General features: G+C 40.3%; 107 protein-coding genes, 1 tRNA gene, 1 other RNA gene and 2 pseudogenes (1 of these 111 running past the window's edge). 17 read left to right on the forward strand and 94 right to left on the reverse strand.

Features of this window, described 5'->3' with window-relative positions:
- Positions 1-6: 6 nt before the first annotated feature.
- Positions 7-272: pseudogene (locus ACWJAF_RS01000) on the reverse strand (transposase).
- A gap of 226 nt (positions 273-498) precedes the next feature.
- Here ACWJAF_RS01000 and ACWJAF_RS01005 point away from each other — a divergent pair.
- The gene (locus tag ACWJAF_RS01005) at positions 499-1,080 is read left to right on the forward strand and encodes a hypothetical protein (RefSeq protein WP_448861627.1); all 582 of its coding nucleotides are present in this window, start codon (positions 499-501) and stop codon (positions 1,078-1,080) included.
- A 375-nt stretch (positions 1,081-1,455) separates the two neighbouring features.
- Here the strand turns inward: ACWJAF_RS01005 and ACWJAF_RS01010 are convergent, their stop codons facing one another.
- The 4 genes from ACWJAF_RS01010 to ACWJAF_RS01025 all read right to left on the reverse strand — a co-directional run bounded on the left by ACWJAF_RS01010 (position 1,456) and on the right by ACWJAF_RS01025 (position 4,225).
- The gene (locus ACWJAF_RS01010) at positions 1,456-1,767 is read right to left on the reverse strand and encodes a type II toxin-antitoxin system RelE/ParE family toxin (protein ID WP_448861629.1); all 312 of its coding nucleotides are present in this window, start codon (positions 1,765-1,767) and stop codon (positions 1,456-1,458) included.
- Positions 1,757-2,017 carry a type II toxin-antitoxin system Phd/YefM family antitoxin gene (locus ACWJAF_RS01015; protein WP_006426651.1) on the reverse strand — a complete coding sequence of 87 codons (261 nt, stop codon included), beginning with the start codon at positions 2,015-2,017 and terminating at the stop codon, positions 1,757-1,759. The genes ACWJAF_RS01010 and ACWJAF_RS01015 overlap by 11 nt, the downstream gene beginning before the upstream one ends.
- Positions 2,018-2,381: 364 nt before the next feature.
- Positions 2,382-3,542, reverse strand: coding sequence for a HAMP domain-containing sensor histidine kinase (locus tag ACWJAF_RS01020; protein WP_448861631.1), 1,161 nt, complete (start codon positions 3,540-3,542; stop codon positions 2,382-2,384).
- On the reverse strand, positions 3,542-4,225 hold the full coding sequence (locus ACWJAF_RS01025) for a response regulator transcription factor (protein WP_006426539.1): 684 nt from the start codon (positions 4,223-4,225) through the stop codon (positions 3,542-3,544). The genes ACWJAF_RS01020 and ACWJAF_RS01025 overlap by 1 nt, the downstream gene beginning before the upstream one ends.
- 126 nt (positions 4,226-4,351) lie before the next feature.
- On the opposite strand from ACWJAF_RS01025, the gene ACWJAF_RS01030 reads away from it, so the two are divergent.
- The 3 genes from ACWJAF_RS01030 to ACWJAF_RS01040 are packed head-to-tail and all read left to right on the forward strand — an operon-like array spanning position 4,352 to position 6,311.
- Positions 4,352-4,462, forward strand: coding sequence for a CD1871A family CXXC motif-containing protein (locus ACWJAF_RS01030; protein ID WP_330645939.1), 111 nt, complete (start codon positions 4,352-4,354; stop codon positions 4,460-4,462).
- On the forward strand, positions 4,455-5,351 hold the full coding sequence (locus ACWJAF_RS01035; RefSeq protein WP_448861634.1) for a 4Fe-4S binding protein: 897 nt from the start codon (positions 4,455-4,457) through the stop codon (positions 5,349-5,351). The genes ACWJAF_RS01030 and ACWJAF_RS01035 overlap by 8 nt, the downstream gene beginning before the upstream one ends.
- Before the next feature lie 51 nt (positions 5,352-5,402).
- Positions 5,403-6,311: a TlpA disulfide reductase family protein gene (locus ACWJAF_RS01040; RefSeq protein ID WP_448861636.1), complete on the forward strand. Its 909-nt coding sequence runs from the start codon at positions 5,403-5,405 to the stop codon at positions 6,309-6,311.
- Positions 6,312-6,613: 302 nt separating this feature from the next.
- Here ACWJAF_RS01040 and ACWJAF_RS01045 read toward each other — a convergent pair whose 3' ends face one another.
- From ACWJAF_RS01045 to ACWJAF_RS01090, 10 genes are all read right to left on the reverse strand, one after another.
- A complete protein-coding gene (locus ACWJAF_RS01045; protein ID WP_448861638.1) occupies positions 6,614-7,780 on the reverse strand; it encodes a chitobiase/beta-hexosaminidase C-terminal domain-containing protein in 1,167 nt (388 codons plus the stop codon).
- Between the two features lie 27 nt (positions 7,781-7,807).
- The gene (locus tag ACWJAF_RS01050) at positions 7,808-10,378 is read right to left on the reverse strand and encodes a DNA translocase FtsK 4TM domain-containing protein (RefSeq protein WP_448861640.1); all 2,571 of its coding nucleotides are present in this window, start codon (positions 10,376-10,378) and stop codon (positions 7,808-7,810) included.
- 59 nt (positions 10,379-10,437) lie between these two features.
- Positions 10,438-11,118, reverse strand: coding sequence for a ClpP family protease (locus ACWJAF_RS01055; RefSeq protein WP_296093222.1), 681 nt, complete (start codon positions 11,116-11,118; stop codon positions 10,438-10,440).
- 77 nt (positions 11,119-11,195) lie between these two features.
- Positions 11,196-11,951: a CFI-box-CTERM domain-containing protein gene (locus ACWJAF_RS01060; protein ID WP_448861642.1), complete on the reverse strand. Its 756-nt coding sequence runs from the start codon at positions 11,949-11,951 to the stop codon at positions 11,196-11,198.
- A gap of 27 nt (positions 11,952-11,978) precedes the next feature.
- The gene (locus tag ACWJAF_RS01065) at positions 11,979-12,710 is read right to left on the reverse strand and encodes a YebC/PmpR family DNA-binding transcriptional regulator (RefSeq protein WP_296032642.1); all 732 of its coding nucleotides are present in this window, start codon (positions 12,708-12,710) and stop codon (positions 11,979-11,981) included.
- Positions 12,711-12,776: 66 nt separating this feature from the next.
- Complete coding sequence (locus ACWJAF_RS01070; RefSeq protein WP_296032640.1) at positions 12,777-13,568, reverse strand: hemolysin family protein; 792 nt, start codon at positions 13,566-13,568, stop codon at positions 12,777-12,779.
- Positions 13,569-13,594: 26 nt separating this feature from the next.
- A complete protein-coding gene (locus tag ACWJAF_RS01075; RefSeq protein WP_448861645.1) occupies positions 13,595-13,942 on the reverse strand; it encodes a type II toxin-antitoxin system PemK/MazF family toxin in 348 nt (115 codons plus the stop codon).
- Positions 13,943-14,042: 100 nt separating this feature from the next.
- Positions 14,043-15,206, reverse strand: coding sequence for an alanine racemase (gene alr, locus ACWJAF_RS01080; RefSeq protein WP_448861647.1), 1,164 nt, complete (start codon positions 15,204-15,206; stop codon positions 14,043-14,045).
- A gap of 5 nt (positions 15,207-15,211) precedes the next feature.
- Positions 15,212-16,711, reverse strand: a complete 1,500-nt coding sequence (locus tag ACWJAF_RS01085) for an NAD(P)H-hydrate dehydratase (RefSeq protein ID WP_448861649.1) — start codon at positions 16,709-16,711, stop codon at positions 15,212-15,214.
- Positions 16,712-16,887: 176 nt separating this feature from the next.
- Positions 16,888-17,529, reverse strand: a complete 642-nt coding sequence (locus tag ACWJAF_RS01090) for a redox-sensing transcriptional repressor Rex (RefSeq protein WP_296093234.1) — start codon at positions 17,527-17,529, stop codon at positions 16,888-16,890.
- A 165-nt stretch (positions 17,530-17,694) separates the two neighbouring features.
- Here ACWJAF_RS01090 and ACWJAF_RS01095 point away from each other — a divergent pair, with 165 nt between their 5' ends.
- A complete protein-coding gene (locus ACWJAF_RS01095) occupies positions 17,695-19,623 on the forward strand; it encodes an ABC-F family ATP-binding cassette domain-containing protein (RefSeq protein ID WP_448861651.1) in 1,929 nt (642 codons plus the stop codon).
- Positions 19,624-19,785: 162 nt separating this feature from the next.
- Here ACWJAF_RS01095 and ACWJAF_RS01100 read toward each other — a convergent pair whose 3' ends face one another.
- From ACWJAF_RS01100 to mgtE, 15 genes are all read right to left on the reverse strand, one after another.
- A complete protein-coding gene (locus ACWJAF_RS01100) occupies positions 19,786-20,991 on the reverse strand; it encodes an NADP-dependent isocitrate dehydrogenase (RefSeq protein WP_296093239.1) in 1,206 nt (401 codons plus the stop codon).
- A gap of 79 nt (positions 20,992-21,070) precedes the next feature.
- Positions 21,071-21,724, reverse strand: a complete 654-nt coding sequence (locus tag ACWJAF_RS01105; protein WP_448861653.1) for a GntR family transcriptional regulator — start codon at positions 21,722-21,724, stop codon at positions 21,071-21,073.
- 14 nt (positions 21,725-21,738) lie between these two features.
- The gene (locus ACWJAF_RS01110) at positions 21,739-23,130 is read right to left on the reverse strand and encodes a 2-isopropylmalate synthase (protein WP_296093241.1); all 1,392 of its coding nucleotides are present in this window, start codon (positions 23,128-23,130) and stop codon (positions 21,739-21,741) included.
- Between the two features lie 260 nt (positions 23,131-23,390).
- A complete protein-coding gene (ilvA, locus tag ACWJAF_RS01115; protein WP_448861654.1) occupies positions 23,391-24,605 on the reverse strand; it encodes a threonine ammonia-lyase in 1,215 nt (404 codons plus the stop codon).
- Between the two features lie 20 nt (positions 24,606-24,625).
- Positions 24,626-25,576, reverse strand: a complete 951-nt coding sequence (gene ftsY / locus ACWJAF_RS01120; protein ID WP_296032630.1) for a signal recognition particle-docking protein FtsY — start codon at positions 25,574-25,576, stop codon at positions 24,626-24,628.
- 9 nt (positions 25,577-25,585) lie between these two features.
- On the reverse strand, positions 25,586-29,146 hold the full coding sequence (gene smc / locus ACWJAF_RS01125; RefSeq protein ID WP_448861656.1) for a chromosome segregation protein SMC: 3,561 nt from the start codon (positions 29,144-29,146) through the stop codon (positions 25,586-25,588).
- 7 nt (positions 29,147-29,153) lie between these two features.
- On the reverse strand, positions 29,154-29,849 hold the full coding sequence (rnc, locus tag ACWJAF_RS01130) for a ribonuclease III (RefSeq protein ID WP_296093246.1): 696 nt from the start codon (positions 29,847-29,849) through the stop codon (positions 29,154-29,156).
- 60 nt (positions 29,850-29,909) lie between these two features.
- The gene (gene acpP / locus ACWJAF_RS01135) at positions 29,910-30,143 is read right to left on the reverse strand and encodes an acyl carrier protein (protein WP_296032626.1); all 234 of its coding nucleotides are present in this window, start codon (positions 30,141-30,143) and stop codon (positions 29,910-29,912) included.
- Between the two features lie 33 nt (positions 30,144-30,176).
- Positions 30,177-31,199 (reverse strand): phosphate acyltransferase PlsX, encoded by a 1,023-nt coding sequence (plsX, locus tag ACWJAF_RS01140; RefSeq protein ID WP_296032625.1) that lies wholly within the window; start codon positions 31,197-31,199, stop codon positions 30,177-30,179.
- 193 nt (positions 31,200-31,392) lie between these two features.
- Complete coding sequence (gene pepI / locus ACWJAF_RS01145; protein ID WP_055284482.1) at positions 31,393-32,283, reverse strand: proline iminopeptidase; 891 nt, start codon at positions 32,281-32,283, stop codon at positions 31,393-31,395.
- Between the two features lie 352 nt (positions 32,284-32,635).
- A complete protein-coding gene (gene rpmF / locus ACWJAF_RS01150; RefSeq protein ID WP_296032623.1) occupies positions 32,636-32,815 on the reverse strand; it encodes a 50S ribosomal protein L32 in 180 nt (59 codons plus the stop codon).
- 3 nt (positions 32,816-32,818) lie between these two features.
- A complete protein-coding gene (locus ACWJAF_RS01155) occupies positions 32,819-33,346 on the reverse strand; it encodes a YceD family protein (protein WP_296031062.1) in 528 nt (175 codons plus the stop codon).
- Between the two features lie 67 nt (positions 33,347-33,413).
- Positions 33,414-34,601 carry an acetate kinase gene (locus ACWJAF_RS01160; protein WP_448861660.1) on the reverse strand — a complete coding sequence of 396 codons (1,188 nt, stop codon included), beginning with the start codon at positions 34,599-34,601 and terminating at the stop codon, positions 33,414-33,416.
- 22 nt (positions 34,602-34,623) lie between these two features.
- The gene (pta, locus tag ACWJAF_RS01165) at positions 34,624-35,619 is read right to left on the reverse strand and encodes a phosphate acetyltransferase (protein ID WP_028086205.1); all 996 of its coding nucleotides are present in this window, start codon (positions 35,617-35,619) and stop codon (positions 34,624-34,626) included.
- A gap of 159 nt (positions 35,620-35,778) precedes the next feature.
- Complete coding sequence (gene mgtE / locus ACWJAF_RS01170; RefSeq protein ID WP_296031065.1) at positions 35,779-37,116, reverse strand: magnesium transporter; 1,338 nt, start codon at positions 37,114-37,116, stop codon at positions 35,779-35,781.
- 178 nt (positions 37,117-37,294) lie between these two features.
- Here mgtE and ACWJAF_RS01175 point away from each other — a divergent pair, with 178 nt between their 5' ends.
- Entirely contained in the window at positions 37,295-38,575 is a 1,281-nt protein-coding gene (locus tag ACWJAF_RS01175; RefSeq protein ID WP_448861662.1) for a nucleotidyltransferase, read from the forward strand.
- Positions 38,576-38,657: 82 nt separating this feature from the next.
- On the opposite strand, the gene ACWJAF_RS01180 is transcribed toward ACWJAF_RS01175, so the two are convergent.
- The 5 genes from ACWJAF_RS01180 to polA are packed head-to-tail and all read right to left on the reverse strand — an operon-like array spanning position 38,658 to position 44,406.
- Positions 38,658-40,022, reverse strand: coding sequence for a DUF711 family protein (locus tag ACWJAF_RS01180; RefSeq protein WP_448861663.1), 1,365 nt, complete (start codon positions 40,020-40,022; stop codon positions 38,658-38,660).
- 29 nt (positions 40,023-40,051) lie between these two features.
- Positions 40,052-40,324: an ACT domain-containing protein gene (locus tag ACWJAF_RS01185; RefSeq protein ID WP_028086201.1), complete on the reverse strand. Its 273-nt coding sequence runs from the start codon at positions 40,322-40,324 to the stop codon at positions 40,052-40,054.
- A 44-nt stretch (positions 40,325-40,368) separates the two neighbouring features.
- Complete coding sequence (locus tag ACWJAF_RS01190; protein WP_448861665.1) at positions 40,369-41,166, reverse strand: MBL fold metallo-hydrolase; 798 nt, start codon at positions 41,164-41,166, stop codon at positions 40,369-40,371.
- A gap of 21 nt (positions 41,167-41,187) precedes the next feature.
- The gene (coaE, locus tag ACWJAF_RS01195; RefSeq protein WP_296031049.1) at positions 41,188-41,778 is read right to left on the reverse strand and encodes a dephospho-CoA kinase; all 591 of its coding nucleotides are present in this window, start codon (positions 41,776-41,778) and stop codon (positions 41,188-41,190) included.
- A gap of 12 nt (positions 41,779-41,790) precedes the next feature.
- A complete protein-coding gene (gene polA, locus ACWJAF_RS01200; RefSeq protein ID WP_448861667.1) occupies positions 41,791-44,406 on the reverse strand; it encodes a DNA polymerase I in 2,616 nt (871 codons plus the stop codon).
- A gap of 192 nt (positions 44,407-44,598) precedes the next feature.
- Between polA and ACWJAF_RS01205 the strand changes: the two genes are divergently transcribed.
- A tRNA-Leu gene (locus tag ACWJAF_RS01205) sits at positions 44,599-44,681 on the forward strand.
- Positions 44,682-44,787: 106 nt separating this feature from the next.
- On the opposite strand, the gene ACWJAF_RS01210 is transcribed toward ACWJAF_RS01205, so the two are convergent.
- The 5 genes from ACWJAF_RS01210 to ACWJAF_RS01230 form a co-directional block, all read right to left on the reverse strand.
- A complete protein-coding gene (locus tag ACWJAF_RS01210; RefSeq protein ID WP_448861669.1) occupies positions 44,788-45,891 on the reverse strand; it encodes a GH25 family lysozyme in 1,104 nt (367 codons plus the stop codon).
- 15 nt (positions 45,892-45,906) lie between these two features.
- Entirely contained in the window at positions 45,907-46,170 is a 264-nt protein-coding gene (locus tag ACWJAF_RS01215) for a phage holin family protein (RefSeq protein ID WP_448861671.1), read from the reverse strand.
- 2 nt (positions 46,171-46,172) lie between these two features.
- On the reverse strand, positions 46,173-46,451 hold the full coding sequence (locus ACWJAF_RS01220; RefSeq protein WP_448861673.1) for a branched-chain amino acid ABC transporter permease: 279 nt from the start codon (positions 46,449-46,451) through the stop codon (positions 46,173-46,175).
- 104 nt (positions 46,452-46,555) lie between these two features.
- Complete coding sequence (locus ACWJAF_RS01225) at positions 46,556-47,098, reverse strand: winged helix-turn-helix transcriptional regulator (RefSeq protein WP_448861675.1); 543 nt, start codon at positions 47,096-47,098, stop codon at positions 46,556-46,558.
- Between the two features lie 67 nt (positions 47,099-47,165).
- On the reverse strand, positions 47,166-48,161 hold the full coding sequence (locus ACWJAF_RS01230) for a tyrosine-type recombinase/integrase (RefSeq protein WP_448861676.1): 996 nt from the start codon (positions 48,159-48,161) through the stop codon (positions 47,166-47,168).
- A gap of 519 nt (positions 48,162-48,680) precedes the next feature.
- Here ACWJAF_RS01230 and ACWJAF_RS01235 point away from each other — a divergent pair.
- On the forward strand, positions 48,681-48,848 hold the full coding sequence (locus ACWJAF_RS01235) for a hypothetical protein (protein WP_448861678.1): 168 nt from the start codon (positions 48,681-48,683) through the stop codon (positions 48,846-48,848).
- A gap of 60 nt (positions 48,849-48,908) precedes the next feature.
- Here the strand turns inward: ACWJAF_RS01235 and ACWJAF_RS01240 are convergent, their stop codons facing one another.
- The 26 genes from ACWJAF_RS01240 to ACWJAF_RS01365 form a co-directional block, all read right to left on the reverse strand.
- Entirely contained in the window at positions 48,909-51,518 is a 2,610-nt protein-coding gene (locus ACWJAF_RS01240; RefSeq protein WP_448861680.1) for a DUF2817 domain-containing protein, read from the reverse strand.
- On the reverse strand, positions 51,515-52,273 hold the full coding sequence (locus ACWJAF_RS01245) for a hypothetical protein (protein ID WP_448861682.1): 759 nt from the start codon (positions 52,271-52,273) through the stop codon (positions 51,515-51,517). The genes ACWJAF_RS01240 and ACWJAF_RS01245 overlap by 4 nt, the downstream gene beginning before the upstream one ends.
- Positions 52,274-52,291: 18 nt before the next feature.
- On the reverse strand, positions 52,292-52,831 hold the full coding sequence (locus ACWJAF_RS01250) for a hypothetical protein (protein WP_448861684.1): 540 nt from the start codon (positions 52,829-52,831) through the stop codon (positions 52,292-52,294).
- 11 nt (positions 52,832-52,842) lie between these two features.
- The gene (locus ACWJAF_RS01255) at positions 52,843-53,973 is read right to left on the reverse strand and encodes a hypothetical protein (protein ID WP_448861686.1); all 1,131 of its coding nucleotides are present in this window, start codon (positions 53,971-53,973) and stop codon (positions 52,843-52,845) included.
- A 10-nt stretch (positions 53,974-53,983) separates the two neighbouring features.
- Positions 53,984-54,859: a hypothetical protein gene (locus ACWJAF_RS01260; protein ID WP_448861688.1), complete on the reverse strand. Its 876-nt coding sequence runs from the start codon at positions 54,857-54,859 to the stop codon at positions 53,984-53,986.
- Entirely contained in the window at positions 54,859-55,857 is a 999-nt protein-coding gene (locus ACWJAF_RS01265; RefSeq protein ID WP_448861690.1) for a hypothetical protein, read from the reverse strand. Before ACWJAF_RS01265 ends, ACWJAF_RS01260 begins: the two co-directional genes overlap by 1 nt.
- Positions 55,848-56,687 (reverse strand): hypothetical protein, encoded by an 840-nt coding sequence (locus ACWJAF_RS01270; protein WP_448861692.1) that lies wholly within the window; start codon positions 56,685-56,687, stop codon positions 55,848-55,850. The genes ACWJAF_RS01265 and ACWJAF_RS01270 overlap by 10 nt, the downstream gene beginning before the upstream one ends.
- Entirely contained in the window at positions 56,684-58,471 is a 1,788-nt protein-coding gene (locus ACWJAF_RS01275) for a phage tail protein (RefSeq protein ID WP_448861693.1), read from the reverse strand. The genes ACWJAF_RS01270 and ACWJAF_RS01275 overlap by 4 nt, the downstream gene beginning before the upstream one ends.
- A 77-nt stretch (positions 58,472-58,548) precedes the next feature.
- A complete protein-coding gene (locus ACWJAF_RS01280; RefSeq protein WP_448861695.1) occupies positions 58,549-58,917 on the reverse strand; it encodes a DUF5361 domain-containing protein in 369 nt (122 codons plus the stop codon).
- Between the two features lie 11 nt (positions 58,918-58,928).
- Positions 58,929-59,195 carry a hypothetical protein gene (locus ACWJAF_RS01285; protein ID WP_448861696.1) on the reverse strand — a complete coding sequence of 89 codons (267 nt, stop codon included), beginning with the start codon at positions 59,193-59,195 and terminating at the stop codon, positions 58,929-58,931.
- 18 nt (positions 59,196-59,213) lie between these two features.
- Complete coding sequence (locus ACWJAF_RS01290; protein ID WP_448861698.1) at positions 59,214-59,768, reverse strand: phage tail tube protein; 555 nt, start codon at positions 59,766-59,768, stop codon at positions 59,214-59,216.
- 14 nt (positions 59,769-59,782) lie between these two features.
- Positions 59,783-60,118, reverse strand: coding sequence for a hypothetical protein (locus ACWJAF_RS01295; RefSeq protein ID WP_448861700.1), 336 nt, complete (start codon positions 60,116-60,118; stop codon positions 59,783-59,785).
- On the reverse strand, positions 60,099-60,323 hold the full coding sequence (locus ACWJAF_RS01300; RefSeq protein WP_448861702.1) for a hypothetical protein: 225 nt from the start codon (positions 60,321-60,323) through the stop codon (positions 60,099-60,101). Before ACWJAF_RS01300 ends, ACWJAF_RS01295 begins: the two co-directional genes overlap by 20 nt.
- On the reverse strand, positions 60,313-60,657 hold the full coding sequence (locus ACWJAF_RS01305; RefSeq protein WP_448861704.1) for a hypothetical protein: 345 nt from the start codon (positions 60,655-60,657) through the stop codon (positions 60,313-60,315). Before ACWJAF_RS01305 ends, ACWJAF_RS01300 begins: the two co-directional genes overlap by 11 nt.
- Positions 60,617-61,039 carry a phage Gp19/Gp15/Gp42 family protein gene (locus ACWJAF_RS01310; protein WP_448861706.1) on the reverse strand — a complete coding sequence of 141 codons (423 nt, stop codon included), beginning with the start codon at positions 61,037-61,039 and terminating at the stop codon, positions 60,617-60,619. Before ACWJAF_RS01310 ends, ACWJAF_RS01305 begins: the two co-directional genes overlap by 41 nt.
- Positions 61,039-61,278, reverse strand: coding sequence for a hypothetical protein (locus ACWJAF_RS01315; protein WP_448861708.1), 240 nt, complete (start codon positions 61,276-61,278; stop codon positions 61,039-61,041). The genes ACWJAF_RS01310 and ACWJAF_RS01315 overlap by 1 nt, the downstream gene beginning before the upstream one ends.
- A 1-nt stretch (position 61,279) precedes the next feature.
- Positions 61,280-62,158, reverse strand: coding sequence for a phage major capsid protein (locus ACWJAF_RS01320; protein ID WP_448861709.1), 879 nt, complete (start codon positions 62,156-62,158; stop codon positions 61,280-61,282).
- A 6-nt stretch (positions 62,159-62,164) separates the two neighbouring features.
- On the reverse strand, positions 62,165-62,644 hold the full coding sequence (locus ACWJAF_RS01325) for a capsid assembly scaffolding protein Gp46 family protein (RefSeq protein WP_448861711.1): 480 nt from the start codon (positions 62,642-62,644) through the stop codon (positions 62,165-62,167).
- A 71-nt stretch (positions 62,645-62,715) separates the two neighbouring features.
- Positions 62,716-63,867: a terminase gene (locus tag ACWJAF_RS01330; protein ID WP_448861713.1), complete on the reverse strand. Its 1,152-nt coding sequence runs from the start codon at positions 63,865-63,867 to the stop codon at positions 62,716-62,718.
- 289 nt (positions 63,868-64,156) lie between these two features.
- On the reverse strand, positions 64,157-64,360 hold the full coding sequence (locus tag ACWJAF_RS01335) for a hypothetical protein (RefSeq protein ID WP_448861715.1): 204 nt from the start codon (positions 64,358-64,360) through the stop codon (positions 64,157-64,159).
- 5 nt (positions 64,361-64,365) lie between these two features.
- Complete coding sequence (locus ACWJAF_RS01340; RefSeq protein ID WP_448861718.1) at positions 64,366-67,656, reverse strand: VaFE repeat-containing surface-anchored protein; 3,291 nt, start codon at positions 67,654-67,656, stop codon at positions 64,366-64,368.
- Positions 67,657-68,083: 427 nt separating this feature from the next.
- Positions 68,084-68,719 (reverse strand): hypothetical protein, encoded by a 636-nt coding sequence (locus ACWJAF_RS01345; RefSeq protein WP_448861720.1) that lies wholly within the window; start codon positions 68,717-68,719, stop codon positions 68,084-68,086.
- Between the two features lie 97 nt (positions 68,720-68,816).
- Positions 68,817-70,091, reverse strand: coding sequence for a diaminopimelate decarboxylase (locus ACWJAF_RS01350; RefSeq protein ID WP_448861722.1), 1,275 nt, complete (start codon positions 70,089-70,091; stop codon positions 68,817-68,819).
- Between the two features lies 1 nt (position 70,092).
- Entirely contained in the window at positions 70,093-70,806 is a 714-nt protein-coding gene (locus ACWJAF_RS01355; RefSeq protein ID WP_296031040.1) for a TrmB family transcriptional regulator, read from the reverse strand.
- Between the two features lie 282 nt (positions 70,807-71,088).
- Positions 71,089-72,531, reverse strand: coding sequence for a pyruvate kinase (pyk, locus tag ACWJAF_RS01360; RefSeq protein ID WP_296031038.1), 1,443 nt, complete (start codon positions 72,529-72,531; stop codon positions 71,089-71,091).
- Between the two features lie 27 nt (positions 72,532-72,558).
- A complete protein-coding gene (locus tag ACWJAF_RS01365) occupies positions 72,559-73,431 on the reverse strand; it encodes a rhomboid family intramembrane serine protease (RefSeq protein ID WP_448861724.1) in 873 nt (290 codons plus the stop codon).
- A gap of 224 nt (positions 73,432-73,655) precedes the next feature.
- On the opposite strand from ACWJAF_RS01365, the gene ACWJAF_RS01370 reads away from it, so the two are divergent.
- Positions 73,656-77,900, forward strand: coding sequence for an acyl-CoA dehydratase activase-related protein (locus ACWJAF_RS01370; protein ID WP_448861726.1), 4,245 nt, complete (start codon positions 73,656-73,658; stop codon positions 77,898-77,900).
- A 159-nt stretch (positions 77,901-78,059) separates the two neighbouring features.
- On the opposite strand, the gene ACWJAF_RS01375 is transcribed toward ACWJAF_RS01370, so the two are convergent.
- The 10 genes from ACWJAF_RS01375 to ACWJAF_RS01420 form a co-directional block, all read right to left on the reverse strand.
- Positions 78,060-79,421: an N-acetylmuramoyl-L-alanine amidase gene (locus ACWJAF_RS01375; protein ID WP_448861728.1), complete on the reverse strand. Its 1,362-nt coding sequence runs from the start codon at positions 79,419-79,421 to the stop codon at positions 78,060-78,062.
- 38 nt (positions 79,422-79,459) lie between these two features.
- Positions 79,460-79,663, reverse strand: a complete 204-nt coding sequence (locus ACWJAF_RS01380) for a holin (protein ID WP_448861729.1) — start codon at positions 79,661-79,663, stop codon at positions 79,460-79,462.
- Between the two features lie 403 nt (positions 79,664-80,066).
- Positions 80,067-81,077, reverse strand: a complete 1,011-nt coding sequence (locus ACWJAF_RS01385) for a GGGtGRT protein (RefSeq protein WP_296031026.1) — start codon at positions 81,075-81,077, stop codon at positions 80,067-80,069.
- 40 nt (positions 81,078-81,117) lie between these two features.
- Positions 81,118-81,810, reverse strand: coding sequence for an iron-sulfur cluster assembly scaffold protein (locus ACWJAF_RS01390; RefSeq protein WP_006426700.1), 693 nt, complete (start codon positions 81,808-81,810; stop codon positions 81,118-81,120).
- Positions 81,811-81,977: 167 nt separating this feature from the next.
- Entirely contained in the window at positions 81,978-83,219 is a 1,242-nt protein-coding gene (locus ACWJAF_RS01395; RefSeq protein ID WP_448861731.1) for a competence/damage-inducible protein A, read from the reverse strand.
- Position 83,220: 1 nt separating this feature from the next.
- Entirely contained in the window at positions 83,221-83,763 is a 543-nt protein-coding gene (pgsA, locus tag ACWJAF_RS01400) for a CDP-diacylglycerol--glycerol-3-phosphate 3-phosphatidyltransferase (protein WP_296031016.1), read from the reverse strand.
- Positions 83,763-85,085, reverse strand: a complete 1,323-nt coding sequence (gene rimO / locus ACWJAF_RS01405) for a 30S ribosomal protein S12 methylthiotransferase RimO (protein WP_448861733.1) — start codon at positions 85,083-85,085, stop codon at positions 83,763-83,765. The genes pgsA and rimO overlap by 1 nt, the downstream gene beginning before the upstream one ends.
- A gap of 97 nt (positions 85,086-85,182) precedes the next feature.
- Positions 85,183-85,434 (reverse strand): DNA-directed RNA polymerase subunit omega, encoded by a 252-nt coding sequence (gene rpoZ, locus ACWJAF_RS01410; protein WP_448861735.1) that lies wholly within the window; start codon positions 85,432-85,434, stop codon positions 85,183-85,185.
- A gap of 4 nt (positions 85,435-85,438) precedes the next feature.
- The gene (gmk, locus tag ACWJAF_RS01415) at positions 85,439-86,059 is read right to left on the reverse strand and encodes a guanylate kinase (RefSeq protein ID WP_296031009.1); all 621 of its coding nucleotides are present in this window, start codon (positions 86,057-86,059) and stop codon (positions 85,439-85,441) included.
- 31 nt (positions 86,060-86,090) lie between these two features.
- Positions 86,091-86,972: a YicC/YloC family endoribonuclease gene (locus ACWJAF_RS01420; RefSeq protein WP_448861737.1), complete on the reverse strand. Its 882-nt coding sequence runs from the start codon at positions 86,970-86,972 to the stop codon at positions 86,091-86,093.
- A 163-nt stretch (positions 86,973-87,135) separates the two neighbouring features.
- On the opposite strand from ACWJAF_RS01420, the gene ACWJAF_RS01425 reads away from it, so the two are divergent.
- Positions 87,136-88,875 carry an Rqc2 family fibronectin-binding protein gene (locus ACWJAF_RS01425; protein ID WP_296094164.1) on the forward strand — a complete coding sequence of 580 codons (1,740 nt, stop codon included), beginning with the start codon at positions 87,136-87,138 and terminating at the stop codon, positions 88,873-88,875.
- A gap of 28 nt (positions 88,876-88,903) precedes the next feature.
- Here the strand turns inward: ACWJAF_RS01425 and ACWJAF_RS01430 are convergent.
- From ACWJAF_RS01430 to pheA, 3 genes and pseudogenes are all read right to left on the reverse strand, one after another.
- Positions 88,904-89,044, reverse strand: a pseudogene (locus ACWJAF_RS01430) (MATE family efflux transporter); the annotation flags it as partial.
- Positions 89,045-89,087: 43 nt separating this feature from the next.
- Positions 89,088-90,377: an ATP-binding protein gene (locus ACWJAF_RS01435; protein ID WP_448861739.1), complete on the reverse strand. Its 1,290-nt coding sequence runs from the start codon at positions 90,375-90,377 to the stop codon at positions 89,088-89,090.
- 41 nt (positions 90,378-90,418) lie between these two features.
- A complete protein-coding gene (pheA, locus tag ACWJAF_RS01440; protein WP_296031002.1) occupies positions 90,419-91,549 on the reverse strand; it encodes a prephenate dehydratase in 1,131 nt (376 codons plus the stop codon).
- A 217-nt stretch (positions 91,550-91,766) separates the two neighbouring features.
- Between pheA and ACWJAF_RS01445 the strand changes: the two genes are divergently transcribed.
- The 3 genes from ACWJAF_RS01445 to ACWJAF_RS01455 are packed head-to-tail and all read left to right on the forward strand — an operon-like array spanning position 91,767 to position 93,704.
- Positions 91,767-92,303: a nitroreductase family protein gene (locus ACWJAF_RS01445; RefSeq protein WP_448861741.1), complete on the forward strand. Its 537-nt coding sequence runs from the start codon at positions 91,767-91,769 to the stop codon at positions 92,301-92,303.
- 17 nt (positions 92,304-92,320) lie between these two features.
- Entirely contained in the window at positions 92,321-93,238 is a 918-nt protein-coding gene (gene pyrB, locus ACWJAF_RS01450) for an aspartate carbamoyltransferase (protein WP_448861743.1), read from the forward strand.
- 13 nt (positions 93,239-93,251) lie between these two features.
- Positions 93,252-93,704, forward strand: a complete 453-nt coding sequence (locus ACWJAF_RS01455) for an aspartate carbamoyltransferase regulatory subunit (protein ID WP_296030997.1) — start codon at positions 93,252-93,254, stop codon at positions 93,702-93,704.
- A 192-nt stretch (positions 93,705-93,896) separates the two neighbouring features.
- Here ACWJAF_RS01455 and rnpB read toward each other — a convergent pair.
- The 6 genes from rnpB to spoIVA form a co-directional block, all read right to left on the reverse strand.
- An RNA gene (gene rnpB, locus ACWJAF_RS01460) (RNase P RNA component class A) lies at positions 93,897-94,248 on the reverse strand.
- Positions 94,249-94,369: 121 nt separating this feature from the next.
- Positions 94,370-94,846, reverse strand: a complete 477-nt coding sequence (rnhA, locus tag ACWJAF_RS01465; protein WP_296030995.1) for a ribonuclease HI — start codon at positions 94,844-94,846, stop codon at positions 94,370-94,372.
- Between the two features lie 3 nt (positions 94,847-94,849).
- Positions 94,850-95,539, reverse strand: a complete 690-nt coding sequence (locus ACWJAF_RS01470; protein WP_448861746.1) for an MBL fold metallo-hydrolase — start codon at positions 95,537-95,539, stop codon at positions 94,850-94,852.
- Positions 95,540-95,541: 2 nt separating this feature from the next.
- Positions 95,542-96,012: a MogA/MoaB family molybdenum cofactor biosynthesis protein gene (locus ACWJAF_RS01475; RefSeq protein ID WP_296030991.1), complete on the reverse strand. Its 471-nt coding sequence runs from the start codon at positions 96,010-96,012 to the stop codon at positions 95,542-95,544.
- Positions 96,013-96,273: 261 nt separating this feature from the next.
- Positions 96,274-97,422, reverse strand: a complete 1,149-nt coding sequence (locus ACWJAF_RS01480) for an iron-containing alcohol dehydrogenase (RefSeq protein ID WP_296030989.1) — start codon at positions 97,420-97,422, stop codon at positions 96,274-96,276.
- A gap of 247 nt (positions 97,423-97,669) precedes the next feature.
- Complete coding sequence (spoIVA, locus tag ACWJAF_RS01485) at positions 97,670-99,142, reverse strand: stage IV sporulation protein A (RefSeq protein ID WP_296030987.1); 1,473 nt, start codon at positions 99,140-99,142, stop codon at positions 97,670-97,672.
- Positions 99,143-99,318: 176 nt separating this feature from the next.
- Here spoIVA and ACWJAF_RS01490 point away from each other — a divergent pair, with 176 nt between their 5' ends.
- Both ACWJAF_RS01490 and aroD read left to right on the forward strand, forming a co-directional pair.
- Positions 99,319-100,206 (forward strand): shikimate dehydrogenase, encoded by an 888-nt coding sequence (locus tag ACWJAF_RS01490; RefSeq protein ID WP_296094150.1) that lies wholly within the window; start codon positions 99,319-99,321, stop codon positions 100,204-100,206.
- Positions 100,207-100,218: 12 nt separating this feature from the next.
- Positions 100,219-100,980 carry a type I 3-dehydroquinate dehydratase gene (aroD, locus tag ACWJAF_RS01495; protein ID WP_448861749.1) on the forward strand — a complete coding sequence of 254 codons (762 nt, stop codon included), beginning with the start codon at positions 100,219-100,221 and terminating at the stop codon, positions 100,978-100,980.
- A gap of 197 nt (positions 100,981-101,177) precedes the next feature.
- On the opposite strand, the gene ACWJAF_RS01500 is transcribed toward aroD, so the two are convergent.
- The 5 genes from ACWJAF_RS01500 to ACWJAF_RS01520 all read right to left on the reverse strand — a co-directional run bounded on the left by ACWJAF_RS01500 (position 101,178) and on the right by ACWJAF_RS01520 (position 108,038).
- Complete coding sequence (locus tag ACWJAF_RS01500) at positions 101,178-102,611, reverse strand: hypothetical protein (protein WP_448861751.1); 1,434 nt, start codon at positions 102,609-102,611, stop codon at positions 101,178-101,180.
- Between the two features lie 235 nt (positions 102,612-102,846).
- Positions 102,847-104,133 (reverse strand): MFS transporter, encoded by a 1,287-nt coding sequence (locus ACWJAF_RS01505; protein ID WP_296030979.1) that lies wholly within the window; start codon positions 104,131-104,133, stop codon positions 102,847-102,849.
- 28 nt (positions 104,134-104,161) lie between these two features.
- Entirely contained in the window at positions 104,162-105,037 is an 876-nt protein-coding gene (locus tag ACWJAF_RS01510) for a shikimate dehydrogenase (protein ID WP_448861753.1), read from the reverse strand.
- Between the two features lie 123 nt (positions 105,038-105,160).
- On the reverse strand, positions 105,161-107,131 hold the full coding sequence (locus ACWJAF_RS01515; protein ID WP_448861755.1) for an FAD-dependent oxidoreductase: 1,971 nt from the start codon (positions 107,129-107,131) through the stop codon (positions 105,161-105,163).
- A 70-nt stretch (positions 107,132-107,201) separates the two neighbouring features.
- Positions 107,202-108,038 carry a sugar phosphate isomerase/epimerase family protein gene (locus ACWJAF_RS01520; protein WP_296030972.1) on the reverse strand — a complete coding sequence of 279 codons (837 nt, stop codon included), beginning with the start codon at positions 108,036-108,038 and terminating at the stop codon, positions 107,202-107,204.
- A gap of 220 nt (positions 108,039-108,258) precedes the next feature.
- Here ACWJAF_RS01520 and ACWJAF_RS01525 point away from each other — a divergent pair, with 220 nt between their 5' ends.
- Positions 108,259-109,146, forward strand: coding sequence for a LysR family transcriptional regulator (locus ACWJAF_RS01525; protein WP_448861757.1), 888 nt, complete (start codon positions 108,259-108,261; stop codon positions 109,144-109,146).
- Between the two features lie 199 nt (positions 109,147-109,345).
- On the opposite strand, the gene ACWJAF_RS01530 is transcribed toward ACWJAF_RS01525, so the two are convergent.
- The 3 genes from ACWJAF_RS01530 to der are packed head-to-tail and all read right to left on the reverse strand — an operon-like array spanning position 109,346 to position 112,382.
- Positions 109,346-110,362, reverse strand: a complete 1,017-nt coding sequence (locus ACWJAF_RS01530; RefSeq protein ID WP_296030966.1) for an NAD(P)H-dependent glycerol-3-phosphate dehydrogenase — start codon at positions 110,360-110,362, stop codon at positions 109,346-109,348.
- A 20-nt stretch (positions 110,363-110,382) separates the two neighbouring features.
- Positions 110,383-111,051, reverse strand: a complete 669-nt coding sequence (plsY, locus tag ACWJAF_RS01535; RefSeq protein ID WP_448861759.1) for a glycerol-3-phosphate 1-O-acyltransferase PlsY — start codon at positions 111,049-111,051, stop codon at positions 110,383-110,385.
- Positions 111,052-111,053: 2 nt separating this feature from the next.
- Positions 111,054-112,382, reverse strand: a complete 1,329-nt coding sequence (der, locus tag ACWJAF_RS01540) for a ribosome biogenesis GTPase Der (protein WP_296030962.1) — start codon at positions 112,380-112,382, stop codon at positions 111,054-111,056.
- A gap of 231 nt (positions 112,383-112,613) precedes the next feature.
- Between der and ACWJAF_RS01545 the strand changes: the two genes are divergently transcribed.
- The gene (locus ACWJAF_RS01545) at positions 112,614-113,789 is read left to right on the forward strand and encodes a ribose-phosphate pyrophosphokinase (protein ID WP_296030960.1); all 1,176 of its coding nucleotides are present in this window, start codon (positions 112,614-112,616) and stop codon (positions 113,787-113,789) included.
- A gap of 191 nt (positions 113,790-113,980) precedes the next feature.
- On the opposite strand, the gene ACWJAF_RS01550 is transcribed toward ACWJAF_RS01545, so the two are convergent.
- Positions 113,981-115,343: the 3' portion of a polysaccharide deacetylase family protein gene (locus ACWJAF_RS01550; protein ID WP_448861761.1), read on the reverse strand. The gene runs 77 nt beyond the window's last position; only the last 1,363 of its 1,440 coding nucleotides appear in the window; its start codon lies off the right edge, out of view; its stop codon occupies positions 113,981-113,983.

Consider the following 115,343-nt stretch of genomic DNA (forward strand, 5'->3'; position numbering starts at 1 on the left):
CTATATTCATCTTTTTTTCTCTCCCTGCGTCTCGATATAATTACGGATAACATCAATCGGTGCCCCACCCGCTGTCAACAGGCAGAAACTTTGACTCCAGAATGATTCCATTCTTCCAGTGTGATTCCATAATCAGGTGCAATACGTTCCCAGATCTCTTTTGCACGTTCCGAAATCGGATCATCTATTACTTTTCTTCGGTATTTTACAACCATGATCAGATGATAATATATCAAATATACTGAATGTGCATTATGATCCATTTTATCCATATAATCAGTCCTTTCTATTCTTTCGACTGATTAAAGTATACCATACTTCGCGGTACAGAACAAGTGTTCTTTTTTCTGCAATTCATCTCCCACCTGTAGAGGAAGGAGAATTCTTACCAACTTTTGTTAAAAATACTATCAAAAAGTACATCTTATGGTTATGAAATTGTTACGACTCTTCTGGGGTATGGATTTAAAGATATAAAAGAAGGAACTATTTACTGGAATGGCTCTTGAAGCCGAAAAACGCAGGGAGGATTTTGAAGAAATTTTAGATATGACTCCAACGGAATTTTGTGATGAACTGCTCTGCTCTATTGGCGGCAGAAAAACTCCAGGTGGACGTCGTCTATTAAAAGGTGCTGGGATTTATTATCAGCTAACGGGACTTATTGGAACGGCGCTTCTTTCTTTGGTTTTCTTAATTTCCTTATTTTTGACGATTGTGATTCCTTCGGAACTGGGATTGGAAGGGGTAATTCTTCTATTTGTTGCAATAATCGGTCTGATATTCTTTGGGGCTTTTTTATTATTTGGAAATATTGCCGAACGCAATTGTGGCGCAACCGAAAAATCTGCACAGCTCGTGAATAATGGGAAGATTTTGTTGATAACTGCAGTTATCTTCGATATCGTAGTTACTCTTTATATGATTTTTAATGCTGGAGCGTCTGTAGGACATTTTAATTATAAGCTTCCGCTTCTTATGCAGGTTGTTATCTTTTTCTCCTGTTATATGCCGGCAATTCTTTATATTATCGGTGCGAAGAGGAATCTGCCACGAGAGTACGTTTTAAATGAGCTATAGTAATACCTAATTATATGTATGTAGAAAAGTCAGGAAGATTAAATATAATCAACCTGACTTTTTTATCAAAGATTATGATCAGTTTCTCTCTTTTCCTACTGGGCAAGTCCTCACGAATTGCTTTCATGCAATTTAGTCAAAAAGAAAGCCCCTGTATAAAACAGAGCCTCTGGTATTTTCTTTTGAGAGTCTGCATTCTCTAGCCAGATTGTGGTAAATGCCAAACCATTATAAAACTCGCAAGGCATTATCCTCTGGCACAACACCTTACTTCTTCGCTTAACAGACACTCAAGTTGCCTGTTGTTATTATTACAATAAACTTCATACAAATTTATGTCAATTGCTCTTTAATATAATACATCATTTTCTTATATTACAATTTGCTTAGATAATTCTCTAATTGATGAAAAATACCAACTATATTTACAATATCTTTTCTTACATCAAATATCACGATATAATTCATTTGTGAAATAACCGCCTCATAATATCCTTTTTTTGCCAAATACATATCCCGACTTTTCGGAAATTGGTATGGATTCTCCACCAATCGGTCATAAATACTTTCGACACTATCTAACAAATGTTTTGCAGCTTCTTTGTTTTTCAGGCGGTAAATCAAATGATACACAAGATTATCAAGTAATTCGTCTGCATGATCTGTAACATTTAATTTATAAACCATACTTTGCCCTCATTTCACCCAGTGCCTTTCTTGCATCTTTTACCTGCCCTGTTTCGATCTGCCTTTCAGATATTTCAATATCGCGATACATTGCAAGCTGTTTCATTGTCGATTCATAATTCTCCATACTCATGATAACCATATCTCCATATCCATTTTTTGTAATATAGATAGGTTCCTCTGTCCTATGACACATCTCAGAAATTTCAGAAGTATTTTTCAATTCTTTTATAGGAATTATTTGTGGCATAATCAGCACCTCCTTTTATGGTTTAATTATACCATAATTATGTCCTTTTTCAATCTTTATATACTATTATATGATAATAATCCAATTCACCCCAATTTTTCGGTTCAATAACAGATTATTTTTCTTGTAAATCTATTTTCTGGTGTAAAAGACTTCTAATTTTATTTCCTAATTGTATCAATTGTATATTTTCTTTTTTAGTTCATATGGCTCATATACTTATAGTTAAATATAAAAAAGACACAAGATTTTACTCTCATGTCATTTTATTGAATTTGATTCTAACTGTTGTTTCAAATATTTTTTGAAGACATCTACAACACTTTTGCAACAAAAATCCAGATTTGCAACCTTTTTTGAATAACTATTCCATTGATTTCTGGTCAAAAATCACCTCAAAGATTGTTCCACCTGCGGGGTTTGAGTTAATGCTGATACTGCCATCGTGCACTCTCACGATCTCATGAACCAGAGCAAGTCCAAGTCCTACACCACCAAGCTCTCGGCTTCTGGATTTATCCACGCGAAAGAATGGTTCAAATACACGTTCCCTGAGTTCTTTCGGAATTCCGCTTCCGGTATCCTCTACTGACAGGTAAATATGTTTTTGTTTTTTGTATGCATTTACTGTAACCTGACCGTCTAAATGATTGTATTTTATAGCATTCTCAACAAGATTATATACCAGCCTGTAAATAAGGATATCACTTCCAATCATCGTTATATTCTTATATTTTCCAATAAGTTTTATATTCTTTTCCTGTGCAAGAGGTTCCAAGTCTTCCAATACCTCGTCAACGAGATCATTAAGGATAATTTTTTCATCCCGTCCTACAGTCTGAAGTTCACTCATGTCAAGAAGTGTTTTTACCATCTTGCCAAGCCTGTCATTTTGTTCCGTCAACATCTTTATCATCTGTACGGTGTCTGCATCACTGCCCGGATGCTGAGTGGAATGATACAGGTCAAGCTGTACCTGCATTAACGATAATGGAGTTCGAAGCTCATGTGCTGCATTCGCAGTAAATTGTCTCTGTATCTCAAATGCATCCGAGAGGCGTTCAAGCATCTTGTTATACGAAACACTAAGCTGATTCAGTTCTTTAATCTTACTTTCTTCTATTCCTGAATCTGCCAGATTTTGAGCCTGCACTTCTTCAATTTTATCAGAAAACTCACGAATTGGTTTAAGCGCATGTCCACTTATAAAATATGCGGCCACTCCACCAAGGAGAGCCAATAAAGCCGAAATTATCAGACTGTTTCTTTTGTAGTCTTCTTTATTATTGTACACTTGAACAGAAAAATCATTCGAGAACTCATCCCACTTATCCTCTGGTATGGTGATGTATATTTCTTCCGAACCACCTCCGCTGTCATCTCCCTGAGCGTCAACAGCCTTTTGCAGGGAATCCATATAATACACACCATTTTTATAGACAAACATTGTCAGGCACCCACATATAATCGCAATACACAATGTAGTTATACAAGTAAGTCTCCACTGCAGTGATATTTTTTTCATCAATCAGACTCCTCTCGTATTTTATATCCTTCTCCCACCTTATTCATAATTGCATCATATCCAAGCACTGCCTTAAGCTTTCTCCTTAGCGAAGACATATGCACCCGGATGGCTCCACTGAAGCTATCCACAGATGCATCCCAGACATGCTCCATCAATTCCTCCTGACTTACCGGTCTTCCCAGGTTAAGAAGCAAATATTCCAAAATTCCTTTTTCTTTTCTTGTCAGGGAAATCTTTGTTTCCTTTGCATATGCCTCACGTTTTATCGTGTCGAACATGATATCGCCGCTTTCCAAACATACATCCTTTTGTACAAATTTCCTTCTTGTCAGACTTCTGATACGAGCCTCAAGTTCCTGTAGATGAAACGGCTTTTCCATATAATCATTCGCACCAGCATCCAACCCTTCGACTTTATCTGCAATCTGCCCTCTTGCCGATAATATAAGAACCTTTGTCTCCTCATTGCTCTGTCTGAGTTCTTTTAGGATTTCCATCCCATCCATGCCGGGCAGATTCAGATCCAGAACAATCAAATCATAATTTTCCGTCAGGATATATTCCAATGCCTCTTCCCCATCATAACAGGTATCCACCTCGTACCCGGCATCATACAGACTTTTCGCAACTGCATCACATATTTGTTTTTCATCTTCAACTATTAGTAATCTCAAAATCATTCCACCCGCTTCTTAACGAAAATTTTACACTAACTATTGTATAATACCGAAGTCAGCTGGTCAACAAATATAACCAACGAAAGGAGTAACAAAATCTTGAAGTGCAAAAAAATATTTCAATTTGTAATATTCATCACAGGTACAGCCATGATTGGCTATGGTGTGATCCGAGGTGAAGCTGCTGCCGTTCTTGGCAAAGCAATAAAATTATGTCTGGAGTGTGTTGGAATTGGATAAAAAAACGAAATTACTATCAAAAAAAGTTGCCAGAATACGGGGATGGATACAGGCAATTGCCACATTACTTACCAATATCCATATTCCCAATTTACTTAAAGGCAAAATATATCAGGGCAAGATTAAAACAGTATGTGTGCCAGGATTAAACTGCTATTCCTGTCCTGCTGCAACAGGCGCCTGCCCCATCGGAGCTTTTCAGGCGGTTATCGGATCCTCCAGATTTAAATTTTCATATTACATAACCGGTTTTTTCATTCTACTCGGTATGACACTCGGAAGATTTATCTGTGGTTTTTTATGTCCGTTTGGCTGGTTTCAGGATTTACTTCATAAAATCCCTGGAAAAAAATTTTCCACAGCCCGGCTGAAGCCGCTAAGATACCTAAAATATATGATCCTTATTATTTTCGTTATCCTTCTGCCAATGTTTGTAACGAACTCTGTAGGAATGGGGGATCCGTTCTTCTGTAAATACATTTGCCCACAAGGTGTTTTGGAAGGAGCCATACCATTGTCACTTGGAAATACCGCTATAAGGTCTGCACTTGGAACACTTTTTTCTTTTAAATGCCTTATTTTGATTACAGTTGTTGTATTGAGTATTTTGTTTTACAGACCCTTCTGTAAATGGATCTGTCCTCTTGGTGCAATCTACTCATTATTTAATAAGATCAGCTTTCTCAATATTAAGATTGAAAGCAGCCAATGTATCGGATGCAGCCAATGTTCAAAGGTATGTAAAATGGATATTGACGTATGCAAGACTCCGAATCATCCAGAATGTATACGGTGCGGAGCTTGTATCAAAGCTTGTCCAAAAGATGCAATCCAATATCAGTTTCTAGGCAAAACATGTCAGAAAAAGAACAACAGCAACCAACCATAAACCAATCGGTAACTATTAATTTTATTACTATTATTCAAAGGAGCATTTTTTATGAAAACAAAAAGAACATTTCTATTTATTTTAACACTTTGCATAGCATTATTGTTTACAGCATGTAGCGGAAAAGAATCTGCAAGCACAGAAAAATCGCAGGATACAAAAACTGAATCCAGTTCCGTATCTAAGGATGATTCCAACTCTAAACTAGATAATTTATATCAGCAGGAGAATCAGATCTTCGCAGATCACGAAGATGTATGGAACAAAGCATTTGGCATGATGAGCAAAAGTGCTGCAGATCCAAATGGAAACTATGCAGATTATCTGGCTGACACTGTTGAATCAAACAAAGACTCTTTTACAGATGACGAACTGAAAGCGCTTACCGCTGATATTGAAACTATCCGAAAAATCGAGGAACAGATAGCCGAGATTGAAAAGAAAAATACAGGATCTGATAACACTGATCAGAAAAACAGTTCCAACGACGCATCTCCTTTCAAGAATTTCTCTGGTCAGGATTATGATGGGAATTCTGTTGATGAAAGTCTGTTTTCCAAAAACGCAGTAACTGTCATCAATTTCTGGTTCACCGGCTGCAAGCCTTGTGTTGCCGAGTTATCTAAGCTTAACGAATTAAACGATGCAATCAAATCAATGGGCGGCGAAGTCGTAGGTATCAATACAGAAACCTTCGATGGAAATAAAACTGCCATAAAAGAAGCAAAGACTCTTCTCAAGAGCCAGGGTGCTAAATATCGTAATCTTTCCATTGACTCTTCTTCAGATGCAGGGAAATACGCATCCGATATCATGGCATTTCCTACAACAATACTGGTCGATAGAAATGGTAATATTGTAGGTGATCCGATGCTCGGCGGGATTGATAATCAAGACAATTATGATACTCTGATGAAACAGATTCAGTCTGTCATCGATGCTGATAGCACAAATAAATAAAAATATGCAAAAGGCTCCCTGCGTATTCCACAGAGAGCTCTTTTGCTGCAATGAAACGTTTTCGTTTAAAAATGTGTTACAACTGCATTTCCTGCATCTGGAATAGCCTGATTCTCTTCCCAATCATATAATGCATCTATCTCTGCACTTCGAATACCCAATTATATGTAGAAAAGTCAGGAAGATTAAATATAATCAACCTGACTTTATCTGTTTATAATTCTCCAGCCCGTTCAAGTACCATACGTTCTACAGTACTACAGACATAAAATCCATATGCATTATATATATCGGCTCGAAAATCAATCACTATTCAACACATAATTTCTAGTTGTAACCCCACTGACTCTTCCCTTTGCATTGACCAGAACCGCTTTAAATAATGTCTCTCCGGCCGGCATCTCAATCGGTCCTGTATATTTTGTAGAGTCTGTTGTCGGATCGGATTTGTCTGTTGTATAATACGCCTCATATCCATCCGGTACTTTAATTACAATCTCCTGAGCCGAATTATACTGGCCGGTAGAAGGTGATACAGCCGGCGCATCCTCAATTGGAAGCTCTACGGTATATGATTTTTTTACAGGAAGGCTTGGAACTCCCTGCTTATTGACTGCAATTGCATAAATGGTAGTATCGCCTTCTTCAATCTGTATAGGCTCTTTATATTTATGACTTCTGGTTGTTGGTTTTTTCTTGTTTTTTGTGTAATAAATCTTATAACCGCTTTCTGCTGTCAGTGTCAGCTGCTGTACATCATCATACGTCTCACTGTCGTTCAGGCTGAACGTTGGTTTCTTGACAATATACTCACTTAATTCTCCTGATACACTGGAGTCAGCTTCATCCAGAAGAGTCGGTATATTATCTTTCAGATCTGCACGCATATAAAATTCTATACATGCGCGGTACAATTCAACATTCTGCGGCTGCTTTTTCAATGCCTGCTCAAACATCTGCTCAGCTTTATCGGTATTGTCCTGCGCCTGGTATACTTTCGACAGACCAGTATATGCTTCCGGACGCTTATTATCCTTTGACAATGCTTTATTAAAACTTTCTTTTGCCGTTGTATAATCATTCCGGGACAATGCTTTATTTCCCTTATTGATGGCTCCTATATACGATGTCATATATGCAAAGGCCCCTACTCCTGCAATAATCAGTAAAAGGGACAGGGCAAGCAGAAGAAAGTTTCTTCTTCTTTCTCTGCGTCGTGCTTTTTTTCTTGCTAATTCACGTTTTCTCCTTCTTCTTTCACTGTCTGACATCGGTCTGCGGTTTCTGTTACCGGATGCATACTGCCTCCGTCCATATCCGTCCGCTTCCCCGTTAATTTCTCCTTTTATCTCTGCTGTAAGCATATCATCCAATGGATTGTAGTCTGGAACAATCCGGACTTCACGTCCGCAATTTTCACAATACAACTTTCCTTCAGGTATCCTGTATCCACAATACCTACATCTCATCTTATGCCATCCTCCTACTGTGATTTTCTATTTCTTATGATTTTTTTCTTTTAAATATTGTTCAAACTCTTCCGACGACATCAGAACCTTTCGCGGTTTTGTTCCCTCTTCCGGTCCGACTGCCCCCGCCTCACATAGTTGATCCATAATTCTGGCCGCTCTGTTAAATCCAATCTTAAATGCCCGCTGAAGCATTCCGATCGATGCCTTCTCTTTTTCGATGATCAATCGTCCTGCATCTGCAAAATATGCATCATTTTCATCCTCTCCTGACGAACCGCCCATAACTGATCCGCCTGTAGGAGCTGTATTTACATGATTCTCTATTTCCTGACTGTATGTAACATCGCCATTATTCTCCCGCAGATACTCTACTACCTGCTGTACTTCTTTATCTGTCACAAATGATCCCTGTACTCTTGCAGGTTTCTGATATCCGGAAGGATAGAATAACATATCTCCTTTACCGAGCAGTTTTTCCGCACCATTCATATCGATGATCGTCCGTGAATCAACACCGGACGATACGGAAAATGCAATTCTCGATGGCATATTTGCCTTAATCAGTCCCGTAATTACATTAACAGAAGGCCTCTGTGTTGCAATTACCAGATGGATTCCCGCTGCTCTAGCAAGCTGGGCAAGACGGCAGATTGCCTCTTCTACATCTCCCGGCGCAACCATCATCAGATCTGCAAGCTCGTCTACAATGATGATAATCTGAGGCATTGGTTCTAGTTTTTCGCCATCCTCTGTCTGTACTCCCATACTTTTAATCTTTTCATTGTAGCCCTTCATATCTCTTACGTTGTATTTTGCAAATGCCTGGTAACGTCTGCTCATTTCGGCAACCGCCCAGTTCAGTGCACCTGCTGCCTTTTTCGGATCTGTAACGACAGGGATCAAAAGATGTGGGATTCCGTTATATACACTTAATTCCACAACTTTTGGATCGATCATAATCAGTTTTACTTCATCTGGTGCTGCTTTATACAAAATACTCATAATCAAAGTATTGATACATACTGATTTTCCGGATCCCGTTGCACCTGCAATTAACACATGCGGCATCTTCGCGATATCCGTAACTACCGTTTTTCCTCCGATGTCTTTTCCAACTGCAAACGATATCTTCGATGTACTATTCTGGAATTCCGGAGATTCCAGAAGGTCTCTCAACATAACTGCACTGTTTTCTTTATTCGGAACTTCTATTCCAACCGCTGCCTTTCCAGGTATCGGTGCTTCGATACGGATATCTGCCGCCGCAAGATTTAATTTAATATCATCGGCAAGTCCGACAATCTTGCTTACCTTCACTCCCATCTCTGGTTGAAGTTCATATCTGGTGACGGACGGTCCACAGCTTACATTTGTAATCGTTACGTTTACACCAAAGTTTTCAAGCGTCTGCTGTAATTTCATTGCTGTTTCCCGTAAATGCGCATCTGACTCCCCGCCGCCGCGTTTTCCTTTTTTCAAAAGTGAAATCGGCGGATACTGGTATGCTTTCTTCGGTTTTGCCTGATCGGCAGCAACGGTAGCTTCCACACTTGCCACTTCACTGGCCATGCCGGCTGCACCCATCTTAGGATTTTTGCGTTTTGCCGGTTTTTCTTCTGCCACAACATCTGGTTCTTCCGGCATCTGCGCAGATTCTGATACATCCATCTCTTTTTCCACCGGTTGTTTATCCGGCATATCTCTGTACATCTCTTCTTGCATTTCATCCGGCACCGGTTCTGCACGGTGTATGATGAATTCCGGTTTTTCCGGTCCTTTTGCCCGTTTCGGATCGATTGGCAGTTCTCTTACCTCCGGTGACTTTTTGGCAATGGATGTATCAAACGATACACCTTCTACGTATTTTTCACGTCTCTTTGCCGTATTATCATCCATTTCTTTCTGAGAAGCAGCTTTCTCTTGTTGCGCTTCTCTTTGTGCCCTTTGTATCTCACGTTCACGCCGTCGTTCTTCCGACAGCTGTTTACGCCTTTTCGCATCTTCTTTTGCCCGGATATAAGCTTTTCCGCTTCCTGCCTTCACACCTTTTAACGCCGATTTTTCTGTAATCAGCACAATGCAAATGATCATCAAAATGATACTGACTACATAAGTTCCGGCTACTCCGATTGCAGGAGTCAGAATACTCACAAAAAAAGCTCCTATCTTTCCGCCCATATAATCAATCAGTTCAAATAAAGTCTCTATAATCAACACTAATACAATGCCAAATATAATCTTGGTATGTGCATTTTTATTTCCTCTGTTTGAAATGAGAAACGATACCATTCCAAATAAAAGGAACGGGATCACATACGCAATCGCACCAAATACACTTTGCAAAATTTCAGATATTGCCTCCCCTATAAAACCTGCAACTCCAAAATTGCTGATCAATATAATAATGCTGACCGCCAATGTCGCCCAGATAATAATCTCATCATGTATAAAACTATTCGCAGCCACCTGTCTGGATGCAGCTTTCGATTTTCTGGCCGTTGTTTTTCTATTTTGTGACGTTTTTGTCGTCCTGTTTTTTCTTGTTTTTCCTGTGGATTTACCACTCGTTTTTTTCTTGGTAGACTTTGCAGCCATATAACTTCCCCCTTATTATGGCAATACTATTATTATAGCATTTAGGGAAATTTATGTCATTACACATTTTCGTTCTTTTTTTCATTTCTCTCATCTATCATTTCGTGCAATTTATTCAACGCATTACTTAATCCACCAACTTCATCGATTAGCCCCTCTTTTACTGCTTCCTCTCCTTCCAGAAGACTTCCTACATCCTTTACAAGCTCTGTAGGATTTAGCATTAGTTCTTCTATTCTCTCTTTTGATATCCTGGAATGTCCTGCAAGAAAGCCGGTAATCCGGTCCTGCGTGCGGATCATATTATCCAGACTTTTCTGCACACCGATAAACATTCCATTTGAACGTACAGGATGAATCACCATGGTCCCGCTTGGCACAATAAAAGAATAATCTGCCGATACCGCAAGCGGTCCTCCGATCGAATGACTGCCTCCCAGCACCAGTGAAACCGTTGGCTTACTTAAGGACGCAATCATCTCCGCAATCGACAATCCGGCCTCCACATCTCCTCCCATAGTATTAAGCAGGATCAGTAGTCCATCTATCTCTTCGCTGTCTTCTATTTCTGCCAGAATTGGCAGCAGATGTTCGTATTTGGTTGCTTTTGTATTCCCAGATACGTTCTCATGCCCTTCTACTTCTCCGATAATTGTAAGCAGCTTAATGCAGTGCTTCTTATCTCCATTTTGCAGATTCGCACTTCCTGTTTCTTTTACTTCTTCCATTTCTTCTTTCATAAAAAAACACCTCCATACTTTCTTAGTATGGAGATGTCCGTATCTTTTTATACGACAGCATACGATAAATCTTCGGGTTATAAGTATTCCCGCTCTAATTGCTGTACCATATTCTGGTATAGCATCCTGCATGCTTCATTTTTTCTGTTTTTCGCAAGTGTTACACATGGCACCAGATAATCATGGTATAGATTCTGATAGATATCCGATGCATCTTTTTGCATATCAATCGCACATACAATTGCCGGTGCCACATCATAATATGCTTCCACCAGCGCCCGGCCATCTTCTGACTGCATCAGATAATCATCACGGTATCTCCGAAGTTCTGTAAGTTCCGGGCAATCGTCCGGTTTATTCTGATCTATACACACTGCAGTTGTAATATAACACAGTCCCTTATGAAATCCCTGCGCAATTTTATCGTAAGAAGACTTTGACAATGTCAGTCCTGTTACATTTCTTTCGTTCCAGAGGTTTATAATCGCTTCCGCCAGCCTGTCACCTGTCTGGGAACGCGTATATGTGATCATCGGGATTACATATACCGCCATGATAAGATTCATATCCATGGCTGTCTTTTTCTGCTCACGCTTTGAAATTTCACTTAACTTCTCCTGCGCATAATCCGGGATCACGGAAACGATATCATTCCATCCGCTTTCATCAGTCGGTTCATCACAATATGACAGCAGAGACCCAAGCAGCTCTTCATATGTATGATAAAGATTATGAAATGCTTCTTCATATGTTTTTTTTCGAAAAGCCCCGACTTTTTCCAGTGCTTCGTCAAAAAACCTGCAGATACCATCTTTCATCTCTTCCTGCATCATGTGTAAACCTCCTGATACTTTTATCTCTTATTCGTCCCAGTTATGATATACATCCTGAACATCATCATCATCATCAAGCATATCCAGAGTCTTCTGAATGTTTGCAATATCTTTTGCATCTGTCAGTTCTACATATGTCTGTGGAATCATTGTTACCTCTGCTGATGCCATAGGGATTCCAGCTTCTTCCATAGCAAGACGTACTGCACTGAAGTCATCTGGATCTGTCAGTACTTCAAAACTGTCTTCTTCTTCAACAAAGTCTTCTGCACCTGCGTCCAGTACCTGCATCATCAATTCATCTGCATCACCTTCGTATTCTTCTTTGTCGATTACGATCTGACCTTTTTTATCGAACATAAAAGATACGCATCCAGGTGTTCCTACATTACCATTTCCTTTTGTAAATGCATTCTTAACATTAGAAGCTGTACGGTTTTTGTTATCTGTAAGTGTCTCTACGATAATTGCTGTACCATTTGGTCCATATCCTTCATATGTAATATGCTCATAATTTGCAGCACTCATATCTCCGGATGCACGTTTGATATTTCTTTCAATCGTATCATTTGGCATATTGTTAGATTTTGCTTTTGCAATAACGTCTCTCAGTCTGCTGTTATTAGCCGGATCTGTACTTCCGCCTTCTTTTACTGCTACCGCAATCTCTTTACCGATCTTTGTAAAGATTTTTCCCTTTGCAGCATCATTTTTTTCTTTCTTATGCTTAATATTGGCAAATTTTGAATGTCCTGACATGTCTTTTACCTCACTTCATCTATTTGTTTATCTTTTATTGTATTATTACACACTTTTTCTATTTTATCACGCTTCAGGTAGTTTTTCAATCTTAACTGTCTGAATTATATTATTATCTATCTGTAAAACTGTAAAACGATATCCTTCATAATCTACAACACATCTTTCATCCTCACCCGGAATGTGCTCAAGTTCATCAATCAGAAATCCGTTCAACGTCTCATAATCTTCCTTTTCAAATGTAACAGGAATCAAATCTTCAAGGTCTTCCAATTCTGTCATACCATTTGCGATCACGCTTCCGTCATTCTGCTTCTGGATCATCTCATCTTCTTCGTCATATTCATCCAGGATATTTCCAACGATCTCTTCCAGGATATCTTCCATGGCAACAAGACCAGAAGTCTGCCCATATTCATCCAGAACAATTACCATATGGTTTTTTGCAGACTGCATTTCTTTAAACAACGTATCAATACTTTTTGTTTCCGGTATGTATGTAACAGGTCTGATATAATCTTTCAGTTCTTTCATCGGACGGTTCCGCTTTGCTTCATCCAGATAACCGCTCATTGCATCTCTCAGATGTATGATCCCGATAATCTCATCAATATCTTCATGATATACCGGGAATCTCGAAAACCTTTCATCTAACATAAACTTAAGCGCATCTTCCAGCGGCTGCTCTCCATCGATTGCAACAATATTCTTCCGATGTGTCATAATATCCTTTGCATCTTTATCCATATAACGGAAAATATTGCGAATCAGCCCTGCTGCTTCTTTTTGCATCTCTTCGTCCATTTCATCTTCATGAAATATCTGTTTCATCCGGTGGAACAAACTTCCCTCTTCCATAATTAATTATCCTTAAACTCCTTCTTCTATGTATGAAGCTCGAAACTGATCCGAATCGCCTCATCAACTTTGTTCATTATCTCTTTATCCAGATGACATACCAGATCCCGGAGTCTTTGTTTGTCGATCGTCCGGACCTGTTCCAGTAATATCACTGAATTTTTTACAATCTGATACCTTCTTGCATCAATCTCTACATGCGTCGGTAATTTTGCTTTGTTCATACGTGAAGTAATTGCTGCACAGATCACAGTCGGACTATGTCTGTTACCAACATCATTCTGTATAATAAGAACAGGACGGATTCCTCCCTGTTCTGACCCTACAACAGGACTTAAATCTGCATAATATATGTCTCCACGTTTCACCTGCACTTTGCTTCACACTCCGATTCTCAAGATATGGACAGTATTCCCATCTTTTCTCGAAAGTATTCTGCAAAGCTTTAGTTTTCCATGCTTTTAATATGACAGCCTAAAAGCTGTCTACCTGCTCTACCACTTCACCATGGCGGATGTATTCTCTTGGAATTCTCTTATTCAGCACACATACAAATTCATAATTGAATCTGCCCGATAATTCTGCCAGTGTATCCACCGGAAGATATTCTTTTCCATTTCGTCCGAAAATCGTAACTTTATCTCCAAATTCCACATCTTCAATTGCAGTAACATCTACCATGAACTGATCCATACACACACGTCCGATAATCGGTGCCTTCTGTCCGTGGATCAGTACATATCCTTTATTAGACAGACTTCTTGGATATCCGTCTCCATATCCAACAGGAATCGTTGCAACTTTTGTCGGCTTTGTCGTTACATAAGTTCCACCATAGCTTACCTGCTTTCCTTCTGTCAGCCATTTTACATGCGCTACATGACTGATCAGCTCCATTGCAGGTTTCAGTGGAACATTTTCTTTTTCCACTTCATCCGACGGATACATACCATACGTTGTGATTCCCGCACGGACAATATCCATATTGGCATCCTTTACGTCAATGATACCCGCACTGTTTGAACAGTGATAATATGAAAATGTAACATTTCTCTTTTTCAGTTCTTCTTTCATCCAGAGATATTTTTCGAGCTGTTCATTGGTAAATGTCTTATCTCCTTCATCTGCTTTTGAAAAATGTGTAAACATTCCTTCCATAACAATATTCGGAAGCTTACTGATCTTTGCGATCACATCTGCATTTTCTTTTGTAATCTGAAATCCAAGTCTTGACATTCCCGTATCCAGTTTGATATGTGCATAGACTTTACAATCCATCGCTGCCGCAAGTTCTGATACTTCTTTTGCCATCTCATAGCTGTAAAGTGTCATACGGACTTCATTACGCAACATAACTTCCCACTGATCCGGGAAAATGCACCCCAGCACCAGTACCGGCTTTTTCAGGCACGCATCTTTTAACAAAATAGCCTCATCCAGTGTCGCAACCGCATAACCCCAGATATAATCTTTTGCTTCCAGAAGTCTTGCGATCTGTACAGCACCGTGTCCATAACCATCCATCTTAATAACGGCCATGATCTGGGTACCTTCCTCGATATTCTTCTTCATCATCTCTATATTATATTCAACCGCATCCAAATCGACTCTGGCTAAAACTCTTGTATATTGTTTCACTGTTATTATTCCTCCAGTTCCATTAATGCTTTACTGATATATTCTATCAGATCTCTCGCCATTACACTATATACGCCTTTTTCAATTTTTGCAAGGTCACCGGACAATCCATGTACATAAGTACCAAGAGAAGCTGCTTCTTCCAGCTCTTTTCCCTGTGCCATAAATCCCGCAATGATACCTGCAAGCACATCACCGGATCCTGCTTTTGCCATAGCACAGTTACCTGTCTGATTTAACCGGATTCCTCTTTCTTCTCCTGCGATCAGCGTTCTGGAATCTTTTAACACACATACAATACGAAGTGTCTCCGCAAATTGTTTTAAGAACTCCACTCTGTCTTTTTTCAGATTTTCTACAGAATCTCCTGTTACTCTTGACATTTCCTTCATATGTGGTGTGATCACAAATCTTCTTCCTTCTATATGTCTTAAATAATTCTTATTATCTGCCAGAAGATTCAGCCCATCTGCATCAATCAGACATGGAACTCTTACATAATCAATCACTGTTTTTAATATTCTTTCTGCCGTTTTACTTTGTCCAAGTCCTGATCCGACACAGACTGCATCTGCCCACTCCAGTAACCGGATTACTTCTACCTGTTCAAAATCTTCATATGTCGTAATGATTGCTTCCGGAAGAAGTGTCTGAAGAATCGCCCTGTTGTCTTTTGCAGTATATATTCTCACAAGTCCGGCTCCTGCCATATATGCAGCATGCGCATTCAGATATGCGGCTCCTGCCATGCCCTTACTTCCTGCAATTATCAGTAGTTTTCCATAACTTCCTTTGTTAGAATCTTCTTCTCTTTTTGGAAGGAGCTTTCTGTAATCTTCTTTTTCATCACTTTTTACTATATCCGTATCATCCATCAGCGGCTGCGCAGAGATCCCGATATCCCAGACAACCGTTTTTCCGGCATATTTTCTTCCCTGTGCCAGTTCCAGTCCAAGCTTTTTGAACTGAAATGTGACCGTATAATCCGCCTCAAATGCACATCCAAGCACACATCCTGTTGTTGCAGATAATCCGGAAGGGATATCTACTGCAAACCTTACTGCATCCTGTGCATTCATCCATTCTATTACCTGTCTGTAAATTCCGTCCACATCACGGCTGAGACCGACACCGAATACCGCATCAATCACCAGACTGTAATGTCCGTCTTCCGGTATACAGTATCTGACTTTTCCGCCGCATGCCTCCAGTTTCCTGATCTGTTCTTTCGTTTCTTTCGTGCAATGCTCCGCATCTCCTACCAGAAATGCCTGTACTTTATAATCTTTTTCTAATAACATTCTCGCAATTGCGAATCCGTCCCCTCCGTTGTTTCCCGTTCCACATACGACACAGACATCCGAAAAATCCATTTTTTCCTGTTCCATTATCTGTATACATCCGTCTGCGGCACGTTCCATTAATTCCAGTGACGGAACACCTAACTTCTGAATGGTATATTGATCTGCAGATTTCATCTGCGCTGCATTTACCAAATACTGCATATCATCATCTCCCAACTGACATATTTACGCAACCTGAATCCTGATAATTTTGATAAAGGTACTTTGGTAATCTACAGAAGCCGCCACTGGCGGCTTCTGTAGAACACAAGTTGACAAAAGGACGTGTAAAAGTATATCCGCCTTACAGATTACTCTTACACGTCATTTTTATGTTTTTATTTATGATCTTCTTTGTAGCGGCTGATGTTATAAGACAGCTGCATCAGACTCTCTGATAAATGCACATTTTCAACCACAACATTATCTGGAAGGTTCAGATCTGTATGTGCAAAATTCCAGATAGCCCGCACACCGTTTTCCACCAGCATGTTTGCTACTTCAATTGCTTTTTCCTTCGGAATTGTAAGAACAGCAATATCTATATCATTGTTCTGTACAAATGTCTTCAGATCATCCATCATACGGATCGGCACACCACGGATCGATACGCCCTGAAGTCTTGGATTGACATCAAAAATCCCTCTCAGGATAAAACCACGGTTTTCAAAAGCTGCATAATTTGCCAGTGCCTGCCCAAGATTTCCGGCACCGATAATAATAATATTATGATCTTCTTCCAAACCTAATATCTTTCCAATCTCCGTATATAAATACTTTACATTATAACCATATCCCTGTTGTCCGAATCCTCCGAAGTTATTAAGATCCTGACGGATCTGAGATGCTGTTACTTTCATGCGCTTGCTCAGATCATTCGAAGAGATACGTTCTACACCATTTTCCAACAGTTCACCCAAATATCTGTAATACCTCGGCAGTCTTCTGATGACAGCACGAGAAATCTCTCTTTCTTCCAATATATTCACCCTTCCAATCTTAGTCTAGGATAATTATATAAAATTGAAAGATTATTGTCAAACTATTGTTGAATTTTATACAATTTCCGTTATAATAAAGTAGCATATGCAAATGCATTTTAGGAATACAGACAGAATAATGTATCCATATTTAGGAGGAAATTTATGATATTAGCATGTCACGGGATCCAGAAATCCTTTGGGGAACATCTCATTGTGAATGATGGATCTTTTCATATAGAGGATCATGAAAAAGCCGCTCTCGTCGGACCGAACGGAGCGGGAAAATCGACCCTTCTTAAGATGATCGTCGGTGAACTTGCACCGGACGGAGGGAATGTCATCCTCACAAAGGGGAAGACCTTAGGCTACCTGGCCCAGCATCAGGAAATGCAGAGTGGGAACACCATTTACGAAGAAGTAAAGACCGCAAAATCCGATATTATCGCGATGGAACGGCGTATCCGCGAGATCGAGATGGAATTAAAGCACCTATCCGGCGAAGCCTTAAATGACCGGTTAGAAACTTATAACCGCCTTACTGCGGCTTTCGAGCGCGAAAATGGTTATGCATATGAAAGCGAGATCACCGGTGTTTTAAAGGGGCTTGGTTTTACAGAAACTGATTTTACAAAACCCGTAGATACTCTTTCCGGAGGTCAGAAAACCCGTGTTTCCCTTGGCAAACTTCTGCTCACGAAACCGGATATTCTGCTTCTGGATGAGCCGACCAACCACCTGGATCTGAACTCCATCGCATGGCTGGAAACCTATCTTTTAAACTATCAGGGAGCCGTACTTATCGTCTCACATGACCGTTATTTTCTAAACAAAGTTGTGACAAAAGTTCTGGAAATCGAGCTTGGCACTCTTCGTACTTACATGGGAAATTACAGCGATTATGCTGCCAAGAAGCAGCAGCTCCGTGATATCCGTCTGAAAGAATACCTGAATCAGCAGCAAGAAATCAAGCATCAGGAAGCTGTCATCGAAAAGCTGCGTTCTTTCAACCGCGAAAAATCAATCAAGCGGGCAGAAAGTCGTGAAAAAATGCTTGAAAAGATGCAGACCATCGAAAAACCGGTGGAAGTCAATACCGACATCCATCTGAAACTTGAACCTTCCTGCGTCAGCGGTAACGACGTCTTAACCATCGAGCACTTATGCAAATCATTTCCGGGGCAGGAATTATTTACAGATATTAATCTGGAGATCAAACGTGGCGAGCATGTGGCTGTGATCGGTGATAACGGAACCGGTAAAACCACGCTCTTAAAAATATTGAACCATGTCATTGCAGCCGACTCCGGAACTTACACCCTTGGCTCCAATGTAAAAATCGGTTACTACGACCAGGAACATCATGTACTTCATATGGAAAAGACCATTTTTGATGAAATCTCTGATGATTACCCGGCACTTACCAATACAGAGATCCGCAATGTACTTGCTGCCTTCCTTTTCACAGGAGACGATGTATTCAAACAGATCAGCTCTTTGAGCGGTGGGGAACGAGGACGTGTTTCTCTTGCAAAGCTGATGCTTTCAGAGGCGAATTTCCTGATCCTCGATGAGCCGACCAACCACCTGGATATTGCATCAAAAGAAATTCTGGAAAATGCGCTGAATGATTATACCGGCACAGTACTTTACGTTTCACATGACCGTTATTTTATCAACCAGACTGCAACCCGTATTCTGGATCTTGTCAATCATACATTTGTCAACTACATTGGCAATTATGACTATTATCTGGAGAAAAAAGAAGAACTTACCACAGCCTATGCCGGCACTTCTGCTTCACCGGATCCGGACAGTACTTCTGAAAGATCTGTCTCTGAATCCAAGCTCAGCTGGCAGGAACAAAAAGAAGCCCAGGCAAAACTCAGGAAACGCCAAAACGAACTGAAAAAGACAGAAGAACGTATTGGCGAACTGGAAGAACGTGATGGAGAAATTGATTCTCTGATGGTACAGGAAGAAATCTTTACCAATTCTGTAAAATGTCAGGAACTTGCAAAAGAAAAAGCTGCCATTGCGGAAGAACTGGAAGAATTATACGAAAAATGGGAAGAACTTGCAGAAGAAGTTTAATTTTTCTAATCCTTTATCTGTTGTAGTTTCTTATAGCTGTGGCGGTAACCTTTAAGTTCTCTTACACACTTTTTAACAAAAAGGGAGTGTTGCAAAATAACTGTTTTCAGTTATCGAGCAATACTCCTTTTTTGTATGCCTAAATATCTTATTTTTTAATTTTTAAAGAGTTTCCAGTTTTTCTGCGATTGCTTTAATGAATCCCTCACTGTTAAGTACTGTTGGATTTTCGAGTGTAGTGATCAGTGCCAGGTCTTTTGTCATCTTTCCTTCTTCGATCGTATCAATCGTTGCTTTTTCAAGCTTATCGGCAAACGCCATTAATTCTTCATTTCCATCCAGCTCTCCACGTTTTCTGAGTGCTCCAGTCCATGCAAAGATCGTTGCTACAGAGTTTGTAGATGTCTCTTCCCCTTTCAGGTGCTTGTAATAATGTCTCTGTACCGTTCCATGTGCTGCTTCATATTCATAATTTCCATCCGGTGATACCAGAACTGATGTCATCATGGCAAGTGAACCAAATGCAGAAGATACCATATCACTCATAACATCTCCGTCATAATTCTTACATGCCCAGATATATCCACCTTCTGATTTCATAACACGTGCAACCGCATCATCGATCAATGTATAGAAATATGTAATTCCGGCTTCTTTAAACTTATCTGCATAGTCTTTGTCAAAGATTTCCTGGAAAATATCTTTAAATGTATGATCGTATTTTTTAGAAATGGTATCCTTTGTTGCAAACCACAGATCCTGTTTTGTATCTAACGCATAGTTAAAGCAGCTTCTTGCAAAACTTTCAATGGATCCACATAAGTTGTGCATTCCCTGCGCAACTCCCGGTCCTGCATAGTTATGAACCAGCTCTCTTGTCTCAGTTCCATCTTCTGCTGTATATACAAGCTCCACTTTTCCTGGTCCAGGAATTTTCATCTCTGTATTTTTATATACATCTCCATATGCATGTCTTGCGATCGTAATTGGCTTTTTCCAGTTCTTTACGCATGGTTCAATCCCTTTTACAACAATCGGTGCGCGGAATACTGTTCCATCAAGAATCGCACGGATTGTTCCATTCGGACTCTTCCACATTTCTTTCAGATCATATTCTGTCATACGTGCGGCATTTGGAGTGATGGTTGCACATTTTACTGCTACTTTATACTTCTTTGTTGCATTTGCTGCATCAATGGTTACCTGATCGTTTGTCTCATTTCTGTATTCCAGACCCAGATCATAATATTCGGTATTCAGTTCAATATATGGCTCCAGAAGATCCTCTTTGATCATCTTCCAGAGGATTCTTGTCATCTCATCTCCGTCCATCTCTACAATCGGTGTTGTCATCTTAATTTTTGCCATGGTAAAGTCTCCTTCCTAATCTATACAATTCTGTAATATTCTCCAATTACTCACCAGACTATCCGTCTGCTTCTGACGCTTATTCTTCCAAATGTAAATTTTCCATTACATGCCAAATATGTTCATTTGCCAGCTGTTCTGCTTTCTTTGCATCTTTTGCTTTTATTGCTTCCAGAATCCCTCTGTGTTCCTCGATGGATTTTTCTGCACGCTCCGGCGCTTCAATCGACATGGTTCTTGCCAGCTGTACGTATTTGTGAAAATCTGTCAATACATGTTCCAGTATTCTGCTGTTGGATGCTTCGTACAGGATCTTATGAAATTTTCCATCCATTTCTGACATCTGTTCAATCTGATTTGCGCCTTTTTTATGTAAATGAAATTCTGACAAAAGTATAACCTCTTCGAGTTCTTCGACCTGGGCATCTGTAATATACTTCGTCGCCCAGTTCGCACATAATCCTTCCAGCTGTGAACGTATTTTATAAATGTCTTTTACATCTTTTCTGGTTATCGCTGTTACATATGCTCCCTTATTCGGAATAATTGTAACCAGCCCTTCCAGTTCTAATTGCCTTAACGCTTCTCTGACCGGAGTTCTACTTACCCCAAGTTCTTCGCCGATCGTTACTTCACGCAATTCCTCATGATTTTTGTATACTCCATTCAGAATATCTTCCCTTAATCGTCTAAACACTCTTCCCCTCAGGGATCTGTCCTGATATTCTTCCATTTATAGCACCTCTGTTAAATCAAATCTATCCCAATTCTCTTACAGTTTTCATCAATGACCTTAATCAGCTCTTCATCTGTCAGAACTGTTACACGTCCTTCTTCATACTGTTCATCAACCCATTCTTTTACTGCTCCTACAAGCTCTGAATTCTTATCTACCTTCTTATCATCCGGAAGCTTAAAGTAAGTATTGATCCAATGTGCAATACCTGCAAGCCCTGATGTGTTGGAAATTGCCACAAGCGGTGGACGGTTCAGGAATTTTCCGGTATCAAATACATTGTAGATTTCTTCATTTTTAAGAAGACCATCTGCATGTATTCCTGCTCTTGTCACATTGAAGTTTCTTCCGACAAATGGTGTTCTGGACGGAATTTTATATCCGATTTCCTTTTCGTAATAATCTGCCATTTCTGTAATAACAGTCGTATCCATCCCATCTAATGTTCCACGAAGCTGTGCATATTCAAATACCATTGCTTCAAGTGGTGTATTTCCTGTTCGTTCTCCGATTCCAAATAACGAACAGTTTACTCCGCAAGCCCCGTACAGCCATGCTGTCGAAGAATTGCTGACCGCTTTGTAAAAATCATTATGTCCATGGAACTCGATCAGTTCACTTGGAACACCTGCATGAACACGAAGTCCATAGATAATACCCGGAATAGATCTTGGGATCACAGCTCCCGGATAGTTAACTCCATATCCCATGGTATCACAGACACGGATCTTAACCGGGATCTTATATTCATCCATCAGCTTCATAAGTTCCAGACAGAACGGAATTACAAATCCGTAGATATCCGAACGGGTGATGTCTTCCAGATGGCATCTTGGGCTGATGCCTGTCTCCAGACATTCTCTGACAACAGACAGATAATGTTCCATTGCCTCACGTCTGGTCATCTTTAATTTATAGAAAATGTGGTAGTCCGAACAGCTTACTAAAATACCGGTTTCTTTCATACCGATTTCTTTTACCAGTTCGAAATCTTTTTTACTTGCACGGATCCAGCTTGTTACCTCTGGGAATTTGTAATCTCTTTCCATACATTTGTATACGGCATCTCTGTCCTTTTTGCTGTAAAGGAAGAACTCACACTGTCTTACTTTTCCTTTCGGACCACCCAGACGATGGAAATAGTCATATAACGTTACAATCTGATCTGTACTATATGGAGCACGGGACTGCTGTCCATCTCTGAATGTCGTATCTGTAATCCATATCTCATCCGGCATACAATGTGGAACGATTCTGTCATTGAATGCGATCTTTGGAATCTCGTCATAATGGAACAGATTCCGGAATACATTCGGTGTCTGTACATCCACCAATGGATACATATGCTCTTCGAGTTGCAATAAGTTTGTATGTTCATTCAGGTATACTTTCCTGTTTTCCATTTCATCGCCTGCTTTCTAAATAGTTTTCTATAGTAAAGTACTAAACTCAACATGTATAATTGTATACAATGATACATGTGTTGTCAATACCATCTTGCATATTTATTCAAAAAAATTACGAGTATAATATTTTCCGTATATCATGCGGAAATATCATACTCGCAATTCTATCGTAACCGCGAAATGTTATCTTTATTTATTACTTTTTTAAATCGTCACATTCCAGGCAACTGCCAATGGCTGTTCTATAGATAAACTTTTTAATAAAGTTTTGCATTTACCTCTCTTGGACTGAATCCTTCATCCTGCAGCGCTTTCATAATCTCATGCTTATGCTCTGTTCCGAAAGCTTCCAGTGTAATACGCAGTTCCACTGCAGCATTACGGTTCGTGCTTACAAACTGGTTATGCTCCAGTTTGATTACGTTACCGTTTACTTTTGCAATGGTAGAAGCAACACGAACCAGTTCTCCCGGTTTATCCGGCAGAAGTACAGATACAGAGAAGATTCTGTCTCTCTGGATCAGACCATGTTGTACGATTGATGACATTGTGATCACATCCATGTTACCACCGCTTAAGATCGATACTACCTTCTTTCCTTTCAGATCCAGCTGTCTGAGTGCTGCAACCGTAAGAAGTCCTGAGTTCTCTACGATCATTTTATGATTCTCTACAATATCAAGGAATGCTCCGATCAGATCATCGTCTGCAACAGTTACAACTTCATCGATATTCTTTTCTGCATATGGGAAGATCTTTTCCCCAACACGTTTTACGGCTGTACCATCAGCAATTGTGTTGGCGCTTCCTAATGTTACCGGATGTCTTTCTTTTAATGCTTCTGTCATACTTGCAGCAGCAGCTGGTTCCACACCAATGACTTTTACATCTGGATTCAACATTTTCGTCAATGTAGAGACACCTGTGATCAATCCGCCTCCGCCAATTGGTGCCAGAATATAATCTACATCCGGAAGTTCATCAAAGATCTCCATTGCGATACTTCCCTGTCCTGTTGCAACGTCCAGGTCATCAAATGGATGAACGAAAGTATATCCTTCTTCTTCTGCCAGCTTCATGGCATATGCACAGGCATCATCATAGACATCTCCATGCAGAACTACATCTGCTCCATAACTCTTTGTACGGTTTACCTTAATAAGCGGTGTAACAGTCGGCATAACAACGGTTGCTTTACAGCCGAATTTCTTTGCTGCATACGCAACTCCCTGTGCATGGTTACCGGCAGAAGCTGTTACCAAACCTTTTTTACGGTCTTCTTCACTCATTGTGCTGATCTTATAATATGCACCACGTACTTTATAAGCCCCCGTATACTGCATATTTTCCGGCTTCAGGTAAACTTCTGCTCCTGTCTGTCTGCTTAAATATTCGCTGTACACCAGTTTGGTTGGAAGTGTTACTTCTTTTACGATTTTACTCGCCTGCTGAAATTTTTCCAATGTTAACATCTTTTGTTCCTCTCTTCCTCTTAGTCATTTTCTGACTCGTCTTCCGACTCATCCTCTTTTGGTCTTTCAAATAACGCATTTACAAAATCATCTGCATCAAACTTCTGCAGATCATCAATGGTCTCTCCTACACCAATATATTTTACCGGAACGCCCAGCTCAGCATGAATAGCAACTGCAATTCCTCCCTTTGCTGTTCCATCCATCTTTGTAAGGACAATCCCTGTAATTTCTGCCACATCATTAAATTCTTTTGCCTGCTGAAGCGCATTCTGCCCGGTCGTTGCATCCAGAACAACCAGTGTCTCTCTGTACGCATCCGGATATTCTCTGTCGATGATCCTGTTCATCTTCCGAAGTTCTTCCATCAGGTTCTTTTTATTATGCAGACGTCCCGCCGTATCAATCATCAGCACATCTGCATGTCTTGCCTTCGCAGCTGCAACTGCATCAAATACAACAGATGCAGGGTCGGATCCTTCCTGCCCTCCGATCAGCTCAGCCTGGGAACGGTTCGCCCACTCTTTTAACTGTTCACCTGCCGCAGCACGGAATGTGTCTGCTGCTGCGATAACTACCTTTTTATTCTGTGCGCGCAATTTTCCGGCCAGTTTTCCAATGGTAGTTGTCTTTCCTACGCCATTTACGCCAATTACCATCACTACGGATGGATGGTTTTCGAATTCATATGCTGTTTCACCGATATCCATCTGCTCTTTGATACTTTCAATCAGAAGTTCACGACATGCCATCGGCTCTTTAATATGCTTTTCTTTTACCTTTGCTTTCAGGTCATCCAGTATATCGTACGTTGCCTGTACTCCCAGATCCCCCATAATCAGGACCTCTTCCAGTTCTTCATAAAAGTCATCATCAATACGTGAAAATCCATGAAAAATACTGTCCATTCCTGATACAATATTATCTCTGGTCTTTCCAAGTCCGGCAACCAGTTTTTCAAAAAATCCCATACAATCCTCCTATTTATCCAGTTCGTTTTCCAGCAGGCTTACAGATACCAGGGTCGATATACCTTTTTCCTGCATTGTAATACCGTACAAACGGTCCGCTGCTGTCATTGTACCACGTCTGTGCGTAATTACAATAAATTGTGTATATTTTGTAAGTTTATGCAAATATTGCGCAAAACGATCTACGTTATTATCATCAAGTGCTGCCTCAATCTCATCCAGAAGACAGAATGGTGACGGTTTCAGATTCTGGATTGCAAATAAAAGTGCAATCGCGGTCAATGCCTTTTCCCCACCAGACAGCTGCATCATATTCTGCAGTTTCTTTCCAGGTGGCTGGGCGATGATGCGGATTCCTGCTTCCAGTATATCTTCTTCCTCCATCAGCTCCAGTGTTCCCTTTCCACCTCCGAAGAGTTCCTTAAACACTTTATCAAATTCTCTGGCTATTCTTGCAAACTGCTCTTTGAACTGTTTGCGCATAGCGGTATCCAATTCTTCTATGATCTGTTCCAATGTCTCTGCTGCTTCCACCAGATCGTCATGCTGACCTTTTAAGAATTCATAACGTTCTGATACACTTTTATATTCTTCAATCGCATTTACATTGACATTACCAAGTGCACGGATTTCGCTTTTTAACTCCTTGATTCTTCTTTTCATGACATTCAGATCTGTCAGATCCGGATTTCTAAGTTCTCTGGCATGATTTAATGTCACTTCATATTCTTCCCACATATAATTGATCTGTTTTTCTGAATTTTCTTCATACGTAGTTTTCTGGCTTTCCAGACGATATACTTCTTTATCCAGATCCGTCATATGTTTTGATATTTCTTCTCGTTTTTCGAAGAAGGTCTTATGCCGCTGATTTAATTCTTCTCTTTCTTTTTTAGAACGTTCAATCTGCTGTTTGATTTCTCCGAAAAGGTCTCCTGAATTTTCAATCGTTTCTTGCAATTCCCGGATCTTATCTTCTTTTTCCGAGATTTCTTTCGATGTACCGCCTTTATTTCTGGATATTTCTTCCAGTTCCGTATGGAATTTATCCATTTCTTCACAGATACGGGTAATATTTTCCGTTATGAACATGTACTTCTGTTCCAATCCAGCATATTCCAGATGACTCTGCTCCACCTGTCTGGATTTTTCGCTCTCTTTTACATGCATATCTTCGAGCGCTTCCTGACCTTTTTCAATATCACTGTTTAACATCTTTTCCATATCCTGTGAGGTATCCAGTTCCACATTAATGGATTCCTGGTTATCCATGATCTCTGTGATCTCTATATCCAGTTTTTCTGCTTCTTTCCGGATACTGTCGGAATGCTCTTTGAAATTTTTAATTTTGGTCAGCGACTGTTCTGCATTCATCTTTGCCGTATTCTGTACAACGTATGCTTTCTGAAGTTCTGTTCCAATCACATCCGTCTTTTCATAATAAGCGGCTCTTTCTTCTTTTAGTTTTGCAGTCTGGCTCTCCATGTCGTCCATTTCTTTTTTTAATTTATGGACCGTTTTTTCAAATTCTTCAATCTCTCTTCTACGGCTTAAAAGATTGCTCGAATTCTTAAAGGCTCCACCCGTCATGGATCCACCCGGATTAATCAGTTCTCCTTCCAGCGTAACGATACGGATTGACTGATGGTACTTTCTCGCTATTACGGTTGCGTGATCGATATGATCAACTACCAGCGTTCTTCCAAGCAGAAAATCTGCCAGTGTTTTATATTTCTCTTCTACCTGGACCAGTTTATTCGCAGTTCCAATTACTCCGGCTTCTTTCATGGCCTCCGGGCGGTTGATACCTGCATTCGCACGAATCGAAGTAAGCGGAAGGAACGTTGCACGTCCATATTTGTTCTTTTTCAGAAATGTAATCATCCGCTTGGCTGTCTCTTCATCTTCCGTTACAATATTCTGAATGCTTCCACCAAGAGCTGTTTCAACTGCTATCTCATAGTCTTTTCCCACTTTTATGATATCAGCAACTACACCAAGAAGACCTTTTTCCCGGTCTTTATTATCCATTACCCTGCGGATACTGTTTCCATATCCATCATAGCGTTCCGTAATATTTTTCAGCGATTCCAGTCTGGACTGTTCTCTGTGAAATGCAGACTGCCCGGCCTGAAGCATCTGCGACTGTTTTGCAATCTGCGATTGCAGTTCTTTTATCTTCGTTTCATAAGATTTATTTTGCTCTGTAAGAGAAATAATTTCATTAGAAATATTCTTCAACTCCGTCTGGAACATTTTGAAATTTTCATTCTCTTCTGCTATCTCGCTGTCATTTTCAATAATCTGACGGTTGATCTGGGATTTCCGGACCTGGATCTGCTCCATCATGGTGTCAAATTTCTGAATCTGGGCTTTTGTCGATGCCCTGTTATTCAGTATTTCCATGATATGCGTCTTCTTTTCATCTACAGATTCTGTAATCTCTATGATCTGTGCCTGAATCTCTGCAAGTTCTTTTTTTAACTGTTCTTCCTGCGACTGCTTGTCATCCATCTCTTTTGTAATGGATTCTTTTTCTTTCTGCAGTTCTTTTAGCTGTCTTTCCCTGTCAGACAACTCACCTGTGATTGTATTCGCACGCTGCTCATAGTGCTCATCATTCATCTTTGCACTGTTAATCTGCTCTTTCAAAAGTGCGATCTGGTTCTCCAGCTGCTGCTTTAACAATGTTGTCTCATTTAACTGCCGGTTTGACTTCTCGATTGCCTCATCGATCACATCTACTTGCTCTTCGATGGATTCGTACTCCGTCTTCGTCTCCTCATACTGTCTGGAAGCATCTTCTAATTCTTCTTTTGTTATGCTAAGCTTCTTTTCCAGTTCCAGGATCTGCTCACGGATCCGCTCCATCTCAAGCAGGAACATATTAATATCATAAGTCTTTAATTCTTCTTTGCGTTTCAGATATTCTCTCGCCTTTTCTGACTGACGCTCTAATGGTCCCACCTGCTTTTCCAGCTCCGACAGAATGTCGTTAACACGCACCAGATTCTGGCGCTCATCTTCCAGTTTTTTCAGTGAAAGGCTTTTTCTTCTCTTAAACTTCACAATTCCAGCTGCTTCGTCAAAGAGTTCCCTCCGCTCTTCCGGCTTACCGTTTAAGATCTTGTCAATCTGTCCCTGTCCTATGATAGAATATCCTTCTTTACCAATACCAGTATCATAAAAAAGCTCATTTACATCTTTTAACCTGCAAGCCCTTCCGTTAATCAGATATTCGCTTTCCCCGGAACGGTAAAGCTTTCTTGTTACCGTCACTTCTTCGTAGTCAACCGGAAGCTTATGATCCGAATTATCCAATGTAATTGCTACCGATGCATAACTGAGCGGTTTTCTATTCTCTGTTCCCGAGAATATAACATCCTGCATCGTACCGCCTCTAAGCTGCTTGATACGCTGTTCACCTAATACCCACCTTACGGCATCTGCTACATTACTTTTACCACTCCCGTTCGGTCCGACAATACCGGTGATACCATTATGGAATTCAAATTTTATCTTATTTGCAAATGATTTAAATCCCTGCACCTCTATGCTTTTTAAATACATTCCACACCTACTTTATGTTCTTTTCATGCAGTTTCAGAATCGTAACATATGCAGCTTCCTGTTCTGCCGCCTTCTTGGTTCTGCCTGCTCCGACCCCATATTCTTCCTCTCCAATATGTACTGCTACACGGAATGTCTTATTATGGTCTGGCCCTTCTTCTCCGATCAGATGATACGAGATTGTCTCTTTGAAATTCGCCTGCACGATCTCCTGCAGGATAGTCTTGCTATCAAAAAAGAGTTTTTTATTCTCCAAATCCTGCAGAATAAAGCGATGTATGAACTCTTTTGCATTAGTAAAACCACCATCAAGATAAATTGCCCCGATCAGAGCTTCCATTGCGTCCGAGGTTACAGATTCTCTCTTACGTCCTCCAGTTGCATCTTCGCCTTTTCCAAGCAGCAGATATTCTCCAAGATCCAGCTCTCTTGCACAAAATGCCAAAGCCGGCTCACATACCATGCTTGCTCTTGTCTTCGTCAGCTCCCCTTCCGGTACCTTCGGATTGTTGTGAAATAAAAATTCACTGGATACCAGTTCAAGAACCGCATCTCCCAGGAACTCCAGACGTTCATTACATTCATACTTCGGCAAATGTTTTTCATTTGCATAAGAACTGTGGAGCATTGCATTTTTAAAAAGTTCGAAATCTTTAAATGTGTACCCAATCTTTTGTTCTAATTCTTTTAGATCTTTATTCATATAAAACTCCATATCGAAAAAAGCCCTTGGCAGGGCTTTTTCGTTTTTCATATTTTCTGCCTAGTTGTTAGTTGCATTCTTGATCTGCTCAACTGCATCTCCTACAGTAGAAATCTTCTCAGCATCATCATTATCGATTTCAATATCAAATGTTTCTTCTATTCCCATGATAATCTGGAAAATGTCAAGTGAATCTGCTCCCAGATCATCTACAAATGTTGTGTCCTCTGTAATATCATCTACTTCTACGTTTAATACGTCAGCAATGATTTCTTTTAATTTTTCAAGTTCCATATCAAATCTCCTTTTCTCATCGATAGTAATATATTATTCAGCGGACTTCTGATCCGATTGAATACTTTCTTTAATTTTTTCGTTAATTTTCTGTTTCTTAAATGTTACACACTGAATCAACGTATTGCTTACTTCTTTTGCCTTTGAACTTCCATGTGTTTTTACCACAAGTCCATTCAGCCCCAGAAGCGGTGCACCACCATATTCACTGGCATCGAAAGATTTTAAAGTTTCTTTTAACGCCGGTTTGATCAAAAGTGCACCCATTTTACTGCGCAACGTAGACATCAGTCCCTCTTTTACTTTACTGATCAGAACCGAACCGACTCCTTCATACAGCTTCAAAATTACATTTCCTGAAAAAGCTTCTGTTACAATAACATCAGCCTGTCCATGTGGAATTTCTCTTGCTTCCACACTTCCGATAAAGTTAATAGAATCTTCTTCCTTTAACATAGGAAATGTCTCTTTTACCAGTGCATTTCCTTTTTCTTCTTCTGCTCCGATATTAACGATTCCAACCTTTGGATTTTTAATTCCGACTACATGCTCCATATAGATAGAACCCATCTTAGCAAACTGTACCAGATGTGAAGCTCTGGCATCCACATTTGCCCCACAGTCGATCAGAAGTGCTACTCCCTTTTCTGTCGGTATTAAGGATGCAAGCGGTGGTCTTTCAACGCCCTTGATCCGTCCTACGATCACCTGCCCACCTACCAGAATTGCTCCCGAACTTCCGGCTGATACAAACGCATCCGCCTTGCCCTCTTTCACCATCTTCATACCGACGACAATGGAAGAATCTTTTTTTCTTCTGATTGCATTTACCGGTGGCTCTGCTGTCTCGATTACCTCTGTTGTATTGACAACTTCTAATCGTTCTTTATCATACGTATATTTCTGTAATTCAGCCTGAACAACATCTTCTTTACCAAGCAGATATACTTTAATATCCTGCTCACGGCCAAGAGCATCCACTGCTCCTTTAACCATTTCGCCAGGTGCATTGTCCCCGCCCATAGCGTCCAATGCTATTACTGTAATTTCTGACATATTAATTCCTCCTAGCATTACTGAATTTATTCTACTAAACATCTATACAAAAATCAATATTTTCCTTTGAAAAACGCCAGAGTGTGTCTGAAAAAGGCCTTCTATGATCACAGCACCACGTCTTTTAGCCAAAAAGAGATTCAGCCCGTTTTTTGCCGAATCTCTTTTTTTCGCACTTTTATGCTATATATTTTTATTTATCATATTCGTTCATCCACTTAATCAACTCAACACAATAATCATCGTGTCTGTCTACAAATGTAGTATGTCTTGCTCTCTCCCAGAGAATCCACTTGGAATTCGGAATTTCATCTGCCATAGTTTTTGCAACTAATGGTGAGCACAGATCAGAAATACCACTCATGATCAGTGATGGAACTTTGATTTCATGAAGTCTGTCAATATACTCAAAATCTTTTAATGTACCAGATGGAACAAACTCATTTGGTCCCCATCCATACAGATAAGCCTCTCCGCCGGATTTCTTTGGTCTTGTACAGCATTCTGGAAGATCTTCTCTCCAGTAATTGCAGTATCTGTCCATGTAGTTATCGACTGCTTTCAGATAAGCCTCTCCCGTAAAGTCATTACGTTCCAGTGCATCATTAATCGCTGCCTGGTCTTCTTCAGACATCATCTTAATTCTTCTCATTCCTTCTCTTGCCCATAAGCTGCTGCTTGGATGACCAGAAGAAATAATGAAAGACTTCACACCTTCCGCTCCACGTTCAATTGCATATGCAATCTGCATCATACCGCCCCAAGACTGACCAATGATGTGGCATTCTTTCAGTCCCAGATGTTCTCTCAGAGCATCCAGCTCGTCCAGCCACAGATCCTGTGTCCACATCTCTGGATGTCCGTCCAGATAAGATTTTCCGCATCCCAGCTGATCGTACATAACGATCATACGGTCATCATCGTCTGCAACGTTATCCAGTACTTCATAATAATTGTGAGTAGATCCCGGTCCGCCATGAAGACAGATCAATGGAGCTTTTCCATTATCTTTCTGTTCTCCAACGATTCTGTAGTAAGTCTGATAGCCATGAAAAGGCATATACCCTTCTGTAATTTTTGCCATTTTGTTAATCCTCCTTTTTTAAGATACTGTAGTTCGCAGTGCAATATAATCTCTTATGTCCCCGATTAGACAGCACTGATGTCCTCTTTCCTCAACATTTTATATCTGACATTATAGACTACATTTTATACCTAGTTAAAATTATAACACTATTAAAAAAAGTTGCAACATATAAAATATTTATTTTCATTTGGATTACATTAGAGTGCGTCTTAAAAAGTATTTTTCGGACACGCTTTAAGCTATACAGAGAACTTGTCACTTGCAGATTCTTCCGAACACATAACGATAAAAGCAAAACAAGAGCTGTGCATAAATGCACAGCCCTTGAATTTACATCATTTTCAAGAAATTAATCCTGAGCGATAACTGTTTTCTGATTGTATGAACCACAATGCTTGCATACTCTGTGAGGCATCATTAATTCGCCACACTTGCTGCATTTTACCAGATTTGGTGCGCTCATTTTCCAGTTTGCTCTTCTTTTGTCTCTTCTTGCTTTAGAAGATTTATTCTTTGGACAAATTGACATAGGTTACACCTCCTTAAAATTCTTAAATACATCACGGATAACTGACATTCTAGGGTCGAGCCCCGTATCTTCACAGTTACAGGTACCTTTATTCAGGTTCTGACCACATACGTTGCAAATACCTTTACAGTTTTCGCTGCATAGAATTTTCGTCGGCCACCCTACCAATAACTCGTTGTAGACCAATTGCTCTACATCTAAGCTATATCCGTCAATATAGTTATTCTCGTCTAAATCTTCTGACTGATCGTATGCATCTGATTCTGTATCAATCTTATGCTTAAAGTCAAGTGTTACCTTTACTTCTACATCTTCCAGACATCTGTCACATGGTGCAGCCGATGTAATCTCAGCCTTTCCTGTCACTTCTAACTTACGGTCACCTGCATATTCTACAGACAACTCAAGTGGTGTCTTTCCTGTAATCGCATAATCTCCCATCTCAGACTTAAAAGAAGTCATCTCAATCGGAACAGATTCATGTATTGCTTTATGCTGCTCAGACAGAACGTCGGATAGGTTTAATATCATAATATCGTCTCCTATTCACACACTAGACTATTATATCATGTAAATTTATTTTGTCAACAGTATTTTTTTAAACTAATTTAACTGTTTCACGCGCAATTGCTAATTCCTCGTTTGTTGGAAGGACAATGATCTTAACCTTTGAATCTGGAGTAGAAATTACTGCCTGTTCTCCGATTGCTGCTTTGTTCTTCTCTTCATCCACTTCAACACCAAGATAGCCAAGGTATTCGCAGATTTCGCTTCTCATTTCCCATGAGTTTTCACCAACACCAGCTGTAAATGTAATTGCATCTACGCCATTCAGTGCTGCTACGTAAGAACCAATATATTTTGCAACACGATATCTGTAAGCATCCAATGCAAGTGATGCTCTTTCATTTCCTTCTTCGCTTGCTTTTCTTACATCACGGAAGTCCGAAGAAATTCCTGTCATTCCAAGAAGACCAGATTTTTTATTCAGGATTGTAAGCATCTCATCAACACTGATATTTTCGTGATTGCAGATAAACTGTACAACTGCAGGATCAACATCTCCACTACGTGTTCCCATGATCAGGCCTTCCAAAGGAGTAAGTCCCATACTTGTATCTACGCATTTTCCACCGATAGACGCTGAGATACTTGCTCCGTTACCAAGATGGCAAACGATAACTTTTGCATCTTCTTTTCCAAGCATCTTGCATGTCTCACCAGATACGAACATATGACTTGTTCCGTGGAATCCATATCTTCTTAAGCTGTATTTTTCATAATATTCATACGGAATACCATACATAGCTGCTTTCTGTGGCATATTCATACCAAAAGCTGTATCAAACACTGCTACATTCGGTTTTCCTGGCATAGCTGCTTCACAAGCTTCAATTCCGATCAGGTTAGCCGGGTTGTGAAGTGGTCCAAGATCGAAGCAGTCACGTACAACTTTTTTCACATCTTCTGTTACAAGTGTTGCATCACTGTAAACAGTTCCTGCGTGCAGTACACGGTGTCCGATTGCTGTAATCTCATCCGTATTCTCAATTACTCCATGTTCTGCATCCATCAGGGCATCCAGTACAAGTTTTACTGCCACACTATGATCTGGCATAGCTGTTTCTACTACATATTTGTCTTTTCCAGTAGGTTTATGTGTCAATACAGAACCTTCAATTCCGATTCTTTCGCAAAGACCTTTTGCGAGAACACTTTCATTCTCCATATCGATCAGCTGATATTTTAAAGATGAACTTCCACAGTTGATTACTAATACTTTCATTCTATTTTCTCCTTCTCAAATCTTACTGGTTCTGGCACTGAACTGCTGTAATTGCTACAACACCTTCGATATCTTTAGCGCTGCATCCTCTTGAAAGGTCGTTAACTGGTGCTGCGATTCCCTGTGTCATTGGTCCGTAAGCTTCTGCTTTAGCAAGACGCTGAACAAGTTTATATCCGATGTTACCTGCATCAAGGTTAGGGAAGATCAGGGTATTTGCTTTTCCTGCAACCTGGCTTCCTGGTGCTTTTGCTGCTCCAACAGAAGGAACAAGTGCTGCATCAAGCTGCATCTCTCCGTCTAACATAAGATCCGGATTCTCTGCCTTTGCGATCTTAACAGCTTCCTGTACTTTTGTTACATCATCGTGTTTTGCACTTCCCATTGTTGAGTAAGAAAGCATAGCAACTCTTGGATCAGCTCCAACAAGCTGTTTGAAACTTTCTGCAGAAGACTGAGCGATTGCTGCAAGTTCTTCTGATGTAGGATTCTGGTTCAGTCCGCAGTCAGCGAATACGAATGTTCCATTCTCTCCCATGTCGCAGTCAGGTACTACCATAACAAAGAATGCAGATACAAGCTTTGTTCCTGGTTTTGTCTTCAGGATCTGAAGGCATGGACGGAGTGTGTCTGCAGTAGAGTGGCATGCTCCTGATACCATTCCGTCTGCATCTTTCATCTTAACCATCATTACACCATAGTATAAGTAGTTTGTAAGAAGAATCTCTCTTGCCTGCTCTTCTGTCATTCCTTTTTTCTTTCTCAGTTCAACAAGTGTTGCTACATACTCATCTGTCTTTTCATATGTAGCAGGGTCTACGATAGTAGCTCCTGTAATGTCGAAATCTCCTTTATTCTTAGCGATCTCTTCTTCGCTTCCGATCAGGACCAGATTAGCTGTTCCTTCTTTTAAGATTGCCTCTGCTGCCTCATAAGTTCTGATGTCTTCGCTCTCTGGAAGAACGATTGTTTTTTTACAACTTTTTGCTTTCGCTTTGATTTCATCTATAAATCCCATGATAAATAGACTCCTTTCCAAATATTTTTCTCAGTATTGTCATTATAATACAAAGAACCCCTGCGGACAAGGGTTCTTACGGTAATCTTATGTCTCTTTTTGCGTACAATGTACAATATCCACTATATTTTGAACAAAACATATTGCATTTTCACAATGTTACAAATGAAATGCACGGCTTACAATTGCAAAATACACACTGATCGTACTAATATCTACCAGAGTAGAAATTAGCGGCGTTGCCATGATTGCCGGATCAAGTCCGATTTTTTTTGCAATCAGCGGCAGCGTACAACCTACTACTTTTGCAATCAATACTGTACATGCCATGGTAAGTCCAATCGTAAATGCCATCATCGCATCTCCCTGCCCCATCAGCATGATACGGATTCCATTCACTACCGATAATATAATACTGATACAAAATGCAATCCGGATTTCTTTCCAGATTACTTTGAACAAATCGGAAAATTCAATTTCTCCAACAGCCAGTCCGCGTATCACCAGAGTCGAACTCTGCGATCCACAGTTTCCACCGGTTCCGGTAAGCATCGGAACAAAGCCTGCAAGCTGGGGCATTAACGCAAGTGCATTTTCATAACTGTTCATGATCATCTGTGTTACCGTTGCCGATAACATCAGAAACAAAAGCCACGGAATACGGCTTTTAACATGATCAATGATCGATGTCCCAAAATATGAGTCTTCATTCGGATTTACACCGGCCATGATACTGATATCTTCTGTTGTCTCTTCCTGTAATACCTGCATGGCATCATCAACGGTTACAATACCGACCATGCAATTCTCATGATCTACAATCGGGAGTGCAATCAGACCGTATTTTGTGATTATATTCGCCACATCTTCCTGGTCATCTGTTGTACGGGCATACAACATATTCGTATCCATAATCTCTTCGATTGTTTTTGATTCACTGCTTGTCAGAAGTTCCTTTACATCGACCTGTCCGATCAGATGACGCTGTTCTGTAACATAACAAGTATAAATCGTCTCACGGTTCAATCCTACCTGGCGTATCTTTAAAATAGATTCTGCAACTGTCATCTCACGTCGAAGTCCGATATAATCTACGTTCATCACGCTTCCGGCGCTTTCTTCCGGATATTGCAATAACTGATTGATCCGTTGACGCTTTTCTTCATCGGTAACCATCAAAAGTCTATCCACAACATTTGCCGGCATCTCCTCCAGCACATCAACTGTATCATCCAGATACATCTCTTCCATGATTTCTTCAAGCTCGGAGTCCGTCAGCGCATTGATCAGAATCTCACGCATATCACTGTTCATATAAGAAAATGTCTCGGCCGCTTCTTCTTTTGCAAGCAAACGGAATACCAGCACCATATGCTTCTGATCAAATTCTTCCAGAATCTCCGCAAGGTCTACAGGATACATATTTGTTTCCAGTTCTTCTTTTAATTCTTTATACTCTCTGGCATCCAGCATTTCTTTGATACGTTCTTCCGTCAGTTCTTCCCTGTCTTCCACGTAATCAATATCATCATCCAGGAGTTCTTCCTCATTCTTATTCTCTTCCATAAAATATGCATCCTCCTTTCTTCCCAGTTTCGCTGGGTAAACATCCCATTTGCATACCCCACTATTGTATAGTATAATCAATTTTATATTGTTATACAAGGAGATTCTTATGAAAACTGTTGGACTTATCACGGAATATAATCCATTTCACAATGGACATCTTTATCACATTGAAAAAGCAAAAGAACTGACCGGTGCCGACCGGGTTGTTATCATTATGAGCGGCGATTATGTGCAAAGAGGAATGCCGGCTCTTTTGTCCAAACACCACCGGGCCCATATGGCTCTTTCCTGCGGTGCTTCCGTAGTCATTGAACTCCCCGTGTGCTATGCTTCCGGCAGTGCTGAATATTTCGCCCTTGGTGCAGTTGCAATCCTGGACGGTCTTGGTTGTATTGACAGCTTATGTTTTGGAAGTGAATGTGGAGACTTAGAACAACTCGATCGCATTTCCCGGCTGCTGGTTTCCGAACCCGGTTCATACCGGCTGCTTTTACAAAATGCACTAAAAAGTGGAGCTTCTTTTCCAGCCGCAAGATGTCTGGCTCTTAAAGAACTGACCGGAGACACTTCTATCTCCGAAGTGATGTCTGATCCAAATAATATTTTAGGAATTGAATATTTAAAAGCTTTACAACGACTTAACAGTTCCATTGTTCCAGTTACCCTGAAAAGGCAGGCTTGCAATTACCACGACACAACGCTTCAAGCCCATATGAGTTCCGCATCTGCAATTCGCAATACATTAAAGCAGCTCTCTATTCCACAAATCTCCGGGAATTTCGGAGAAAACGCCATTAATACTTCTTCACAAACCTGGCAGCTTCTAAAATCGCAGCTTCCAGATGAGGTTTTTCAAATTTTGCAAAATGCATGGAATACATCTTGTCCTGTAGAACCAGATGATTTTTCGCTGTTATTAAAGTACCGGCTCCTTGGCGAAACAGCCTCATCCTTGTGTGCATATCAGGATGTCTCTCCTGAACTTGCCAACCGTATCATCCGCTGCCGGAACAATTTTCAGTCCTACGAACAGTTTTGTGAACTTTTAAAAACCAAAGAATTGACTTACAGCCGGATTAGCAGAAGTCTGTTGCATATACTTTTATCTATTACCAAGGAAGATATGGCCCTTTACCGAAGCACTTCCTGCAGTTACGCCAGAGTCCTGGGATTTTGCAGGGAGCATACCGATATCCTGCGCAAAATGAAGGAACATTCTTCTATTCCTATTATTACCAAGCTTACGCAGACCGAAAGTCTTTCGCCCGCGGCTCTTCGTATGCTAAATCAGACTACCTTTGCATCCGACCTCTATGAAAGTGTAATCACAGACAAATTCGGCGGTTCATTTATAAACGAACATCAAAAGCAGCTTATTCGTATATAAAAAAACAGACAATCTATGATACCTTTTCCTTTATCCGTTTTACCAGAAGGTGCATCATGGATTGTCTGTTTTTATTCATTTTTTAGTTCTTAAAGCTGTGTACAGGCGCCGGAATTCTTCCTTTTCTGTTCACAAACGCACTACAGTCATATTCATTCACCGGAATGATTGGTGCATATCCAAGCAATCCGCCAAATTCCGCTGTCTCTCCTACATCTTTTCCGATGACAGGAATCAAACGCACTGCTGTAGTTTTCTGATTCACCATACCGATTGCCATCTCATCTGCAATGATACCAGAAATAGTTGTTGCTGTTGTTTTTCCTGGAATCGCGATCATATCAAGTCCCACAGAACATACACATGTCATCGCTTCCAGCTTTTCGATCGTAAGCGCTCCCATTTCTACCGCATCGATCATTCCTTTATCTTCACTGACAGGAATAAATGCACCACTTAAACCACCTACATAGGAAGAAGCCATAACTCCACCTTTCTTTACCTGGTCGTTTAACATGGCAAGCGCTGCTGTCGTCCCTGGTGCTCCGACACGTTCCAGGCCGATCTCTTCCAGAATCTCTGCCACACTGTCACCTATAGCCGGTGTCGGTGCAAGAGACAGATCAATGATTCCAAATGGAATGCCAAGTCTCTTTGAAGCTTCTCCTGCGACAAGCTGTCCTACTCGTGTTACCTTAAATGCAGTCTTTTTGATCGTCTCACATAATTCTTCAAATCCTTTTCCACGCACCTGTTCAATCGCATGTTTTACTACACCAGGTCCACTGACTCCGACATTGATTACTGCATCCCCTTCTGTTACACCAAGAAATGCACCTGCCATGAACGGGTTATCATCTGGTGCATTACAAAATACTACCAGTTTTGCACAACCAAGTGAATCATTTTCCTTTGTTGCTTCTGCAGTTGCCTTTACAATCTCTCCGCACAGACGTACTGCATCCATATTAATACCTGTTTTTGTAGATCCGACATTGATCGAACTGCAGATTCTGTCTGTGCATGCAAGTGCCTGTGGCACAGAACGGATCAGGTTCTCATCACTTTTTGTCATAGATTTTGAAACCAGGGCAGAATAACCACCAATAAAGTTTACGCCGACTACTTTTGCTGCTTTGTCAAGCGTCTTTGCAATGGTCACAAAATCTTCCGGGCTTTTACATGCCGCACCACCAATCAGTGATACCGGTGTAATCGAAATTCTCTTATTTACAATCGGAATTCCAAATTCCTGCTCAATTTCTTCTCCTGTTTTTACAAGATCCTTCGCAACAGTAGTTATTTTGTTATAAATATTTTCATTTAATTTATCAAGGTCTGCATCAATGCAATCCAACAGGCTGATTCCAAGAGTAATGGTACGTACATCCAGATTTTCCTCTGCAATCATCTGATTTGTCTCATATACTTCGTATCTGTTTATCATGTGTCTTTCCTGCCTTTCAGTAACTTTTCTTATAATCTGTGCATTTTTTCAAATATTTCTTCTCTCTGGCAGTGAATGGCAACGCCGATAGAAGTTCCGATTTCTTCCAGTTCTTTTGAAACTACAGCAACCTCTTTACTGCAATTTGTTACGTCAACAATCATCATCATGTTAAAGTACCCATCTACGATGGTCTGCGAAATATCAAGGATATTTACATTTGCCCCTGCAAGATATTCACATACTTTTGCAATAATACCTACGGTGTCTTTTCCTACAACTGTAATTACACATTTTTTCATGATTTGTTTTCCTCCTGTTGTCTTCCACGTTTTTTCATCGCATTTTACAATGTAATGATATCAGATACTTGATCTCTTTTGGCTACCATCATCGGAATATCTTCTCCTTTATATGGATTATCTCCGATACTGATCTCCAGCTTGACCGTTTCATATGCAAGTTCCTCGTAATTATTTTCCTTACTAAGATGTCCCAGAACTACATATTGAAGATCATCATGTAATATATCGCAAAGAAGCTTTCCTGACAGTTCATTTGATAAATGTCCCTTATCACCCATAACTCTTCGTTTCAAAGGATATGGATAAGGTCCGACTTCTAACATATGTATGTCATGGTTTGCTTCCAGAACGACCGCATTCAGGTCTTTTAAGTGATTCACTGTATAATCATCATATATTCCAAGGTCTGTTGCAACCGCAACTGCTTTTTCCCCACTGTTAATCCGGTATCCGGACGGTTCATTTGCATCATGGGAAATGGCAAATGGGTCCACGTTTAATGTTCCCAGTTCAAACGGATGATCCACTTCTATCTCATGTAAAAGTCCCTCCGGAAGTTTTCCGAGGCTTTTACAATTTTTAATCCCCTGGATAGTTCCAGGTGTCGCATAGATCGGGATCTCATATTTCCTGCTAAACACGCCCAGTCCCTGAATATGATCTATATGTTCATGGGTAACCAGAATTCCTTCTAGTTCATCCCCTTTTATATCCAGCTTTGTCAATCCTTCTTCTATTCTCTTCTTGCTGATACCTGTATCAACCAGAAGATGGGTCTGATCATCTCCTACATAAATACAATTTCCACTGCTTCCACTTGCAATGCTGCATAATCTCATATTAAATAATATCTGCCTTTCTTATAAATCTTCCACGATCTTATTCAGCTGGATCTTTGTCTCTTCAAACTGTCCGCTGTTATCAATCACCCGGTCACAATGGCGCATAAAAAGATCTTTCGGAAGCTGTGCTTCAAAAATCTGATCCACCTTGCTGTCTTCGTATCCTCTTGCATATTTCAAACGTTTTCTGCGGATGGAATCTTCTACATATACATACCACAATTCATCACAGATTTCTTCATAATGATCTTCAATCAGAAGAGCTCCTTCAATCAGCATAAGATTTGTATTTTTTCTTTCTTCTTTTGCAATCTTTTTCTGAATTTCTTCTTTTACTCTCGGGTGCACAATTCCATTTAACACAGACAGTTCCACACGGTCTGCGAATACGATATCTGACAGTTTCTTACGATCAAGTTCACCTTTTTCATCTAGAATCTCTTCTCCAAAATGTGCCACGATTTCATCAAAGCATTCTGTTCCCTTTTTTTGCAGCTTTTTTCCCACTTCATCAGCCATGCAGATCGTTGCTCCATATTTGTTGTTCAAATACTCCAGAATCTGTGTTTTTCCTGCTCCTACTCCTCCGGTAATTCCAATAATTTTCATCTCTTACACCTCTTATTTTGCTTCGTACCAGTTGTCTCCTGTATGCATATCTATTTCAAGCGGTACTTTTAAATCAGCCGCATGTTCCATTTCTTCTTTTAAAATCGTCTGAACTTCTTCAAGCTCTGGTTCATATGCTTCAATTAAAAGTTCATCATGAACCTGTAAAACCAGTCTTGACTTCATCTTCTGGTCCTTTAATCTCTGATTCACCCGGATCATTGCAATCTTAATGATATCTGCAGCCGCACCCTGAATCGGGGAATTCATAGCCACACGTTCTCCAAAAGACCTTTGCATAAAGTTGCTGGAAGAAAGTTCCGGAACCGGTCTCCGTCTTCCAAATAATGTCACCACATAGCCTTTTTCTTTCGCATGTGCCACTGCATCATTCAGGAAAGTCTTGATTCCCGGATAAGTTGCAAAATAATCATCAATATATTTTGCGGCTTCTTTTCTTGTAATGCTAAGATCCTGGCTCAGTCCAAATGAACTGATTCCATATACGATACCAAAGTTTACCGCTTTCGCATTGCGTCTCTGCTGCGGTGTTACTTCGTCAAACGGTATATGGAATACCTGAGATGCTGTAATACGGTGAATATCGCTTTGTTCTTTGTATGCCTGGATCAAATGTTCATCCCCTGAGCAATGTGCCAGTACACGAAGTTCAATCTGCGAATAATCTGCATCCACAAACCGGTATCCATCTTTCGGAATAAATACTTTTCGTATCAGACGTCCAAGTTCCATCCTGACCGGTATATTCTGAAGATTCGGTTCTGTACTGCTGATTCTTCCGGTTGCTGTAATCGTCTGATTAAATTTACCATGAATCCTTCCATCTTCCTGAATGTAATTCGCCAGACCGTCCGCATATGTGGACTTCAATTTTGTATATTGCCGGTACTCAAGAATCTTCGCTACAACCGGATATTCCGGAGCCAGTTTTTCCAGTACATCTGCTGCCGTAGAATAACCAGTCTTTGTCTTTCTTCCTCCCGGAAGTTTCATATTTTCAAACAGTACAACTCCCAGCTGTTTCGGAGAATTAATATTAAATGTCTCTCCGGCTTCCTGATAAATATCTTTTTCTAATTCATTGATTTTACCAACCAACTGGTCGCCATATTGCTTCAAGGCATCTGCTTCTATACGGATACCATTTTGCTCCATATCATATAATGTAAATACCAGCGGCATCTCTATATCCTGGAACAAATGATCCATCTGTGCATCCTGCAATTTTCTGTTCAAGATCTCTACTGCTGCAAAATTAACATATGCTTCATAGCAGACTTTCATATCCGTTTCTATCTTTTCATCAACCATAAGATCCAGATGCTCTCTCGCAACATCTTCCCATGTATAATTATTCTTAAGTGGATTCAGCAGATATGCCGCTACATTTACATCAAAACAATTTTTCTGATTCCGAATCTGAATTTCCCGCATCTTTTGTTTTATGTCAAACATTGCAAATGTACCAGCTTTTTCAGCCACCTCTGCGAGCTCTTCCAACAGCCAGTCTGCTGTTATATCCTTTTCTACTTTGATGCAGTAAATATCTTCTTTTGAAAAAGAGAGTCCGACGCCGCCTATCCCCGCCTGATTAACAAACAGCGGCAACACATTCTCAAGATCTTTAAACGTAACTGCACCTACCGTTACAGCAGTCTTTGCTTTTTCAAAAACCTTTTCAGCCTCTTCTTTTGATGCGATCACCTGAAACCCATCTTCTATCTTATTGGCCGGTGCCGCAATATCAAATCTGGAAAGAAGATTCTTAAATTCCAGTTTTTGAAAATATACATATGCTTCTTCTGTATACATATTTCCATGCTTTGCTTCTTCCAGATCATATGGAAATTCCGCTTCTATATTAATAGTAGCAAGTTCTTTACTAAGCACCGCAAGATCCCAATGTTCCTTCAATGCTTTTGATGCTCTTGGCGGTTTTAATTCTTCCACATGCTCATGTGCTTCTTCTATGGAATGATACTGTGTAATGATTTTTGTCGCTGTCTTTTCTCCAATACTTGGCACTCCCGGAATATTATCTGCCGTATCTCCCATCAGCGCCTTCAGATCAATAAATTCTTTTGGCGTCACCTGATATCGTTCCAGTACATCTTTTGCATAATAATCTTCAATTTCTGTTCTGCCTTGCTTTGTCTTTGGAATTCTGATCTTAACATGTTCCGTTGCAAGCTGCAGAAGGTCTCGGTCACCTGAAATAACCGTTACTTCCATTCCTTCTGTTTCACAACGTTTTGAAAGCGTTCCGATCAGATCATCTGCCTCCAGACCGGCGCATTCGATCGTCTTAACACCCATTGTATGAAGTACTTCTTTGATCACCGGAACCTGCTGTCTGAGTTCTTCTGCCATTGGCTTTCTGGTCCCTTTATATTCTACATACATTTTATGTCTGAATGTCGGGGCATGAACGTCAAACGCCACCGTAAGATATTCTGGCTTTTCTTCTTCAAGAAGCTTAAACATTATCGTCAGGAATCCATATACCGCATTTGTATGAAGACCATCTGCATTCGTAAGATCCGGCAGACCATAAAAGGCACGGTTCAGAATACTGTGGCCATCAATCAGCATAATTTTACTGCTCATTTTGTCTCTCCACCTAATAGTTCTTAATAGTTCTTTTTTCTTATAAAATCACTATCTTACTATACACCAATCCGGGCATTTTTAAAAGGTTAATTTTTCTTTCCTCCTTTTCTTCTCATTTTTTCAAAAAAGGATTGACATATATTAAATTTATAGTTATAATTTATTTTGTTGTGTAGCAACATATGCCATGCGGATATGGCGGAATGGCAGACGCACAAGACTCAAAATCTTGCGGGGGTGACCTCGTGTGGGTTCAAGTCCCACTATCCGCAGTGAACTTAATCGAAAAAATGCCGGAAACTTAAGCGTTTCCGGCATTTTCTTTTACTCATTATTCAAAAAAGGGGCAAAAAGGGGGCAAATTGCTTTTGCGACTTTTTATATGCATCCCATTTTCCTTAAAATCATATCCATTACATTTCTTCCAGCAATTCTATCATTATTAATTCCAACATCTTTCTGAAATTTATCCACGGCATTTTCCAATCCATTTCCAAAGATTCCAGGTGCTTCAACTGCTCCGCTGTAATATCCAAGGGCAGTAAGTCCAATCTCAACAAATGTAACCAGATACTGTGTCTCTCCACGTTTTACGTAATGGAGTCCACGTGCATTATTGGTCTTGGTACCGATCTTACCATCTACAGTTAAACCGGAACTATAATCCAGATTGCATGCAGTCTGTAATGCCATGATTAAACCTTTACGTGTCTGAGGACCGTTCAGGCCATCAGTAGCAATCCCAGCTCCTGTGAAATTGTTAATATGCACCTGCGCATTTTTCATTGACTGGTTGGTAGGTGTTACCTGCGGCATTGGGGCTGGTGCTGGTGTAGCGGTCGCAGTTCCTGCTCCTACTGATCCGCCAGCGAATTTGTCCCACGCCTCCCTGTCACCATAAAATACATCTAAGTCCAGATGGCCAGTCCAACCGGATAACTTTCCGCTGGAGGTATACTGATACATAGCACAGCTTCCCCATGCTCCAAGACCGCCTTTCAGAGGTGCTTCCGGGGTGTAACCCATCTCTGCATACCCTTTGTAGTATCCGGCATTCCACAGGCCGTAATCTGCATTCTTAACAGATGTCCAATCGTAAGCATTTACACAGTTGTTATAGCTGTACAGCATCGGTTTGATTCCGGTCTTCTCCAATACACGATCAAGGAACTCTTTGGCATATCCTACGCCTTTCTTTACCGCTTCTCCTTCCCAATCCAGAATCAGTATTGCTTTACCAATATATCCTTGTACATTTTTCAAAAAGAAATCCGCTTCTTCTTTTCCTGATGTTTTTCCGCTTGCAAAATGGTACACTCCGACCTTCTTTTCGAGAGCCATTGCTTGCTGCATAAATCCATCACAATATTTATCAATAAATGTTGTTCCTTCTGTCGCTTTACATATCACAAAATCACAAGGAACCATTAATAAATCGATTCCTTTCTGATGATTACTAATATCAATTCCATTCATACTCATACTGTATCTCCTTTCTTATTTACACTGTTGCTTATACAGCTGGTTAACCCCTGTTGCTGCCAATCCGCTTGCCATTCCTACTGCAATTGCATTAATAACATCTCCGGCCGGGAAATCTGGCATTGTATAAAGTCCAACCACACCAAGAATTCCACCACATACAGCCATAGTTACTGGGATCCATTTATCAGGTACTTTTTCAGATGCCTTACAACCCATACCAATTACATAGCAAATTGCTACAATTCCTATTACTGTTCCTACTGTACTAATATCCATAATCATCCCTCCTGATCATGTGCCTGCTTATTAACATGTTTTTCAATCTTGTCAATTGCTTCTGTAACCGGGCCATTACATCCCTGTTCTTTCAGCCCCTTCAAACAAGCAAGAATCCCATATGTAAGCAAGCATTGTTCTGATTTCATTTTCTCTATTTCTTTATCTTGTTCATTTTGTTTCAAGTACCACTTATACGCTGCAAATACAGCCGAAAAAATAACTGCAACAGCTGTAATTACACTTCCTGCTGTAATAATTGTATCTGCATCTACATACACCTTATGTACCTCGATTCTTCTATATTAATATGCATAAAAATAAGACCTTACGGTCTTGCTCTGATTTCCATGTATTCTCCTTTCTGCATAGAAAAAGAGAGGCATTAACCTCTCTTGTCTTTCTTTTCTTTAATCAACGGATTTATAATAATAATTCTCGTTGCACCAAGCATTGCTATTATACATATCACTACAAATATGTTTATTTTTACTATTCCCCAAAACACATCACACATATTCTGAGTTGTAAGATTAAATGTAATGTTCGCATTAACTGTAATCAAAGCAAAAATTGCAACAAACACAGCTATAATGGATATTATATTTGCATACAACCCATTAACATTTTTGTTGACCTCATCATATTTTTCTTTGAGATCCTCGTATGTATCTTTTGCATTTACTGTTTCTTTTGCTATTTCATTGTGCATATTAGATACATCTTTGTATGTTGCTTCTTTATTAATGAAATAATACATTCTTTTACTATGTGAACTAACTTGAGTTACTTTTCCCTCTTCAATAAGTTTTTTCACACCTATCACACATGATCCCGCTGTAATATTTAACGCTTCAGCTATCTGCTTCTGTGTTAAAGGTCCACTCTCTTTTAGCAAATTCTCAATTTGCTCAGTCATATTGTTCATTCCAACACGCTCCTTCCACCGCCATTATACAGCAGAAAGAGAAAATCCTCAATCCTATTGTCTATCCTTACACAATACATTTTCTATGACTATTTTTTACATTTTCCTTACAAACTTCTGCGTAAATCATGGTAGTTCCGATATTAACATGTCCCAGAATCTGCTGTACTTCCTCTACTGGCATTCCTCTTTCCAATCCGTCTGTTGCTGTCGTATGTCGTATAAGATGCGGATACAACCTTCTTCCAATCCCAGAAGCTTCTCCTAACTTCCTTACACGTTTTTCAATCGCTTCTTTTTTCATTCGTCCGTGTGGGCGCCGATCTGATACAAATAATGCCGGATCATTATCATCCCTTGATGCTAGGTAGTTTCTAAGTGCAAGCTCTGCTTTAGCATTTAGGTACGATATTCTATGTTTATCTCCTTTTCCAAAGAGATAAACTTCTTTTCTCAGAAAATCTACATCGGATACATTCAGCCTTTCCAGTTCTGTCACCCGGCATCCCGTACTATAGAACATTTCAACAATGGCCTTATCTTTAAGTGTCTTACAAGCATTTCTTACCATTTCCAACTCAAGTCCTGTAAGCGGCTTCCTTTTCGGTCTTTCATATTTAATCGGCTTAATATTCCGGCATGGATTGCTGCCTATGTACCCTTCGTTGGCCGCCCATTCGCAGAACACATGTATTATCGTTCTTCTTCCATCTAATGTAGCATTGCATATCTTTCTTGTCTGCTGCGTATTGTACAGGTATAACCTGATATCGTTTGTGCTTATTTCTTCAAATGGCTTATTAACATTGTAGAAGAAATCTCGCAAAACCATATTATACAATTCCAGAGACTTCATGCTCATGCCTTCAATCTTCCTGGTAACAAAGAAAATCTTGTAGCATTCCGGAAGGTATCCCTCATATAGCACAACTTCCGTATTCCTTGGAGAAATCTCATACTCTCCTACGAATATAATCAACTGCTGGTACACAATCTTCAGATTATCATCAGAAATCTTTCCTTCAATCTTGGTCATAAATTCGTTCACAAATCGTTCGCGCATAAAAAAGCCCTCCATTTTGTGTACACAAAGGGAGGGATATATGCTATAATATGCCCATACCCTTTGTGGTGTAGGAGTTGAACTACTTTGCTTGGTGGGCAGGAGTTCAACTCCGCTTTTTATTGTTTCCATATTTAATTTTTAATATATATTTATTATATCATAAAATTTTCTTTTGTGCTTACGATTATAACAAATTCTGATTTTTCGGTGATTTTTGCAAATAAGTTAATAAATATCATAATGATGTGTTGATTTAAAAAGAGCTTTACATACAGAAAAACCAAGCGTATAAAACGCTTGGCACTTACCGAAAGAAACTGTATCAGTTTCTCCGGCCAGCTATACTTTTCCCTAGACAATATAATTATAATACAATTTTCATACTTTTTCATACTTTTTTTCAGTTCATCTAGTTCACTAAAATTGGTGCGTGAAAAATCTTGAGCCATAAAATCACCAAAACTCCTTGTTACCATCTCTTACCACCGTTATAATAGGTCTTACGGAGGTGGTAACATGGCAAGACCAAGAAAACCAGATGGCGAAAAAGCTATCAAACAATCCGTCAGTTTCACCCCAGAGCAGCTGGATCGTGTTATCAAATACTGCCAGCGGGAAGAACGTTCTATCAGTTGGTGCGTTCGAAAAGCTCTGGATCAGTGGCTAGAAGACAAGGGAGTGTAATTACTCCCTTCCTTTTTTTGTTGTGTTTTAGTGGTAAGAAATAGTAAAATAACGGAAGATTTAGGTAACTAGATGAATCAATTCAATAATTGCATTTACATACCATTCTACTACACTTTTCATTTGTTTTTCCGTCCCTGAATTTGCGAAAAATCCAACGCTTGCTTCTATTATCGCTGATGGAATATTCCACACTTCTTCCATATACCGAAAGACATTAGATCCCATTGTTGGATAGACAACATTCGAATAAGTTGCTGTAAAATTATATTTTTCTTTTAAATTTGCTCTGTTGTCCAATGTCAAATTATACAATGGCTTATATAATATACTTTCACTCAAGCATTCTACATAATTTCCAACCTCTGCTTGGTATGGATCTGTATGGAATTCACAGTGCAATACTATTTCTTTTCCATATTCTTCTAATATCGTCTTAACAGCTTTGACTTCATTATATTGAAATGGAACTGTACCACTATGTCTATAATTCGAATCGGAAAATCGTACATCGTAATTATAATTTGGATCGGCATTCTCAGAATTATATCTTTGTTTATGTGTTATTCCATACGGATTTAATGCTGGAATAATCACAAATCTAACATCATGTCTTATTCTTCTCAAGCCATCTATTTTATAACTTTTGTTATACAACAACTCCATGAATCTATATAATCCCCAGAAACCTTCATACTCATCACCATGCATCCCGGCACAAAGGAATACAGTTTTCTTGTAAAATTTCGGTTGAAATATATACTTATAAATATTAAATGTATTACTTGTGTCTTTACAAATTATTTCTCTAGTAATTTCATTCGGATATTGTCCCCTTAATACTTCCCATGTTCTTCCTATAAAGTCATCATACGATAATGCGTCATCACCTACTGGAATTTTTTCAGGTTCATCATACTCAAAATTATAGCTGTACTTTTCAGAAATGTTATTCGAATCATCCTCTTTAGCTTCCTGTCTTTTTATTTTATTCATAATGTACTGTGTGCTTAAACTATAATCCACCTTTTTTTCAAAAGAATATTCGCCTTTTACATTGTGTGCATTGAAAATTGCATATGCAGCCCCTTCAGGTGCGACCAAACTTATATTATTTTGCGCAATATTATTATCCGATCTAGCTAAACATTTCCCGTTTGCATCAGCAAACGCCCATAATCTAGGAGCATCCCCGCTTGCACCGCTTACTAAGTATCTATCGCCACTTTCACATTTTGAGACAGCACTTACATAACCAGCATCAAAAACAAATTCGTTTATATCGATGGAATCATTTTTCGTAGTTATGTATTTATTTTCGCTAACCTCGATTGTAATTATATTGTTATTTACATTATGCAAATTCCGTATTATGTCATAAGCGTCCTTGAGCGAATATTTGTACGGTGTATACTCATCCCCCATTTTTTCATTAACAGTAATCATCGTTGTTTCAATGTCGGATACTTTCACCGAAATTCTTATATACGCTAAACTTGTTGCCTCCGATCCATCAAAATGCAATCTTATTTTTTCAGTCTTTGGTTCACAATATAATACTCCAATTCTCTTTTTTTCACTATCATATCCCCAAATATAATTACCGTTGAAGGACGCTGTGCCATCAACCCATCTTCGTAATACATCCGATTCTTTGCACGGTATGTAATTACTAATTACATAGTTCATATCGAATTCAAGGGTTTTGCCATCCGCTGCAATTCTTCGCCCATACTCGACATCATCCTTGTTAAATAAGTTTACCAATTTTTTTGTTCTTCCATCCAAGATATCTATTTTTTTTCTTGCATCAGCCAATTCATATTCTCTAATATGAACGTTCGCAAATGTAGCTGATGCTTTCGGTGCAGCATGAGACATTGTAGCAAAAAAACTTATTATACTTTCATTTCCAGTTGCAACATATCTTTTTTCAAAAGTTCCTAATGTACCATCAGATATTTTTTCCAGTATTATCCCCTGGCCATCCCTAATCGCCATAACGGGCACCGCTTCGTTTTGCACTTCAACAACATCGCAACCTATAACATATATCATCCCTTTTCTAAATTTGAAATCAGATATTGATGCACTTCCATACGTAATGGCATTGTCGCAAGTTACAGTTATTTTATTATCGCTTACATCTCGTGATACTCCCGGATTATTACTCATTAATGTTTCGCTCAAATTCTCAATAAGATTATCCGATATTCCTTCTTTTATTACTTCATCCAAATCTTCCTTTAGTTGACCAACAACATCACCTACAGCCTTCGCATCAGCAGCTCTCCCTTCTTCTTCCAAATTCTTATCTGTCACAAAGTTTTTCTTTCCTTCCTCCACTGCTGCCGCTATTGCACTTTTTCCTTCGTCTCTGGCACTTTCAACAGATTCTATTGCCTTCCCTTTTACATCATCTGTGGCTTCTTTTATTTCCTTATTTGCTTCATCTGTTTTATCACTAACATGCTGATCAAATACATTTACTGTATTTTCTAACTCTTCTTTTATCTTTTCCACCGCTGTTCTGTTTTCTTCTACTTCTGTTGCAGAGCCAACAAAATTTGCAAGCAATTTTCCGAATTCTTCTCTTGTGCCTTTATATCCCGCTTCTACCGCTTCAGCATACGCTGTTGCTGCTCCAAGATCTGTTTCAATAATACTCATTTTATCTCCACCTCCAAATGTCCCTTCTCATTTAGTGCAAAATTTATATTATCCGCAATAGTGTCTGTTCGTTTCAAAATAATATGGCCACTTTCATTTATTTCCATCTGGCAAAATCCATTCTTCGTTGCAATTTGCTCTGCCATTCCTGCATAATATTCTGTATCTTTTTTTGCCGCATTTATTTTTTCCAGCTTTTCCGACGAATCTTTATCAAATGTTTTTATCGCTTCATCTATATGTTCTTTTGCCTCAGTTACTTCTTTAGCATTTTTTTCTGTACTTTCTTCCTTTTCTGTAGCTGTTTGTGCACTGTTTCTTGCATTTTCTTCCGCTGTTTCTGCTCGCTCTGCCGCTTCATTGACATTTTTTATAACTTCTCGGAACAACTCTGGTTCGTCTGGTGTTCCTGGTATCTCTGGTTTTGGTCTCGCTTTTATTGGCATTGCAATTTTATACTCTGTACTTCCTTTAGATTCATCAGCCAAATACAAAAATGCATATACGATATAATCTTTCGTACAACCACTATTTTCTAAAAATGAATCTGGTATAGGAACATCCGTAGCTCCATCTGTTGTTGTTCCTATTCTGGTAACAGCATTCCCGCCTTTATCGTTCAGAGAAAAATGTACTTCTACTGCCTTCGGAAACTTTTTCCCTTGCATCCGCAATATCTGTCCATAGTCCCATTGCCAGATACCAGATGCTTTTACAAATGTTGAGTCCAGATCTACCATAATGATATTATTCATGGCTCAAACTTCCTTTCTTTAAAAATGCAACATATCACAACTGATTGATCTCGGTGTACTCCACTCACTTTTTTCGTTTCCGTTTACCGCCCTAACTTTGACCGTTGCAGATGTCCACGTACTCGTAGATTCTATATATACTCTTGGACACTCTCCACGATCAATCAAAGACGTATATGTAGATGTATAGTCAAGTACCGTTCCATCCGCTTTTGTCACTTCTATTTCATAGCTCTCAGCTCCCGAAACTTCATCCCAACGGATAATAAGTTCAGGGTGCATGCCATAATAAGGGCACTTGTGCTGATACTTTGCTTCTGTAATATTTGGTGCTACAAGTGTAATAACTGGCTTATCTTCATCCAGATCTGGAAGTATAACTGCGTTCTTAGATTTATCTTTCCAGTTCTTCCAGGCATTGTACCATTTTCCGTATTGCACCCCACACATGTTCCAATTACTTTTACTACCTGTATACTGTCTTGTTTCCGCACTTACCGGTACTGTCATTACTGCCATTAATAATACTGCAATCATCGCTTTTCCAAACTTTTTCATTTTATGTTCTCCTATCCAATTGCTATCCATCTATACTCTTTATCCGAAATCAAGTTTGTTGTTTCTGTTCCATTCTTTGGTTTATATGTTACTGTTCCATTATTTACATCAACTTCGCCATGTTCAGTTGATGGTGTTGAAAGATATGAGCTATATTTGATTCCTAATGCCTGTATTCCATTCTGATCATAATATAATGTTTGAAGACCTGTTCGATTTGTTGTAGTTACTTTGGCATATAGTACAAACACTGAAACGCTACTTAACCCAGTATTGATAGTAATATCATCTATTCCTTGTCCTTTTACTGTGCCTTGTGCTACCTTTCCATTTTCTACTCTAGTTCCCTCTTTTTTTATTCCTGAAGAGGAAGTAAAAGTCTTTCCCGCTTTCACATCTTCCGGTTCTGCATCTCCATATCGACTTGCAACTTCTGTACATGAAAACTCTTTTGTATTCTCTCCTTTTATCAATACAGGTTTACTTGTATCTTTTAATTTAATCACACCCGTATGTTTAATCACTGGTAGATTCGACTGTCCAAATCCTGGTATATTAATAATCGTCGTAGCCAGTTCTGGATTATTAAGGGTTACAGCAAAATCATTTTCATTTGACAGTTTTCCTTTTACTTTTTTTCCTTTCACATATCCGCTTTTACCAGCTTCTATGCTCTCTTCTTCTGCATCTGCATCTGCTGTAAGAACCGCCAGAAAATCCTGCCCTCTCTCTTCACGTTCTTCCGGTGTCGTAAGCTCCAATCCTTCCAGCACTTCTCCTTCAGCAATGGTTGTATTCCATTCTTTGTCTTCAGAATTTACCATTACACAGACGCTAAATTTTGCTTTTCCTTTGTATGCAACTATCTTTCTTGATATTAACCATGAAAATGTTACATTATCTCCTTCTTCTTTAATATCTGTTACTTCATATCTATCCTTTCCGGATACTGATCCAGATGCATTTTGTGCATTAATATATATCTTTGCCTTTGTAAGATCTATATTATCGCCCACAATCTTAGGACACTGAAAGTATCTTCTTTCTGAATCTTTGTCCGACTGTGCCCCAAGTGTTTTCTGTGATGCTGGAATGTTGATAGTTCTTTTCAACGGATCAATTACACAATATTCAATTGCCATCTCGCACCTCCTACACTTCTATACAACTCATGCCATATGTGTGATCTTTACACAGTGTTGCAGATGCATTCTGAGATGCATCGACATACAATTTCAGCTCAATTTCATGCGTTCCTGCACCCAGGTTCTTAAATATTTCCGTTGCATTCACTTCAATATCATTTGTTGATATTGTTCGTGCCCGAACATATTCTGCATCTGAATATTCATCATCAATTGTAACTTCCAATACTGCTGCCGCTGCGCTTTCTGATGTCTTTATTGCTCCATATACATTTACTACACATAATCCTCCCGCTGTTTTTATTGTGTCCTTTCTTAATGTGTATCGTGTACCTGCCTGCACTACAATTTCTGGTGCTGTATAATAGTTCCATGCATAAGCACATTTCCCAGATAGTTTTCCAAGATTATCCACCTCTTCGAATAACTTATCCACACTTTTAATACTAAGTTCTTCAATTCTAACTTTATACAATGGCATATCTACCGTATCTCCCAGTTGAACCGTTCCCGTTCTATACGCTGGGATTTCTGGGTTAGATGCCACTGGAGTCCCTTTGATCACAATTACTTCTACTGATTCCGCACCCGATCCGGCTGACCTCGAATATCTGGCCACGATCAGATCAATGCGTTTCATCCCTTGTGTTCCATTTTCAATAGTAAGTGTGTCATATGTATTTTTCTTGATTGATGCAGCACATCCCTGATGCACCAATATACCATCATACATTGCCAACTCATTATTTGACTTCACTTCCAGTCTCAACTTCTGTCCAACATTCATCACATAAGAACTTGTCCCAACAATCCCCTGATTTAGATCTCTTGCCTGTTCTGCTGTGATATGCGGCTTCCCTGTATAACCTGTGATTATCTCCATTAGGATTCTCCTTTCAGCTTATAATCTATCTTTTCTTTTCCCGATGAAACCGTCCATACTTTTCTCGCTATTGGCTTTTTTGCACTGATTCCTGTCAGATAATCTTTTCCCCCTACAATATCTCCTACTTCCAAATTTTCTTCTATTTTGACGATTTTCATATTGTAGGTCTTATTATCTTTTCTGGATTCAAGCTCTTTTGTCCCGTTTTTCAGTAATTCATCCTCTTCCACTCCATTATTGTCATACGTTTCTGTAATTTCATCTGCGCCTGTATAATATTGTGTTTGAGAGACTTTTCCATTGTTATCTACATATAGATGTACTACCGTCCTATCCTTCAGTTCTCCCTTTCCCAAGCAGATCAGGTGATTCACACCGCGCCTATTATCATCTGTTGTAAAGCTCATATTATTGTCGTTTGTGAATTCATATTCTGAAGACATATCTTGTATTGGCACAGCACCTACATATACATGACCTGTTTTTCCTTCTTCTTTATATTTAATATCCAACCGATATCCAACAGATTCCAACATTTTTTTCAATCCTGAATGCAAGCTGCAATACCTTTCGAATTGATAATTTGTCACTTTTACACCTGTATCAATATCTACTCCATAAAATAATCCTGGAAATGCTTTTTCTATCAGATCTTTTATAACAGCATTCAATTCACCTGTTGCTGTTGCATAATCTTCTCCTGATAACGGTTCTATAATTTTTTTGGTCATCATTCCTCGCCATGTATAGCCTTTTGCATATATTACATTTGCCGAAGAATCTGTGCCTATCTCCCGCACGATACCACCAAATTCTGTGCAATCCGCATAGACTCTTATTCCATATTTTATAGAATCATCCCAATTCCGTCTTTTCATTTCCAGTTGGAAATCATTAATGCTATCGCTTTCATCTTCTCCAACTTCGAAATCAATATCCATTTTTTCCACGTATCCAATTGCTGTTCCTTGTAGATCTGTTTTTATCAGCTCCACTCCGGCACGCTCCTTTCTTTGAATACAGTTATGTCAAAGCCGAATGTTCCATCCCAACTAACTAATAATTCACCTTCTGGTATTTCTGTAAAAATAGAACTCTGTGTAGATTTCTTATAAAATATATTTTCCTCTGTACCATCGGTTTTATATTTCATCACCTTTTTGTGCCTGCTATCAACTACTATATGTTCATTTACTTCAAGGGTATCAAACACTTGATATTCTTGATCTGCGATCATAATTTTAGGATCTACACACGGACCATATATAATCATTTTGAAATTACTCTTCCTATAATGTTCTATATTCCACGTTTCCGCTCCGGTCGCTGGTTTCGAATAATCATATTTGTAATCATACTGATAATCCAAATATTCATATTCACTTTCAGAATTCTCCGAAGCCGCATAGAAGCTTTTGCTCAATTCCTCTACCCACATTGGATACGGGCAATATATGCTAATCTCACAATCCGTCCAATTGTTCCTTGTATCAGATACTTTATTCGTCATTTCTTTTATATAGCAATTTATATAATATTTTCCGAAGTATATCTTTCCAGGTGTAAGGTTCGCCACATCATATTCCCAGCAGTTCGTCAATTCATCCAGCAGGTTTTTTCTTTCTTCCAGCTTTCCTCTTATTGTTAATGTAATCTTATATGTCTTCGGACTTTTTTCAAATCCGTACACATCTACGCCAATTGCATTTTCAGTTACAGAAGGCTCCCATTCATATTCATGAAAATAACCGGATGTTGGACGCATCCGGTTACCGATCAGGTTGTATTCTTTTCCATTGGAACATACATATTTTATTTCTATCATGCAAATACAACCCCCATATCTCTTAGAGCACGAATTAGTTCTCTGTTACTCAACGTTTCATTTCCATTCTGTCTATTTTCAATAAGAACTCTTAACAATGTGATCAACGTATCCAGTCTATTTACTGCTTCTCCTGAATTTCCGCTGCTATCTCCACTTACCGTATACCCCATTTTCATCTCTGAGAATGGGCTGGAAGCCATTTCTGTAAGCTTATTTGCCGCTGCATTTACCAGTGGAAGCTTTCCAATAACTCCATTGGCCACACCAGCATCAATCATATTTCCGACAAACACGCCCCATCTTGCCGGGGAATGAATTCCGAAGAATTCCAATACATTGTCTTTAAAGCTTCCCAGCACTCCTTTAACAGCAGCCCATAACATATGCCCTGCACTTTTTAGTCCCGATGCAATTCCACTAATGATATTTCGTCCAATAGAAGACCAGTCAGTTCCTGTAAATGCATTATATATAGCTGCAATAATGGAAGGTATCGTACCAACCAATGTTGGTATAGCCCGTACTAATCCTGCTGCAAGTCTACCAATAATTTCGATACCCTTTTGCAAAAACCTTGGCATATTCTGTCCTATCGTTTGTGTTATGGTTGTTATAGCCTGTACTGTTGCCGTTGCGATTGCCGGTAAATTTTGTATTATACCATTCACAAGCCATACTATTAATCTTGCACCAGCCTCCAAAATTTTCGGAAATGCCAGCATAATTGCACTTGCGAAGCGTGATATTAATGTCCCTGCCGTAGTGATCAACTGCGGTAAATTCTGCAATATTCCATTTATGATATTTGTAATTATTGTAACTCCCTGTAATAGCATCACTGGAAGCTGTGTTCTTATAGCAATCACCATTTGGTTGAACATCTGTACCATTGAACCATCCAGCATTGGAAGTGCCGTCGTAATTCCTGTTGTAAGTTGTGGAATAAACTGCATAATTGCCGCCACCAATTGCGGAATCAGTAATTCGACAAATGTGATCAACGCCCCTGGCAAAGCCGAAAGCACATTCCAAATAGCCGGAAGTAAATTTCCTACTAAGAAGGTCACTGTAGTATCTGCCAATGCACTCAGTGCTGGACCAACATCCATTCCAAGAGCAATTTCTCCCATAACATTCTGAGCCGCCGCTTTCATAGCATTAAATGATCCAGATATGGTTGTTGCTGCTTCTTTGGCTGTTGTGCCTGTGATATCCAGCTGTCCCTGTATTACATGAATCGCTGAATATACATCTGCCAGATTGTCGATATCATATTTTACTCCTGTTATCTTCTGTGCATCTGCCAGCAAACGTTCCATTTCCGTTTTTGTTCCGCCGTATCCAAGTTTCAGGTTGTCCAACATCGTGTAGTTCTGTTTTGCAAATCCCTGATATGCATTCTTGATATCTTCCATGTTGGTACCCATCTTGTTCGCATTATCAGACATATCCACCATTGCCATGTCTGCTACATCTGCTGCTTTCGCTGTATCGTTACTTAACGATGACAGAAGACTCGCAGAAAAGCTGGTTGTAAGCTCCATGTACTCATTTGCACTCATTCCGGCTGTTTTGTACGCCTGTGCTGCATTTGCCTTTACCTTATCTGCCGATTCTTTGAACAGCGTCTCAATTCCTCCTAAGGACTGCTCAAGAGCGGCTCCCTCAGAAATTGCCGTTGACAGTGCTTTTCCTATAGCGGCCGTTGCCAATACTTTTTTAATTGTTCCAACCAGCTTCCCGCCAAATGATTCACCTGCAACTGATGCCTCTGGATCCAATACCTTTTAGATGGATCCGCTTATTCCTTGTGCTGACGGAACAATCTGTACATAAGCTTTTGCTAATTCTGTGGCCACTATTGCTCACCTCCTGTCAATCTATTCCATTCATCGTCAAACTGTTGTCCATTTTCGAATGTTTCAATATTATTCTCGCTGTATTTTTCCTCGCTCATCATAGCCAATAATAGTTTTGGTCTATTGATTCCCTTTTCTCCATCTGAAGACTGCAACCATGCAATCAATCGTGTATTATCTGCAATCAGTGCAAGTAATGTCTGGATCGTGTTCACTTTCACACCCATTACTTTCATCATGATTCTTGAATCTTCCCTCAGACCACACGCAAAAATCCCCACCATATGCAATGGTAAGGATCTGTAATCATAGATATGATACGTTTCTGCAAGATCGCACAGTAACGCGTTTTTATCTATATTCATCATATGGGCGAGGATTAAGAGTTTCCCTGTTTATTGTTCATCATAATATTCGTTATTTCTTCAACCATTTTTTTCAATGAAACTCTTCCAGTTTCCTTATTTCTTACATGATCCTTCAAACGCTGCATCTGATCATTTCCAAGATATCCTCTTGCTACTTTTGTGATCTTACCTACTTCTCCATTGTCAACAGCACACAGATCTTCGAATAATTCATAATCGTCCAGTGCTTCTTCTGGAATCTCATAGGTGAATCCGCTTTCTGTTGTTCCAGTAATCATTGTTTTTTCAATCCTCCGTTATTCCTTTGTTGTGCCCTTAATGTATTCGTAGTGTGTCTGTCCATCCGTGTCAGGCGTTGCTTTCAGTGTTGTTTCATATCCAATCAGATCATCATCTTTGTATGTAATATCCGCAACCTCAGATACTGCTGCCGATGGAATTACGATACGTTTCACAGCACCCTTTAAAATCATATCAACAACCCATGCACATTCTTCATTTTCATCACTGTTTGCCTTGATCGTAATGCCTTCTTTTAATGATCCAGTAACATTGTTGTCACCATACACCGTTTTTAACACTTCTACATTTAAGACCTCGATCAGCTTAAATTTAAAGCTGTCTTCTTTCGAAGTCTGCATAGTTGCAACTGTATCTCCACCCCACGCTTTAGCATTATCACTTTCCGGGCTGTTTGAGTTTGTAACTCCATCCTCAGAACAATAACCCAGTTCCTTAAATGCTGCATCAAGCGCTTCTTCTGTACTCTTAGGCAATGTCGTTCCTGCTGGTGCTCTCCAAATGGCACCCCCGACTTTCGGCTTTCCAGTACTTACATTTCTCTTGTCCATACTTTCACTCCAATCTAAAAATGGATTATATCGTATACTGCCTGATAGCGATATTTCTTGCGTTTTGTGTCCGTATAGTTATAATCGCTGTTCAGCTCACATTTACTGATATCATCCAATTCAATAATATTTTCCATTTTACTTTTTACAATTTCGTTAAGTTCTGCTGCCTCATAAAGCGTTGGTGCATAAGACTGTATTGTCAAAATCGCACTTGCAAGATGATCTCTTTCACTTCCACCAGTCTTTTCAACGATGATATATCTTCCAATCAGAGACTCTTCTTCTTCCATTCTTACAGGAATATCAAGTTTGTCTTCCAGATAATCTCTAATTCTTTTTTCTATCATTTTTTCCCAATCCTTTCAGCAAGCTATTATTCCCATCATCTCCGCGCACTTCGACAACAGCACGCGTCTGAGCAACATATGCTTCTTTTTCCGCTGCACTTGCTATGGAATTTCCTCTTTCCATCAATATTGTCTGCATCTCTTGCGACTGCATCAGTGATCTTACTCCTTCACGATTTAGTACAACTTTTACCTTACTTCCCATATCGTTCCACCATCCACTTCTGATTCCAGTCGCCCGGTATATTTTCATCTATTCCCTGTTGTGGGAATCCAATCACTTTCCATGCTTCTCCAAAGAAATCCACCCGGCAATCCTGCCAGGTGTGATCATCTTTTTTTGGAATTGCAATGTTATATACTGCCTTTTTCCCTGTAACATTATAGGTGTCTAATATCTCTGTGGTTGTTGCTGGTGCCACCAGCACATTTTCTACGGTTACTGCAGTCTCCTCATATGTCGGATGTCCAAAGCCATCTTTTCCTGATAGCTTTCTTTCATACAGAACTACCGGTATTCCCCGAATCATCAAGCCCATATATGTCCATCACTCCTACTTTTTGTCTTCTTAATCCAAGTCTGGACAACTCTGACTTTTTAATGAATAATCCACCGCCTGGAACCAGATACGTTCCTGTTACAGAATATCCAAGTGCTGACTGCGAAAATTGTGTCATTGGTTCGTTTTCCGTTGATGTAAGCAGTGTTCTTGCCACCACATCAACGGTGACTGATTTTGCAACAGATGCCAGTGCTTCATTCTGTGCAATCATTTCATCCAGATTCTTTCCAACTTTTGTTGCTTCATATCTAAGCGAATTGGACACAATTTCAAGAAGATTTCCCGCCTTCTCGATCTCGTCACTTTTTAGATCTCTCCACAGATTCGTTATATCTTCCAGTGTTGCGAATGCTTTCATTAATTTGTTCCTGCTTTCTTGCGTCCCGTCTTTTTCTTTTCCGTTTCCTTTTTTTCATCTTCCTGATCGCCATCCTCTGGATCTGTGTCTTCCGGATCGCCATCCTCTGGATCTGTGTCTTCCGGATCGCCATCCTCTGGATCTGTGTCTTCCGGATCACCATATTCTACCCAATTTTTTCCTGTAATTTTTGATTCCGTTTCAATCGTTACACCTGTCTTAATATTTTTATATTTCATCCTATGCCTCCCTGATTCTACTGAAGAATTCAGGTACAAGAATTCCCCAGCCCATGTAAAGCTCTGCACGAATGTAAATCTGTCCGTATCCTTTCAGATCTTTTCCTGAGTTATCTGGATCACCATACTCAATAATTTGCATTGGAATCTCTTTTGAATAGCCCCATTTGAATGCGTTCTGGAAATCTCCGATAATTCCGTGAACTTTTGCTGTTCCGCCGGATACAGTTCTGTTCACACTCGTTGGAATTCCATTAAATGCTTCTGGTGTCCCACCGAAAGAAAATTCTGGATACAGTTTAATTCCATTAGCCTTTACTTTAGCCATTGCTGATCCAAATGTTTTTGAAAGCGCAAGTCCTGTCACATCTCCATCTGATCCGTCAACTACTGCAATTGCATCTTCCAGATTTGCATCTGGTGTTGCAGATGTATAATCTACCGTCTGGGTTACTTTTCCATCAAAATGATTTGTCCCAATTACAGATGAAGCTGTTCCTGTTCTTGGATTAATTCCATGCATTGCCGCAAGATCGAATCCTTTTGCAACCTTGTTAGCGAATCCATTGTTGAACGCTGACAGGATATCCAGCTGTTCTTCTTCCGTAGCAATCAAGAATTCATCACTTAATCTTGCACCATATTCAAATTTCACTGGTACAATTGTTACTGGATCTACCGAAATACCACCCTCTGTTTTCTTTCCATTTTCTGCAACAATATCAATTTCATTGTCCATTGAAAATACAAATTCTTTTCTTCCGTTGAATGGGATTGGATCCTGTGCATGGAGTGCTGCCAACGATGATTTTCCCTTTACTTTATTTAACAGATCCGTAACCAGTGTAGGATCAAACATTGTTCCTTTTGATGTTGCCATATTTTTTTACTCTCCTTTCAAATTAGCCAGCATATTTTTCATTGCTGTTTTTTTATCATCCATTTTCTGTGGATCAGACTGCCCAAGCGGTGGTACATCTTTTTTCTTTAAGAATTTCGCCATCGTCTCCGCATCTTTCTTGATCGCCTCTTCATCATCACCACTTAATCTTTCAGCCAGTTCAAATGGAATTCCGTGTTCATTTGCAATTCTCATTTTCAGTGAACTTGCTTCATATTTCTTAATTTTGCCCTGCATTTCTTCCATCTGCTTTTTATATCCCGGATTTTTATCATCACCATTGATTTCCTTATTCATGGCCGCTATCTGCTGTTCAAATCCATCTGCCTTTTCCTTCAAGGCATCATAGTATTCCGCTTTCTTCTTGTAATCGTCAAACCCTTCATATTTTGCTTTTACTCCTGCAATTCTGTCTCCGATTACCTGGTCAAGCTGTTCCTGTGTCGTAATTGGTTCAAATGCCATTGTAATGCTCCTTTCTCCATTAACCGCTGGGTTGCGTAATATGTAAAAAGACATCCTTTTACGGACGTCTTCTAACAACTTATTCTTTGCTTTCTTCTTTTTACCTTTGTCTCACTGCACGCCCAATACGCAAGTATTATGCTGTCCAGCAAGGCTATTTCTATTTCTTCTTTTATCGCTTTGTATCCAAATCCACCATTGCTTCCTATTGCTCTCTTTTCGCAGTTACTTACTGCCTGCACAAGTGATGGCTGTCCAGAATGTACTATATTTCTCTGATACAGTCCCTGTTCAAACTTTGCATTTGCTGCAATAATTTCTTTTACCGTTGGAAGGTGTGCATTTTTTATCCCATATTCTCCCATCTCCTCTTCTAACAACTGCTGCCCTGATGCTCCATCTATAACTATTTTTCTTGCTTTCCATTGCTTTAAATATGCAAGCATCCATGCATCTCCTGCTCTTACTTCACGACAATCAATGCACTCCACGAATATCTTGCCCTCTTCCGTTTTAGATGCTACTGCCATTGCTGCATTTCCATTTTTGCTATATTTTATCCCAACAAATAATTCTCCTGTTAATTCTGGCCTTACACTGGCTTTTAATTCATTCCATTCCGTTTCACTAATAGCCGATTTCTGATTATATCTAATCCATAATCCAAGACGCTGTATATTAAAGTCAATATCATCATCTCCTATTTCAGCTGTTACAGATCTTTCCGTAAATACAGTTCCCAATGATGGATTCGTCTCATACCAGGCTTCAATATCCCGGGGATCTGTTTTTTCTTCTACTGACCATTCAGCCCACCCTGAATCAACATTTCTTCCTTCTAATGTTGCTTTACGATATTTTGTAAATACCGTTCCTGAACTTACTGGTGTTGGTGGTGTTCCGCAAAATATTGTCTGCGGATTCTTACTATCCGTTACGACATATTTCAAAGCACTTTCCTGATCATCCTGATATTCCTGTGCTTCATCAACAATCAATACATCAAAGCCTTCTCCTAATCCACCCTTTGACGTTCGTGTTCGGAATTCGACCTTGCCACCGCCTTCTACTGCAATATGTTCTTTTCCAAAGGCTCTATACGAAGAAACGACCTTGATTCCTGCCTGTTCGAGCAGTTTCAATAGTCGTTCCCATGCACTATGTGTAGTTGTCGTTCTATGCGCTGTGTGTAGGATTTTTTCTCCTTTTTTCAATCCATACATTTCCCTTATTGCAACAATTTCATTCTTTCCATTACGTCTGGGGACTGAATATCCAAATTTTGTATGAACCCACAATCCCTCTTCATTTACGGCCAGAATGTCCGACAGTAGAAGCTCCTGCCATTCCTGTGCAGTTCTCCCTGTCGAATTATATATATCTATAGCTTCAGCTCCATGCGTTGAAGAATAAGGCAGCGTAACAGATTGTGTCGGGGTTTGCCTCCCCTTCCTTACTTCTCCCATGCAGCCTCCAATCAAAAGCAAAAGCTGCCAGTTTTTTCCTGACAGCTTACTGTATTTCTACTATATTCTTAATTTCATCCAATGGAATTCCATAAGATATTTTTCCTGCATCGAGTTCTACTTCTTCCTTTCCCGATGCTGTGTCATATTCTGACACCGTATTAGTCATAGTTCCTTTGATATGATTTTCATCTATATCCGTTACTATAACATTTTTATGTAAAAATTCTTTTATTTCATCATATGTCATACCCATCACCTCTTTTTGCTCGGATAATCCGGTACAATATGCACTCCATCTTTTGCATAATGGATTTTAAATACCGGAGTTTCTGCGCTATTACCATTTCTATTGTCAACTACAACTCCAATTATCTTGTCATTTGTGATTACAATCTCCTGTGAATTCCAGTTTCCTTTTCTATCATATTTTAATTTACCAGTTCCAGAATACTCTTTCACCAGTTGTAATACCTCTTCGTCCGACACTGTTATGTACGATGGACCATATTGACCTTTTTCTTCCAACGCCTGTTTTCTGGCTTCGTACATAGCTGTTCCTTGGCGGTGTATTTCTTGCCTGGTAGCGATTTTTCCCCGGTTCTGTTCTGGAATTAATTTTTCTCGTATATTACGTATGATTTCGTCCGAATCTGGACTTAATCCCTGTAGTTTTCTTTCTTCTATTTTATCAGATTCTTTTTCAATTTTCCATTCTTTCGACCATACATCTTGTTTCTTTCCATTTCCCGGATAATACTCCAATATACAGTCACAGTTGTCATGTCTGCGGAATACATCCTCAGGCACATCCGGATATGTATATACGCCAGCTATTTTATTGCACCATTCACAGCAATGTCCTGAAGATCTGCGTATGATTTTTGGTTTCATACCCGATTTCGCGTGAAAATCAGCATTTGCCTTCACTAAATCATCTATTGCCTTCTGTACCAGATTTCTCACTGGGGCATCCAGAATCCACTTTATATCATCATAATTTTCTTCACTTGAAATTCTATTTATGATTCCATCAATGTTATCCTGTTCGATCTGTGATGTTACAGCATCGCCTTTTGCATCTTTGATTTTTTCTCCTGTTTTTTTATCTATCAAAGTTCCTGTAACTTTATATTTTTTGCCCTCTTTCAGGTTCTTATATTGTACTGTATCGAGGATTACAATATTTTTCTCTGCTTTTGTCACATTCTGTCCTGTCTTCTGATCTTTTGCTTCTGTCTGCAGCGCCGGAAAATGAATCATTTGATTTTTATCCTCCAGGTCCTTATGCACTGCAATCAGATCATTTTCAATATAACACTCTTCGAATACTGTAATATCTTTTCCCTGCAGTGTGCTTCCATCAAATGTGAACTCCACTTCTACATTTCCTTCTGCTGTCTTTGGTTTGAATCTTCGAACAGCAGTTATCTCTTTTCCTTCTCCATCTTTTATACTTTCTCCGGTTTTCCGATCCATCAGAATTCCCTTCATGGTATACTCTTTTCCTTTTTTTAATCCGGTATAACTTACGGTATCGATAATTGTCGCAGACTTGTCTGCTTTGGAATAATGTGTACCTGTCTTTTCATCTTTTGCCACGGTTGATATCATAAGATCTGGATTCATAATTGTGCCAAGATCAACCACATACTGATCTTTTGTAATTTTAAATGTTCCTTTATAAAGAGACTTATCCCTGTTTTTTTCGCATCTTACTTCCTTCAATTCGTATGTATCATACGGCAGTGCCCCATAAGAATCATTTACTTCCAGTGTTTTTCCATCACTGTTCCTGCCAAACCAAAGACCCGTTTCCGGCTGTCCTGTATTGGTATTTTCACTGTGCTTCACATACGCACTTTCTGATGAATAATACCCATTGGCATCTGTCATGATCCGGTGGCTTTCCCCGGTTGTCATAGATGTAATTTCAAACGGAATCCCTGCCATTGATGCCTGGCTCTCTTCATCTTTTTTCTTAAACTCAATATCTCCTCTGATAATCTGGTTCATTGCTTTATATACTTGCCCATTTGTTATCTGTGCCTGATCCCCATCTTGCCGGATAGCTGTAACTTGTAATTCACTGCTTCGTATGTACCCTTCCGGCGCTTTTGTCTCTTCAATCGTAAGTGTTCCAAGTGGAAGTACCGGCTTTCCTGCCCCTTCCGAAAGATAAAACTCATCACCGCTTACTTTATAAGAATCTTCTAATTTTGCCACGTAGCGTTCTTTTTTCTGCCCGTTTTCTTCTACCTCCTCTTTTTTAGTCTTTAATACCCATGTTTTTTCCGCTTCATCCGGTAAGTTTTCTTTGATATATTCTCCCGCATAATATCTTACAGTGAATTCCGCACCTTCCAGACTTCCTGCCCCCAGTGGATCTCCATATCCTTTTTCCTGATCCAATTTTTCAATCTCGAATCCGGTTGTTACATAAAGTGGTATATCTTTTACATGCACCTCTGTCGTCTGGCCGGAACGTACCTGCACCGGATATACTTGTCTGTCTAATTTATATCCAGATGGTGCTTTCTTTTCCTTCACATAATACTGGCCTTCTTCAGTCTCGATAGTATTGGCATTTCCATCCGCATCTGTAATAAATTCAGCAATTTCCTGCGTTGTCTGTTCATCCTTATACACTCCATATACGGCTCCTGCCAGTGAATAACAAATATTACCATCTGTTAATGTGGTTTCTGTTTTTCCCTTGGTCAGTCTGGCAAATCCACTGTAACTTCTATGTATCAACGCTGATCCACTGATTCTCTGATATCCGATCAGACGTCCGTTAGCATCTTTTGTCACTCCGTCTGTTGCCCCTGTCACACTGGTGCAATATAGATTTCCAGTTACTTCCCCGGTACTTTTATTCACACCTGTAACCGTATAACGGTATGTATATTCCTGTCCTACATACGGAGCCGCTGCCGTGTGATCCGCACATCCTCCAAAAGCTGTTGTTCCGGCAAGAATTCCTGTAAATCCACCTATCGTAACGCCATGTACTGTATGTCCATTTCCGCCATCTACCGCTTCGATTACACATTTACCGGTAAATACATTCCCCACTTCTGGCTTTTCTTCACTGTTTCCCGCCTGTCTTTTGCTTCTTCTATTTCGCTCTACTGCCACAGGTTCCTCTCCGAACGTAATTACAACTTTTTTCTCAATCCCCATTGCTGTAATATCACGCCAGAATTCCTGACCATTCACGCTTGTTCTATCCTCCAGCTCATATTTCCCCTGCACATCCATTACCTGCATTGTAATGGATGTCTCTTCCGGCGCATCCGCCGATACACGGACACACATTCCCTCCGGAACTTCAAAAGCCTCTTCCGATGCAACCTTTTTCACCTTATCATTCACATCTGTTACTGTAACATTTCCTTCTCCAACGACCTCAAATTTTATCTTTTGCGCCGCTTCTTTCGCATCCGCCTTTAGGGTAATACCACCCGTAAAAGCTCCCTGCAGTAAAAACATACCCGCAAGGAATGATGCCACTGCTTTTTTCTTTCTATGAAGTTTTGTCATAGATCGTCCTCTCTTTCTTATTTTTGTTTTTCATTTGGGATTTGATGTAATTTTTTCTGATTTAAATTTTGATTTGTTTTTATAATATGAATCCGGTGTCTACTTCCTCCTTTCCTGCTCTTATCATTGTTTTACCGGATCAATTATCTAGATTTGTTTAGAAACTTAGATTTTTCCGTTCGGAATGGATTTTAATATAATAAATACCATTTTCAACTTTATAGTATTAAAAAAATTTAATAATGAAATATGACAACATCATATAAGAATTATGATCTGCCTGATTGATTACCTAAATGAAAGAATATCATTCTTCCTAATAGAAGTCTGGCGACTTATTTGACTGTTATCATACATTACTGATTCAGGATAGTCAATCCCAAATCAGGAATCTATGATTTTTTGTGAATTATTACTTTTATTTTGCTTATGTCTGAGGGAACAATTCAGAATCTATGTTTTCCAGATCTTTTGCCGGAATATAATACACTTCATCGTCATTCATTTTCACGCGAATCTGAACTTTCTTTTTCTTATCGTATGTTGGCTGGTCTACTTTTTCATTCATTAGTTCATACATCTTCTGCATGATTGCTTCATTCAATTCCTCATTACTTGGAACTTCTGTTGCATTTGCATAAGTTTCCCTCACCCATGTATTCAGTTCTCCTGACACAGAAGAGAATGCTGTAAATGGATACACAGTTACTTCCACAACGTATGTCCCCTTTTTTCCTTTCTTTGCTTCACCCACTTTGTATTTTGCTGATTTCAGCATTTTTTCATATAATGATCTATATTGTGCTTTTAGTTCATCTGAGATATCCATCTCATCTAGTCCGGACTCCTTCATAATATCATCCAGATTGTCTTCATATTCTTTCCTGGCTGCTTTTTTTGTAGAATTTGTCACTTCTATATATTCCTTGAATTGGGCCTTATATCCCGCATCCAGTGTCGCTTTTACATAATTCTGTGCATCTTCCTTTTTCATTCCCGAACATGCCGACAATATCATCACTATACAAATAAGTATCAAAGTAAGAATACTCTTTTTTTTCATATATTTCCGCCTCCTAAAAAAATAGCACCTCACTTATCTGAAATATATAAATAAGAAAGGTACTATTATTATACTGTGCAATTGTTAATCACACAATCTATTTTTTAATCAGTTTTTTTCCAATGTCAAAACAATCAAATGTTGCAAAATAATCTGCCGGTGTCTCTGCTCTTCGGATCAACTGTGTAGAACCGTCTTCTTTCAGAAGCACTTCGGCTGATTTTAATTTACCGTTGTAGTTATATCCCATAGAAAATCCATGCGCACCTGTATCATGAATCACAAGCACATCTCCCATATCAACTTTTGGAAGCATACGGTCAATTGCAAATTTATCATTATTCTCACACAGAGAACCGGTTACATCATATTTATGATCACATGGTGCATCTTCTTTTCCCATAACCGTAATGTGATGATATGCCCCGTACATAGCCGGACGCATCAGGTTTACTGCACACGCATCTACACCGATATATTCCTTATGTGTATGTTTTTCATGAATGGCAGTTGTTACAAGGCATCCATAAGGTCCCATCATAAAACGTCCCATCTCTGTATAGATTGCAACATCGCCCATACCTGCCGGTACCAGAACTTCTTCATATACACGACGTACGCCATCTCCGATTGCGCGGATATCATTCGGTTCCTGATCTGGTTTGTAAGGGATTCCAACACCACCTGACAGATTGATGAACTTGATGTGCGCACCTGTCTCTTTCTGAAGTTTAACCGCTACTTCAAATAATACCTTTGCAAGCATTGGATAATACTCATTTGTTACTGTATTACTTGCGAGGAATGCATGAATACCAAATTCTTTTGCTCCTTTTGCTTTTAATGTTTTGAATGCTTCAAAAAGCTGTTCGGTTGTCATTCCATACTTGGCATCTCCCGGATTGTCCATAATATCATTACTGATTTTGAACATTCCACCCGGATTGTAACGGCAGCTGATTGTCTCCGGAATATGACCAATTGCTTTTTCAAGAAAATCAATATGTGTAATATCATCCAGATTGATGATTGCATTCAGCTTATCTGCCAGTACGAATTCTTCTGCAGGTGTATCATTTGAAGAAAACATGATATCTTCGCCAGTAGCACCAATCGCATCAGAAAGCATCAGTTCTGTATAAGAAGAACAGTCGCATCCGCATCCATACTCTCTTAAAATATTGATCAGGAACGGATTTGGTGTTGCCTTTACTGCAAAATACTCTCTGTATCCTTTATTCCACGAAAACGCATCTCTTAACGCTTCCATATTCTTACGGATTCCTTTTTCATCATATAAATGAAACGGTGTCGGATAAGTTTTAATAATCTCATCTAATTGTTCTTTTGTGACAAATGGTACTTTTTTCATCTTAATATCTGTTCTCCTCTCGTATTGATAATAACTTTATCTCATTCGCAAGTGCTGTTTTATACAACTCAACAAAGTTTTTCTGTCCGGAATACAGACAGGTGTTCATACTTCCCTCTCCATATTCTCCGGTAAGTACATACTTGGAATCTGCTATGATCCCAATCTGCATTCCACGGTTTTCTCCTAAATAAACCTTTGCATTGCGAAAAGACGCCGGCTGATCTGTAAGGATCACAACTTTCTTTCTCGCTTCCATTAGTTCATCCAGTTCACGGACCAAAAGCAGCAGATAGTTTCTTGTACAACTGATATAAACTCTCTGATCTACCTGCGATAACAGATTACGTATTTTATTCAATATATTTTCTGCGCCTTCGATGGTAATATAGCCTTCTGCATATGCTTTTTCAGACGGCATATGTTCCTCCAGCCATTTTCCACTTTCTTCCAGCTTACGGATACGGTTTTTACAAAATTCATTCAGTGATACCGGCACATACTTTCTCGTACTGGCTTCTTCTACCAGATAAGCTGCTCCTTTTTCCGTCATATTCGCCAGTGAATTATAGGCATTTGATCTGGAAATTCCCGTCTGCTTGGCAACTTCATATCCTGTTACCTTTCCTTCTGTAAGAAGGCACTGGTATATACTTGCTTCCTGTCTTGTAAGTCCGAATTCCATCAGGCGTTCTATAAATGATTGTTCTTCCATTTTTATCCACCTCTGGGTTCTTTAGTAGTTCTCCACAGGAACACTATAATCGATATTCTGTTATCTGTCAAGGAGAATCTTTCTCAAAAAAGTCCTGCAATCTGCAGAACCGGCCCCTGGTATCTTCTTTCGAACACACGGTAATACAAAAGAACCTGTCACCGGCAGCTTTTCTTGCATACTTTGGTATACAAAAAAACCAGAAAGCCATGCATCAACTGTTCGTCAAGCCTCTTCGCTTTCTGGTTCTCCCATATGGGAATTATCCCTTTATAATATTATTTATTTTCTGTCATCTACCATTGCAATTCTCATCATATTACTTACAGTTCTGTTCTCAGATACATTTGTAGATGGAATTCCAAGTGTTAATACAACCATATCCCCTGCTTCTGCAAGCTGTTTTGCACAGATCAAATCAATTGCATTGCCACAGATATCTTCTGTTGTATATACAGCTACTGATTTCAGCGGTCTTACCCCCCAGTTGATCTGCATTCTTCTCAGTGTTGCCTCGTTTGGACTGACACCGATAATTCCTGTTTTTGGTTTGAACTTAGATACAACTCTTGCAGTTGCTCCTGATACGGTAGGTGTTACGATACATTTTGCACGCAGGTTATTTGCTGTTGTTACAGTTGCATGTGCAAGTGCACTGGATGCACTCTTAAGTCTGTGCTCTCCTGCTTTTCTAAGAATCATATCATAATCCAGATGTTCTTCTGTATTTTCAACAATATGTACCATCATCTGCAGTGCTTCTAACGGATATTTACCCTGCGCAGTCTCTCCTGAAAGCATAACTGCATCTGTTCCGTCATATACAGCATTGGCAACGTCTGTAACCTCGGCTCTTGTCGGGCGTGGATTACGCATCATAGAATCCAGCATCTGTGTAGCTGTGATAACTGGTTTAAAGTTATCGTTACATTTCTGGATAATTGTTTTCTGAAGATATGGTACTTCTTCTGCCGGGATCTCAACACCAAGGTCACCTCTGGCTACCATGATTCCATCTGCACAGCGGATGATTTCATCAATGTTCTTGATTGCTTCAAAGTTCTCTACTTTTGCGATAACCGGAATATATGGAGCTTTACATTCTCTCAAGAATGATTTGATCTCCAGAATACATTCTGCGTTTCTTACAAATGAAGCAGCGATAAAATCTACGCCCTGCTCTACACCGAATTTCAGATCTTCACGGTCTTTATCTGTAATAGCTGGAAGACGGATTGCCACATTCGGTACATTGACACCCTTCTTCTCTCCAAGCTCTCCACCATTAACAACTTCACAATTGATGTTATTGCCTTTTTTATCTTTTACTTTCAGCTCGATCAGACCATCATCAATCAGGATAGTGCTCCCTGCCTTTACATCCTCAACCAGACCCTTATATGTAATAGATACAATCTTGTTGTCTCCAACGATTTCATCTGTAGTCAGTGTAAATGTATCTCCTGTTTCAAGCTGTACTTTCTTTCCGTCTTTTAATACACCTGTACGAATTTCAGGTCCTTTTGTATCCAGAAGAATTGCGATTGGTTTATTTTCTTCCTCGCGAATCTTCTTTAACATATCCATACGACCCTTTTGTTCCTCGTGGTCTCCATGAGAAAAGTTAAATCTTGCGATGTCCATTCCATTCTGAACTAATTTTCTCATCAGAGATTCATCGTTGGTATTTGGTCCCATTGTACAGATAATTTTTGTTTTTTTCATACTATCCCTATTCCTCTCTTAGTTTAGTTATTTAACATGTGTATGTGTGAACAAATGGTCCTGGCAATATTCATAATTGCCATTACATTTTGAGCAATACCGGAATTCCAGATTCGGATCATCCAACTCTGTTCTTCCGCAGACTGCACATCTGTGTTTTGCTCCATTTGCATATACATTTACCGGTCTTTCCGCCTGCTTTACCTTACGTTTGAACTCGGTTCTTCTCTTCATCTGGCCTGGTGCATATGGCTTCATATTTCTTGAACTTAAGAAGAATATTATAAAGTTCAGGATTGAGATAAATGCGGCAAGCGCATTCGCCTTATAATATATGCCAAAATCACCTCCGCCGTAGGCCGGAAGAAAAGCCTGCACGATCGCATAGACAAAATACAGGCCATCAAGCAATGCCAGCCACTTGATCTTTATCGGTATGACAAAAAATAGTAAAAGCTGAACATCCGGGTAAAGTGCTGCAAATGCAAAAAACAATGACAGATTCAGATACCATGTATCCATCCTGAGTACTGCTCCTGTCAATAAATATGCCAGTATGGCTCCTATTACAATAAAGAGCATTCCTGAAAAGAAATACAGATTAAACCGAAAAGCCCCCCATGCTGCCTCCAGCTGTTTCCCTATCATATAATAAAGATACAGCGCAAATACTATGAAAATCAAATTGTCAGATGGTGGCTGGATAATAAATGTTACAATTCTCCATATCTGCCCCTGAAGAATCTTACTGGCATCCAGGCTAAGGAACTGACTATAGAATATCGGATTGATCAATTCCAGTGCAAATCCGGCTGCATATAATATTATAATATATGTGATCAGATTTGGAATCGCATATCTGCTAAATTTCCGTTCAAGTTTGTCTAACCAATTATTCATATAGTTACTCCTTTATGTTTATTTTCACACTGTAGACATTCTACATTCTTGAGAGATATTTGTCAATTCCACCAAGTAAAGTTCATCTCTTTTTAACATATCTTCAACATTTGTTAATTGTCTTTTGGCATCTTTTGTCGTATAATGTTACAGGTCACACCAAAGCAAAATGCATTTAATAAGAAGAAAGACATATATTTTAACATGACAAGGAGTTATATAACATGAATCAAAAGGAATTATACACACTTGGTATCGATATCGGTTCTACAACCGTTAAGATGGCCATATTAGATGAGAATAATGAAGTGGTATTTTCTGATTATGAGAGGCATTTCGCTAACATCCAGGAAACTCTTTCCGATCTGTTAGGAAGAGCAATACATAAACTTGGTCCGGTTCATGCCTCACCTGTTATCACGGGTTCCGGCGGCCTGACACTTGCAAAACATCTGGGCGTACCATTTGTCCAGGAAGTAATTGCTGTATCTACTGCTCTTCAGGACTATGCACCTCAGACAGACGTTGCCATCGAACTTGGCGGTGAAGATGCCAAGATCATCTACTTTGAAGGTGGAAATGTTGAGCAGCGTATGAACGGCGTCTGTGCCGGTGGTACAGGATCCTTCATCGACCAGATGGCTTCTCTTTTGCAGACCGATGCCTCTGGACTGAATGAATATGCGAAAAACTACAAGGCCCTCTACACAATTGCCGCAAGATGTGGTGTATTTGCCAAGACAGATATCCAGCCTCTGATCAACGATGGTGCCGCCAAGGAAGACCTTGCTGCCTCTATTTTTCAGGCAGTGGTAAATCAAACGATCAGCGGACTTGCCTGCGGTAAACCAATCCGCGGACATGTGGCATTTTTAGGAGGACCGCTTCACTTTCTTTCTGAACTGCGTGAAGCATTCATCCGTACATTAAAACTGGACGATGAACATATCATCGCACCGACACATTCACATTTGTTTGCAGCAGTTGGATCTGCCCTGAATTCAAAAAAAGATCTGGACGTTGCCCTGATCGATATGCAGCGCCGTCTTGAAGGCAAGATTAAGATGGAATTCGAAGTGGACCGTATGGAACCACTGTTTGCAACAGAAGCAGACTATAAAGAATTTGAAGACCGCCACGCCAAACACCAGGTACCAGTCAAAGACCTTGCCACTTACCACGGCAAAGCATTCCTGGGTATTGATGCAGGTTCTACCACAACCAAGGCTGCCTTAGTTGGCGAAGATGGTACTTTGTTATATTCTTTCTATCATAATAATGACGGAGATCCGCTTGGCACTACAATCTCAGCCATCAAAGACATCTACAGCAAATTACCAGAAGATGTTGAGATCGTACACTCCTGCTCTACGGGATATGGCGAAGCCCTGATCAAAGCAGCTCTTCTTTTAGACGAAGGCGAAGTTGAAACCGTATCGCACTACTATGCAGCTTCTTTCTTCGAACCAGATGTAGACTGCATCCTCGATATCGGTGGTCAGGACATGAAATGTATCAAGATCAAAAACCAGACCGTAGACAGCGTACAGTTAAACGAAGCATGTTCTTCCGGATGTGGTTCGTTTATCGAGACATTTGCAAAATCCCTGAATTACTCTGTACAGGATTTTGCGCACGAAGCGTTATTCGCCAAGAATCCTATCGATCTTGGTACACGTTGTACTGTATTCATGAATTCAAAGGTAAAACAGGCACAAAAAGAAGGTGCTGAAGTTGCAGATATCTCTGCAGGCCTTGCATATTCTGTCATTAAAAATGCGTTATTTAAAGTTATCAAAGTATCTGACGCATCTGAACTCGGAAAACACATCGTTGTACAGGGTGGTACTTTTTACAACAACGCTGTACTGCGAAGCTTTGAAAAGATTGCAAACTGTGAAGCTATCCGGCCTGATATTGCCGGAATCATGGGGGCTTTCGGTGCCGCACTGATTGCACGTGAGCGCTACACTGACTGCGAAGGTACCACCATGCTTTCCATTGAAGACATCGAAGCCATGGAATATTCAACAACCATGACCAAGTGTAAAGGCTGTACTAATAACTGCCGTCTGACAATCAATCATTTCAGCGGAGGGCGCAAATTCATCACCGGTAACCGTTGCGAACGTGGTCTTGGAAAAGTAAAAGCTACTAATAAGCTTCCAAACTTATTTGAATATAAATTAAAACGTTATTTTGACTACGAACCATTAGCTGAGGAAAACGCTCCTCGTGGAGTCATTGGTATTCCACGTGTATTAAATATGTACGAGAATTATCCTTTCTGGTTCACATTCTTCAATGAACTTGGTTTCAGAGTTGTTCTCTCTCCGGTTTCTAACCGCAAGGTCTATGAACTGGGAATTGATTCTATTCCAAGTGAATCCGAATGTTATCCGGCGAAGCTTGCACACGGACACGTACAATGGCTGATTAACAACGAGATCAAAACGATTTTCTATCCTAGCATTCCGTATGAAAGGAACGAATTCGCAGAAGCCAATAACCATTACAACTGTCCGATTGTAACTTCTTATCCGGAAAATATTAAAAATAATATCGATGCGATCGTACACGGAGAAGTTGATTTTCTTCATCCATTTATCTCATTTGCCAGCGAAGAGACCCTTTCTTACCGTCTGGTAGAGGAATTATCGGAGAAATTCAGTATCCCTGCAGATGAAATTAAAAAAGCAACACATACTGCATGGGAAGAACTTGCCGCATGCAGAAAAGATATGCAGAAAAAAGGCGAAGAGACAATTAAGTTCCTGAACGAAACTGGCAACCGCGGTATTGTGCTTGCAGGACGCCCATATCATATCGATCCAGAGGTAAACCATGGCATTCCGGAACTGATCAATTCTTATAACATTGCAGTTCTGACAGAAGACTCCATCTCCCACTTAAATCCAGCGGAACACCCGTTAAATGTTATGGATCAGTGGATGTATCACTCCCGCCTGTATGCTGCAGCAAATTACGTAAAAACTGTAGACGATCTGGATCTGATCCAGTTAAACTCATTCGGATGTGGTCTGGATGCCGTTACAACCGACCAGGTAGCATCCATCCTGAATGACTCTGACAAAATCTATACCTCTCTGAAAATCGATGAGGTCAACAACTTAGGAGCCGCAAGAATCCGTGTCAGATCATTGCTTGCTGCAATCCGTGTCAGAGAAAGACGCGGAGACAAACGTGAAATCAAATCCTCCGCAATCGAAAAGGTTGTATTTACAAAAGAAATGCGCAAGAATTACACGATTCTCTGCCCGCAGATGTCTCCAATTCATTTTGAACTTCTGGAGCCTGCATTTAATGCATCCGGATATAATCTTCAAGTTCTGCCAAACGATAACAAGCAAGCCGTAGATGTAGGACTGAAATATGTAAACAATGATGCCTGCTATCCATCTCTGATGGTAGTCGGTCAGATTATGGAGGCTATCCTTTCCGGAAAATATGACACACATAAAATCGCTGTAATCATCAGTCAGACCGGTGGCGGATGCCGTGCTTCCAACTATATTGGATTCATCCGCCGCGCTCTTAAAAAAGCCGGCTACGGATACATTCCGGTTATCTCTATCAACTTAAGTGGTCTGGAGGATAATCCGGGATTCAAGCTGACTCCGAACCTGATTTTACGTGGAATCTATGGTGCAGTATTCGGTGATATCTTTATGAAATGTGTCTACCGCCTGCGTCCATACGAAGCTGTTCCAGGTTCTGTAAATGCAATGCATAGAAAATGGCTAAAAGTATGCCAGGACTTCGTTTCAAACGGTTATCCAAGCAGACGCAAATTCAAGCGTCTGTGCCGCGAGATTATCGAAGACTTTGACAATAACATTGAATTACTGGATATCAAAAAACCTCGTGTCGGTGTCGTTGGAGAAATTCTTGTAAAATTCCTTCCGGCAGCCAATAACTACCTGGTAGATCTTCTGGAAAGCGAAGGCGCCGAAGCAGTTGTTCCAGATCTTCTGGACTTCTTGCTCTACTGCTTCTACAACCAGAACTTTAAGGTAGAAAAGCTTGGATTCGAGAAGAAAAAAGCAACCACTGCCAATCTTGGTATCAAGGCTTTGGAATGGTTCCGTGCCCCTGCAACAGAAGCGTTTGCGGCAAGCAAACATTTCACGCCACCGGCAAAAATCCAGGATCTCGGAAAAATGGCTTCTGATATTGTATCTCTTGGTAACCAGACTGGTGAAGGATGGTTCCTTACAGGAGAAATGTTAGAACTGATCCACAGTGGCGCACCAAACATCGTATGTACACAGCCATTTGCCTGCCTGCCAAACCATGTCGTGGGTAAGGGAGTTATCAAAGAACTTCGCAGACGCTATCCGGAATCTAATATCGTTGCAATCGATTTCGATCCGGGTGCAAGTGAAGTTAATCAGTTAAACCGATTGAAATTGATGCTTTCTACAGCGAATAAAAATTTGAACAAATAATACCAAAAGCATTAGAAAAGAGGATAAATATCCGATATCTCAGCAAACGAGATTAAATATTTATCCTCTTATTATTTTCTAAAAAAATGATATTTTCCAATGTTTTATTTCACACGTTTTGCGTTTCTATTAATTATAGAGGAAACACGTTCAGCATACTTATCTAAACTGGATGGCTTCGATACGCAATGCCTGACCAACGGTTCCCATAGCAGCCACTCCGTCCGCTTTTGTCCAATTGCTCCAACCCGTGTTCTGAATATGAACCCTATAGTCAAAATCTCCTTCGAACGATAGACACTCTAAGCGTTTACCCTCACCCACCGTACCAATAATCGTATCCTTATCAATTGCTCCATAGTCAACCCATCCTTTGTTCTGAATATGAGCTTTCGCCTTAATCGTCTTTCCGGAAGGATTAATCTTAAATGCTTCCAGGCGCAAATTGTGACCAGTAATGCCGATTACAGTTTCAGCTGCACGATCCCCCGTCCATCCTTTGTCCTGTATATGTGGATTTACGACAAACATGGCTTTCTTGATTTCAATCGCTTCAATCTGTAAGCTCTTTCCCTGTGCTCCAGCCCATTCACCGTTGCTCATCCAATCACTCCAACCGACATTTCTCTGCTGCACACGGTACAGGTAGCATGTGTCTTTTCCTGTAATCTTAATAGATTCGATACGTTTATCCTGTCCTGTTGTTCCGAGGATCGTATCTTTTGTGATGTTTTTGTATTCTTTATTTCCGATGTCCTTGATGTGTACTGTTACATCCGTTTCACCGACCGGAATCATGCGAAATGCTTCTATTCGACGATTCTGTCCTGTTGACCCAGCCATCTTGCCGTCGCACTGCCAATTACACCAACCGATATCTCTTACGTGTACCTGATAGGATACTGTGCCGAAGATGTCTTTTTTGTCCTGGAATGCTCCGCCAGTAGTAATATAACCATCGATTGGCTCCGACTTCTTCGCCGGCGTAGATGCTTGCACCGGTGCAAGTGCGCCGATTCCAAATGAACTCAAGATTCCTCTTGCCAGTTCATCGATATGGTTGTTGAATTTTGTAAGATCATCATGATTTGAAATAAATCCATTTTCTAACAGCCTGTAGTTATATCCTTTTGCTGCCGATCTGTTTACGTTGGCAAGATTTGCGCGTCCTACGATCTTGTTTGCACGTCCCGGGAAGAATGAACCAATAAAATCAGCAAGTGCTGTATCGTACTGATCTGGGTTGTATCCCTGTTTGATAATCACGTGTCCACCCTTTGCGGATAATACTCCACTGTCCATGTGTAATTCCATAATCTGCCAGTCTTTCGGGATATTAAGAGAACTAATTCCCTTATCTGCATACCAATTTCGGCTGGTATCTCCTACGGTTACGTTTTCACCACCGTATGCCGCAATTCTGCTTGCCAGTGCACGAACTCTTTCTGCCTCCGAAAACCCGTATCCTACAGCTCCAGAATCTCCTGCTCCATGTCCAGCAATTAAAAATAAATGTGCCATATTTTGCTCCTTTCTGTGCGATGTCGCACATATCTATATCATTCCTCTATGTTACATTCCGGTAATCCGGCAATACTGGTTAACAGTGACAAGATTCCAGCTAATACAGAGGCTGACACCACCAGCTTTGTATCCACCTGTCCGAGTGCTGTTGCTGTGCCAATGGTTGCCACTGCAGTCTGCGCTACAGTCTTAATTGCTCTGATTCCTGCACATTTTGCCCAGTTCTTCCAATCTTTCATTCTCGATCTTCCTCTCTTTCTTCAATCAATTCGTCCAGTCTGTGATGAGCTGATTTCACAGACTATTCTACTACTATCATACGTTCCATCAGGTTGTTATGTTTCTTCACCTTTTCTTCCAGCTGCTCTCGCTACTCATTTTGATGGCGATGAATACACACAATCTACATACACGGTACGTGATATTGAATGCTTAAGAGAAGATTTGGAAAAATGCAATAAAAAAAGAGGATGAATATCTGTCACTCAACTAAATGAGATTCGATATTTATCCTCTTTTTTCATTTAAAAGTTATCAAATGTATGTTGTCAAGCAGTAGTCAAATAGTTGTCAAATGAATCCATTTTCCATACTTTTTTCTACTTTCAGTCACATTAAAAACCCTTATATTCAAACCATTCCTTAGAATTTACCAGCCTTAGCTGCTTCTTCTACAGATACAGCAACTGCAACAGTCATACCAACCATCGGGTTGTTTCCTGCTCCGATCAGTCCCATCATCTCTACGTGAGCTGGTACTGATGAAGATCCAGCGAACTGTGCATCTGAATGCATACGTCCAAGTGTATCTGTCATACCATATGAAGCTGGACCTGCAGCCATGTTATCTGGGTGAAGTGTACGTCCTGTACCACCACCTGATGCTACTGAGAAGTACTTCTTGCCCTGCTCAATACACTCTTTTTTGTATGTACCTGCAACTGGATGCTGGAAACGTGTTGGGTTTGTAGAGTTACCTGTGATAGATACATCTACGCCTTCTTTGTGCATGATTGCAACACCTTCACGTACATCGTTAGCACCGTAGCAGTTAACTTTTGAACGGAGTCCGTCAGAGTAAGAGATTCTCTCTACTTCTTTCAGTTCTCCTGTGTAATAATCATATTCTGTCTGAACATATGTGAATCCGTTAATTCTTGAGATAATCTTTGCAGCATCTTTTCCAAGACCGTTCAGGATAACACGAAGAGGTTTCTTACGAACCTTGTTAGCTTTCTCTGCGATACCGATAGCACCCTCAGCAGCTGCGAATGACTCGTGACCAGCCAGGAATGCGAAACATTCTGTATCTTCTTCCAGAAGCATCTTTCCTAAGTTACCATGTCCAAGACCTACTTTTCTCTGATCAGCAACTGATCCAGGAATACAGAAAGCCTGAAGTCCTTCTCCGATTGCTGCTGCAGCTTCTGCTGCTGTCTTACATCCTTTTTTGATTGCAATTGCTGCACCTACGATGTATGCCCAGCATGCATTTTCAAAACAGATTGGCTGAATACCTTTGATCTGATTGTATACATCAAGTCCGGCATCCTTTGTGATCTGCTGTGCTTCTTCGATAGAAGAAATACCATAACCAGCCAATACTTCATTGATTTTATCAATTCTTCTTTCATATGATTCAAATAAAGCCATTAATTTATCCTCCTGATTAAATTACCTTAAAATATTGAGATTACTCCTTACGTGGGTCGATGATCTTAACTGCATCTGCAACACGTCCGTACTGTCCTTTAGCTTTCTCCCAAGCTTCGTTTGGAGTATCTCCAGCTTTTACGAAGTCTGTGAATTTTCCAAGGCTTACGAACTGATATCCGATGATCTCATCATTCTCATCAAGAGCGATACCTGTTACATATCCTTCTGCCATTTCAAGGTAACGAGGACCCTTAGCTAATGTTCCGTACATTGTACCAACCTGTGAACGAAGTCCTTTTCCGAGGTCTTCAAGTCCAGCTCCAATAGCAAGTCCATCTTCAGAGAATGCACTCTGAGTTCTTCCGTATACGATCTGCAGGAATAACTCGCGCATTGCTGTATTGATAGCGTCACAAACAAGGTCTGTGTTTAATGCTTCTAATATAGTTTTTCCTGGAAGAATTTCAGAAGCCATAGCTGCTGAATGTGTCATTCCTGAACATCCGATTGTCTCAACAAGAGCCTCCTGGATGATACCATCTTTAACATTCAGTGTTAATTTACAGGCACCCTGCTGAGGAGCACACCAGCCTACACCATGTGTAAAACCAGAGATATCTTTAATTTCCTTAGCCTGAACCCATTTTGCTTCTTCCGGAATCGGAGCTGGTCCGTGGTTTGCACCCTGAGCTACCGGACACATCATTTCTACTTCCTGTGAATAAATCATTTTAAAACTCCTTTCAACTATGTAAGTTTGCTTATCGTAGGGTTTGTTATCTCTTTAACATCCATACTTGTTTATATTTTCTCATATATTTCGACATTCGTCAATTGCTTTTTTGACTTCTATTTCTTCTATTTTCCTGTTTTTTCTGTGCATCTTTTTTCACATTTTTACACTTTTAAAAGTTCTTCTCTTAGAATCGTAAGCGCATTTACAACAGCTGCATCTCTGTTCTTGCTTCTGTTTCCCTGAAAATGGAATTCTTCTACTCTGACATTTCCATTTACTGAACATCCGATATATACAAGTCCCACCGGTTTTTCTGGTGTTCCGCCTCCCGGTCCGGCAATACCGGTGATTCCTACAGCGGCATCTGAGCCTGCCGCTTTTGCCGCACCTTCTGCCATCTCATGTGCTGTCTGCGGACTCACCGCACCATATGTTTCCAGTGTCTTATGGCTGACACCTAATAGTTTTTCTTTTGCTTCATTTGCATACGTCACGTAGCCTTCTTTATACACATCTGACGCACCCGACACGTTCAGAAGCCTGCCTGCCGTCAAGCCTCCTGTGCAGGATTCAGCCGTTGTCACTGTCATATGTTTTTCTTTCAGAAGAGTCACCACTGCTTCTTCAAGTGTAACTGCTTCTTCCGTTGTATAAATCTGGTCACCAAACCTCTTATACAACTCCTGGATCATTGGCTGCATCAATTTCTCTGCCGTTTCCTCATCTTTTGCTTTCGCAGTAACACGGAAATGTACTTCCCCTGTCTTCGCATATGGCGCAAGTGTTGGATTTGACTGTTCATCCATAAGATCCGCCACCATAGTCTCTGCCCTGCTCTCACCAATTCCGCAGATTTTTACCATGTGCGAATAGATTCCTTCCGGCTGTCTCTTATTCAGATATGGCTCAATGTCTTTTTCAAACATCGGCTGTATCTCATTTGGTGGTCCCGGAAGCAAAATGGCCGTCTTTCCATCTGCTTCTAATATGATTCCCGGTGCTGTTCCATTATCATTATCTACAACAATTGCACCTTCCGGAACCATTGCCTGTTTCCAGTTATTCTCTGTAACGGTACGGCTTTTTCTATTTTTGAAATATTCTTCAATCCGCTGTCTTGTATGTGCATCTTCATGAAGCTCTTTTTCAAAAACTTTTGCTGCAACTTCTTTTGTCAGATCATCCTTTGTTGGCCCAAGGCCTCCACTTAAGATTACAATATCTGATCTTGAAAGAGCTGTTCTAAGCGTCTCTTCCAGACGTTCTTCATTATCCCCTACCACACTCTGGTGATAGCAGGAAAGTCCAAGCAGCGCACATTTTTTTGCCAGGTACGCTGCATTGGTATTTACAATATTTCCCAAGAGGATCTCTGTTCCCACACAGACAAACTCTACCGTCATCTTACATGCCTCCCTGTGTCAGTACCTGTACATTCTTCGCAATATAATCAATCAGTGATACAATCGTCAGAACCAGTGATACCCAGATCAAAACCTGTGCGATCACATTAAATGCGCCACCAAGATCTGCAATCAGAAGAATCAGCATGAACATCTGGGATACGGTTTTAAATTTTCCCCAGTAGCTTGCTGCGATAACAATATCATTATCTGCTGCCACCAGACGGAAGCCACTGATGATAAATTCTCTTGCAATGATTACAATTACAAACCATGCCTGCAGTTTTCCAAGAGGGATCATACAGATCATAGCGGAACAAACAAGCAGCTTATCTGCAAGCGGATCCATAAACTTTCCAAAGTTTGTTACCAGATTTCTTGCTCTTGCAATTTTTCCATCTAACATATCAGTAAGACTTGCTACACAGAAAATAATCAGCGCGATCCATTTATTAGCAGCTCCGCCAACACCTGTCAGCATGAAAAATACAAAAAACGGAACCATAATTACTCTTAAAACAGTTAACTTATTTGGTAAATTCATTATAACAACTCTCCTATCAAATCATATTCTGCTGCTCCGGTTACTTTTACTTTTGCAAAATCTCCGGTCATCAGTTCTTCATCTGTATTCACAAAGATCAATCCATCTACGTTCGGTGCATCCCTGTAGGTTCTTCCCACGTATGCATTCTCGTCTGCAACTTTTCCTTCGATCATTACCAGGACTTCTTTTCCGATCATTGCTTCTGCCTGATCAAATACAATTTCCTGCTGAAGTTCCATAATGTCTGCCTGACGGTCTTCTTTCACTTCTTCTTCAATCTGATCTGGCATCGTTGCTGCCGGAGTATCTTCTTCCGGTGAATAGGTAAATACACCAAGTCTGTCAAATTCCATCTCATCTACGAATTCCATGACTTCTTCATGTTGTTCCTGTGTTTCTCCAGGGAATCCGGTGATCAGTGTTGTTCTAAGTGCAATATCCGGAATCTCTTTTCTTAATTTTTCGATGGTCTCTATCAGCTGCTGCTTTGAAGTTCTTCTTCCCATTCTCTTTAAGATTGCATCACTTGCATGCTGGATTGGAAGATCCAGATAATGACAGATCTTCGGTTCTTCTTTCATAACCTGGATTAGATTGTCATCAATTTCCTCCGGATAACAGTAAAGCACACGGATCCAGCGGATACCTTTGATCTTACATAACTCCCGTAATAATTTGTGCAGGGATTTTTCTCCATAGAGATCCTGCCCATATACGGTTGTCTCCTGTGCAACCAGGATCAGTTCTTTGACGCCCTGATCTGCCAGTTCCTGTGCTTCTTTTAACAGACGCTCCATCGGCACACTACGGTAATTACCACGAACTTTTGGAATAATACAATATGTACAGTGCTTATCACAGCCTTCTGCAATCTTCAGATATGCATAGTGCCCGCCGGTTGTCACAAGTCTCTTCGTATCAGGAAGTGGAAGTGCATCGATATCGGCAAGTTCCACACCGTCCTTTCCTGCAAGTGCTTCTTCCACCGCATCTACGATCTTATCATAGGAAGTCGTTCCAAGCACAACATCTACTTCCGGAATCTCATCAATGATCTCCTGCTTGTATCTCTGCGCAAGACAGCCGGTTACGATCAATGCTTTTAATCTTCCTTCTTCTTTGTATCTTGCCATATCCAGGATTGTCTGGATACTTTCTTCTTTTGCATCATGGATAAAACAACAGGTATTAATAACCATTACATCAGCCTGTGTCTCATCATCTATAATCTGATAACCTTTTTCGTCCAGAAGTCCAAGCATGACCTCCGAATCTACAAGGTTCTTATCACAGCCAAGTGATACAAAAAATACATTCATTCACTTCTCCTCTTTTCTCATATTTTCTTCATTTATTATGGAAAGAAAGGCAGATACCTCGCGGCATCTGCCCTGCATTTTATTCTAACGAAAAATCTTAATCTTCTTTTTCGTCCTCTTCCTCAGCGATGATTGTCATCTTTCCCTGATTCATCTCATCAATTGCGATAGATAATGGTTTCTCTCCCATTTTCGCATCAACAAGCGGCATAGATCCGTCGATGATCTCTCTTGCTCTTTTTGCTGTAGCCATAACGATAGAATAACGGCTGTTAACTACTTTTGTTTCGCCCTCTTCTACATCTTTATTAACTACCTTCATTAAGTCTGTGTAAGATGGATGTAACATACACTTATTCTCCTTTCAATTCTTCTTTCATATGCTCGATAAACGCTGTATTACGGAAACTTCTTCTGTGCTCTCCCTGGATGATCTGATGCATCTCCTCTACACATTCCTGAAGATCATCATTAATGATCAGATAATCATACTGATCCATTACCAGAGCTTCTTCTTTCGCACGATTCATACGGAATTCTATCACGTCCATTGTCTCGGTTCCCCGGCCTATCAGACGTTTTTTTAATTCCTCTGCGCTTGGCGGTGTCACAAATAAAAGCAGTGTATCCGGGAACTTTTCTTTCACCTTCAAAGCACCCTGTATTTCAATCTCAAGAATAACATCCTTACCTGCTTCCAGCTGTTCTTCCACATATGCCCGTGGCGTTCCATAGTAATTCTCCACGTACTTAGCATACTCTATCAGTTCTTCTTTCGCAATCATTTTTTCAAAATCTTCTACAGTTTTGAAAAAATATTCCCGTCCATCTTCTTCTCCCGGTCTTGGATTTCTGGTAGTCGCAGAGATGGATAATGCATAATTATCATACTGTTTTAACAGTTCTTTCATAATGGTTCCTTTACCAGATCCCGAAAAACCTGATACAACGATTAGAATTCCCTTTTCCTTCATCTTATTATCCTCTTTTTATCTTTTTCATTTACTATTCAATATTCTGAATCTGTTCTCTGACCTTTTCAATCTCCGTCTTTAACTCGATACCGATATTAGACGTTTCCAGATCATTGGCCTTTGACAGGATTGTATTGGCTTCACGATTCATTTCCTGTGCAATAAAATCAAGCTTTCTTCCGATTCCACTGTCATCCGACTGAAGTGTTGCCTTCATATGCTCCACATGACTTCTTAATCTTACAACTTCCTCATCTGTACAGATTTTATCTGCAAAGATAACAATCTCAGCTGCGATACGTCCCTCATCGATCTTCGTATCTTCCAGAAGTTCTTTTACCTTTCCTTCCAGCTTTTCCCGGTATTCAGCAATGATCTGCGGTGCACGCTCTTCTATCTGTCCTACCAGAACAAGCATGCCATCCAGTTTACCGATCAGATCCTGTTTCAGATTTTCACCTTCAACCGTTCTGGTCTGTACAAACTGGGCAATCGCTCCGTCCAGGGCTTTCTTAAGTCCTTTCCACAATTCCTCTTCGTCATCCATCTTTTCTTCCATTGTAAGGACCTCTGGATAACGTGACAATGTAGATACACGGATATCATTTTCCAGGGAAAATTTTTCTTCCATCTGTTTGAATTTTTCCAGATATTCTGCTGCCAGTGTTTCGTTATACTTTAAAGAAACCTGACTCTCCGAAAAATCTTCATATGTAATAAAAATATCCACTTTCCCACGGTGGACACTTTCTTTTAAAAGGCTTCGAATCGCACTTTCAAAAAAATTCAATTTTTTCGGCATACGGATATTTGCATCCAGATAACGGTGATTCACACCTTTCATCTCTACGGTGAATTTCCGTCTCTCATCTGCAGATTCACAACGCCCAAATCCTGTCATACTCTTAATCATGATATGAACCTCTTCTTATTCGCTATTTTAAAAAGTTATATTTCATTATCCATCCGAAATATAACGCTAAAAAACCAAACCTTATTATAAGACATTTGGCAAAGTTCGTCAACTGTGCTATACTAGACAAATATGAAAATTCGCAACGAAAGGAATATGTATTATGGCATTTGACGGAATCACCGTTGCAGCGGTCGTTCAGGAATTAAATAAGGCACTGGTCGGTGGACGCATTTCCAAGATCGCCCAGCCTGAAAACGACGAACTGCTTTTAACAATAAAAGGAAATGAAGGACTGAAGCGTCTTTATATTTCAGCCAGCGCTTCCCTTCCTCTCATCTATCTGACAAATGAAAATAAGCCAAGCCCTATGACAGCTCCCGGTTTTTGCATGCTTCTGCGCAAACACATTGGCGGCGGACGTATTACAGCTGTCTCCCAGCCGTCTCTGGAGCGGATCATCCATCTGGACATTGAACATCTGGATGAAATGGGTGACTTATGTAAAAAGAAACTGATCATCGAAATCATGGGAAAACACAGCAACATTATATTCTGTGATTCAAACGGACGCATTATTGACAGTATCAAGCATGTCTCCGCTCAGATGAGTTCTGTCCGCGAAGTATTACCAGGACGGGATTATTTCATTCCGGACACCATGTCAAAAAAGAATCCTCTCACCGTTACACAGGAAGCATTTGTTCAGGCAATTCTGGAAAAACCAATGCCGGTATCCAAAGCTGTCTATTCCAGCATGACCGGTATCAGTCCTGTGATAGCAGAAGAAATCTGTTACCTGGCAGGCGTGGATTCTTCCATGACTGCACACGATCTTTCAGAAGATGTGCTGACACATCTCTACCGTCAGTTTACTTATTATATGGAAGATATCAGACAGGGGACTTTCCAGCCTGCTATCTATTATAATGGAAATGCTCCGAAAGAATTCAGTGCACTTCCGGTTACACATTTTAACGAATATACAAAAAAAGAATTTACTTCCATGTCGGAAGTTCTCTATACGTATTATTCCACAAAAAACACCCTGACTCGCATCCATCAGAAAAGTGCGGATCTAAGACATGTCGTACAGACAGCGCTTGAACGCAACCGTAAAAAATACGACCTGCAGTCTAAACAATTAAAAGGCACTGAAAAACGCGATAAATACAAAGTCTACGGAGAACTGATCAATACCTATGGTTACAATCTGGCCCCTGGTTCCAAAGAACTGACAGCCCTGAATTACTATACCAATGAAGAGATTACGATCCCCCTTGACCCTACACAGACCCCGGGCGAAAACGCCCAGCGCTATTTTGCAAAATATAACAAACAAAAACGTACTTTTGAAGCACTGACCGAGCTGATACAGGAAACCGCAGATGACATACAGTATCTGGAATCCATCAGTAATGCACTGGACATCGCACTCAGCGAGGCCGATCTTGCCCAGATCAAAGAAGAATTAATGCAAAGTGGATATGTCCGCAGAAAGCATACCAAGAAAAAAGTAAAACTGACCAGTAAACCAATGCACTATATTTCAAGCGACGGCTACGATATGTATGTCGGAAAGAATAATCTTCAGAACGAAGAGCTGACTTTCTCTTTTGCAAATGGCAATGACTGGTGGTTCCACGCAAAAGGTGCACCAGGCTCTCATGTCATTGTAAAAAGCGGCGGTGATGAACTTCCGGACCGCACCTTTGAAGAGGCCGGACGTCTGGCTGCTTATTATTCAAAAAACCGCGGAAGCGACAAAGTAGAGATCGATTATATCCAGAAAAAACATGTCAAAAAACCGAATGGTGCAAAACCCGGATTCGTTGTTTACTATACGAACTATTCTCTGGTCATCGACTCAGATATCTCCAATATAAAAAATGTGCAGGATTAATTCCCGCACATTTTTTATATACCATAGTATATGTCATCAGACTGTAAGCAGAACCAACTGCTGCCAGAACCCCCGCACCAAGTGCCCTTCCTACGATCAGCATATCCACTATATTATAACACTGCTGCAGCAGGTTTCCTAATATCATAGGTCCTGCAAACAGCAGCATCGTCTTTGTTACATTTCCAGTTGTCAGATCTTTTTTTCAAATTTTATCTGGTTCCTGCCAGATAATCAATAAACTGCTGGGCGGTTCTTCCAGATAATCCACCGTGGCTTAATTCCCACTTATTGGCCTCCAGGAACAATTCGTCATCCGGCATATCAATATTATTTTTGTTCGCCAGTTCTCTTACAATCTGCTGGAACTGCTTCTTATCCGGCTTTCCGAAATAGATCGTAACACCAAATCTTGCCACCAGCGAAAGCTTCTCCTGCACGGTATCATTGGTATGCAGTTCCTCATCTCTGTCTTCCTTATCCTTGAATGTCTCGCGGATCAGATGTCTTCTGTTCGAAGTTGCATAGATCAGGACATTATCCGGTTTCTTTTCAAGACCTCCTTCGATCACAGCTTTCAGGTATTTGTATTCTATTTCAAATTCTTCAAAAGAAAGGTCATCCATATAGATGATAAATTTGTAATTACGGTTTTTAATCTGTGCAATTACATCATTTAAATCCTGGAACTGATGCTTATATACCTCGATCATTCGAAGTCCCTGATCATAATACTGGTTCAGGATTGCTTTGATAGAAGAAGATTTTCCGGTTCCTGCATCTCCAAATAACAGACAGTTATTCGCCTTCTTTCCTTCTACAAATGCTTTGGTATTATCAATCAGCTTTTTCTTTGCAATCTCATATCCCACCAGATCATCCAGATGTACATGTGCAATTTTTGTAATCGGCTCGATCAGTGCTCCTTCTTCTGTGTGTGCAATACGGAATGCTTTATGAAGTCCGAGTTTTCCTACGCCAAATTCTTTATAGAATTGTGTCATCGTATCCTTAAATGCCTCTGCATCTTCCGCTTTTGCAAGTCCTTTACTCAGGTCGCAGATACGATCACGAATTCTTTTATTAAATACACTTCCGTGGCCATTGGTTCCCACATAATCATGCAGCATAGAAAGGCAGTCCACTCCCATCACCTTTTCCATGTCTGAAAAATCATAATCAAACAGCTCTTTAAAAATCTCAAAATCATGTAATGCTACCTGATTGATACTTCCTTCTACCAATCCTACAATTTCACATGATGTACTGTATGCATTCTCATGACTTGCCATAAGATATGTCAGGTAATTGTGCCACAGGTTTCCTTCGAATCCATGACTTACTGCCATCTCAAGGATCTCATTGACCGCATCATATAACAATCCCTTCATGTCTTCCATGTTATAATAATCATTCTGGTAATTTTCAATTAAAAATGTCATATCCTGAAGGATCTGTCCATCCTCCATATGCTTATATAACATCAGTTCATTTGTTCTCATTTGTCATTCCTCCAATTTTATGCCCGCCGGTAACTGATCTTCTAATAATTTCCAAGAATTCTAAGGCTCTTACTTTCTTCACGCAGTCCACGGATCGCATTTTTCACAGCCGGATCTGCCAGATTGCCTTCAAAGTCTATAAAGAAACGGTATTCCCAGCTTTTGCCCTCCACCGGTCTTGATTCAATCTTTGATAAGTTCAGATCATTGTATGCAAAATGCGAAAGCAGATGATACAAAGAGCTGCTCTCATGCGGCAGCTCCAGGCAGATGCTGATCTTTCCCGCATCTTTTAAGAACACCTTCTGATTCGTAATCACAATAAACCGGGTACTGTTATTCTTCTCATCATTGATATCATCTGCCAGTACAGACAATCCATAAACAGATGCCGCATATGCACTGCAGACTGCCGCCTGATGTTCATCCTGGTCATCCAGAATCTTCTTTGCTGCCAGGGCAGTATTTGCCACACTGATCTGCTGCCAGTCACCATGTTCATCCAGAAAATGTGATGCCTGCATCAGCGCCTCTGCCTTTGAATATACTCTTTTGATTTTTGAAATATCTGTCCCCGGAAGTCCGGACAGTGTGTTTTTAATCGGGATGATCGTCTCACCTACGATATAATTTTCAAATTCTACGAGCAGGTCATAGATCTCATTAACTGCACCTGCAGTTGAATTTTCGATTGGAAGTACTGCATAATCAGCTGCACCCTCTTCAATCGCTTCCATTGCTTCGCGGAATGTATGCACATGATAACTATTACATTCTTTTCCAAAATAATGCTCCATTGCGGCCTGGCTGTATGCACCTTCTGTTCCCTGGAATACGACACGTGCAGTATCTTTGTCCAGACTGTCGATTCCGATAAATGGAAGTCTTCCAAGCGCCCCTGCTTCTACCAGCTGTTTATACTGTAATTTCCTGCTGATTGCCTGAAGCAGTTCATACACTTCCCCAATTCCCTTTTTATTAAAATCAGATGAGACTTTTCCCATCACTTCTGTTATCTTATTCTTCTCACGCTGACGGTCAAATGTTTTATATCCATTTTCAATCTTGCAGATTCCAAGATCTTCACAAATTTTCATCCGTTCTTCATAAAGACTGGTAATCTGGTCATCTACGTCACTTAACTGCGCTCTAAGTTCTTCCAAAGACGCCATCTATCTATCTCCTTTTTTTGTATATTTATGCAAGTAAATCTGCGTACTCTGTTAAATTATAATACAGTTCACCTATAAAATCTACCCTCCTTGATTCGAAAAAAATGTTACTATTCACACGTTGTGCAAACAGTAACAAAAAAATTCTTCTAAAACATTGAAAATCATCTGTAAATATTATATGATGTATGAAAGATTGCAAAACGGAGGTAATACTATGAACGCAACAGAATGTATCAAGACAAGACGAAGCATTCGTAAATTCAAACCTGATCCTGTAGATCACGTACTTTTAGAATCTTTGATCGAGACTGCATCTTATTCTCCTTCCTGGAAAAACAGTCAGATCACACGTTATACCGCAATTGAAGATTCATCTATTCTAGATAAAATTGTCACCGATTACACCCCTGATTTCAATGCTAATATCATCAAGCAGGCGCCGATGCTGATTGCAGTTACATTTGTAAAAGGCCGCTGTGGATATGAACGTGATGGTTCTTTTTCTACCAAGAAAGAAGACCGCTGGCAGATGTTTGATGTAGGCGTTGCAAGCCAGACCTTCTGCCTTGCAGCACATGAAGCCGGTCTTGGCACTGTTATTATGGGCATCTGGGATGAGGACGGAATTACTGAACTTTTAAACATTCCGGAGAATCAGGAGCTGGGGGCACTTATTGCGATTGGATATCCGGATATCGATCCCGCCGCACCAAAGAGAAAATCAGTCAATGATTTATTAACATATTTATAAAAAACAGGAGGTTTCACATGAGACACTTATTAAGTCCACTGGATTTTTCCGTGGAAGAACTGGACAAATTAATGGATCTTGCCAAGGATATCGAAGCAGATCCTAAGAAATACGCACACGCATGCGACGGCAAGAAACTCGCCACTCTTTTTTATGAACCAAGCACACGTACCCGTTTAAGCCATGAAGCAGCCATGATGAATCTTGGCGGTAACGTTCTTGGTTTTTCTTCTGCAAATTCAAGCTCTGCTTCAAAAGGAGAAAGCGTGGCTGATACAATCCGTACCGTTTCCTGCTTCGCAGACATCTGTGCGATGCGTCACCCAAAAGAAGGTGCAGCCATGGTAGCCAGCCAGCACTCTTCTATACCGGTCATCAATGCAGGCGACGGTGGTCATCAACATCCAACACAGACATTGACAGACCTTCTTACAATACGTTCATTAAAAGGACGTCTGGACAATATGACAATTGGTCTATGTGGAGATTTAAAATTTGGCCGTACCGTGCACTCCCTGATTCATGCACTGGTACGTTATCCTGGTATCCGTTTTGTACTGATTTCTCCAGAAGAGCTCACATTACCAAGCTATATCAAAAATGATGTCTTAGACCGCAAACATATTCCTTACGAAGAGGTTGTCAGAATGGAAGATGCTCTTCCGGATCTTGATATTCTTTACATGACACGTGTACAAAAAGAACGTTTTTTCAACGAAGAAGATTATGTACGTATGAAAGATTTCTACATCCTGGACAAAAAGAAAATGGAACTTGCAAAAGACGATATGTATATACTTCATCCGCTTCCAAGAGTCAATGAGATTTCAACTGAAGTAGACTCTGATCCAAGAGCTGCTTACTTCAAACAGGTACAATACGGTGTATATATCCGTATGGCACTCATACTGACACTTTTGGAAATTGAAGTTTAGGAGGAACAAATCAATGGTTAAAAATACACTGACAGTCGGACGTATCGAAGAAGGATTCGTACTGGACCACATCCAGGCCGGACGAAGCATGGATATCTACAAACACCTGCATCTGGACAAACTGGATTATTGCGTTGCTATTATCAAAAATGCCAAAAGCAATAAGATGGGAAAAAAGGACATCATGAAAATTGAGTGTCCGATTGATTTTATGGATCTCGATATTCTTGGTTTTATCGATCATAATATTACCGTAAATATTATCAAAAATTCAGAGATCGTAGATAAGAAAACTCTTCACCTGCCTCGTAAGATCACAAACGTGATCCGTTGTAAAAACCCACGTTGTATCACTTCCATCGAGCAGGAACTGGATCATGTATTTGTACTTACAGATCCTGAAAATGAAGTATACCGTTGTATGTATTGTGAAGAAAAATACGATGGCAGAAGAAGACGCAAATAATACCGTTCACTCTCACTGCCACTGGCAACTTCTCTTGTATGCTTTAGCATAAAAAATGAGCCATAAGATACGAATGAGTAAATACATCATTTACACATTGATTCTTACGGCTCATTTTCTTATATGTCGTATTAAATTATAATCTCGCTTGCATCCACAAAGTCTGCCATAACAGATGTTTTAAAGTCAAAAAATACAAGCAAGACGATAAGCCGGGTTATGTCGTTGGGTAATCATCTATCTAGCCCCATCGTTGCCAATGGGATCAAGCAACCAACCTAAGACGTGACGGGCCGCCACATTGTCTTTATCCGGTCTTGCTTCGGATGGGGTTTACATATGCCCCGGCTGTTACCAGCCGGGCGGTAGTCTCTTACACTGCCCTTCCAACCTTACCAGGATAAGATCCTGGCGGTACATTTCTGTTGCACTATCCTTGGAGTCACCTCCACCGGACGTTATCCGGCATCCTGCCCTGTGAAGCCCGGACTTTCCTCATCTGCGGCCTTTCGGCACTTGCAGCTGCGATTACCTGTCTTACTTGCACTTTTCAAAAAACTATATTAGTATAGCATCTTTTCTTCAAAATAACAATTACTTTTTTATGAAATTGTCTTCTAAAATTGCTCGGCTCATTCCGCCAAACCACTTTTCCAGAGCACACTCTAGGCAACACCCGGATCTGTGATCAGATTATTCCCGTCTGCAGCTGTTGTAGCGAGCGTATCACATCTTTCATTCTGAAGATGTCCGTCATGCCCCTTCACCCAGTGGAACGTTACCTGATGCTTTTCTTTTGCCTGAAGCAGACGTTTCCAGAGATCCACATTCTTAACTGGTTCGTTCTTTCCCCGCTTCCAGCCTTTTTTCAACCAGCCGTCAATCCAGTGCTGATTGAACGCATCCACCACATACTTGGAATCTGAATACAGATCCACCTGACATGGACGGTTCAAAGCTTCCAGTCCGGCGATCACTGCCATTAATTCCATACGGTTATTGGTTGTCCGTTTGTATCCCTGAGAGAGCTCTTTTGTGTGTAAAACTCCTTTGGTATCTATATATTCTAAAACGGCACCATATCCTCCCGGTCCATCCGGATTGCCTCTTGCCGCCCCATCTGTATAGATCGTTACCTGCATATATTAATCCTCCAGTTCAAATGTCTGTCCCGGTCCGGTGATCTTCATAACACGTTCTTTATAAGAATCTGCTTCCGGATTTTCCATCAGACGGTCATACTCTTCATACTGTTCCCACATATGCATCGGAAATACGCAACCCGTATCCGTATGCTTCATGAAATAATCCATTCCCCAGTAATACTGCTCTTCCTGCCTTGGGTCAAGCGGAACAAAAGCTACATCGATAGAAATATCTTTTAACTTATCAATCTCTTTCTGATAATCCACGCGCATGCTGTTATTATATGCTTCCGTCTCTTCTTCCCAGTGCCACCAGTTCAGATCCCCTGCATGATAAATCACCTTATCCTCTGCATAGACTACAAATGCAACTCCTTCATCCGTAGAATGCAACGTCTGAACCTTCAGATCATCAACCTGATATTCCTGATTTGCCACAACGTATGTGACCTTGGCACCTTCTGTATCCGTCACAATGTCCGCCGACAAAATGTAGTGGATATCCGGATAGTCCTCTTTCCATGTAAAAATGTTCTGATTAAAATGGTCATAATGCGCATGGCTGGAAAAAACATACACCTTCTTTGTCACATCAAATTCCGGCACCTTGCCTTTATACCAGTCAAATATCAGAACATAATTCTTATATTCCACTGCGAATCCACTGTGTTCCAGGTATGTTACCTTCATTCTTAAGCTTCCCCTTTGATGATATTCACTGCATGAACAATCTCTGGCAATAAGAATCTAAGGCTTTCTTTTACTGCCTGTGCTTTTCCAGGAAGATTTACAATCAGCACATCCCCACTGATTCCTGCCGTGCTTCTGTTTAACATGCTGCGTCTTGTCAGCTTCATTGTATGCGCACGCATTGCTTCCGGAATTCCAGGAACCGGTCTGTCTACGATATCCATCGTTGCTTCCGGTGTACAGTCGCCAGGATTACATCCGGCGCCTCCTGTTGTAAGAATCAGATCAGCTGCCTTTTCATCTACCATACGTTTCATAACGGTTGACAACACTTCCCTGTCCAGTGGAAGTGCTCTTAAAAATACAACCTCAAGCCCTGCTTCTTCTACAACAAGCTTTGCTGCTTCTCCGCTTTCATTTTCTTTTACGCCTTTGTATATATCTGTATTTGCTGTAATGATTGCTACTTTCATATTGTACCTCCAATATTATTTGTCTATAGTCATACAATCTATATTTTAACCCTTTTTCTCCGATATTGCAACTTAGAATCATTAAGAGGCCGCGAACCCCGTTAGCAGACTGATGTGTCACTCTTTACATCCCGGAATGGGTGAATCTGACACATCAGCCTGTCGCTTTCAGGGGCTTCACGGCCTCTTGCTAATTCTTATCACACAGCGGCACCAGTATCTGGCAGCCACATTCTGTGCATATGAAAACTATCCTGTTTCTTACAATGCTTTATGATACAACATCTCGACGTCTTTTAATGTGGTCTGTCTAGGGTTTGCTGCAATATTACCACTCTTCATTGCGTCCGCTGCCATCTGTGGGATCTTATCTTCTGTAACACCTACTTCAGACAATGTCTTTGGAATTCCAAGCGATGCATTCAGTTTCTTGATCTCTTCAACCAGCATTTCCGGTTTGAAATCTTTTACAGGCTCTTTATCTTCACTGATATAATTATAGATCTTTTCATATCTTCCATGATCGGCCAGTGCGTTATATTCTACAATAACCGGCAATAAGATAGAGTTGGCAACTCCGTGCTGTACACCAAAGAATGCGCTGACCGGATGTGACATTGCATGTACATTACCAAGTCTTGCCCATGCAAATGCAATTCCGGCAAACATACTTCCAGACATCATCGCACATGCAGCTTCTTCATCTTTGCGGTTTGCAACAAACCGTCTGATATTTCCTCCGATCAGTTCCATTGCTTTTTCTGCCATTGCATCAGAAAATGGGGATGCTCCAAGTGATGTATAAGCTTCCCATGCATGAATCAGTGCATCGATACCACAGGATGCTGCAACCATCGGCGGCACAGACATGATCATCTCTGGATCCAGTAACGCATATTTCGGGAGCAATTCATAGCTGAATACAGTTAACTTGTAATTTCTGGAAGTGTCTGTAATAACCGAAAATGCCGTAACCTCACTTCCTGTTCCTGCCGTAGTCGGAATTGCGATAATCGGTTCAATCGGTCCAGGAACCAGATGTGCTCCTTCATATTCCGTAATGGATCCGCCATATCTTGCAAGAACACCTACTGCTTTGGCTACATCCATCGGGCTTCCTCCTCCTAAAGCCACGATACTGGTTGCTCCTGATTCTTTATATACCTTTGTTGCTGCATCTACCATGTCTACGGTAGGGTTTGGAAGCACGTCCAGATAGCTGACTGTCTCAATTCCTTCTGCCTCTACGATATCCATTACTTTCTTTACAACTCCAAGTTTTTCCAGGCCTCTGTCGGACACTACCATCATCTTCTTTGATCCGCTCTTTTCCAGTAATTCCGGCAGTCTTTTCAGTGATCCAACTCCAAATACAATGTCCTGTGGTACTTTAAATGTGTAATCTTTCATTTTTATCATCCTCCTGATTTTCAAAGCATAGCTATTGCTTCCTGTAAAGTTTTAAGAAGCCATAAAACTTCTCTTGCATACTTTGGTATACAGCGAACCTGTCACTGGCAGCTTCTCTTGCATGCTTTGGCATAAAAAGAAAAGAGACCACGCTCCTAAAAGCCTGGCCCCTTTACCATTTTCTGCATTTATTATAGACACATTTCTTTTTGTATTTCAAGTACTTTTCTATAATTATTTGAACTTTTTATATGATAATGCAGACCATACCTCCATTGCTGTCATTCACTATTTTCTGCATCGTATCCTGTAATTTCACCTGGCTCTCTTCATTGATCACTGCCATTTTATTTTTCATGCCATCCATAACCAGTTCTTCTATCGTCTTGCCAAATATATTGGTCTTCCAGATTCCACCTTCTTCCTTTTTTTCATCTTCTATATAACGGATCAGATCCTTCGCCTGCTGCTCATTACCTACTATCGGGGCTATCTCCGTCTCTATATTGGCACGGATTAAATGGATAGATGGCGCCTGCGAATGGATCTTGACTCCGTATTTGTTCCCTTGTTTTATAATTTCCGGTTCTTCCAGTACGATTTCTTCTTTTTTCGGACTTACAACACCATACCCCTTCATCCGCACGCAAGTGAAGGCCTCTTTCACATTTTCATATTCTTCTTTTAATTCTGCCAGATGCTGCATCGTCCGGATCAGCTCGTATTGCCCGTTAATCTGTGTACCCGTCATCTCGCTTAATGTCTCATAATAATATTTTTCTTCGATTCCTATCTGTATCTTTATGCAGCCACTGTCCATACAAATCTGTTCTATCCGCATTTCTTTTATGTAAATGCTTTCGCTGTCCATCATTTTCCCGGCTGCGTCTTTTATAAATGTCATTTCATCCAGTACCATACGGATATGTTCCAGCAGATCTTTTTTGATCCTGTGGGATGCCGGCAGCATCTCGACCCATTTTGGCACATAAAATTCTATCTGTGCAACCGGGAATTCATACAAGACAGATTCCAATATCAGATGGATATCCTCTTCTTTTAACTGCTCACAGTTAACCGCAAGCGCACAGACACCATATCTTTTTTCCAGTTCCTCCGTCTTCTCCTTCGCCTCTTCTCCATATGGCTTTTTAGAATTTACCAGTACGACAAACGGTTTTTGAATCGTCTGCAGTTCCTTTATCGTCCTTTCTTCTGCCTCCAGATAGTTCTCCGGTGGAATCTCTGTGATACTTCCATCCGTTGTTACAACAATTCCTATTGTCGCATGATCATGAATCACCTTCTGTGTTCCTATGACTGCCGCTTTTGTAAATGGGATTTCTTCCGAAAACCACGGAGTCCTTACCAGTCTTTCTTTTCCACCTTCTTCATGCCCTTCTGCCCCCTTTACCATATATCCGACACAGTCGATCAGACGTACTTTCACTTCCGTATCTTTATTAAGCCGTATGACTGCTGCATCTTTGGGTACGAATTTGGGTTCTGTTGTCATAATCATTTTACCGGAAGATGATTGCGGAAGCTCATCTCTGGTTCTGTCTTTTCCATGTACATCCTCCATCCTTGGCAGAACCATGACATCCATAAAACGCTTGATAAATGTTGATTTTCCCGTCCGTACCGGTCCTACAACTCCTATATAAATTTCTCCGTTCGTCCTGGCCTTTATATCGTTATATAACTGTTCATTATCCATATGCCTCACCCCTTCTTCGTTATGCTGTTTCAATATATGTCAGTTGTGTCCTTTATAGAACTTGTTCAGGATATCAATAGTCAGAATCTATCATTTTAACACCTCTTAAGCATTTGATTGTAAACAGATAATTTGTTAAAATATAGGCAAACAAATGGAAGGAGATTATTTTTATTATGGAAAGACATCAGATTACCGGACACACCGAATTAATCGGTCTTCTGGCTTATCCAATCAGACACTCTCAGTCACCGGCAACACACAATGCCGCTTATGAAAAACTTGGCGTTGACATCGTCAACCTTGCATTCGAAGTAGATGCACCAGAACTCGAGGACGCAATCAAAGGATTACGTGCATTAAAACTCCGTGGGGCAAATGTATCTATGCCGAACAAGACAATCGTACACCAGTATCTGGATGAAGTTTCCCCGGCAGCAAAACTGTGTGGAGCAGTTAATACAATTGTAAATAAAGACGGATATCTTGTAGGGCACATCACAGATGGTATCGGTTATGTCCAGTCCTTAAAAGACAATGGCATCGATCCTACAGGCAAAAAAGTAACCATCGTCGGATCAGGCGGAGCTGCTACAGCTGTTGAGATCCAGGCTGCATTAGATGGTGTTGCTGAAATGTCTATCTTTGCAAGAGATGATAAATTCAAAGCAAATGCTCTGGAAACAGTTAAAAAAATCAACGAAAACACCAACTGTAAAGCAACGTTCTATCCACTGGAGGATCTGGACAAGTTAAAAGAAGAAATGCATTCTTCTTACCTGTTCACAAATGCTACAGGTGTTGGTATGAAACCGCTGGAAGGAATTACCTATATTCCGGACCCGTCATTCTTCCGCCCGGACTTAATCGTTACAGATGTTGTCTATGCACCACATGAAACAGCTATGCTTAAAATGGCAAGACATGCCGGATGTAAAACCATGAACGGTCAGGGCATGATGCTTTTCCAGGCTATCGCTGCAATCGAACTGATTCTCGGACAGCGCGTAGACAGTGAATATATGAAAGAAAAGCTTGGCATTTCATACGTATACGAAGATTAAGGAGAACACTCTATGAATACTGTAAAAGTCAGAAATTTAGAGCTGGGCAATGGTATCCCTGCTATTTGTATTCCGAATGTCGGAAAGACAAAAGAAGAGATTCTTTCTCTTACTAAGAATTACCTTTCTATGCATATGGACCTGATGGAGTGGCGCATGGACTGGTTTGAAGACGTTGAAGATATTGATAAAGTAACTGCACTTGTAAAAGAGCTCCGTGACGTTATGGGAGATACTCCACTTCTTTGTACTTTCCGTACCGAAAAAGAAGGCGGTGTACATCCTATGTCCGTAGAAAAGTATGCAGAACTTAATAAGGCTGTTGCTGCAACCGGGAATGCGGATATCATTGATGTTGAGATTTTTACCGGAGATGCGGTTGTTCGTGAAATGATCGATGCTATTCACGCATCCGGAGCAAAGGTAATTGCTTCTAATCACGATTTTGACAAAACACCTGCAAAATCCGACTTGGTCTACCGTCTTCGTAAAATGCAGGACATGGGCGCAGATATTCCAAAGATGGCTGTTATGCCGCAGAGTAAAAAAGACGTCCTGACACTTCTTGCAGCTACAGAAGAAATGGCAACTGATTATGCTGACAGACCGATCATTACGATGTCAATGGCCGGACTTGGAAGTATCAGCCGTATTGCGTGTGAAGCTTTTGGTTCCTGTCTTACATTTGGTTCCGGCTCACAGGCTTCTGCCCCTGGACAGATCGAATCCGAAAAACTGTATCAGGCATTGCAGATTGTACACGACGCATTATAATCCATATAATACAGCATATGAATATACCACTGGCCTCTTTCCGGGAATACATAGAACGGCCAGTGGTATATTCTTTATTTTTATGCAAGAGAGAGGGCCCATGGATATTCCCACAGGCCCTCATTTTATGTTCATAATATATGAGCTTCTCTGTTTTATTATTTTGCCATATTCATGACACTTTTCTTTAGATCAGATTATCCCTGCTTTTTCATATCAAGCAGTCTCTGCGCTTCTTCATTTTTCTTAGCTTCCACCTGATCTAACTCCTCTGTTGTAAGCACTCCCAGTTTTTTCTTCTGGAAATCCATATTAGAAAGTAAGAGGTTCATTGCAAAGCCGACAACCAGTGCCCAGCCAGATCCTTTGAATGCCAGTACTGCAGCCATAACACCTGCAATACTCTTATCCGTATTAGACTGACAATATTCCATACCAATTCTGGCACATACATATGCCTGGAATAACAGCGTGATCGCAGATCCGACTCCCATGATCGGTTTCATGAAAGATACGATCGGAACCAGGATAACACTGATAAATGTTGCCATACGGAAAGAACTCATTCCACCAATCAGTGACTTCATGGCTTTCTTACCTTCTTTGTAACGCATAGCTACAGATACTGTCATACCAACCCATAGCGGTCCTGCCAGCGGCGGGAACGGTGCAAAAATTGCAAGGATCAGGTTTCTAAGTCCACTGATCAGATTTGATCTGCTTGAGTTAAAGTCGATGTACTCATCACTTCTGCTCTCCTGTGCTTCTTCTACCAGTGTCTTCGATGTAACAAAATCTCCAAATGCAAGTACATAGCAGATCAATGCAAGTGGAAGTGCACTGACAAACATAGACAGCGGAGGGAATCCAACCGCAAAGATACTTACTGTATGGAATATATTGCTGAAATCAGGAATTCTGATGACTGTTCCAAGTTCTAATACTGGTTTTGCCAATTCTCCGATGGCAACTCCTGCCACCATTGCAATCAGATACGGGAATAAGTTACCATATTTTGCCATAACATCCAGTATTTTATATTTACTTCTGTTCTTTTCGCAGAATGGCGAAAAGCTTAAGAATGCAAGTAATAAAGTTCCGGCAAGCGTTGCTACCGGTGCTGTCATAAGCTGACTGCCATCTGACAGCTGTCCCTGTAATACCGTAATCGGTGCAGCGATCAGGATACCACCTTTGATGGAGTTCGGGACTCCATTTACAAATTTGTCTGCCAGTTTCGTAATTCCCATAAATATAAATACAAATGCAACCAGAAGCTGCAATGCTATCATTGCCTGAATTCTTTCCGGTCCTTTTTCAAACCCATTTAAATATGCCAGGGTAAATGGCAATGTCGGAGTAATCCATCCAGGAACAACCGGATCTCCAAGCCATCCGTGAAGCATGTACATGAATACTTCAATAATAACGCAGCTCCATGCAAGTTCATAAGGAAGTCCAAGGTTATCTGTCAGATACGGAATGGAACTTAAAGCTGTCGCACCAAGAATCAGACCCTGAAAGAACTCTACATACTCTATGCGATAGTGTATTCCCGGAATTCTCCATTGAAAGGGTCCCAGAGGAATATACGGAAGTTCATTCTCTCTTTTTGCTTTTTTCGGACTCATATTTTAGCGTCCTCCTTCATCTTTTACTTTTTAGATTTTACAGACATATCTTTTCATGACACAACATGGCATATTCCATAGATAAAATCTATGGAATATGTATTTTTCCTCTAATTCTCTCGATGTTTTCTATGAATGTCTTTTTTTTAACAATCCTTTGTTAAAAGAAAGGGACTGCTGTCTTTCGATGCATTTCATCTTAAGGACTAACAGCCCCTTTCTTTCAATCATTTAATTATAATGCACTCTTTCCGAAAATCTTTTTGTGCTGTGCTACTAAGTAGAGGGAACTTAAAATAGCAAGGATTGCAAATACCAATAACATGATCATCAGGCTATATACTGCATTAGCCTCACCTGATGCTTTTGTAAGCTGAGCAGCTACAACTGGGATCAGGTAGCTTGCTGCGCCCATGAATGTGTAATAAATACCTGTGTTTCTTCCTTTTGGTCCTGGGTTAAATAACTGAACCACTGCAAGACCTGTCTGAAGAGCACCACCTGCTGCGAAGAATCCTAACATAGCAATTGCTACATAGATGATTGCTACCTGATGGATAAACAGTACACCTGCAAGTGCAACTGCTGTACAGATAGAATCAATCAGGACAACCTTCAGCGGGCTCCATTTTAACTTAGCCATCATGAATGCCCAGAAAAGTACAGCACAGATAGAACCGATTGTATAGATAGAAGTCATACCTGCTGCCTGCATCTCAGAAAGTCCACATACAGATAATCCGAATGCTTTCGTATACTGCTGAGCTCCATACATGATTGCCATGCAAAGGAATGCATAAAACATTACCAGAAATACTACGAATTTACTTGGTTTTGTAAGCATTGCTGCTTTTGCTGCATCAATCTCTGCCTGTACGGCATCTTTGGATTTTCCATCATTTCCAGAAGCTGCCTTCTTCTGATCATCATATACGAATGGTGCAATAATTGCAAGTACCAGACAGATAATTGACATAACAACTGGAATCATAACGTTCAGTTTCCAGTTTCCGCTGTTTGCATTATGTACAACCAGAAGCGGATATACCATACCAGACAGTGAAACGAAGAACTTAATTCCTACCAGTGCTGATCCAGGTGCTGCCGGATATGCTTCCTGTACTGCAGGATATCCTGATGCATCCCAGAAACCTGATGTTGCAACTCCTGATGCGAATCCACATACTGATGCAACTAATGCACTCTTTGTAAGTAAGAATCCAAGGAAGCAGACGATGTATAATGCTGCTCCACCGATCATTAATTTTTTACGTCCAACACGGTCAGAGATCTCTCCACCGATCCATACACTGACAAATTTACCAAATCCAGTCCATGCTACCGCTGTACTTACTGCTGCAAGACCAGCTGCATATGCTGCTGACTGTGGATCTGACATGTTAAATCCCCACTGTTTTGCGAAATTTACGTTATTCTGGCTTAAGATAATAGCCTGAATACCATGTGTCAGATAGCAAAAGTATACGCAAATGATAGACCATAAATATTTCTTTGCTTTCATTCCCTCATTCTCCTTTTATCAAGTTGTTTTATTTTGCCTGAGCTTTCTGAAACTCCTGATACTCAGCAAGCGGCATTTCTTTTCCAACGAACAGTCCATAATTTACTGCTCCCTGCTGCTGAAGCATTCCGACACCACCGATTGCTTTGCATCCAGCTTCTTCTGCTTCCAGGATCATCTTTGTCTTCTCTGGGCTGTATACAGTATCTGCAACTACCAGATCTTTACGGAATAATGATTTGTCAACCAGTGTTACATCCTGATGTGGCTTCATTCCCATGATTGTAGCATTTACAAGAATATCGCAGGCTTTTACTGCTTCTTCCAGTTTTGCTTTATCATCAAGATCATCTACTGTAACAACACAGTCCGGGCACTTCTCAGCTAATTTAGCCTTTGTTCCTTCTGCTCTTTCAAAGAATTTGTCTTTGATATTGAAGATATTTACTTCTTTTGCTCCGTCCAATGCTAACTGAACCTGAATTGCTGTAGCTGCTCCACCTGCTCCAAGAACAACAACTTTCTTGTCTTTTACAGGTACTCCGTTGAGCTCCAGATTCTTAACAAATCCAATACCATCTGTAATATGTCCTGTGATCACTCCGTCATCGTTAACGAATACATTACAAGCTCCGATAATCTCAGCTGCCGGTGAAAGCTTGTCTACCAGTTCTGCTGCGATATTTTTGCATGGCATAGTAAAGTTACCACCACGCATTTTGAATAAACGGATTGCTTCAAATGCTTTTGGCATCTCTTCTTCTGTTACATCGAATGCCATATATGCATAATCAAGTCCGTCATGCTGGAAACTGAAGTTGTACATTGCCGGAGATCCTGAATGTCCAACTGGTGTTCCAAATAATCCCATTAAGCCTGTATGTCCGGAAATTCTTTTTTCCATGATCTTAACCCTCCTGGTTTTCTTTTATTTACAGAGAAACCTTTATCTGGTCCTCTTGTATTCCTCTTTACATATAACAGCCCGTGGTATGTGGGCTGTTACATACACATTTTATAATTCTTATTAAAGTTTTAATGCAACATCGTAAGCTTCTTTTGTAGCATCCAGTGCACGACGTGCTCTTACCGCATCACCTACTACATGAACTTCTGGAACGATGTCCTTTAATTCATCTGCGAAGTCATATACGACATTCTGACCATCGCGGTGTGTATAGCGAGAACTGAATCCCATAGAAAGAACAACTGTATCGAATCCTCTTGCTTCGTAGATTGTTTCATCAGATTTGTCAGCTGCATTCTTGTAGCTTACTCCGTCCGAGAAGATCTCAGATACAGCAGCACTTGTAATCTGCTCGATTCCGTATTTTTCAAATGCTTCCATAAGGAAGATACGGTGCTCGTGGATTACATCTGGTCCGATTGCATCTCTCATCTCGATAACAGATACTTCATGTCCCTGTTCCGCAAGGAAGTCTGCTGTCTCGGCACCTACCATACCACCACCGACAACTAAGACTTTGTGTCCTACCGGGCGTGTTCCTTCCAAGCAGTCCACGCCATATACGATGTCAGGATTATGGATACCTTTGATAAATGGAAGTACTAATGTCTCAGATCCTGTTGCAAGGATAACTGCATCCGGTGTGTCTTCTTTTAACATCTGAGCTGTTACTTTTGTATTCATCTTGATATTTACGCCTGCTTTTTCGCATTTTACGATATAGCTTCTGATCATACCTGTGATGTCACCTTTTCCTGGTGGGTAAGCAGCCAGTCTCATGTTACCACCGAGTTTGTCTGTTGCTTCAAATAATGTTACATCATGTCCACGTCTCTTAGCTGTGAATGCAGCACACATACCTGCTACACCACCACCGATAACGTATACTTTCTTTGCCTTTTCAGCTTTTGGAAGTCCCTCAACCTCACGTCCAAGTACCGGGTTTACCAGACAGCAAAGTGGTTTACCAGCATACATGTTGGCAACACATCCCTGCAGACATGCGATACAAGGTGTCATATCTTCCAGTCTCTCTTCCTGCGCTTTTTTCGGAGTATGAGGATCAGCCAGTGACTGACGTCCAAATGCTACCAGATCAGCTTTTCCAAGTTTCACCATCTGTTCTGCGAACTGTGGCTCTGTGTAACGTCCGACTGTGATTACCGGAACAGATACACAATTTTTGATATTTGCTACAAGCTCTGCTGAGAATCCGCCATGAATTCCTGTCGGAGCCCACATATACTCGTCCTTCAGATGTACTGCACGTGATACGTGAAGTCCGTCAATTCCGCAGTCTTCAAGATAAGAAGCAATTGCACACATATCATGGTTGTCCAGACCGCCAAACATATCTTCTGTACTGTTGATACGTGCAAGAACTGCAATTTTACCTTCTGTTCTCTTCTTTACTTCTTCAATGATCAGACGGGAAAATCTCATTCTGTTTTCGAAGCTTCCGCCAAACTCATCTACACGTTTGTTCGTTCTTGGTGACATGAAAGAATTCACAAGATAACCATGTGCCATGTGAATTTCTACTGCATCAGCTCCGCCCTTCATTGCGCGGACTGCTGCATCTCCATATCCTTTAATGAGCTCATATACCTGCTCTGTAGGAACTGCTTCCGGAATATCTCTTCCATCAGCTGATGCAATTGAAGTAGCCGCCTGGATTGGTGCTCCTGCATTTTTTGCATTTCCTTCCGGTCCTGCATTCTGAAGCTGGATAGAAATCTTAGCACCTTCTGCATGACAGGCATCGGTAATCTTTTTCAGACTCTCGATGCTGTTGTCATCATACAGACAAGGTTTTCTTGGACCACCCTTTGCACCTTTGTGAACTACTGTTGCTTCGATTGTGATCAGTCCGAACTGACCTTTTGCACGTTCGCTGTAATATGCAACTGACTCGTCGCTCCATGTTCCATCTGTGTTTGCAAAGTTATTACCCATTGGTGGTACTACGAAACGGTTCTTTACTGTCATTGGTCCGATCTGAATCGGAGAAAACATATGTTTGAACTTCATTATTTTTTTACCTCTCTCTTTTAAACAAATGTGTTTTCTTATCTTGTCTGAAATGAATCAGTGATTAAAATTAGTCAACCATTTCTGGCCAGGCTTCTTTTAATACTTTCTCTGTATTTTCATATGTATAAGCTGCTGCCTCATTGATTCCTCTTCCAAGGATTTCATCAGAAATTACTTCTACACCGATTACCTTTGGATCAATTCCAGCGTCTTTGATCATTTTAACGAATCCAGCTGTATCTTTTGCTCCTGTTCCAGGTGCAAGACGATCATGCATTGACTCATCTCTTAAGATTGAATCTGCATATGGTCTCTCATAAGCATCGTTGATCTGGATAGAAATAACTTTCTTAGCGATTTCTGGTGTAAGGATGTCGTATGGCTGATTAGCTCTTACCCAGTGCCATGTATCAAGGATAAGCATTGCATTTTCACATCCAGAAGCTTTTACAACTTCCCAGCCTTTCTGAAGGTTTGGAATACCACTGTACGGCATTGGTTCAACACCGATGATGTATTTTCCAGCTCTCTGGCAAAGTTCTTTTAATTTCTGAGCTGTATACTCAACTGAATAGTTTTCCATCAGTCCACAGTTGATGTGACCAACTCCAAAGAGTTCACACATATGGAAGCACATCTGCTCTTTGTATTTCTGCTCGTATGAACGATGCTCTTCACACCACTGAACGATGTACTCAACTTCTGTTACTTTCATGTCATGTTTGTCAAGAATTGCAAGAATGTCTTCATCATGAAGTCCTTCATTCAATGCATCAACATAAGTCTCTGCACGAAGACCGATTCCTTCGTATCCTGCTTCTTTTGCAGCGATAACACGATCTTCAAATTTGCACTGATCTCCAAGTGTCCATGAGCTTACTGTGATTGGATTCTTTTTTGACATAATTCTACCTCCATTGTTAAAATTGAACATTTTCCCTTTTTTCTTGTTGTTCAATCTAGTAATATTTGCTATGGTTTGATTATATATCCTTGTTAAATAAAAAACAAATTAATAGTTTTGTCAAAATTCATAGATTTTATTCATAGGTTGTTTTTGTGCTCAGTTCATGCTAAGATAATGCATATATCATAACAATAACGAAAGAAAGGGGGCCGGCTTTATGAATCTGTATCATCTAAGATATTTTGCCACACTGGCCCATCTGGAGCATTACACAAAAGCCGCAGAGATTCTAGCCATCACTCAGCCAAGTCTGAGTCATGCAATTGCATCACTCGAAAAAGAACTGGGGGTTAAGCTTTTTGAAAAAGAAGGGCGGAACGTAGCCCTTACAAAATGCGGGCAGGCATTTCTTGTAGATGTCGAACAGGCTCTGGATATGATTGATTCCAGTGTTAACAAACTACAGATGACAGGTCGTGGGGAAGGTCGCATTGATATCGTCGAACTAAGAGCCGTCAGCAGCTCTATTGTTCCGAATTTTGTAAAAGGCTTTCTGGATTCTACGCCAGACAAAAAAATTGATTTTTATTTTCATAGTTCCACAGGGCTTACTTCTGATATGATCCAGGGATTAAAAGACAGAAAATATGACATTGCTTTCTGCTCTATGATGGACAATGAGCCTCTGATCGATTTTGTTCCTGTTGCAAAACAGGAGCTGGTACTGATCGTCCCAAAAGGACATCCTCTGGAAGGACGCAGTTCGATAGACTTGAAAGATACACTTGCTTATCCACACATTGCCTTTTCAAAGCGTAGTGGACTCCGACACGTCATTGACAAATTATTTAAAAAATGTGGGGGATACCCTCAGATTGCCTACTCCATGGAGGAGGATCAGGGGGTTGCCGGACTGGTTGGTGCCGGTTTCGGTATTGCTGTAGTTCCAAAAATGCCGGTTCTTTCCTATATGCCGGTTTCTATCATCGAGATTGAAAAACCGTCCTGGGAAAGACTGTTTTACATGGCAACACTTAAGAATGTTTACCAGGCTCCGGCTATTATGGATTTCAAGAAATATGTTATGGATCACGCAAATCTGTAGGCATCTGTATTCACGGAAGATTTTACAAAAAACTTTTATCGGATATCAGGTATGCTTTAACTGAGACAAAACGATAAAAAAATAACAGAGTTGAAATTAAATTCAACTCTGTTATTTTTATTGTTTTCTTTTTATCTTTCATCCCTTGTATTAGAGGGTGTCTAAAAAACGCTCTGGGAATTTGGCAAAAATTCTATATTTAATTCTTCTGCCACGGAAGTGCTGTATGTTCTGCTTTTCCACCTCTGAGCATCAGTTCATTTACCGCATCTTTTGGATTTTTATTCTCGAACAGGACTTTATTCACTTCTTCTATGATTGGCAGAGACACGCCGTATTTCAGTCCAAGCTTTGCCGCCGCTTTTGCCGAATATACACCTTCTACGACCATCTGTACTTCATCCATGGCTTCCTGCATAGTCTTGCCCTGTCCCATCAGATAGCCAGCCTTACGGTTACGGCTGTGTACACTTGCACACGTAACGATCAGGTCGCCAATACCTGCGAGCCCGCCAAATGTTTCAGCTGCCCCGCCCATTTTTACACCCAGGCGTGATATTTCTGCAATCCCCCGTGTGATAAGCGCGGCTTTCGTGTTATCTCCGTATCCCATACCATCTGCGATACCTGCTGCCAGTGCTATGACATTCTTAAGCGAACCACCCAGCTCTATTCCCAGTATATCCGGACTAATATAGACTCTGAATACTTCATTCATGAATAATTCCTGCAGATATCTCGCTGTCTCTTCTGTTCTTGCTCCTATACAGACTGTTGTCGGGAGTCCTCTTCCTACCTCTTCGGCATGGCTAGGTCCGGAAAGAACTGCTACATCTGCCTGTGGGATTTCTTCTTCAATCTGCTGTGACAACGTCATAAGAGTATCTTCTTCGATTCCCTTTGCTACATCTACAAACTTCTGATCCTTTATTGCATAAGGACTGATCATTCTCGCAGTACTTCTTACATGGATAGACGGAACCGCCAGTACCACAACATCTTTTCCCTGCACTGCGCCCTTAATATCTGCGGTGAATCCGATCTCTTCCGGAATCTTTACTCCCGGAAGTTTCGTAACGTGTTCTCTTTTTTCACTCAGTTCCCGTACTTCTTCTTCCTGATATGACCAGACAGTCACCTCATGTCCATTTTTATTTAAAAGCAGTGCCAAGGCTGTTCCCCAGCTTCCGGCTCCGATCACACTAACTTTTGCCATAAGACCTATCCTTTCTGTATCTATACTTTTTCTGACTGTTCTTTGTTCTTTCCTCCGACACTGATCTTATTCTCAGTACCACTTAACAGTCTTTTAATATTTGCTCTGTGTCTCCAGAATGCAAGTATCATTAAGAATGCTACTACTCCATACATCTCATGCAGATATGCTGCATTTTCCACATGGAATCCACCCATCTGTCCATATACGATCACACTGATCAGATAGATTGTAACAACTGCCATCGATCCAAGCGATACAAATCTTGTTGCTGCAACAATCGCGATAAATGCTGCAAGACAGATCAATACAATCCATATATTAGTTGTACTGATGATCAGACCTGCCGTTGCAGCGATTCCCTTTCCACCCTTAAATTTCAGATAAAACGGATAATTATGTCCAAGAACTGCGCCCATTCCTGCATACATGGAAAGCAGCGGCATCATATCTGTATGTGTCTTTCCATAGATCAGATGTACAACAACAACCGCTGCAACACATTTGAAGCAGTCTCCAAGTAATGTAATTGCTCCGGCTTTCCATCCCATGGTACGAAGTGCATTCGTCGTTCCTGCATTTCCACTGCCTTTTTTTCTCAAGTCAACGCCATTCTTTTTCCCGTATATATATCCCGTCTGAATCAGACCAAATACATATCCGACAAGTACACATATCAAACGTTCCATGATTACTGATCCTTGTCCTTTCTTTCCCTGATGAAGAATTTCAAAGCAGTACCACGGAATCCAAAAGCTTCACGAATCTTGTTTTCCAGATATCTGGTATAAGAAAAGTGCATCAGTTCTTTATCATTTACAAAGATTACAAATGATGGCGGTTTAACCGCTACCTGTGTGATATAATACAGTTTCAGTCTCTTTCCTTTGTCTGAAGGTGGCTGCTGCATTGCAACGGCCTCTGTCATGATCTCATTCAGTACACCTGTGGCTACACGAAGTGTCTGGTTTTCGATTACCATATCGATCATATCGTAAAGTTTATTCAGGCGCTGTCCTGTCTCTGCAGATACATACATGATTTCCGCATATGGCATAAACGAAAGGACACGGCGGACGTTATTTTCATACTCCCGCATTGTTTTATCATTTTTCTCGATCGCATCCCATTTGTTCACTACGATGATGATGCCTTTTCCTCTTTCATGTGCAATACCCGCAATCTTGGCATCCTGTTCTGTAACACCCTCTGTCGCATCAATTACGACCAGCACAACATCTGCACGTTCCACTGCGGTAACAGTACGGATGATACTGTATCTTTCCAGTTCTTCTTTGATCTTACTTTTTCTTCTAAGACCGGCTGTATCAATAAATACGTAGTCTTTTCCGTTATATTTTACATTTGTATCGATTGCATCTCTTGTTGTTCCTGCAATGTCAGATACGATAACTCTCTGCTTTCCTACCAGCTTATTGATAATCGATGATTTTCCAACATTTGGCTTTCCAACGATTGCTACTCTTGGACGTTCATCTTCTTTTTCCTCTGCTTCATGTTCAGGGAAATGTGCGATCACAGCATCTAACAGATCACCAATACCAAGTCTTGAAGCCGCAGATACCGGTATCGGATCTCCGATTCCAAGATTGTAAAATTCATATACATCCGGCATAAACTTATTAAAACTGTCAACCTTGTTAACAGCAAGCACTACCGGCTTACCTGACCGGCGGAGCATGTCTGCCACTTTGGAATCTGCATCTACAAGTCCCTGTCTTACATCTGTGATAAATATGATTACATCAGCTGTATCAATCGCGATCTGCGCCTGCTCTCTCATCTGAGACAGAATAATATCCTTACTCTCCGGCTCGATACCACCTGTATCAATCATTGTAAATTCTTTATCCAGCCATGTAACATCAGCATAGATACGGTCTCTTGTTACTCCAGGCGTATCTTTGACGATAGAAATCATCTCTCCCGCCAGTACATTAAAAAGGGTAGACTTTCCAACATTTGGTCTTCCCACAATAGCAACTACTGGTTTACTCATCTTCATTCTCCTCTATATTTTATCTTGTATTTGTCATTTAACGTTACTATTATACGTTACTCCCCATATATTGTGCAAGCACTATTATGGTTACTGCGCACACTAATGAACAGTACCTTATTATACATCACTTTTGGCAATTCGTCCAATCAACAGTTGACCTTTTCATAGGAAAAGTGATATAAATAATTAGGAGTAACTTATTACAAAAAATATACAGGAGTTTTCATCATGCCAAACATTAAATTAATGGAAAGCGGTCTTCCTGTAGCACCATTAAAAATCGGTGCACTGGAATCATGCCGCGAACTCGGTGAGAAAGTGAACGATTATATTGTTCAGTTCAGAAAAAGTGCAATGAACGAAGCAATGGATTCGCCGTTGTATTACAATTACATGCGTGACAATTATCTGATTGATTGTCCTTGTCCTCGTTTTGGAAGCGGAGAAGCAAAAGGTCTTTTGACAGAATCAATCAGAGGTGCGGATCTTTTCCTCATGGTTGATGTATGTAATCACAGCCTTACTTATTCTGTTAACGGGCATCTTAATCACATGTCACCAGACGATCATTTTCAGGATTTGAAACGTATTATTGCTGCCGCAAATGGAAAGGCACGCCGTGTAAACGTAGTTATGCCATTCTTATACGAAAGCCGTCAGCACAAACGTACCAAACGTGAATCCCTGGACAGCGCACTTGCCTTACAGGAATTAATCGATATGGGAGTTTCAAATATCTTTACATTTGATGCACATGATCCACGTGTTCAAAATTCAATTCCACTGCACGGATTTGACAGTTTCAATCCTCCATATCAGTTTATGAAGGCTTTGTTAAAAGCAGAACCTGATCTTAAAGTTGACAAAGAGCATCTGATGATCATCAGCCCTGATGAGGGTGCTATGCAGCGTGCCGTATACTTCTCTAACGTTATGGGAGTTAATATGGGTATGTTCTACAAACGCCGTGATTATTCAACGGTTGTAAATGGAAAAAACCCTATTGTAGCACACGAATTCTTAGGAGAGCATCTCGATGGAAAAGATGCAATCATCATCGATGATATGATTTCATCAGGTGAAAGTATGCTGGATGTTGCAAAACAGATCAAAGACCGCGGTGCTAACCGTGTATTTGTATGTACGACATTTGGTCTTTTTACAGATGGATTCGAAAAATTTGATGAATATTATGAAAAAGGCTATATTGACCGTGTCATCACAACTAACCTTACTTACCTTCCTGCAGCAGCAAAGGAAAAACCATACTTCCTGATTGCTGATATGAGTAAGTTTATCGCACTGATCATCGATTCCATGAACCATGATATCAGTATCGGTAAGGTTATGGATCCTACAGAAAAGATCCACCGCCTGCTCGAAAAACATCGTAATTCTTTATAATCCATAAGCCACTATGTAAAAGCTGCCATCAACGGCAGCTTTTTTGTATACCGTAGTATGCAAGAGAAATTGCCAGTGGCATCTTCTTCCCAAACGTATGGCGATATAAAAAGCTTCTTCTATCGTCGGCAAATCTGCCATGCAATAAAAGAAGCTTTTCTTGTATATTATTTCTATTTCCTGATATATTATTATTTTACAATTGTACTGTAAGCTTTTCCATTTTCAAGCGTCACACCTTTGGCCTGTGCCATCTCAGAAACCGTTACCAGCTGGTATCCGGCTTCTTCAAGTTTTGGAATCAGCGTAAGTGCCGCATCAACAGTCTCTGTATGAATATCATGCATCAGGATAATATCTCCATCCTTTACCTTCGTCATGACATTATTAATCGTTGACTGTGCATTACGTGTCTTCCAGTCCAGCGTATCGATACTCCAGAGAATCATCGGCATACCGACATTTGCCTTTACGGTATCATTGATTGCACCATATGGCGGTCTCATAACTGTCGCAGTTTTACCACACACATTTTTAATTGCCTGGTTCGTATTACCAACTTCGCCTGCAATTCCTGTTGCATCCAGTGTGCTCAGCTGTTTGTGGTCGTACGAATGATTACCCAGTTCATTTCCGTCTTCCTGCATCTGTTTTACCACATCTGCATACTTCTCTACATTCTTTCCTAACATGAAGAACGTTGCATGTGCATTGTACTTCTTCAACTGATCAAGAACTTCTTTTGTTCTGGCGCCAGGTCCATCATCAAATGTAAGTGCAACCATCGGTTTCTTTGGATCAATCGCTGCTTTTTCCTTGGAAATCAGTTCTCCCGAATCACTGAACTTGCATTTTTCCAGTCCAATCGTCACTTCTCCTGTTGCAGCAATACCTTCCGCATCAAAGTAATACTGTTTATCGTCCAGTGTCTGCCAGCCGGTTAAAGCTTTTCCATCTTCACCAACATATGCTTTTCCATTGTCTTTTTCTACCCATGCCGACTTCTGCATTGCCCCCTCGGTATCAAAACAGTACATTGCATTCTGAATTGTCTGCCAGCCAGTAACTTTTTCACCGTTCTCATCCAGATAATATGTATTTCCCATAGAATCCACAAAATCAGATGTAACATAAGTTCCATCATATTTTTTGAATTTGTTATTCTCCCATGCTCCGGTAGGGTTCTTCACATTACAAGTTCCGTTCTTAATGCTGATCTCTACTTTTTTCTTCCATTCATTTGACAATTTCTTCTGGATTGCTGCATCTAGTTTTGCTGTAATCACGTAAGTTCCTTCCGTGTTCGCATCCGCACTGCTCGAAAATGTAATTCCTTTGCCGTTTTGCAGTTCTTTTGCCAGCTGTGCTGCTGTGTAATCTTTTTCAAGCCTGATATGATCTTTATCAGTAATCTTAACATCTGCAGAATATGCCGGCAACTGTTCTCCCTGGATAATCTCTATATCCGCCATCTGGATCGTTATTTTTGCCGGTTTGCGAAGCAATACTCTTATTGTTGGAATTGCAATCGCTACCAAGCAGATAGCAAAAAGA

It is taken from the genome of Dorea sp., from assembly GCF_977044405.1.

Coding starts and splice junctions, on each gene's coding strand:
- ACWJAF_RS01005 (WP_448861627.1), top strand. CDS start 499: ATGGCTCTTGAAGCCGAAAAACGCAGGGAGGATTTTGAAGAAATTTTA.
- ACWJAF_RS01010 (WP_448861629.1), bottom strand. CDS start 1,767: ATGGTTTATAAATTAAATGTTACAGATCATGCAGACGAATTACTTGAT.
- ACWJAF_RS01015 (WP_006426651.1), bottom strand. CDS start 2,017: ATGCCACAAATAATTCCTATAAAAGAATTGAAAAATACTTCTGAAATT.
- ACWJAF_RS01020 (WP_448861631.1), bottom strand. CDS start 3,542: ATGAAAAAAATATCACTGCAGTGGAGACTTACTTGTATAACTACATTG.
- ACWJAF_RS01025 (WP_006426539.1), bottom strand. CDS start 4,225: ATGATTTTGAGATTACTAATAGTTGAAGATGAAAAACAAATATGTGAT.
- ACWJAF_RS01040 (WP_448861636.1), top strand. CDS start 5,403: ATGAAAACAAAAAGAACATTTCTATTTATTTTAACACTTTGCATAGCA.
- ACWJAF_RS01045 (WP_448861638.1), bottom strand. CDS start 7,780: ATGAGATGTAGGTATTGTGGATACAGGATACCTGAAGGAAAGTTGTAT.
- ACWJAF_RS01050 (WP_448861640.1), bottom strand. CDS start 10,378: ATGGCTGCAAAGTCTACCAAGAAAAAAACGAGTGGTAAATCCACAGGA.
- ACWJAF_RS01055 (WP_296093222.1), bottom strand. CDS start 11,118: ATGAAAGAAGAAATGGAAGAAGTAAAAGAAACAGGAAGTGCGAATCTG.
- ACWJAF_RS01060 (WP_448861642.1), bottom strand. CDS start 11,951: ATGATGCAGGAAGAGATGAAAGATGGTATCTGCAGGTTTTTTGACGAA.
- ACWJAF_RS01065 (WP_296032642.1), bottom strand. CDS start 12,710: ATGTCAGGACATTCAAAATTTGCCAATATTAAGCATAAGAAAGAAAAA.
- ACWJAF_RS01070 (WP_296032640.1), bottom strand. CDS start 13,568: ATGGAAGAGGGAAGTTTGTTCCACCGGATGAAACAGATATTTCATGAA.
- ACWJAF_RS01085 (WP_448861649.1), bottom strand. CDS start 16,711: ATGCAGTATTTGGTAAATGCAGCGCAGATGAAATCTGCAGATCAATAT.
- ACWJAF_RS01095 (WP_448861651.1), top strand. CDS start 17,695: ATGATATTAGCATGTCACGGGATCCAGAAATCCTTTGGGGAACATCTC.
- ACWJAF_RS01100 (WP_296093239.1), bottom strand. CDS start 20,991: ATGGCAAAAATTAAGATGACAACACCGATTGTAGAGATGGACGGAGAT.
- ACWJAF_RS01105 (WP_448861653.1), bottom strand. CDS start 21,724: ATGGAAGAATATCAGGACAGATCCCTGAGGGGAAGAGTGTTTAGACGA.
- ACWJAF_RS01110 (WP_296093241.1), bottom strand. CDS start 23,130: ATGGAAAACAGGAAAGTATACCTGAATGAACATACAAACTTATTGCAA.
- ilvA (WP_448861654.1), bottom strand. CDS start 24,605: ATGTTAACATTGGAAAAATTTCAGCAGGCGAGTAAAATCGTAAAAGAA.
- ftsY (WP_296032630.1), bottom strand. CDS start 25,576: ATGGGATTTTTTGAAAAACTGGTTGCCGGACTTGGAAAGACCAGAGAT.
- smc (WP_448861656.1), bottom strand. CDS start 29,146: ATGTATTTAAAAAGCATAGAGGTGCAGGGATTTAAATCATTTGCAAAT.
- rnc (WP_296093246.1), bottom strand. CDS start 29,849: ATGAATAAAGATCTAAAAGAATTAGAACAAAAGATTGGGTACACATTT.
- acpP (WP_296032626.1), bottom strand. CDS start 30,143: ATGGAACTTGAAAAATTAAAAGAAATCATTGCTGACGTATTAAACGTA.
- plsX (WP_296032625.1), bottom strand. CDS start 31,199: ATGTCAGAAATTACAGTAATAGCATTGGACGCTATGGGCGGGGACAAT.
- pepI (WP_055284482.1), bottom strand. CDS start 32,283: ATGGCAAAAATTACAGAAGGGTATATGCCTTTTCATGGCTATCAGACT.
- rpmF (WP_296032623.1), bottom strand. CDS start 32,815: ATGTCAATTTGTCCAAAGAATAAATCTTCTAAAGCAAGAAGAGACAAA.
- ACWJAF_RS01155 (WP_296031062.1), bottom strand. CDS start 33,346: ATGATATTAAACCTATCCGACGTTCTGTCTGAGCAGCATAAAGCAATA.
- ACWJAF_RS01160 (WP_448861660.1), bottom strand. CDS start 34,601: ATGAAAGTATTAGTAATCAACTGTGGAAGTTCATCTTTAAAATATCAG.
- pta (WP_028086205.1), bottom strand. CDS start 35,619: ATGGGATTTATAGATGAAATCAAAGCGAAAGCAAAAAGTTGTAAAAAA.
- ACWJAF_RS01175 (WP_448861662.1), top strand. CDS start 37,295: ATGAAAACTGTTGGACTTATCACGGAATATAATCCATTTCACAATGGA.
- ACWJAF_RS01180 (WP_448861663.1), bottom strand. CDS start 40,022: ATGATAAACAGATACGAAGTATATGAGACAAATCAGATGATTGCAGAG.
- ACWJAF_RS01185 (WP_028086201.1), bottom strand. CDS start 40,324: ATGAAAAAATGTGTAATTACAGTTGTAGGAAAAGACACCGTAGGTATT.
- ACWJAF_RS01190 (WP_448861665.1), bottom strand. CDS start 41,166: ATGAGATTATGCAGCATTGCAAGTGGAAGCAGTGGAAATTGTATTTAT.
- coaE (WP_296031049.1), bottom strand. CDS start 41,778: ATGAAAATTATTGGAATTACCGGAGGAGTAGGAGCAGGAAAAACACAG.
- polA (WP_448861667.1), bottom strand. CDS start 44,406: ATGAGCAGTAAAATTATGCTGATTGATGGCCACAGTATTCTGAACCGT.
- ACWJAF_RS01210 (WP_448861669.1), bottom strand. CDS start 45,891: ATGAGTATGAATGGAATTGATATTAGTAATCATCAGAAAGGAATCGAT.
- ACWJAF_RS01215 (WP_448861671.1), bottom strand. CDS start 46,170: ATGGATATTAGTACAGTAGGAACAGTAATAGGAATTGTAGCAATTTGC.
- ACWJAF_RS01225 (WP_448861675.1), bottom strand. CDS start 47,098: ATGAACAATATGACTGAGCAAATTGAGAATTTGCTAAAAGAGAGTGGA.
- ACWJAF_RS01230 (WP_448861676.1), bottom strand. CDS start 48,161: ATGCGCGAACGATTTGTGAACGAATTTATGACCAAGATTGAAGGAAAG.
- ACWJAF_RS01235 (WP_448861678.1), top strand. CDS start 48,681: ATGGCAAGACCAAGAAAACCAGATGGCGAAAAAGCTATCAAACAATCC.
- ACWJAF_RS01240 (WP_448861680.1), bottom strand. CDS start 51,518: ATGAGTATTATTGAAACAGATCTTGGAGCAGCAACAGCGTATGCTGAA.
- ACWJAF_RS01245 (WP_448861682.1), bottom strand. CDS start 52,273: ATGAATAATATCATTATGGTAGATCTGGACTCAACATTTGTAAAAGCA.
- ACWJAF_RS01250 (WP_448861684.1), bottom strand. CDS start 52,831: ATGAAAAAGTTTGGAAAAGCGATGATTGCAGTATTATTAATGGCAGTA.
- ACWJAF_RS01255 (WP_448861686.1), bottom strand. CDS start 53,973: ATGGCAATTGAATATTGTGTAATTGATCCGTTGAAAAGAACTATCAAC.
- ACWJAF_RS01260 (WP_448861688.1), bottom strand. CDS start 54,859: ATGGAGATAATCACAGGTTATACAGGGAAGCCGCATATCACAGCAGAA.
- ACWJAF_RS01270 (WP_448861692.1), bottom strand. CDS start 56,687: ATGATAGAAATAAAATATGTATGTTCCAATGGAAAAGAATACAACCTG.
- ACWJAF_RS01280 (WP_448861695.1), bottom strand. CDS start 58,917: ATGATGAATATAGATAAAAACGCGTTACTGTGCGATCTTGCAGAAACG.
- ACWJAF_RS01285 (WP_448861696.1), bottom strand. CDS start 59,195: ATGATTACTGGAACAACAGAAAGCGGATTCACCTATGAGATTCCAGAA.
- ACWJAF_RS01290 (WP_448861698.1), bottom strand. CDS start 59,768: ATGGACAAGAGAAATGTAAGTACTGGAAAGCCGAAAGTCGGGGGTGCC.
- ACWJAF_RS01295 (WP_448861700.1), bottom strand. CDS start 60,118: ATGATAGAAAAAAGAATTAGAGATTATCTGGAAGACAAACTTGATATT.
- ACWJAF_RS01300 (WP_448861702.1), bottom strand. CDS start 60,323: ATGGGAAGTAAGGTAAAAGTTGTACTAAATCGTGAAGGAGTAAGATCA.
- ACWJAF_RS01305 (WP_448861704.1), bottom strand. CDS start 60,657: ATGGGCTTGATGATTCGGGGAATACCGGTAGTTCTGTATGAAAGAAAG.
- ACWJAF_RS01310 (WP_448861706.1), bottom strand. CDS start 61,039: ATGAAAGCATTCGCAACACTGGAAGATATAACGAATCTGTGGAGAGAT.
- ACWJAF_RS01315 (WP_448861708.1), bottom strand. CDS start 61,278: ATGAAATATAAAAATATTAAGACAGGTGTAACGATTGAAACGGAATCA.
- ACWJAF_RS01320 (WP_448861709.1), bottom strand. CDS start 62,158: ATGGCAACATCAAAAGGAACAATGTTTGATCCTACACTGGTTACGGAT.
- ACWJAF_RS01325 (WP_448861711.1), bottom strand. CDS start 62,644: ATGGCATTTGAACCAATTACGACACAGGAACAGCTTGACCAGGTAATC.
- ACWJAF_RS01330 (WP_448861713.1), bottom strand. CDS start 63,867: ATGTATGGATTGAAAAAAGGAGAAAAAATCCTACACACAGCGCATAGA.
- ACWJAF_RS01335 (WP_448861715.1), bottom strand. CDS start 64,360: ATGACATATGATGAAATAAAAGAATTTTTACATAAAAATGTTATAGTA.
- ACWJAF_RS01340 (WP_448861718.1), bottom strand. CDS start 67,656: ATGACAAAACTTCATAGAAAGAAAAAAGCAGTGGCATCATTCCTTGCG.
- ACWJAF_RS01345 (WP_448861720.1), bottom strand. CDS start 68,719: ATGAAAAAAAAGAGTATTCTTACTTTGATACTTATTTGTATAGTGATG.
- ACWJAF_RS01350 (WP_448861722.1), bottom strand. CDS start 70,091: ATGAAAAAAGTACCATTTGTCACAAAAGAACAATTAGATGAGATTATT.
- ACWJAF_RS01355 (WP_296031040.1), bottom strand. CDS start 70,806: ATGGAAGAACAATCATTTATAGAACGCCTGATGGAATTCGGACTTACA.
- pyk (WP_296031038.1), bottom strand. CDS start 72,531: ATGAAAAAAACAAAAATTATCTGTACAATGGGACCAAATACCAACGAT.
- ACWJAF_RS01365 (WP_448861724.1), bottom strand. CDS start 73,431: ATGAATAATTGGTTAGACAAACTTGAACGGAAATTTAGCAGATATGCG.
- ACWJAF_RS01370 (WP_448861726.1), top strand. CDS start 73,656: ATGAATCAAAAGGAATTATACACACTTGGTATCGATATCGGTTCTACA.
- ACWJAF_RS01375 (WP_448861728.1), bottom strand. CDS start 79,421: ATGGCACATTTATTTTTAATTGCTGGACATGGAGCAGGAGATTCTGGA.
- ACWJAF_RS01380 (WP_448861729.1), bottom strand. CDS start 79,663: ATGAAAGATTGGAAGAACTGGGCAAAATGTGCAGGAATCAGAGCAATT.
- ACWJAF_RS01385 (WP_296031026.1), bottom strand. CDS start 81,077: ATGGCTTTATTTGAATCATATGAAAGAAGAATTGATAAAATCAATGAA.
- ACWJAF_RS01390 (WP_006426700.1), bottom strand. CDS start 81,810: ATGATTTATTCACAGGAAGTAGAAATGATGTGTCCGGTAGCTCAGGGT.
- ACWJAF_RS01395 (WP_448861731.1), bottom strand. CDS start 83,219: ATGACGGTAGAGTTTGTCTGTGTGGGAACAGAGATCCTCTTGGGAAAT.
- pgsA (WP_296031016.1), bottom strand. CDS start 83,763: ATGAATTTACCAAATAAGTTAACTGTTTTAAGAGTAATTATGGTTCCG.
- rimO (WP_448861733.1), bottom strand. CDS start 85,085: ATGAATGTATTTTTTGTATCACTTGGCTGTGATAAGAACCTTGTAGAT.
- rpoZ (WP_448861735.1), bottom strand. CDS start 85,434: ATGTTACATCCATCTTACACAGACTTAATGAAGGTAGTTAATAAAGAT.
- gmk (WP_296031009.1), bottom strand. CDS start 86,059: ATGAAGGAAAAGGGAATTCTAATCGTTGTATCAGGTTTTTCGGGATCT.
- ACWJAF_RS01420 (WP_448861737.1), bottom strand. CDS start 86,972: ATGATTAAGAGTATGACAGGATTTGGGCGTTGTGAATCTGCAGATGAG.
- ACWJAF_RS01425 (WP_296094164.1), top strand. CDS start 87,136: ATGGCATTTGACGGAATCACCGTTGCAGCGGTCGTTCAGGAATTAAAT.
- ACWJAF_RS01435 (WP_448861739.1), bottom strand. CDS start 90,377: ATGAGAACAAATGAACTGATGTTATATAAGCATATGGAGGATGGACAG.
- pheA (WP_296031002.1), bottom strand. CDS start 91,549: ATGGCGTCTTTGGAAGAACTTAGAGCGCAGTTAAGTGACGTAGATGAC.
- ACWJAF_RS01445 (WP_448861741.1), top strand. CDS start 91,767: ATGAACGCAACAGAATGTATCAAGACAAGACGAAGCATTCGTAAATTC.
- pyrB (WP_448861743.1), top strand. CDS start 92,321: ATGAGACACTTATTAAGTCCACTGGATTTTTCCGTGGAAGAACTGGAC.
- ACWJAF_RS01455 (WP_296030997.1), top strand. CDS start 93,252: ATGGTTAAAAATACACTGACAGTCGGACGTATCGAAGAAGGATTCGTA.
- rnhA (WP_296030995.1), bottom strand. CDS start 94,846: ATGCAGGTAACGATCTATACAGATGGGGCGGCAAGAGGCAATCCGGAT.
- ACWJAF_RS01470 (WP_448861746.1), bottom strand. CDS start 95,539: ATGAAGGTAACATACCTGGAACACAGTGGATTCGCAGTGGAATATAAG.
- ACWJAF_RS01475 (WP_296030991.1), bottom strand. CDS start 96,012: ATGAAAGTAGCAATCATTACAGCAAATACAGATATATACAAAGGCGTA.
- ACWJAF_RS01480 (WP_296030989.1), bottom strand. CDS start 97,422: ATGAAAGATTACACATTTAAAGTACCACAGGACATTGTATTTGGAGTT.
- spoIVA (WP_296030987.1), bottom strand. CDS start 99,142: ATGGATAATGAACAGTTATATAACGATATAAAGGCCAGGACGAACGGA.
- ACWJAF_RS01490 (WP_296094150.1), top strand. CDS start 99,319: ATGGAAAGACATCAGATTACCGGACACACCGAATTAATCGGTCTTCTG.
- aroD (WP_448861749.1), top strand. CDS start 100,219: ATGAATACTGTAAAAGTCAGAAATTTAGAGCTGGGCAATGGTATCCCT.
- ACWJAF_RS01500 (WP_448861751.1), bottom strand. CDS start 102,611: ATGAGTCCGAAAAAAGCAAAAAGAGAGAATGAACTTCCGTATATTCCT.
- ACWJAF_RS01505 (WP_296030979.1), bottom strand. CDS start 104,133: ATGAAAGCAAAGAAATATTTATGGTCTATCATTTGCGTATACTTTTGC.
- ACWJAF_RS01510 (WP_448861753.1), bottom strand. CDS start 105,037: ATGGAAAAAAGAATTTCCGGACATACAGGCTTAATGGGATTATTTGGA.
- ACWJAF_RS01515 (WP_448861755.1), bottom strand. CDS start 107,131: ATGAAGTTCAAACATATGTTTTCTCCGATTCAGATCGGACCAATGACA.
- ACWJAF_RS01520 (WP_296030972.1), bottom strand. CDS start 108,038: ATGTCAAAAAAGAATCCAATCACAGTAAGCTCATGGACACTTGGAGAT.
- ACWJAF_RS01525 (WP_448861757.1), top strand. CDS start 108,259: ATGAATCTGTATCATCTAAGATATTTTGCCACACTGGCCCATCTGGAG.
- ACWJAF_RS01530 (WP_296030966.1), bottom strand. CDS start 110,362: ATGGCAAAAGTTAGTGTGATCGGAGCCGGAAGCTGGGGAACAGCCTTG.
- plsY (WP_448861759.1), bottom strand. CDS start 111,051: ATGGAACGTTTGATATGTGTACTTGTCGGATATGTATTTGGTCTGATT.
- der (WP_296030962.1), bottom strand. CDS start 112,382: ATGAGTAAACCAGTAGTTGCTATTGTGGGAAGACCAAATGTTGGAAAG.
- ACWJAF_RS01545 (WP_296030960.1), top strand. CDS start 112,614: ATGCCAAACATTAAATTAATGGAAAGCGGTCTTCCTGTAGCACCATTA.